Origin of the sequence: Streptomyces sp. NPDC058326, assembly GCF_042879855.1 — a bacterium.
Lineage (GTDB): Bacteria > Actinomycetota > Actinomycetes > Streptomycetales > Streptomycetaceae > Streptomyces.
This window is the reverse complement of sequence record NZ_JBHVZO010000005.1, coordinates 1-113,665: the sequence shown is the minus strand read 5'-3', so window position 1 is coordinate 113,665 and position 113,665 is coordinate 1. Positions and strand designations below refer to the sequence as shown.

Genomic DNA, 113,665 nt, shown 5'->3' with positions numbered 1-113,665 from the left:
CCCCGGAACGGGTTGCCCTCCGGCGGTAGCGATGCGGTCACGGTCGGGCCTCGGAACGGGAGCGGGCGGGCGATTTGAGAGAGTGGTCCCATGAACGCGGACACCACGGGATCCCATGTCGTCGTCGCCGGAGGCGGTATCGCCGGGCTCGCGGCCGCCCACCGGCTTGCCGTCGCCGGACACCGGGTGACCCTCCTCGAAGCGGGGAGCCGGCTCGGCGGCAAGCTCCTCGCCGGGGAGATCGCCGGTGCGCCCGTGGACCTCGGGGCCGAGTCGCTGCTCGCCCGCCGTCCGGAGGCCGTCACCCTGGCCCGCGCCGTCGGTCTCGGCGACCGGCTCCAGGCCCCCGCCACCACCACCGCGTCCGTCTGGTCCCGGGGCGAACTCGTCCCCATGCCCAAGGGCCACGTCATGGGCGTCCCCGGCGACGCCCACGCCGTGGAACGGCTGCTCTCCGAGGAGGGCGTGCGCCGGATCGGCCGCGACGGCGAGCTGCCCCCCACCGAGATCGGCGAGGACATCGCCATCGGCGCGTACGTCGCCGACCGCATGGGCCACGAGGTCGTCGACCGGCTCGTGGAACCCCTCCTCGGCGGGGTGTACGCCGGTGACGCCTACCGCATCTCGATGCGGGCCGCCGTCCCCGCCCTCTTCGACGCCGCCCGCAGCCACTCCACGCTCGGCGCCGCGGTCCGCGCCGTCCAGCGGGCCGGCGCCGCCGTCCCCGCCGACGCGGCGGGCGCCGCCACCGGCCTCGGCGGCTCCGTCTTCCTCGGTGTCGACGGCGGTGTCGGCACCCTGCCCGGCGCGGTCGCCGACGCGATCCGCGCCGCGGGCGGCGAGATCCTCACCGACGCGCCCGTGACCGAACTGCGCCGCACCGGCCCCACCGGCTGGCAGGTCGTCAGCGGCGACCGGGTCCTCGGCGCGGACGCCGTCGTCCTCGCCACCCCCGCGGGGCCCGCCGCCAAGCTTCTCGCCCCGCACGCGCCCGCGGCCTCGGCCGAGCTCGGCGCCGTCGCGTACGCCTCCATGGCCCTGGTCACCCTGGCCTTCCGCCGCTCCGACGTGCCCGTCCCGGCCGGCGCGGGTCTCCCTGCCCTGCCGGGCTCGGGGTTCCTCGTGCCGCCCGTCGACGGTCACACGATCAAGGCCTCCACCTTCTCCTCGCAGAAGTGGCGCTGGGTCGCCGACGGCGCCCCCGACCTGTTCGTGCTGCGTACGTCCGTCGGCCGCCACGGCGAGGAGGAGCAGCTCCACCGCGAGGACGCCGACCTCGTCGCCGCCTCCCTCAAGGACCTCGCCGCCGCCACCGGGCTCGGCGCGCGCCCCGTCGCCACCACGGTCACGCGCTGGACCGGCGGCCTGCCCCAGTACCCCGTCGGCCACCTCGACCGCGTCGCGCGGGTCCGCGAGGCCGTCGCCGCGCTCCCCGGACTGCGGGTCGCGGGCGCCGCGTACGACGGTGTCGGCATCCCCGCCTGCGTCGCCTCGGCCCACCGCGCGGCGGACGAGATCGCGGAGGAGATCATCGCCACGTCGAAAAGGACCGACCCCGGTGCGGGGCACTCCCTGTGACGGGCGAGAATAGGCGTATGAGTGCGCCCGAAAAGATCCCGAACGCCGGTAAGAAGGCGAAGGACCTCAACGAGGTCATCCGCTACACCCTGTGGTCCGTCTTCAAGCTGCGCGACGTTCTGCCCGAGGACCGCGCCGGCTACGCCGACGAGGTCCAGGAGCTGTTCGACCAGCTCGCGGCCAAGGACATCACCGTCCGTGGCACGTACGACCTGTCCGGTCTGCGCGCCGACGCCGACGTCATGATCTGGTGGCACGCCGAGACGAGCGACGAGCTCCAGGAGGCGTACAACCTGTTCCGCCGCACCAAGCTGGGCCGCGCCCTCGAGCCGGTCTGGTCGAACATGGCGCTGCACCGCCCCGCCGAGTTCAACAAGTCGCACATCCCGGCCTTCCTGGCCGACGAGAACCCGCGCGACTACGTCTCGGTCTACCCGTTCGTCCGCTCCTACGACTGGTACCTGCTGCCGGACGAGGACCGCCGCCGGATGCTCGCCGACCACGGCAAGATGGCCCGCGGCTTCCCGGACGTCCGCGCCAACACGGTCGCCTCCTTCTCCCTCGGCGACTACGAGTGGCTCCTCGCCTTCGAGGCCGACGAGCTGCACCGCATCGTGGACCTCATGCGTCACCTGCGCGCCTCCGAGGCGCGGATGCACGTCCGCGAAGAGGTCCCGTTCTACACCGGTCGCCGCAAGAGCGTCGCCGACCTGGTGGCGGGCCTGGCCTGACGGCCGTACGAACCTGGTGGCGGCCCGGCTCCCGGCCGGACGCGCCACCCCTCGACCCGGAAGATCAGACGGCAGGCGGGAACGTTGCCTGCCGTTCCAGCGACACCGGGTCCGGCTCCGGGTGCGGCGCGCGTGACGCGCGCCGCACCGGCGTCATTTCCGGGCCTTCTCCGGGGTGCTTCCGTGGCTTTGCCCGGGCGCTCGGCGGCCGGTCAGCTGCTGCTGGAGCTCGAACACGAACTTCCGCCGGAGCTCGAACTGGAGCACGAGCTGGAGCTTGAGCCGGAGCACGAGCTGGAGCTCGAGCACGAGCTGCCCCCGCCCCCGCCTCCCCAGCCGGCGCCTCCGCCGGAGCACGACCCGGACGAGCAGGACCCGCCGCCGGAGCACGAGCTGCCGCCGCCGCCCCCTCCGCCCCCTCCGCACGAGCTCGCCCCCGCGCACCACACGACGGCGGCCGCGAGGTCGTCGCCCGTGTCGGCGTACCCGGACCGCACCGGACGCCCGCCGCCGCTCCGGGGCCGCCGGACCGGCCCGTGGAACCTGGCCGCGGCGACGAGCTGCTCCCGCAGCACCGGATCGGGCAGGGCCCGCAGCCCGTACAGGGCGACGAGCAGACCCGCGTCCCCGAGGTGGGCGTGCGCCCGCCCGTAACCGGAGACCGCGGCCCGGCCGGCCGGGGTGATCTGCCGGGCGGAGAGCGACCCGCAGACGAAGGCGGTGATCACGCACGCGAACAGCACCGGCAGCACCTTGAGGATGAACGGGACCGACGACCCCACGTCGGTCGCGAGGTCCACGGCGGTGAGGAGGGCCGACACCGGGAGGAGCACGAAGGCGGTGAGGCCGACGGCGACGCACCACCGGACCGTGGTGCGGCGGACCGCCGGGTGCACGACGAGCCCGCGCGCCGCGAGCCCCTCGCCGATCTCCTGGACCGCCGGGTGCCGCATGACCGCGAGCCTGAGGTGGTGCAGGGCCCCGTGCGGGGCCGCGGCGTGCGCCTGGAGCACGGCGCGCTCCACCGGGTCGTACGCGGTGGGGCGGACGACGGCCACGATGCCGGGGCCGCCCACCGCGAGCCTGCCGTCCGCCTGGAGGGCGGCGAGGGCGGTGTCGACGACCCTGGCCGGGCCACCGTTGAGAAACGCGGCCTCGTACCGGTCGTGGACGGCTCCGCCGGGTGCCCGGCGGGTCCGGACGACCCGGGTGACGAGCAGCGCGATGCCGGTGGCACCGGCCAGATAGTAGAGCGTGACCAGGACGTTCACAGGCACCTCATCTCCGTACGAGCGCATGACGGGCGGCCCGTACGAGCCGCGTGGCGCGGCCCGGCGGGCGGCTGCCGCAACGGTCCTGCCACCACTCCGTGAGCTGCCGTCGTGCCACCGGATCCTCCGGTCGCCCGGCCACCAGCAGGTGTTCGGCGAAGTCGAGCGCGTCCCGGCGGTAGCCGCCGGTCATGGGGCGGGACCTGGCGTACGCGAGGAACGCCGGCCGGAAGCCCTTGCCGAGGATCTCCGGCAGCTCCGGCGCGACCTTCGCGACCACCCCGGCCCGCTTGGCCGCGAGCGCCCGGCTCTGCACCCCGAGCCGGCGGCTGTCGAAGCCCTCGGGGACGGGTGTCCCGGCGACGAGAGCGGAGAGCAGCGAGGCCTGGGCCACGCCGAGGCGCTGGCGGGCGGCGAGCGCGGGCTCGGGCGCGGGGGGCGTCTCGACGGGGGCGCTCGGCATCGCCCCGCCCGAGACTCGGGCCCCGGCACCGATGAGGAGTGGCTGCGCCGGGCCGGCGACGGCTCGTCGGGGTGCGGGTTCCAGCGAAAGGGCGCCGCGCGGGTGGGCTGTGCCCACCCTCCCCCAGACTTCGTCCGGGGGGACCCCCATCGCCCCAGCGGAACGTATGCCCACAGCGGCCGTGGCTCGGATCGCCTCCAGTTCGCGCGCCAGCTCCTCCGGCGGCGGGAAGTCGTCGTCCCGTTCGAGGAGCACCCCCGGTGGCGACACCCGCGACGCCAGGTCCGCCAGGATGTCGAGCACCGCGCCCGGCACCGGATGCGCGTGCGTGTCGTGCCAGACCCCGTCCCGCTCGACGCCCCCCGCCACATGCACGTACGCGAGGGCGTCGACCGGCAGTTCGGCCAGCGTCCGCGCCGGGTCCTCGCCCCGGTTGACGTGGTTGGTGTGCAGGTTGGCGACGTCGATGAGGAGCCGTACCCCCGTACGCTCCACCAGCTCCGCGAGGAACCGTCCCTCCGACAGCTCCTCGCCCGGCCACGCGATCAGGGCCGCGATGTTCTCCAGGGCGAGCGGCACGGGCAGCGCGTCCTGCGCGATCCGCACGTTCTCGCAGAGCACGTCGAGGGCGTCCCGCGTCCGGGGCACGGGAAGCAGATGGCCCGCTTCGAGCAGCGGGGTCGCCGTGAGCGGCCCCCCGGCCCGTACGAACGCGATGTGTTCCGTGACCAGCGGGGCTCCGAGCGCCACCGCCTTCTCGCCGAGCGCGGCGAGCCGAGCCGGGTCGGGCCGGTCCGCGCCCCCCAGGCCGAGCGAGACGCCGTGCGGGACGACCGTGACACCGCGCTCGCGGAGCCGGGTCAGTGAGTCGGGCAGATGGTCCGCGCAGATGTTCTCCGCGACGACCTCCACCCAGTCCAGACCGGACAGTCCCTCCACCGCCTCAGCGATCTCGGGACGCCAGCCGATGCCGATGCCGAGTTCCGTCATGTCCCCCTCCTTCGGTCCTCAGTCACCCACGTGATGACCCTCGTGGGAACGTTCGAACCCCAGGAGGGTGACCTTCAGAGCTTCATTTGAGGTTCGGGAACGCCGACACCACCGTGCACGAGCCCGGCGCGATCTCGGTGAACCCGGCGTCCCGCACCACCGGGAGGCCGCTCGTCGTCAGTCCCGCCCAGCCCTCCTCGGACGCCGTCCGTACCGCGAGCGGGAACCCCGCCTCCCGCCAGGCCTTGCGGTCGGCCTCCGCCATCGCCCACCACAGCAGCTGCGCCCCGTGCCCGGCCTGCGCCATCGCCTTGCCCGCCGACATGTCGAGTCCGGGGTTGAACCACAGCACCGCCGTCCCCTCGGGCACGGGTCCGGGGGCGGCCGGGTCGTCGAGGTCGGTGCCCGAGACCTGGAGCCTGGCCAGCGACTTGGGCCAGCCGTCGAGGGGGACCGGCGGGAAGACCCGTACCTCCGCCTCCGTACCCCTGACCGTGATCCCCGGGAGCGCTTCCGCCCGCCGCCACTCGCCGCCGCGCGCCCGGCGCACCACCTTGCGGATCCGGGCGTCCTGCCAGTCCGTCATGGCCCGCGCCCACTCGCCTTCGCCGAGGGAACGGTCGTCGGTCAGGATCTCCAGGACCGCGCGCGCAGCGGTCTCAAGGGCGTCGGTACGGGCCGGCGGCGCGTCCCGCTCGATGCGGACGACCAGGGGGAGGACGAACTGGGGCTTCTCGTCGCGGAGATCGGTGCTGTCGCCGGGATCGATGTCGTTGCTGCTCACCCGGCAAGTCTGCCACCCGCCGTGACGAGCGGTTCTTGTGGGAATCGTCCCTTCCGGGCCAGGATGCCCCCATGAAGAGCGATCTTTTTGCCGGTGAGCATCTCGCCGAAGCCGCCACCTTCCCGGGCATGACCCTGCAGAACTCCAAGTCGGTCAAGTACACGGTCGACGGCGAGATGCACGCCCGCCAGGGTTCGATGATCGCCTTCCGCGGCGACCTCCAGTTCGAGCGCAAGGGCCAGGGCATCGGCGGCCTGCTCAAGCGGGCCGTCACCGGCGAGGGACCCGCCCTGATGGCCGTGCGCGGCCGGGGCGAGGTGTGGTTCGCGCACGAGGCGCAGAGCTGCTTCATCGTCGAGATCGAGCAGGGCGACGCGTTCTCGGTCAACGGCCGCAACGTGCTCTGCTTCGACGCCACCCTGCACTACGAGATCAAGACGGTGAAGGGCGCCGGCATGACCGGCGGGGGCCTCTTCAACTCCGTCTTCTCCGGCTACGGGAAGGTCGCCCTGATCTGCGAGGGCACCCCGATCGTCATCCCCGTCTCCCCGCAGGCCCCGGTCTACGTCGACACGGACGCCGTCGTCGGCTGGAGCGAGCAGCTGCACACCTCGCTGCACCGTTCCCAGTCGCTGGGCTCGATGATGCGCGGCGGCTCGGGCGAGGCGGTGCAGCTCAAGCTGGAGGGCCAGGGCTTCGTGGTCGTCCGGCCCAGCGAGGCCACCCCGCAGAAGAACTCGGCCGGTTGAGGCTGGAGCGCGTCGGGCGGCGGCACGGCCTCCGAGGGCCGTGGGTGCTCCGCGAGGTCGACCTCGACCTGCCCGCGGCGACCCTCGTCCGCGTCGTCGGGTCGAACGGCACCGGCAAGTCCACCCTGCTCCGGGTGGTCGCCGGAGTCGACGCGCCCGGCGAGGGCCGCGTCACGGGCCGCCCGGCCCGCACCGCGTACGTCCCCGAACGCTTCCCGGTCGCCCTGCCGTTCACGGCCGTCGACTACCTGGTCCACCTGGGCCGGATCCAGGGCCTCGGCCGGGCGGCGGCGCGGACCGGGGCGGGGGAGTGGCTGGAGCGCTTCGGGGCCGCCGAGCACGCGGGAACGGCCATGGCGGAACTCTCCAAGGGCACCAGCCAGAAGGTCGCCGTCGCCCAGGCGCTCCTCGCCGACCCGGCCCTGCTCGTCCTCGACGAGGCCTGGACCGGCCTCGACACGGGCGCGCGTGCGGAGCTGGACGCCGCCGTCCGCGAACGGCGGGCGGCGGGTGCGACGATCGTCTTCGTCGACCACGACCCCCGGCGCCTCGCGGGCGAGGCGGACGCGGTGTACGCGGTCGACTCGGGGCGAGTACGGGCCGTGGAGGCGCACGAGCTCGCCACCCCGGCGGTGGCGCCCGGCGCGTACGAGCGGGCTACCCGGGTGGAGGCGTCCGGCGCGTATGAGCCGGCCGCCCCGGCGGTGGCGCCCGGCGCGGCGTACGAGCACCGCACGTCGTCCGAGGGGAAGGCCGAGCCCCGGGCCCGTGTCCGGATCGCCGTCTCCGGGGGCCGCCGACCGCTCCCCGACCGGCTGCCCGGCGGTCCCGTCGTCACGCCGCCGGGGCCCGGCGACACCACCACCGTCCTCACCGTGGACGCCGCCCACTCCGACGCCCTGCTCGCGGCGCTCCTCGCGGCCTCCTGGCACATCGATCACCTCACCACCGAAGGCGTACGGGTATGACGGCGCTCCTGCGCTACCAGACGGGTCTGCTGCTCCGCTCGCAGCGCTGGCTGGCACCGCTCCTCCTGTACGCGGCCTTCCTCGGCGTCGGCATCTCCCTGGGCGAGCCGGTGCTCGGCGCGCTCGGCGTGACCGCGGCCGCCCTCCTCCCGGTGACCGCCTGGTCCGTGCGGGTCTGCCTGACGCAGGAGCCGCCCGCCGCGCGGAGCGTGGTCGCGGCGGCGGGCGGCCGGGAGCGCGCGCATCTCGCGGCGCTCGTCACCGGGACCGCCCTGCCGGCGCTCGTCGGCGCGGTCGCCGTCCTCGTGGTGACGGCGACCTGCGACCGGCGGGGCGTCACGGCGATCGCCGCGGTGACCACCGGCCTCCTCGCCGCCTCGGCCTGCGCGCTGACGGGCGCCGCCGTCGGCGCGCTGGCCTCCCGGCCCTTCGTCCGGGCCACCGGCTGGTCGCTCGCGGCCCTCGTCCTCGGTTCGCTCCTCGCGCTCGTGACCAGCGGCTCGCCCGCGAAGCACGCCGTGACGGCCCTGATCACCGGCGCCCGCACGACGACGGCGGCCCCGCCGTGGCTCGCCTGTGCGGGTGCCCTGCTCCTTGCGACGGCGGCGGCGTTCGGCGCCTGCCGGGCCACCGGGCGCCTGGAGTGAGTACGCTCGAAGACATGAGCGAGACCACGTTCTCCTGTGCCCCCGAGCCCGGCCCGAAGCCCGAACCGGCGGCCGAGGGGCCGTTCGCGGCGTGCGTGCTGTGCCAGGAGCCGACCGAGTACCCGGAGTCGACGAAGGGCATCACGCTGTGCCCGGTCTGTGAGTGGCGGGAGGCCGAGCGCACGGCCTGCTCCGGCTGAGATCCTCAGCGGCTCATGAGCTCCGAGACCTTCACGAAGCGGTAGCCGCGGGCCCGGAGCTCCGGGACGATGCGGCGGATCGCCCGCTCGGTGACGGGGGCGGCGCTGCGGGTGCAGTGCATGACGACCAGGGAGCCGGGCCTCACCCCGTCGAGGACCTGGTCGGCGACGGCGTCCGCGTCCTTCGCGAAGGCGTCACCGCTGACCACGTCCCACTGGACCGCGGTCACCCCTGCCGGGGCGAGCGCGCGCAGGGCCGCGTCGTCGTAGCAGCCGCCGGGGAAGCGGAAGTACGGGACGACGTTGACCGCGCCGGCGTCACGGAAGGCGTCGAAGGCCCGCTGGACGTCGGCCGTCATGTCGGGCCCCGGGACGGTCGGGAGGCCGTAGCAGGGGGACGCGAAGGCGTAGTGGCTGTAGGAGTGGTTGGCGATCTCGAAGCGCGGGTCGCCGCCGATGGACCTGGCCTGGTCGGGGTACTCCTCCGCCCAGCGGCCCGTCATGAACACGGTCGCGTCCACCGAGAGCCGGCGGAGGGTCGCGATGAGCTCCGGATTGTCGAAGCGTTCGCCCCGCGCTGCCCTGGGGCCCTGGTCGGCGGTCATGTCGGCGTCGAAGGTGAGCGCGACGACCTTCTCCGTGCCCGTGGCGCGGCGCTCGTACACGGGGGTGAGTCCGCCGGGTCCCGGTGCCATGGTGGGCGGCGCGGCGGGGACGCGCGCGGGCTTCGGGGCGGCGGCGGTCGCGCCGGCCCGGGGCGGCGGGCTCCCGGCGGCGGTCGGCTCCTTCGTGGGGGCTGTCTCGGCGGCTTGTGTGCCGCAACCGAGGAGGGCGGCGCCCAGAAGACCGAGCGCCGCCATCTTTCGTACAGAAGTGTTCACGATCGGAAGTTATCCGATCAAAGAGGCGGATGCCCGCGACGCGACGTCAGCGACGTCAGCACCACGGGCCCGTCACGGCGAACGTCGTCCCCGGGGTGTAGCAGTTCACGTACATCGTCTGCCGGTCGGGCGAGAAGGTGACGCCCGCGAACTCGCCCCACTCCGGGGCCTCGGGGGTGCCGATGTTCCGCGCGCCCCGGGCGAGCGCGTACACCTCGCCCTTCCTGCTCACCCCGTAGACGTGCTGCGCCCCGTCGCCGTCCTCGCACACCATCAGGCCCCCGCTGGGCGCCAGACAGATGTTGTCGGGGGACTCGCCCGGGAGCTGGATGTCGGTGCTCGGTCCGAAGACGACGACGAGCGTGAGCCGGCGCCGGTGCGGCTCGTACTTCCAGACCTGCCCGAAGTGCGTGGCGCCGGAGCCGTCCTTGACGCGCGCGAAGGAGGACACGAAGTACACGGCGTTCCCGCCCCAGTAGCAGCCCTCCAGCTTCTGGGCGTGCGTGATGCCCTTCGGGCCGAAGTCCTGGAGCCTGATCGGGGTCTCCACCGCCTGCGGATCCGGTACGGGGACCCACTCGACGCCCTCGAAGCGGGCACCGGTCTCCTGGATCACCGAGAGGTCCGGCACACCCGGCACCCGCATGGCCTCCAGGGCGCCGCCCGCGCGCAGCGAACCGGTGCCGCCGAGCGGCTTGTGCGGGAGGAAGCGGTAGAAGAGGCCGAAGGGCTGCTGGAAGGCGTCCTCCGTCTCGTACACGATGCCGTTCGCCGGGTCGATCGCGATCGCCTCGTGCTGGAAGCGGCCCATCGCGGTGAGCGGGACGGCCCCGGTGCGGTGCGGGTCGGCGCCGTCGACCTCGAAGATGAAGCCGTGGTCCTTGGCGTACCCGTTCGTGCCGGCCTTGTCCTCGGTCTCCTCGCAGGTCAGCCAGGTGCGCCAAGGGGTGGGCCCGCCCGCGCAGTTGACAGCGGTGCCGGCGATGACGACCCGCTCGCCGATGACGTTGTTCCGGCCGTCGAGTTCGAGGGCCGTGCAGCCGCCCTTGGCGGCCGGGTCGTACGTCAGACCGGGGACGGTCGGGACGCCGATCTTCCCGGTGACCCGGTTCTCGTGGTTGCGGACGAGGTGCACCCGGCCGCGGCGGCCGGCGAAGGCGCCCATGCCGTCGGGGTTGCTGGGGACGAGGCCCTCGCCGGAGCGGAGCGGGTCGCCCTGCCGGGAGAGGACCTTGTAGCGGAAGCCGGCCGGGAGGTCGAGGAGACCGTCCGGGTCGGGGACCAGCGGGCCGTAGCCGCCCCCGCTTCCCGCTGCGGCGGCGCTGCCGGCGAAGAGTTCGGAGAGCGCGCCGGTGAAGGCGATCCCGACGGCGGTGGCGCCGGTGCGGGACAGGATCTGACGTCGTGTCGCGGACATGAGGCAACCCACTTTTCCTGTTGGCGGACAGGTGTGTGACGTGTGACCCGCATGTGTGTATCACGCACGGTGGTGACACGTGAACCATGCGGGCCACAACGGTCTGGTGGGGCCCCTGTTCTGACCTGGGGTCAGATTCAGACCAGCTCGGCGGTGAGCGTGATCGTCGTGCCCGTGAGCGCCTGGCTGACCGGGCAGTTCTTCTTCGCGTCCTCGGCGAGCGAGGCGAACTGGTCCGCGTCCATGCCGGGGACCTCTCCGCGCACGGTGAGGTGGACGCCGGTGATGCCCTGACCCGGCTGGAAGGTCACGTCCGCCTTGGTCTCCAGACGGGCCGGCGGGGCGTCGGCCTTGGCCAGGATGTTGGAGAAGGCCATCGAGAAGCAGGAGGAGTGCGCGGCGGCGATGAGCTCCTCGGGGCTGGTCTTGCCGTTCGGCTCCTCGGTCCGGGCCGGCCAGGAGACGTCGTACGAACCGAGACCGGAGGAGTCGAGAGTGACGACGCCGGAGCCCTTGAGAAGGTCGCCCTGCCAGACGGTGTGGGCGTGACGCACGGTGGCCATGGTGGATCCCTTTCGATCGGGTACGGCCACCAACCTACTGCCGGACAAGCCCCTTGGCGTCGCGGGCGAGCGCGGTGAGCCGGGAGATCGCCCGGAAGTACTTCTTGCGGTACCCGCCGTTCAGCATCTCGTCGCTGAAGAGCCGGTCGAAGGGGAGACCGGAGGCGAGGACGGGTATCTCGCGGTCGTAGAGCCGGTCGGCCAGGACGACGAGCCGCAGCGCCGTCGACTGGTCGGGGACGGGCCGCACATCGGTGAGACAGACCGCGGAAAGGTCGTCGGTGAGCGCGCCGTACCGGCTGGGGTGCACCCTGGCCAGGTGTTCGAGCAGGTGCGGGAAGTCGTCGAGGGAGGCGCCGGGAGTCGCGTACGCGGTCTCCGTGACGACCTGGTCGGAGTGCGGGGCCGGGGCCTCGGGCAGGCCGCGGTGGCGGTAGTCCTCGCCGTCGATCCGCAGCGGCATGAAGTGGGCCGAGAGGCCCTGGATCTCCCGGAGGAAGTCGGCGGCGGCGAACCGGCCCTCGCCGAGCTTGCCGGGGAGCGTGTTGGAGGTGGCGGCGAGCGCGACACCCGATTCGACCAGCTTGCCGAGCAGGCTGGAGACCAGGACGGTGTCGCCCGGGTCGTCGAGCTCGAACTCGTCGATGCAGAGGAGACGGTGCCCGCCGAGGGTCTTCACCGTCTGCTGGAAGCCGAGCGCGCCGACCAGGTTGGTCAGCTCGACGAAGGTGCCGAACGCCTTGAGGGCGGGCTCGGCGGGTGTGGCGTGCCAGAGCGAGGCCAGCAGGTGGGTCTTGCCGACGCCGTACCCGCCGTCCAGGTAGACCCCGCGCGGCCCGGTGGGGGCGGCCGGCTTCCGGGCGAACCAGCGGCGCTTCCCGGCACCGGAGGCGTGCGCTCCGCCCAGGCCCTCGGCGAACTGGCTCAGGGCCTTGACGGCGTCCGTCTGGCTGGGCTGGTTCGGGTCCGGGAGGTACGTGTCGAACCGTACGGAGTCGAAGCGCGGCGGCGGCACCATCTCCGCGACGAGACGGTCCGCGGGGACATGGGGCTCCCGGGAGCAGAGCGAGAGCGGGGCCGCTGAGGTGGAAGCGGCTTCGGTGAGGGCACGGGTCGACACAGTTCCCCACTGTAAGCGCCGTGCCAGACTGCGAGGATGCGACGACTGCTCCCTGTGACGGACATGACAGCCCACGAGACCACCGTCGGGGGGACGGCCGCCGGGCCGGCCGCCGGCGGCGCGGGCGGCGGCCGTGAGTGGTCCCTCGACGAGCTCGCCGACGCCTACGCGTACCCCGAGCTCTCCTCCGAGGGCTCTTGGCTGCGGGCCAACATGGTCTCCTCGCTCGACGGAGCGGGACAGCACGACGGGCGGTCCCAGCCCCTCTCCTCCGAGACCGACATGCGGATCTTCGGCACCCTGCGGGCGCTCGCCGATGTCGTCGTGGTCGGTGCGGAAACGGTACGCCTGGAGGGTTACCGCCCGGCACGCGCGCGTGAGGCCTTCGCGGACCGCCGCACCGCCGCGGGGCAGGGCCCCGCGCCCGTCATCGCCGTGGTCAGCGCCTCCCTGGCGCTGGACTTCTCGCTTCCGCTCTTCACCGAGCCGCTGGTGCCGACGCTGGTCCTCACGGGGGCCGCCGCGCCCCCCGAGCGGGTCGCCGCCGCCCGCGCGGCGGGCGCGGAGGTGCTCGTGGCGGGCGACGGGGCCGGGGTGGAGCCGGCCCGTGCGACGGCGGTGCTCGCGGCGCGCGGGCTCCGGCGGCAGCTGACCGAGGGCGGGCCCCGGCTGCTCGGTCAGTTCGTGGCGGCGGACGTCCTCGACGAGCTGTGTCTGACGCTCTCGCCGACGATGACGGCGGGTGACGCCCAGAGGATCGCCGGGGGCCCCGGGGTGGCCGTCCCGACACGCTTCTCGGTGGCTTCCGTGCTGGAGCGGGACGGCTTCCTCTTCACCCGCTACCTTCGGATCTGACAATCGCGGAATTTGTCGTTCCGCTTACCGTCCGCTGGGCACACTTACTGTCGCAGACCCCGTGCGGGCACGGGGAAGGATGGTTTCCGCAGAAGGGCTCCTGAGGTGTTCACAAGCGTTCTGATGATCGAGAAGCCCCTGACGTCCGTCGACGTGGAGTTCGTCACCACGCTGCACGGCGACGAGGGCGTGTCCTTCATCGTCCTGATGCAGCCGCGTGGTGACCAGGCCGATGTACTGCTGCGTGCCATCGACGACGTAGCCATCGGCGAACTGAAGGAAGCCGCCCGTGAGGGCGACGAACCGGAGGGCAAGGAGGCCAGGGTCCCCGCCGAGCAGGCCCTGGAGCACTCGCTCCAGGCCCTGAGAGACGCCGGCTGCGAAGCGGTCGGCCAGGTCGTCGAGGACCACCCGCTCGACAAGATGAAGGCGGTGGTCGACGAGTCGGAGGCGGACGAGGTGATCGTGCTCACCGCCCCGCACTACGTGGAGGAGTTCTTCCACAGGGACTGGGCGTCCCGGGCCCGCCACAAGGTCGGGGTCCCCGTGCTCAAGCTCTTCGCCCACAGTGAGCAGGTGAGCGAGTAGACAGCCGGGCCCGGGTCCGCGCCCCCCGCACGGGGCGCGGACCCGGGCCCCGTACGGCACCGGCCCCGACGTGGCCCGCCGGGGCCACCCGGCCCGAGCCACTAGGCTGGGGACTTCCGCACGCCTCCCTGTCGCACGCGCGACGGGCAGGAGAGACAAGACGCACCCAGGGGAGAGATCCGCATGGCACCCGCCATCCCTGCCGCCATGGAACGGCCGCACTTCATCGGCATCGGCGGTGCCGGAATGTCGGGCATCGCGAAGATCCTCGCCCAGCGCGGCGCCAAGGTCGCCGGCAGCGACGCCAAGGAGTCCGCGACCGCGGAGTCCCTGCGCGCCCTGGGCGCCACCGTGCACATCGGCCACGCGGCCGAGCACCTCGCCGACGACGCCTCCGCCGTCGTCGTCTCCAGCGCCATCCGCGCCGACAACCCCGAGCTGGCGCGTGCCGCCGAGCTCGGCATCCCCGTCGTCCACCGCTCCGACGCGCTCGCCTCCCTCATGGACGGTCTGCGCGCCATCGCGGTCGCCGGCACGCACGGGAAGACGACGACCACCTCCATGCTGGCCGTCGCCCTCACCGAGCTCGGCCTCGACCCCTCGTACGCGATCGGCGGCGACCTCGCGGGCCCCGGCACCAACGCGCTGCACGGAGACGGCGAGATCTTCGTCGCCGAGGCCGACGAGAGCGACCGCAGCTTCCAGAAGTACGACCCCGAGGTCGCGATCGTCCTCAACGTCGAGCTGGACCACCACGCGAACTACGCCTCCATGGACGAGATCTACGAGTCCTTCGAGGCCTTCACCGCCAAGATCCGCCCCGGCGGCACCCTGGTCGTCGGCGAGCACGCGGGCGCCCGCGAGCTGGCCCGCCGGGTGGCCGGCCGCGACGGTCTGAACATCGTCACCGTCGGTGAGACCGAGGACTCCGACGCCCGTATCCTGAAGATCGTCCCGAACGGGATGAAGAGCGAGGTGACGGTCGCCCTCGACGGCGTCGAGCACACCTTCACCGTCTCCGTCCCCGGCCGGCACTACGCCCACAACGCCGCCGCGGCCCTCGCCGCCGGCGCCCGCGTCGGCATCGATCCCGCCGAGCTCGCCCAGGCCCTCACCGCCTACACCGGCGTCGGCCGCCGCCTCCAGCTCAAGGGCGAGGCCAGGGGCGTCCAGGTCATCGACTCGTACGCGCACCACCCCACCGAGATGACCGCCGACCTGGAGGCCATGCGGGGCGCCGCCGGAGCCTCCCGGCTCGTCGTCGTCTTCCAGCCCCACCTCTTCTCCCGCACCCAGGAGCTGGGCAAGGAGATGGGTGCCGCGCTGGCCCTCGCCGACGCGTCCGTCGTCCTCGACATCTACCCGGCCCGCGAGGACCCGATCCCGGGCATCACCAGCGAGCTGATCATCACCGCCGCCCGGCAGGCGGGCGCCGATGTGACGGCCGTCCGCTCCGCCGACGCGGCCACGGTGCCGGAGACCGTGGCGGGAATGGCGGGCCCCGGCGATCTCGTTCTGACGATGGGCGCGGGAGACGTCACGGACCTCGGTCCGCGGATCCTCGACCACCTGTCGAAGTAGCGGTCGCAACAGCAGAGGGAGCGAGCTCATGGCGTACGACGTCGAGAAGCCGGACGAGCAGTGGCGTGCGGAGCTGACCCCGGCGGAGTACCAGGTGCTGCGTCAGGCGGGCACCGAGCCCGCCTTCCGCGGCGAGTACACGGACACGAAGACCAAGGGCGTCTACTCCTGCCGGGCGTGCGGTGCCGAGCTGTTCACGTCGAACGAGAAGTTCGAGTCGCACTGCGGCTGGCCCTCCTTCTTCGACCCGAAGGACAGCTCGGCCGTCGAGCTGATCGAGGACCGCTCCCACGGCATGCTCCGCACCGAGGTCCGCTGCTCACGCTGCGGCTCGCACCTCGGCCACGTGTTCGAGGGCGAGGGGTACCCCACCCCGACGGACCAGCGCTACTGCATCAATTCGATCTCGCTGCGGCTGGAGCCCCAGGAGGGCTGAGCCTTCCCGCCGAACCGGGGGACACGGTGGGCGGACTTCCCTGAGGTGTGCGGTGACGCACAGGGGGAGACCGCATGGCACGCAGACCGTTACCGACGCTTCCGGCCTACCGCAAGGACGCGGTGACCCGGAAACTGTGCGCGCACGTCCACCTCGACGAGCACTTCGCCCGCGAGGTGGACACCGAGCTCACCGCGGACCGGATGAAGAGACCGTCGACGAAGGACAGGGTCTCGCCGTCCCCGGCCGGCGCCTCCCCGAAGTGGGCCAGGCCCGCCGCGCGCTGAAGGGCCATCAGCTCGTCGTACTCGGGCGCGAGCGGGGCCAGGGGTAAGGAACCCAGTGCGCCGGGCAGGCCCAAGCGTTCCCCGAACCCCCGTCGCATCCCTGTCTCAGTGGACCGAGAGTCCGCCGTCCACGAAGAGGGAGTGGCCCGTGACGTACGCGGAGGAGGCGCTCGCCAGGAAGACGGCCGCGCCCGCGAAGTCCTCGGCGAGGCCGTTGCGGCCGGTCATCGTGCGGGCGGCCAGGGCGGTGACCTTCTCCGGATCGGAGGAGATGCGCTGGTTGAGCGGGGTCATGACGAAACCGGGTACAAGGGTGTTGGCGGTGACCCCGTACGGGGACCAGGCCTCCGCCTGGGAGCGGGCGAGGGACTCCAGGGCGCCCTTCGACACCCCGTACGCCCCGCTCTGCACGAACGCGCGGTGCGCCTGCTGCGAGGTGATGTGGATGATCCGGCCGAACCCGCGCTCCGCCATACCGGGACCGAACCGCTGGCCGAGGAGGAACGGAGCCTCCAGGTTCACGGTCATCGTGGCGTCCCAGTGCTCCTCGCCGAGCTCGCCGAGCGGGGGCCGGAGGTTGATGCCCGCCGAGTTGACCAGGATGTCCGGCTCCCCGAAGACGGCCGCCGCCTGCTCGGCCGCCTCCCTGATCCCCGTACGGGTGCTCAGGTCGGCGCTCACCCACGCGGCCCGGCAGCCGTCGGCGGTCAGCTCGTCGACGGTCGCGACCAGTTCGGCCTCCTTGCGGGCCACGATCACGACGCTCGCCCCGGCACGGGCCAGGGCCCCGGCGATGGCGCGGCCGATGCCGGAGCTGCCGCCCGTGACGAGGGCGGTGCGGCCTTCGAGGGAGAAGAGGCCGGCCAGATAGCCGCCGGGGGTGGTGCTCATGGATGTCGCTCCTCGCGTCGTGCGTGCACCGGCCGGCCGGCCGGCGTGAGGTAACGGGCAGGTACACGCATCCTGGCACACGGCCTTCCGGGCCGTGCGGACCCTCCGCTACCGGACGGGACCGCTCTCGTCGATCAGGAAGGTCGGTTCCGACAGGAAGACCTCGCGGTCGACGGGACCGTAGGCGATGTTGAAGGTGTTGAGCCAGTACGACCAGCCCCGGATTCCCATGGCGCTGCTGAACCGGTAGTTCAGCTGCCAGCGGACCCACTGACCCGGTTCCAGCCGCACGGCCGGCGGCCTCCGGCGGCGGGGCGGCAGCCCGTAGAGGGGATGCACGCGGGGGAGCACCCGGAGCCTGCCGCCTTCCTCCTTCAGGCTGACATCGATCTCACGACGGGCCTTCCCGCTCTCGTGGGGCAGGAACCCGTCGTCCTCGGACATGTGGACGAAGTGACCGAACTCCGCGAGGGTTCCGGGCAGCGGAAACCCGGCCGGCGCCGCGTTCCTGAGGGCGGCGGCCTCCCCGCCCCTGGACTCCTTCGTCCAGGACGTCTTCACCCACTGCACCGTGATCCCCATGGCCGTCACCCTCGTCGTGCTCCTCGGACCTCCCGCGACAGGCTCACGGAGTCTTCACGGAGAGAGCTTTGTGCTCGCATCCTGACATACCGCTTCTGGAGGACGCTGACCACTGTGGGGCCGGTACGTCTCGGCCGCGGTCCTGACTGCCGACATCGGGCAACCGGGCTGCGACGGGTGTGCCGACATCGCTCCGTGAGGTCACCGGATCGCCCGCCTATCGTGCTCAAGGAGACAGGCCCGGAGAACGGGCACGACCGAAGGGGGCGAAGACGTGGCGGACATGTCGAACGCGGGCAGGCCCGGCGCGCGCCGGGAAGGCGCGGCCGAGGGAGTCCTGAGCGCGCGGGCCGGCTTCTGGTTGTCGCTGGTGCTCGCGGTGCTCCTGGGCGCGCTGTCGGGCCTGGTGATGCTCCCCGCGGCCCAGCATCTCCGTTCCCTCCAGGACGGCCGGCGGGCCCAGGCGACGCTGCTGACGAACGGCCCCTGCATGACGGGCAGTTGTACGGTGTCGTTCGTGGCCGGGGGGCGGACCGTGGTCGCGGCACTGCCGATGGGGAGCGGCGGCCGGTACAGCGATGCCGGCACCCTGCTGGACGTCCGGTACCGGGCGGACGATCCCCAGGTGGTCGCCCGTGAGGAGGACGTGAGCGGCGGCGGGGCGGCCGTACTGGCGGTGGTTTCGGGAGCCGCCGCCCTGTTGTTCGCGGCCGTGTCGGCCTGGTCGGCGGTCATCGTGCGACGTCAGCGGCGCGCGGAGCCCGTCCGCTGAGCCGGGTGCGGGTCGGGCGAGTGACCACCGACCGCCGGGTCGAGGCGGCGCTGCGTGCCGCCGCCCCGGCTCGCAGCCCCGCCTGCCCGTCGGCGTCCCCAGCGGGTAGGCGTCAGCCCGCACGAGCCGGCCCGTAAAGAGCCGGCTCGCACGCAGCCGTCGACTACCCGCCCGGCACACGGTCGGGCGCCGCCGCGTACCCCGCCGGGCGGGTCGTGAACGTGCCACGGCCCTGCGTCCGGCCGCGCAGTCGGGACGCGTAGCCGAAGAGTTCGGCCAGCGGGACCGTCGCCGCCACCACCGCCGTACCGGAGCGGGTCGTCTGGTCCGTCACCCGGCCCCGGCGGGCCGCGAGGTCACCGAGGACCGCGCCGACGGACTCCGCCGGGACGGTGACCGACACCTCGGCCACCGGCTCCAGGAGCGTCATCACGCTCGCGCGGAGTGCCTCGCGGAGCGCGAAGCGGCCGGCCGTCCTGAACGCCATCTCCGACGAGTCCTTCGGATGCGTGGCGCCGTCCGTGAGCGTGACCCGGACGCCCGTCACCGGGTGGCCGCCGAGGGGACCCTCGACGAGCGCGTCCCGGCAGCCGGCCTCGACCGCGCGGACGTACTCCTGCGGTACCCGGCCGCCCGTGACCGTGGACGAGAAGGCGAACTCCTCACCCTCGGGCAGCGGTTTCACGTCGATGACGACATGGGCGAACTGGCCCGCGCCGCCGTCCTGTTTCACATGGCGGTACAGCAGGCCGGTGACGCCCTTCGTCACCGTCTCCCGGTACGCGACCTGCGGACGGCCGACCGTGACGTCGAGGCCCCGGTCGCGCCGCAGCTTCTCCACCGCGACCTCCAGGTGCAGTTCGCCGAGCCCGGACAGCACGGTCTGGCCCGTCTCCGGGTCGGACCGCACGACCAGCGACGGGTCCTCCTCGGTCATGCGGGCGAGAGCCGTCGCCAGACGGCCGGTGTCCGTACCTCGGCGGGCCTCCACCGCGACCGAGACCACGGGATCGGCGGTCGTCGGCGGTTCGAGGACGACCGGCGCGTCCGGGGCGCACAGCGTCGCACCGGCGCGGACGGTCTTCGGCCCGACGACGGCGACGATGTCACCGGCGCGCGCCGTCCCGACCTCCGTCGCCCGATCGGCCTGGACCCGCAGGACGCGGGCGATCCGCTCGGTGCGGCCGGTGACGGCGTCCAGCACGGTGTCCCCCTTCGCGATCGTGCCCGCGTAGACGCGGACATAGGTCATACGACCGGTGGCCGTCGCGCTCACCTTGAACGCGAGCGCGGTGAACGGAGCCTCCGGGTCCGCCGGGATCTCTCCGCGTACCGGAGGCATGTCCGGCGGCGCGGGGAGGTACGCGACCACGGCGTCGAGCAGCGGCTCGATGCCCCTGTTGCGGTACGCCGAGCCGCAGAGGACGACCACGGCCTCGCCCGAGAGGGTGAGGTCGCGGAGCGCCGCCGCGAGCGTCCCCTCGGAGAGCGCGGAGCCCTCACCGCAGAACTCCTCGAGAGCGCCCGGATGCAGCTCCGCCACCGTCTCCTCCAGGCGTCGCCTGCGATGCCGGGCCTCGTCGCGGAGCCCCTCGGGGACCGGCTGCTCGGTGTACGTGTCGGCGCCGTCGGCCCACACGTACGCCCGCATCCGGACCAGGTCCACGACGCCGGTGAAGCCGTCCTCGCGGCCGATCGGCAGCTGCACGGGCAGCGGGACGGTGCCGAGGCGGGTACGGATCGACTCGACGGCGGTGTCGAGCTCGGCGCCCGCCCGGTCCAGCTTGTTCACGAACGCGAGGCGCGGGACGCCGTGCCGGTCGGCCTGCCGCCACACCGACTCGCTCTGCGGCTCGACGCCCGCGACGGCGTCGAAGACGGCCACGGCGCCGTCGAGGACGCGCAGCGAACGCTCGACCTCGTCGGAGAAGTCGACGTGCCCGGGGGTGTCGATCAGGTTGATCCGGTGTCCGGCCCAGTCGCAGCTGACGGCCGCGGCGAAGATCGTGATGCCCCGGTCCCGCTCCTGCGGGTCGAAGTCGGTGACCGTCGTGCCGTCATGGACCTCGCCACGCTTGTGGACGGCGCCGGTGAGGTACAGGAACCGCTCGGTGACGGTGGTCTTGCCCGCGTCGACGTGGGCCAGGATGCCGAGGTTGCGGACGGTGGTGCTGTCAGGGGTACGCACGGTCTCGTGCCTTTCGCTGCTGCGTGGAGAACAGGGCAGCGCGATTCCCGGACGAGCGTCCGTCAGGAGAAGGACGTCGTCACGGGCGGCGATGGCGGGCGCGCAGCCGCCACCGCTCGGCGGAGGAGGCGAGGATCACGTCGTACCGGGCACGGGAGGAGGACACGGCGACGGCGTCTCGGCTGCGCACGGTCTTCTCCCCTCGGTCATACGGATCCGTGGCGCACGGAGTGGCGCGCCGAGACGTGAGTGTAGGGAGCCGAACGTGCCGGGCGACAGCGGTTTTCGCCCGCCGGCCGTGCCAACGGCGTTGTTAGCCTTGCCGCTTGATCGAGAGGTGGAGACGAGAAATGACATCGACCACGTTCCGTATCGGCGGGGACCTGGATGTGCGCAGGCTCGGATTCGGAGCCATGCGCCTGCGGGCCGGGCCGGGGCCCGCCCGCGAGGAGTCCCTCCACGTGGCCCGGCGAGCCGTCGAACTCGGCGTCACACTGATCGACACCGCTCACATGTACGGCTGGGGGGCCAACGAGGAGCTCCTCGCCGAGGCCCTGCACCCCTACGCGGACGGGCTGCTCATCGCCACCAAGGTCGGCATCGCACGATCGGCCGAGCCGGACGGGTGGCGGCACGACGCGCGGCCGGACGCCCTGCGCGGTCAGGTCGAGCACGCGCTCCGCCGGCTCCGGGTCGAGCGGATCGAGCTGCTCCAGCTGCACCGCATCGATCCGCGGGTGCCCCTCGCGGAGCAGCTCGGGGCCCTGCGGGAGCTCCAGGCCGAGGGGAAGGTCGCGCGGATCGGGCTGTCCGAGGTCACCGTCGCCGAACTCGGCCGGGCGAGGGAGATCATCGACGTCGCCGCCGTGCAGAACCGTTACAGCCTGCTCGACCGTGAACACGAACCCGTGCTCGCGGCCTGCGAGGCGGCCGGGATCGCCTTCCTGCCGTGGCGGCCCGTCGCCGGAGGGACGCCGGGCGCCTCGGCCGTTCTCGCCGGCGTCGCGTCCGAACTCGGCGCCACCCCCGCGCAGGTCTCCCTCGCGTGGCTGCTCCACCGCTCACCCGTCATCCTCCCGATCCCGGGCACCGCCCGGAAGGAGCATCTGGAGGAGAACGTCGCCGCGGCCGGCCTGGAGCTGACACCGGCTCAGCTCGACCGGCTCGACCGGCTCTCCGGGCAGGCGTAGGCGGGGGTCACGCGGGGGGAGCGGCGTCCGCCGGCTGGAGGAGGTCCCAGCGGTTGCCGTACAGGTCCTCGAAGACGGCGACGGAGCCGTAGGGCTCGTGGCGCGGGTCCTCGAGGAACTTCACGCCGGCCGCCGACATCCGGGCGTGGTCGCGGGCGAAGTCCTCGGTGTGGAGGAAGAAGCCGACCCGGCCGCCGGTCTGGTTGCCGACGGAGGCCTCCTCGGCGTCGTTCTTGGCGCGGGCCAGGAGCAGGCCGGCGTTGCCGAGGCCCCCGACCCCCGCGGCGCCGCGCGGGCGGACGACGACCCAGCGGCTCCCGTCGCCCCGGTCGGTGTCCTCGACCAGGTCGAATCCGAGGGCGTCGGTATAGAAGGCGATGGCCTCGTCGTAGTCACGGACGACGAGGGTCACAAGTGCGATGGACGGCATTACCCCAACGTAATACGCGGAACGGGCAGGAACTACTCGCGTCGACCCGCGCCGGCCCGGACACGACCCTCGTCCCGTCGAGGGTCGCACCGAGGGTCGGGGAGGGGGCGGACAAGAAGGGGAGGGGGGTCGGACCGAGGGTCGGGGAAGGGGCCGGGGGAGGGGAGGAGGGCCGTGAGCCGTACCCGTGGGCGCGCCCGAGGCCGAGCCCGTGTCCGTAGGCGCCTGACGCCGACGCCGTACCCGTGGGCGCGCCCGAGGCCGAGCCCATGTCCGTACGTGCCTGACGCCGATGCCGTACCCGTGCGCGTGCCCGGCGCCGAGCCCGTGTCCGTACGTGCCTGACGCCGACGCCGTGCCCGTACGTGTTCCTGTGCCCGCCCCGCCCCGCCCCGCCCGACCCCGTGCCCGACCCCGACCCCGTGCCCGACCCCGACCCCGTGCCCGACCCCGACCCCGACTCCGCTCCCATTCCCGCTCCCGCTCCCGGTGCGACAATCCCCGCATGGACGCACAGGGATTCGACCGGCTCGTCGAGCGCGCGCAAGGCCTCGCCCTGCCGGGGCGCCGCCGCGTCCTCGGGCTCGCCGGGGCTCCCGGTGCCGGGAAGTCCACGCTCGCCGCGCGGCTCGTCGACCGCCTCGGCGGGCTCGCCGTTCTCGTTCCCATGGACGGCTTCCACCTGGCCCAGGCCGAACTGGAACGCCTCGGCCGGGCCGCCAGGAAGGGCGCGCCCGACACCTTCGACGCCGCCGGGTACACCGCGCTCCTCGCCCGGCTGCGTGCCCCCGAACCCGGCACCACCGTCTACGCGCCCGCCTTCGACCGCGCCCTGGAGGAGCCGGTCGCCGGGGCGATCGCCGTCGCGCCCGAGGTCCCGCTCGTCATCACCGAGGGCAACTACCTCCTGCACGACGAGGGCGCCTGGGCCGGGGTCCTGGACCTCCTCGACGAGGCCTGGTACCTCGACCTGGACGACCGGCTCCGTGTCCACCGGCTCGTCGCCCGGCACGTCCGCTTCGGCAAGGCCAGGGACCGTGCCGAACGCTGGGTGAGGGAATCGGACGAGGAGAACGCCCGCCTCGTGGCCCGGGGCCGCGACCGCGCCCACCTCGTGGTGGCGGTGTCATAGGCGTCGGGCAGGATGGCCCCGCCATCTTCGGCACGCAGGCCACCGGCGCGTTCGACGAGCCGTTCCGCGGCTGGTACGGCACGTCGCTCGCGCCGGACTCGGTTCAGCTCCCGTAGCTCTGACGGGCGGGTGCTCCGGCCGTGAGGTCGGGGCACCCGGTGCAGTTGGGAGGGCGGCGACCGCCCGGCGTGTGACGTCCCGTCAGGACAGCGCGTGCCGCTCCGCCGCCTCCGCCAGCGCGCGGATCACGGGATGCGGGCGCGTGCCGTCGCCCGCCAGCTCCGGCTGGAAGAGGGTGGCCAGGAAGAAGGGGTGCGAGGGGAGTTCCGCGACGCGGATCCCGCCCTCCTCGTCCGCTCCCGTGAACCGCAGCCCGTGCGCCCGCAGCGTGTCCAGGTGGCGGCTGTCGGGGCCGTACGCGCAGTGGTACCGCTCGGTGGTCCGCTCCGCGCCGAGGGCCCGCTCGGCGAGGGAGCCCGGGGTGATCCGTACGACACCCTCGTGCCCCACGAGCGAGCAGGCCAGCGGCGAGACCAGCAGATCGCCCGGGTCGGCCGCCGGGTCGTTCTCGGCGTGCGCGGCCCGGGTGAGGCCGCAGACGTTCCGCGCGTACTCCAGGAGGGCGTGCTGGAAGCCGCCGCAGGTGCCCAGGAACGGGACGCCGTCCTCGCGGGCGGTACGGATCGCCGCCAGCGCCCCCGTCTCGCTCGCGTACGGGCTGCCCGGCAGCACCCACACCGCGTCGAAGCCCCGCACCGCGCCGGGCGCCGCCGCGTCCCCGGTGGGGATCCAGTACGCGTCGAGGGCGAGACCGTCCCGCTCGGCGAGCGCGTCGAGGAGGACCGGGATCCGGGCGTGCGAGCGGACGTGCGGGGAGCGGTCCCCGACCAGAGCGATACGGGGGAGTGCGTTCGTGTGCATGGCCACCATCCTTGGCGCCTCCTCCACTTCACGTCCAACGATGATTCCCGCATCGACCATCACGAACGCTTATGACGGGGTGGATAGGGTGACCGTCATGACGAACGATCAGGACTGGGAGCAGCGCGTCACCGCCCTCTGGGAGAGCCTCGACGCCCACGAGCCCGCCGACTTCCGCGCCCGCGTCGCCGAACTCGCCGCCGAACGGCCCGCCGACGACCCCGCCGCCCTCTTCGAGCTGGGCGCCGCCCATGACTCCACCGGAGAGCCGGAGGAGGCCGTCCGGTACTACCGGCGGGCCCTCGACCAGGGTCTCACCGGACTCCGCCGCCGCCGGGCCGTCATCCAGCTCGCCAGCAGCCTGCGCAACCTCGGCCGGCCCGACCGCAGCGTCGAACTCCTCACCGCCGAGCGCGCCATCCCCGCCGACCGGCTCGACGCCGACGAGACCGCCCTCGCCGGAGCCGTCGACGCCTTCCTCGCCCTCGCCCTCGCCGACACCGGACGCGACCGCGAGGCCGCCTCCCTCGCCCTCGGCGCCCTCGCCCCCCTGCTGCCCCGCTACAACCGCTCGCTCGCCCACTACGCGCGTGCTCTGCTCACCTCCCCCGACGGGTCCTGAGACGACGCGGGATGGACCCCCACCTCCTCCGTACGTACGTCACCGTCGCCCGGCTCGCCTCCTTCTCCGAGGCCGCGCGCGAACTCGGCTACACCCAGTCCGCCGTCTCCCAGCACGTCGCCGCCCTGGAGGCCGGCCTCGGGCTGCCCCTGCTGACCCGCAGGCCCGTCTCACCGACCCCCGCGGGGGAACGGCTCGTCGAGCACGCCCGGGCCCTGCTGCTCCGCATCGACGCGGCCCGCGCCGACCTCGACCGGTTCGTGGCCGCGCCCCGCGCGACCCTGAGCGTCGTCGCCTCCCCGCTCGCCCTCCACGCCCGGACCCTCGCCGCGCTCCCCGCCACCGGCGTCACCCTGCGCGGCCTGCCCCCGGAGCGGGTGCCCGCCGCCGTCGCCACCGGCGAGGCCGAAGCCGGTCTTGTCGACGGGATCACCGCCCCCAGCGACCCACTGCGGCTGCCCGACGTCGCCCCGCTCACCGCGACCGGCGTCTCGGAGGACCCCCTCGCCGTCCTCCTGCCGCACGCGCATCCGCTCGCCGGGCGCTCCGGACTCCGGCTCGACGACCTGGCCGACGCCCGCTGGCTCGACGCTCCCGCCGCCGGCGTGCCGCTCGACCGGCTGCGGGCCGTCCACGGCGGACCCGCGGGACACGGCTTCCGCACCGCGCTTCGCTACGAGGGCACCGACACCCGTACCCTCGCCGCCCTGACCGCCGCCGGCCACGGACTCGCCCTGCTGCCCCTGCCGGTGGCGACGGGTGTTCCCGGCGCGACCGCCGTCCCCCTGGTCGCCCCCCGGCTCGTCCACCGCACCGAACTCCTCCTCCTGGCCGGAGCCCACGCCGAACAGGGCGGACCGGTGGCCGAGTTCGCCCGACGGCTCAGGAGCTGACACCCGCAGTCGCTACCCTGTGCGCAACGGCGACGGAAGGCGGGCAGGCGTGGGGTGGCTGCGACGAGGACCCAGGCGGGACGGCGACGACACACCGAGGGACCCCGAGTTCGCCTACTTCTCGCAGCGCGAGGCCGCGCTCTTCCGCAAACAGGTCCGTGAGACCTTCGCCGAGCTCGGCCTCGAGGTCTCCGTCTACGCCGACCACGTCATCGACGACAAGGGACGCCGCTTCGGCCTCGGCAACCTCGCGGCCGTCTGCCATCAGGACCGGCGCGGGCCCCGCGTCTGGCCCGGCACGATCCAGCGGCACATCGGCCTGGTCGTCCGCGCCATGGACGGGCCCTCCGCGCTCGACACCCTGCCGCCCGAGCAGATCCGCTCCCAGCTGTACCCCCGTGTCGTCAGCGGCGACGGCATCGACGCGGGCGCCTTCGGCTACGCGAGGACCGTCGCCCCCGGCCTGTACGAGGTCCTCGCCCTCGACCTGCCGGAGAGCGTCATGATGCTCACCGACGAGGCGCTCGAACAGCTCGGGGACCACGCGAAGCTCCGCGACCGGGCCCTGCGCAACCTGCGCGGGCTGCCCGTCGAGGAGCACGAGACCGTCCGGGACGCCGACGGCATGTGCTTCGAGATCATCCTCGGCGACTCCTTCTACACCGCGAGCCGCGTCCTCGACCTGGACGGGGTGGCCCAGCGCGTCACCGGCCTGCCGCTCGGCGAGCACGGCGCCCTGGTCGCGATGCCGTTCCGGCACCAGCTCGCCTTCCACCCCATCCGCGACACCTCGATCATCCCGGCCCTCGGCGCGATGGCCTCCTTCGCCGCCTCCGGGTACGAGGACGTGCCCGGCGCCATCAGCCCGTACGTCTTCTGGTGGCGCGGCGGCACGCTCACCCAGCTGAGCGAGCACGACAAGGAGCGGGGGGATCTGCGGATCGTCGTCGGCGACGATTTCCAGGAGCTCCTGGAACTGCTCATCGCCCAGGGTCCCGACCGCCGCTGACCGGTCGCGCGCGGAGTTCCCGCCCGGCAGGATGCTGTACGTCCAGGACGCAGCGGAGCCGAGAGGGAGTCCCCATGCCGAGCAGCGCCGCCCCGGAAGAGGCCGTTCCCTTCACGGTGGACGACTACCGCGCCCGGATGACCCGCGCCGCCGAGTCCGCCGCGGACGCCGGACTCGCGGGCGTCGTCGTCGCCCCCGGCCCCGACCTCGTGTACCTCACCGGCTACCGGCCCACCGCGATCACCGAGCGGCTCACCGTCCTCGTCCTCGCCGCCGGACAGGAACCTGTCCTCGTCGTCCCCACCCTGGAGGCGCCCGACGCGGAGAAGGCCGCCGGGGCCGCCGCCCTCACCCTCCGCGACTGGACCGACGGCAAGGACCCCTACGCCGTCACCGCGCCCCTCCTCGACGTCGACGGCCGCTTCGGCGTCAGCGACAACACCTGGGCCATGCACCTCCTCGGCCTCCAGCAGACCCTGCCCGGCACCTCGTACGTCTCCCTCACCCAGGCCCTGCCGATGCTCCGCGCCGTCAAGGACACGCGGGAACTGGCCCGGATCGCGGCCGCCGGGGCCGCCGCCGACCGGGCGTACGGCGAGATCCTGAAGGTCCGCTTCGCCGGCCGGAAGGAGACCGACGTCGCCGCCGACCTCGCCCGGCTGCTCCTGGAGTCCGGTCACTCCCAGGTCGACTTCACCGTCGTCGGCTCCGGCCCCAACGGCGCCGACCCGCACCACGAGGCCGGCGACCGGGTCATCGAGCACGGCGACATGGTCGTCCTCGACTTCGGCGGCCTCAAGCACGGCTACGGCTCCGACACCACCCGTACCGTCCACGCCGGCGAGCCCACCGACGAGGAGCGGCGGATCCACGACCTCGTACGGGAGGCCCAGCAGGCCGGTTTCGAGGCGGTACGGCCCGGGGCGGCCTGCCAGGACGTCGACCGGGCGGCCCGCAAGGTCATCACGGACGCCGGCCACGGCGCGCACTTCATCCACCGCACCGGCCACGGCATCGGCGTCACCACGCACGAGCCGCCGTACATGATCGAGGGCGAGGAGCTCCCGATCGTCCCCGGCATGTGCTTCTCGATCGAGCCGGGCGTCTATCTGCCGGGCCGCTTCGGCGTCCGCATCGAGGACATCGTCACGGCGACGGAGGACGGCGCGGGGCGCCGCTTCAACCACACCCCCCGTGAGATGGCGATCGTCGAGTAGGAGCCGCGCGCCCCGGCGCGGTCAGCCGTCCGTGAGGACGACGGCCGACTCGCCGGGAAGCCGCAGGGCCCCGTCCGCCGCCGGTGTCTCGACCGGCTCCCAGGCCGCGAGGACCCGGTCGCGGCCGTTGGTGCCCAGCGGGATCACCGCCGGCTCCTTGCCCAGGTTGACGGCCACCCGCAGCACCCCGCGCCGGAAGACCAGCCAGCGCGCCTCCTCGTCGAAGGCGACCTTCACGCCCGCCAGGTCGGGGTCCGTCAGGTCCGGCTGGGTGCGGCGCAGCGCGATGAGCTCGCGGTGCCAGGCGAGCAGCCGCTTGTGCGGGTCCCGCTCCCGCTCCGTCCGGTCGAGGACCGAGCGGTCCCGGGTGGCGGGGTCCTGCGGATCGGGGACCTCGTTCTCGTCCCAGCCGTGCTCCGCGAACTCCCGCCGCCTGCCCCGGCGTACGGCCTCAGCGAGCTCCGGGTCGGTGTGGTCGGTGAAGTACTGCCAGGGCGTGGTCGCCCCCCATTCCTCACCCATGAAGAGCATCGGCACCGAAGGACCGGTGAGGACGAGCGTCGCCGCGCAGGCCAGCAGACCGGGGGAGAGGGAGGCCGAAAGACGGTCGCCCAGGGCCCGGTTGCCGATCTGGTCGTGGGTCTGCGCGTAGCCGAGGAAGCGGTGGGCGGGCGTGCGCTCCCGGTCCACGGGACGGCCGTGGTGGCGGCCCCGGAACGCCGAGTACGTGCCGTCGTGGAAGAAGACGTGCGTGAGGGTCTTCGCGAGCGCCGCCATCGGGGCGCGTGCGAAGTCCGCGTAGTAGCCCTGGGACTCGCCGGTCAGGGCGGTGTGCAGGGAGTGGTGGAAGTCGTCGTTCCACTGGGCGTGGATCCCGGTCCCGCCGAGCGCGCGGGGCGTGGTGGTGCGCGGGTCGGCGAGATCGGACTCGGCGATCAGGAAGTGGGTGCGGCCCTGCTCCCTGGCCAGCTCGTCGACGGCCGCCGACAGCTCCTCCAGGAAGGTCAGCGCCCGGGTGTCGGCGAGCGCGTGCACGGCGTCGAGCCGCAGTCCGTCGATCCGGTAGTCCCGCAGCCAGGCGAGCGCGCTGCCCTGGAAGTACGCCCGGACCTCGTCCGAGCCCGGCGCGTCCAGGTTCACCGCCGCCCCCCACGGGGTGTGGTGGGTGTCCGTGAAGTACGGGCCGAAGGCGGGAAGGTGATTCCCCGAGGGCCCGAGGTGGTTGTGCACCACGTCGAGGACCACGCCCATGCCGAGCCCGTGGGCCGTGTCCACGAACCGCTTCAGCGCCTCGGGGCCGCCGTACGGCTCGTGCACCGCCCACGGCGCCACCCCGTCGTACCCCCAGCCCCGCACCCCGGGGAACGGGCACAGCGGCATCAGCTCCACATGGGTGATGCCGAGACCCGCCAGCTCACCGAGCCGCGCGGCGGCCGCGTCGAGCGTGCCTTCAGGGGTGAAGGTCCCGAGGTGCAGCTCGTACAGGACCCCGCCGCGCAGCCGCAGCCGCGGTGAGTCGTGCCGCCAGGTGTACGTGGAGTGGTCGACGACCGCGCTGAGCCCGTCGGGCCCGTCGGGCAGCCGGCGGGCGCGCGGGTCGGGCAGGACGGGCCCGTCGTCCAGGGCGAAGCCGTACCGGTCGCCGGCCTCGGCGGGCACGACCCCCGTCCACCAGCCGTCCCGCTCGGCGTCCCGGTCCAGGGGATGGCCGGAGCCGTTCAGCAGCAGCGTCACCCGGTCACGGGCGTTCGGCGCCCACACCTCGAAGAGCACGGAAATCCCCTCGTCGACGGACCAACCACACGGCGGACCGGCGCATCGGCGCACGACCACCGTGTCCATCCTGGCAGTCAGGGCCCCGCCACGCCCGGCGCTTCGACGCCGGAGCCCGTCGGGACCCGCGGTGTGCCCGGCGCTCCGCGTCAGCCCTGCGGTGTGTCCGGCGCGTCCCACACGTAGTTGATGGCGCGCTCGAAGGCGACGTAGCCCGCGCGGGCGAAGGACGCCGCCATCGGTACGTTCCCCAGATCCGTCGCCGCCCGGATCCGGGGCACGTCGGCGGCGGCCAGGATCCGGGTCCCCTCCGCCAGGATGTCGTCGATGTACCCGTGGCCCCGGTGGGAGGGCAGCACACCGATGTACGCGATGGTGTGGTGGTAGTTGTTGCGCGCGGGGACGACGAAGCCGACCGGCTCGCCGCTCTCCGGAAGCTGCGCCACCTGCCACCACTCGTGCGGGGAGGAGTAGTGCGCGAACTCCTCGTCGTAGTGCAGCTCCGCCGCCGCCCGCGCCGAGAGGCCGGAGGCCAGGTCGGCCTGACCGTGCGCGTCGAGGGTGCCCTCCATCACCGGAGTCATCAGGGCGACCAGGTCCTCGCGGTCCCGGACCGGACGGAATTCCAGGCGGCCCCTCGGCTCCGGTACGGGGGTGCCGGGACGCCACTCGAGATGGAGCCGCTCGACCAGCGGACGGGCGCCCGTGCGCTCCAGGACGTCGAACAGGGACTCCAGGACCGAGCGGGTCTCCGGGACCTCGCGCCAGTCCGCCGGCATGAAACGCCCGTACTCCGGACGCTGCTTGCCCGCCGGGACCACCGAGGCCGTCGCGGTCTCCAGGAGCCGCAGACCGATGTCCGTGCGCTCCTCCCCGGCCAGCTCCGGGGCGACGTCGAAGAAGTCGAGCGCCAGCGGTTCGCCGCCCGCCTTGTTGGTCCACCAGGCGACGCGGGCGAGGAGCCGGTCGCCGTCGAGCGCCACCCACATCCACTCGGGGACCCGGCGGCCGGTGGCGAGGTCGTCGGCGAGCTCGTGGTCGAGCGAGTAGGTGAGGCGGAGGAACAGGTCGAGTTCCTCGGGTCCGGCGAGCGGACGTATGACGAGGTCGGGCGGGCCGGGCAGGTGGTGCTGATCGTGCTGGCGGTGCTGGTCGTGCTGGTCGTGCTCGTCCGGCGTGGTCGAAGAAGCCGTGGTCACGTGCTGCGTCCCCCTGGGGATCTTTGGTGTGGAGTTCGCAGACCGTAGCAGCGATCTCGCGGACCCGGTACGGAGTTCCCGGGCGGCCGGGTTCCTCGCGTACGGAGTTCCAGGGCAGGACGAGCGTCGGCCGGGGGCGGGCGGCCTCCGGCGGTGGTTCATCGGCCGTGAAGGGCCCCGGGCGGGGCCCTTCTGGACACTTCGGGCCCGACGGACCGACAATCACGGGTGTGACGACCCCTTTCGAGCTTCCGGCGAACTCACCCCGGCTGACCGACGCCGAGCGGGACCGTGCGCTGGTGCTGCTCCGTGAGGGCGCCGCCCAGGGCCGCCTCTCGCACGACACGTTCGTCTTCCGCATGGAGCGCGCGCTCCAGGCCCGACGGCCGGACGAGCTCGCCCTGCTCACCGCCGACCTGAGGACCGAGGGCACCTGGACCCGGCGGGTGGTGGGCGTGGTCGAGCGGATGTCCGCGTTCACGGCGAAGCTCGGGCGCGCCTGGCGCGCGGAGCGGATGCCGAAGCTGCTGCTGCCGCTGCCCGGCCCGCACCCCCTGCGGATAGGCCGTGACCCGGTCAACGGGCTCCGGCTCAGCCACGAGACCGCCTCCCGGATGCACGCCGAGCTCTCGCTGCAGAGCGGGATGTGGGTGCTGCGCGACCTCGGCTCGACGAACGGGACGACCGTCAACGGGCGGCGGGTCACGGGCGCGGTCGTGGTGCGGGCCGGGGACGTCGTCGGCTTTGGCCAGATGTCGTTCCGGCTGTCCCACGGCTGAGTGCCCGGCACGACCGGCCGCCCCTGACGGCGTTCACCCGTTCGGCGGTACGTGGCGGGCGGTGCGGGGCGTGCGGTGATGGGCTGGGGGGACGCGCGCCACGATCTCCGGCCGCGGCACCCACCGCCGATCGACAGGGGGCGCGATGAGCGACGAGCCGAAGCAGGACATAGGGAGCGGCCGGCCGGAGCCCCCCGAATCCCCCGAGTCCCCCGAGGAAGGGGACCCCTGGACACGGCTGCCGTCCATGGCCCCCGCGGCGCCTGCGGGTCCGACGGCCGGTACCTCGGGCGCCTTCCGGACCCGCTCGGGCCCGTCCGCCATGGCCCCCGGACGGGTCGGACCCGTCTCCGTGCCGGGGCGCGTGCGGACCGTGGCCGACCGGACCGCCCGGGGGCCCGAGGGAACGGCGGGGCCCTTCCCGCCCGGGCCGAGGACCGTCGCCCCGAGCCCCCTCGACCCCGGCGCCTCGCGCGACCCGCACCGGATCCACCGGACTCTCCGCGAGGAGTTCCCGCTCACCTACGACCCGCTGCTGCGGGCCTGGGTGCTCTCCCGGTACGCGGACGTGGCCACCGCCCTCACCGACAGCCGCTTCACGCACGGACACCGGCCCGGTGACCCGCCGTGCGCCCGGGCCCATGTCGACGTCGACCTCCAGGCCCTGCGGTCGGTCACCGAACGCACCGCGCACGTCCTGGCCCGCCGGCTCGCCGAGCGGACCCAGGCCGACCTGGTCGCGGACTTCTGCCACTGGCTGCCCGCCGGGACCGTCGCCGCCGCCGTCGGCGTGCCCTACCGCGACATGATGCGGCTCGTGCGCGGCCGCGCGGCCGGGGCGCTCGCCGGGGAGTGCGGCGGGCAGATCGCCGTACGGGAGAAGGCGCTCGCGTCCTTCCTCGGGAACGTCCTCGCGGATCCCGACCAGGTCGCCGCCCTCCGCGACGCTCCCGCCGGCCTGGTGGGCCGTGCCTGGACCGAGTCGCTGCGGCGGGATCCGCCGGTGCAGATCGCCGTGCGCCGTACCAGCGCCGAGGTCCCGGTCAGCGGCGGTGTCGTCCCGGCCGGCGCGTCCGTCGCCCTGCTCGTCGGCTCGGCGGGCCGCGATCCGGAACGCTTCCGGGAGCCCGACCGTTTCGACCCGTTCCGCGACGACCCGGGTCAGCTCACGTACGGTTCCGGCTTCTGCCCGGCCGTCGCCCTCGCCGGCTTCGAAGCCGAGTACGCCCTGCGGGCGTTGTTCACGGCGATGCCGCGGCTGCGGCTCGCCGACGGCTTCCGGCCCACACCGACGGGGCTGATCACCAGGGCGCCGCGCAGTCTGATCGTCCGCCCCGGCGGCTGATCCGGGGCCGGGGCTGGAGTGGCGAGCGGCCCCCCGACCGCTGCTAGGGTGACGTGCGCTCGTCAAGGAGCCCTTTTTCGTACCACATTCAACGGGGATTCAAACATGAAGATGCGTCATGTCCGTGCCATCGCTGTCTTCGGCATCGCGGTCGTCGCCCTGACGGGTGCCCGCGGCTCGAACGGCGGCGGCTGCGACAACAACAGCAGCAGCGGCAGCTCCAGTTCCAGCAACAACAACGACAGCGACAGCACCTCCGGCGGCACGTCCGGCGGCTCCCTGCCCGGCGGCTCCAGCAGCGCCGACAAGGCGGCCCGCGACGTGACGATCGACGAGTGCAAGTACGACCCGGCCACCAAGAACCTCGTCGCCCGGATCACCGTGAAGAACGACGGCGCGATGGACTACGACTACAACGTCACCATGAAGTTCACCGGCGCCGGTAGCGACGTCCTCCCGATGACCGCGATCGAGACCGGCATCGCGGTCGCGTCCGGTGCGTCCGCGAAGGCCGAGCTGACCACCCCGTACGCCGGAACCGGCGACGGCTCCGAGTACACCAAGTGCGAGGTCTCGCGAGCCTCCCGCTTCTGAGCGTCTCTGACGGTCTCTGACCGCTTGTGACGGTGCGCGGGCCCCGGGGATCACCCCGGGGCCCCGCCTCAGTCGCGCAGCCGGGCGAGCAGCGCCACCGGACGCTCCTCGAAGAGCTCCGCGAGCTTGAGCTCCGTCGCCGGACCGCCGGTGAACTCCCGTACGCCGTCCAGGACATCGGCCCAGCGGCCCTCCGGGAGCACCAGCTCCGTGTCCTGCCAGCCGCCCGCCTCACCGAGGCGCAGCGAGAGCCGGGTCACCGCCGTGACCACCTCGCCCGAGCGGGCGAAGGCCAGACAATGGGCGGCGGCCGGGCCCTCGGCCGTCAGCGGCGTGTACGTGCCCGTGGCGCCGAAGGCCGCCGGGCGTTCGCGGCGCAGCCGCAGGGCCGCCCGGACCAGGGCCGTGCGGTCGTCGTCGGGGCCGACCGTGAACGGGGCACGGTTGTCGGGATCGACGAGCGCCCGGTACTCCCGCTCCGTGTTCTGGTACAGCTCCGGTACCCCCGGCATCGTCAGCTGTGCCAGGAGCACACCGAGCGCGTGCGCCCGGATGTGCGGCTCCAGGGCGAAGGCCGCCTCCGAGGCCGCCCGGAGCGGGATGCGGCCGGGCCCGGCCGCCGCGAACTCCGCCACCGCGCGCTCGTACTCGGTGTCGGGTTCGGTCCAGCTGGTTCGAAGACCGGCCTCCCGTACGGACTTGAGGATCGCCGGCGTGAGCCGCTCCGCGTCCGGGGTGCCGAAGCCGAAGGCCGTCTGCCAGGCCGTCCACGCCACGTGCGCGTCGGGCGCGGGCACCCCCGCCACCTCCGCGAGCAGCTCCGCCCACACCTGGGGGCACTGCGCGAGGACCGCGATCGCCGCCCGGACGTCGGCGCTGCGCTTGGTGTCGTGCGTGGAGAGCACGGTGCCGGTGCCCGGCCAGTCCCGGGCGATCCGGGAGCAGTACGCGTGGAACTCCTCCATCGCCACGGCGGGGCGGCCGGCGTCTCCCCCCACCTCGTTCGCCGAGAGCAGCGGGGTGTACCGGTAGAAGGCCGTGTCCTCCACCGACTTGGCCCGCAGGGCCGAGGAGGTCTGCGCGAACCGGGCCCGGAAGGCACGGTGCTCGGGCCCCTCGCCGAGCGTGCCGAGCGCCAGACCGCGTACGACGTCGACCGCCGCGGCCTCCTCCGGGACCGCGAACGCGGCCTTCGCGCCGCGCGCCGCCTCCGGGGTCAGCACCTCCTCGCCGCCGGTCCGGTACGCGCGGTAGACCGGGACCCGGACGAGGAGTTCACGGATCGCGGTGCGCAGCGCCCAGGGGGCGTGGTCGCGCAGTGCGGGGTCGGCGGCACAGATCCGCTCCGCGATCCGGGTGAGCACGGCCGTCTCGGCGGCCAGGTCGTGCCCCACCACCTCGTACGCGGCCCGCCGTTCGGTCGCCTCCCAGTGGCCGCCCCTGTCCGCGGCCTTGCCCACGAACTCCCGGTACACATCGGCCAGTTCGACCGCGCCGAGCGGGTCGGTGAACACGCCGTCGAGATGGCGCAGGGCGTCGTAGCCGGTGGTGCCGGCGACCGGCCAGGCCACCGGCAGCGTCTCCGGCCCCGTGAGGATCTTCTCGACCACCGTCCAGCAGCGGCCTCCGGTCGCCGCCGCCAGGTCCTCCAGATAGCCCTGCGGGTCGGCGAGCCCGTCCGGGTGGTCGATGCGCAGCCCCTCGATCACCCCGTCCCGGACCAGCTCGACGATCTTCCCATGGGTGGCCGTGAACACCTCCGGGTCCTCCACCCGCACCCCGATGAGCTCCGAGATGGTGAAGAAACGCCGGTAGTTCAGCTCGGTGCGGGCAAGCCGCCACCAGCCGAGCCGGTACCACTGGGCGTCGAGCAGCTCGTCGAGCGGCAGGTCCTCCGTGCCGGGGCGCAGCGGGAACTCCTGGCCGTCCAGACGCAGCGCCCCGCCGGAGACCCGCAGCCGGTCCCGCACCTCGGGGAGCCGGGCGGGCAGCACCGGAAGCAGCAGCCGGCCGTCCCCCGCGCGCCAGTCGATGTCGAACCAGCGGGCGTACGGCGAGCCGGGGCCGTCCCGGAGGACGGCGCGCAGCGCGTGGTTGTGCCGGGGCGAGGCCGCCATGTGGTTGGGCACGAGATCGACGACGAGTCCGAGGCCGTGGGCCCGCGCGGTCGCGGCGAGGGCCCGCAGCCCCTCCTCGCCGCCGAGCTCGGCCCGTACGGTCCGGTGGTCGGTGACGTCGTACCCGTGGTTCGAGCCGGGCACCGCATCGAGGACCGGGGAGAGGTGGAGGTGGGAGACCCCGAGGCCCGCGAGATGGGGCACGGCCCGCTGGGCGGCGGCGAACGGGAACTCCGGCTGGAGCTGGAGCCGGTAGGTCGCGGTGGGGAGGGCGGAAAGGGCCGGGAGGGAGGTCATGCGAACGTACGTACCCCGCGCGGGGGCTTCTGTGTCATCGCCCCATGCGTCCGTTCGTGTGCATCGCGTTACGTTCGGTTGATGCTCCGGATGTATCGCGACACGCTGTCGCTGCTCGGCACCGCCCTGCCGGTCGTCTCCTTCCTCGGCCGGCTGCCCACCGCCATGTGCCAGCTCGGCAGCCTGCTCCTGGTCGCCGAGACGAGCGGTTCCCTCGCCACGGCCGGCCTCACCGGCGGAGCGCTCGCCGCGGGGCAGACCGTCGCCGGGCCCGTCATCGGCCGGCTCACCGACCGCCACGGCCAGCGCGGGGTCGTCCTCGTGGCCTCCCTCGCCAACGCCGCCGCCGTCACCGCCCTGGTCCTCGCCGCCCTCGGCGGCGCCGCCACCGGCCCGCTGATGGCCCTCGGCGCGCTCGCCGGAGCCACCGTCCCCCAGATCGGGCCGCTCGCCAGGACCCGCTCGGTGGCCCTCGCCCGCCGCGACGGCGCGGACGACAGGACCGTCGGCGCCGTCCTCTCCTTCGAGGGCACCCTCGACGAGGTGTCCTTCGTCCTCGGCCCCGCGTTCGTCGGCCTCGCCGCTGCCCTCGCCCACCCGGCCGCCGCCCTCCTCCTCGCGGCGCTGCTGCTCGCCGTCTGCGGGACGGCCTTCGCCCTCCATCCGACGGCGCGGGCCCTCGCGCCGGCGCCCGGCACCTCCACCCGATCGGGTGCCGCCGAACGGACGCGGCTGCCGCGATCGGCGTACGCCCTGCGCGGCACGATGGTCCTCCAGGGCGCCATGTTCGGCGCCTCCCAGGCGGGGATCACCGCGCTCACCGAGAGGCTCGGCGCGCCCGCCCAGGCAGGTCTCGTCTATGCGGCGATGGGGGTGATGAGCGCCGCCGTCGGCCTCTCGATGGCGGCGGTGCCCGCGCGGATCGGGCTCTCGACCCGCTGGCGCGCCGCGACCGCCGGGCTCGTCGTCCTCTCCGTACCGCTGCTGTTCGTCGGTTCCCTCGGCGCGCTCTACGCGGTCGTCGTCGTCCTCGGCGCCGCCTACGCCCCACACCTCATCACCGTCTTCGGGCTCACCGAGCGGACCGTCCCCGCCGCTCGGCTCGCCGAGTCCATGGCCTTCCTGACCAGCGGGATCGTCGGCGGTCAGGCCCTCGCCCTCGCCGTCTCCGGCAGGCTCGCCGAGAGCCACGGCGCCCCCGCCGCCTTCGCGGTGGCGGTGGGGGCGGCCGTGGCCTGCGCGCTGCTGTCCTGGACGGCCAGGGTGACGACTCCCGTACGGGAGCTCAGGCCGGCCGTCGCAGAACGGTCAGGCTGAGCGGCGCGAGCGTCACCCGCTCGCCACCCGCGAGCTCCGGGCCCTCGTGCGGTGGCATGCCCTCCGGGTCGGAGGTGTCCACCACCGTGCGCCAGCAGGCCCCGTGGCTGTCCGGGACCGAGAACTCCAGCTCCTTCGCCGAGGCGTTGAACATCATCAGGAAGGAGTCGTCGGCGATCCGCTCGCCCTGGGTGCCCGGCTCCGAGATGGCGTTGCCGTTGAGGAAGACGGTCAGCGCCTGGGCGTGCGCCGCCTGCCAGTCACGGGACGTCATCTCCTCGCCCTCGGGCGTGAACCAGGCGATGTCCGTCAGCTCGTCGTGGGTGCCCTCCACCGGCCGCCCGTGGAAGAACCGGCGGCGCCGGAAGACCGGATGGTCCCTGCGCAGCCGCACCATGGCCCGGGTGAACCGGAGGAGTGTGGTCTCCGCCTCGCTGTCCGCCTTCGGCCAGCGCACCCAGGACACCTCGTTGTCCTGGCAGTAGGCGTTGTTGTTGCCGCCCTGCGTCCGCCCGAACTCGTCGCCGTGGCTGAGCATCGGAACGCCCTGCGACAGCATCAGGGTGGCGAGGAAGTTGCGCATCTGGCGGGCGCGCAGCTCGGCGATCCCCACGTCCTCGGTGTCGCCCTCGGCGCCGCAGTTCCAGGAGCGGTTGTGGCTCTCGCCGTCCCGGTTGCCCTCGCCGTTCGCCTCGTTGTGCTTCTCGTTGTACGAGACGAGGTCCCGCAGGGTGAAGCCGTCGTGGCAGGTGACGAAGTTGACCGAGGCCAGCGGCCGCCGGCCGTCGTCCTGGTAGAGGTCGGAGGAGCCGGTCAGCCGGGACGCGAACTCGGCGAGGGTCCGCGGCTCGCCCCGCCACAGGTCCCGTACGCAGTCCCGGTACATGCCGTTCCACTCGGTCCACAGCGGCGGGAAGTTGCCCACCTGGTAGCCGCCCTCGCCCACGTCCCAGGGCTCGGCGATCAGTTTCACCTGGCTCACCACCGGGTCCTGCTGCACCAGGTCGAAGAACGAGGACAGCCGGTCCACCTCGTGGAACTGGCGGGCCAGGGTGGCCGCCAGATCGAAGCGGAAGCCGTCCACGTGCATCTCGGTCACCCAGTACCGCAGACTGTCCATGATCATCTGGAGCACGTGCGGGGACCGCATGAGCAGCGAGTTCCCGGTGCCGGTGGTGTCCATGTAGTACTTGGGATCGTCGGCGAGCCGGTAGTACGAGGGGTTGTCCAGGCCCCGGAAGGAGAGCGTGGGCCCCAGGTGGTTGCCCTCGGCGGTGTGGTTGTAGACCACGTCGAGGATGACCTCGATGCCCGCCTGGTGCAGGGCCCGGACCGCCGACTTGAACTCCAGGACCTGCTGGCCCCGGTCGCCCCAGGACGCGTAGGCGTTGTGGGGGGCGAAGAAGCCGATCGTGTTGTAGCCCCAGTAGTTGGACAGTCCGGCGTCCACCAGGCGGTGGTCGTTCACGAACTGGTGTACGGGCATCAGTTCGAGCGCCGTCACCCCCAGCTCCTTGAGGTGCCCGATCACCGACGGGTGCGCCAGACCCGCGTACGTCCCGCGCAGCTCCTCCGGAAGGTCCGGGTGGAGCATCGTCAGGCCCTTCACATGGGCCTCGTAGATCACCGTGTGGTGGTACTCGGTGCGCGGCCGCCGGTCGTCACCCCAGTCGAAGTACGGGTTGACCACGACCGAGGTCATGGTGTGCGGGCCCGAGTCGAGGTCGTTGCGCGCGTCGGGCCGCCCGAAGGGATAGCTGTACACCGCCTCCCCCCAGTCGATCTGCCCCGACACCGCGCGCGCGTAGGGGTCGAGAAGCAGCTTCGCCGCGTTGCAGCGGAGCCCGCGCTCCGGTGCGTACGGGCCGTGCACCCGGAACCCGTACCGCTGGCCGGGCATCACACCCGGCAGATAGGCATGCCGCACGAACGCGTCGGTCTCGCGCAGTTCCACCGCCGTCTCCGAGCCGTCGTCGTGCAGCAGACACAGCTCGATCCTGTGGGCGGTCTCCGAGAAGACCGCGAAGTTGGTTCCCGCTCCGTCATAGGTGGCGCCCAAGGGGTACGCCTGTCCCGGCCAGACCTGCATGGATACGACTATTCCTCTTCTGTCCGGGTTTTGGAGGTGTTCTTCGGCCAGATCCTGCCCGAAAGAGGGGCAACCTCCTAGGACTTCGGCCCGTCCTACCGGGTGACCGCAGACCAAGAGGGGGAAAGAGGGGGAAGTGTGTACGAAATAGCGCGCCGCCACCTGGGGAAGGTGGTGGCCGGAGCGGCCATGGCGGTGACGGGAACCGCCGTCGCGGTCGCGATCAGCCTGCCGGGCCAGGCAGGAGCAGGCCAGGCGGCGGAAGGCGCGCCACGGCAGGTGGGGGGTTCCACGGCCGGCGGCGTCAACGGTGCGGGCGGGGGAAGCGGGGCGGGGGACGGCGTGTCGCCCGCCGGCACCCCGGGCGGCGACGGAGCGCGGAGCACGGGCACCCCGCCCGCGCCGGCGACCGTGGCGCCCGCCGCGGCCGAGGGGGAGAAGGGCGTGGGCGGCGACCCGCTCACCGACGACGAGCTCGCACGGGCCGAGGACCTGGCGCTGACCCCGCCCGGCGCCGCCGCCCAGCAGGACGTCGAGGGCGGCCGGGGGCCGCAGCACCTGGGCACCGACCTCGCGGACCCGGTGCCGGGGGACCCGACACGCCGCGCCGAGGTCCGCCTCTACGACTACGCGCGGGACGAGCTCCTCACCCGGACCGTCAACCTCGACACGGGGAAGGTCGAGAGGTCGGGTGCTCAGCGCGGTGTCCAGCCCTCCGCCCACCCCGAGGAGCTGCGCGAGGCCCTCGAGCTGATCCTCGCGAGCCCGCTCGGCAAGGGCGTCAAGGAGGACTACAAGGACGCCACCGGCAAGGAGCTCACCTCCACCACGCAGCTCTGGTTCAACGGCGACCTCTACCGCACCTACCGCGAGAAGGACGTCCCCGCGCAGCTCGCCCGCTGCGGCGAACACCGGTGCGTCCGGCTCGTCACCAAGGTCCTCAACGGGGCCTGGATCGACACCCGGAACCTGATCGTCGACCTCTCCGCGAGGACCGTCACCCGCGTCGGCTGACCACCGCCGCCACCGGTCCTCTCCTGCCTCATCTCCGTACGAGGGAGTACGTTCCCATGTCAACGCAGCGAAACCGGCGCGCCCGCGGGCGGGGCGCCGTCCTGACCGCGGCCGCCCTGCTCGGCACCGCCACGGCCGCCGCCGGACCCGTCTCCGGCGCCACCGCGGCCCCCGCCACGCCGCGTCCCGCGGCCCCGGCGCCCCCGGCGCCGGCCGACTGCTCCGCCGCCTACCGCATCACACAGAAGCTGGAGGGCGGCGCCACCTGGCGCATGTGCTGGCGCTACGACACCGACGCCGGGCTCACGCTCGACAAGGTCACCTACCAGCCGCCCGGCGCCGCCGCCCCCGTCAAGGTTCTCAACAGCGCCCGGCTCGCCCAGATCCACGTGCCCTACGACGACGGCGCAGCCGAGTACGACGACCTCACCGGCGCGGGCTTCGGCTGGGGCCTGCAGAACCTCAACCCGGCCGAGTGCCCCGGCGGTACGCTCACCACCGTGAAGGTGCCCGAGGTCGGTCAGGTCAAGGGCCTGTGCACCACCACGCGCGCGCGGGGCCACGCGTACCGCATGGCCAGCGACACCGGCACCAAGGTCTGGCAGACCCAGTCCAAGGACCTGCTGGTCTACACCGTCAACAAGGTCGGCTGGTACGAGTACATCTCCGAGTGGAGGTTCTCCGCCGACGGCACCATCGGCGCCAACGTCGGAGCCACCGGCAGCCTCTCGCCCGTCGACTACAACGCCACCGACGGCCGCGGCTGGCCCATCGGCAAGGGCGCCCGCGCCTACGCCACCAGCCACGCCCACAACGTCTTCTGGAAGCTGGACTTCGGTCTCGACGGCTCCACGAAGGACCGGATCGAGCAGTTCGACTCCACCGTCACCGCGCCCACCGGCGACGGCAGCCCCACCGTGAAGACCAAGCGGACCGTCGTCACCAAGGAGCTCGCCGGGGACGCGAAGAACATGCGCTGGTGGCGGGTGGTCAGCGGCACCGGCAAGAACGCCGACGGCCACGCCCGCTCGTACGAGATCGTGCCCGGCCACACCGACACCCACGCCGGACGCGGCTTCACCAAGCACGACGTGTACTTCACCCAGGCCCGTGCCTGCGAGCAGTTCGCGAGCAACAACATCGGCAACTGCGCGCCCAACGCCGGCAACAGTGTGGACAAGTGGGTCAACGGTGAGACCCTGACCAAGCCGTCGGTCTGGGTCAACATCGGGTTCCACCACATCGCCCGGGACGAGGACCAGCAGCCGATGCCGGTCCACTGGCAGGGCTTCCAGCTCGCGCCCAGGGACGTAACCGCTATGAATCCGCTCACTCCGGCCGATCTCGCCTCCCAGAACGGGCAGCCCGATCTGGGGAGTTGAGCAAGCAGCCTGACGATCCTGCTGCACCGCCTCCCGCTCCCGGAGTACCCTTCCTTGATCGTTGTCGGACCGGTCGACACGGGCGTCCAGGAGCAGAAGGCGGTGCGCGGGTGAGCTCGGGAGGTCTGGAGCTGCCCCCAGGTGATGCGGGTCGCGAGGGGGGTCCCGCCGACCCCGCGGAGACGCCGCCGGGCGTGGTCGCGCCGGGCGCCGTGCCGCCCGGCACGGTCACCGTCACCCGGCCCGTGGAGATCGGGGCGGAGCTCGACTGGGGCGCCGAGGCCTGGAGCGAGGTCCGCACCCGCGCCCAGCGCGCCGGACGGGCCTACATCTGGCTGAATCTCGTCGAACAGCGGCTCCGCGCCGTGGTCGCCGCCGTCCTCCGGCCCGTGTACGAACCCGTGCACGGCGACGAGTGGGTGGTGGCCGCGGCCGGACCCGCCGGCCAGGAGTGGGTGCAGCGGGCGGTCGCCGTGCGCGAGGTGTCACGGCGCAAGGGCTACCTCCTCGACCCGGCCGACGACAACGTGCTGAGCTTCCTCACCCTTCCGCAGCTGCGGGAGCTGATGGTGCAGCACTGGCCCTGCTTCGAGCCCTACTTCGACGACCGGCGCGAGGTCGAGCTCGCCCTCGACGAACTGGAGGTCACGCGGAACGTGGTCTCCCGCAACAGGGCCCTCTCACTGACCGTGCTCGCCCAGTCCGAGCGGGCCTCCGCCCGCATCCTGGAGATCCTCGGCAGCGGCGCCGGGGTGCCGTCCGCCGACCGGCTGCCCGTGGACGCGGTCGAGGATCTCGTCGGCGACCGGTACGCGGACGTGGTCTCCGTCCATCCCGACCGGGTGCGGCTCCAGCGGCAGCTTCCCGCCGAGGACCTCTTCGGCGGGGCCCGCCGCCTCGACGCCACCGGCATAGGTCTCAATCTGCTCGTGCAGAACTTCTCCGGCCGCCGCATGGTCCGGCTCGCCGAGTCCGGCTGCCGGACCCGGCTCCTGTTCCTCAACCCCGCGAGCAGCGCGGTCAAGCGCCGTGAGCGCGAACTCGGCCTCAAGAAGGGCGAGCTGAGCCGCTCGGTCGAGATGAACATCCTGCACATGCGCCGGGTCCGCTCCAAGCTCCGCGACCCGGGCGCCTTCCAGATCCACGTCTTCGACGAGACCCCACGCTTCACCGCCTATCTGGTCGACGGCGACGGGCCCGACGGGGTCGGCGTCGTGCAGTCCTACCTCCGCCGGGCCCGGGGCATGGAGGCACCGGTCCTCGTGCTGCGCGGCGGCGGGCGGAACGTGGTGCGTCACGGCCAGGGGATGCGTGACGGCGATCACGGACTTTTCGAGACATACCGGGAGGAGTTCGAGTCGGTCTGGCTCGACTCCCGGCCGGTTTCCTGACCCCTGGGGCCCGTCCGCGCCGGGGGACCCGGCGGCGTTGTCAGTGGTGCGTGCGAGGGTGGTCAGCACCACGGGGGAGATCACGTAAGGAGGACCCGATGGCTTGGCATGGGGAACCACTGGTCGGCTTCGACCTGGAGACGACCGGCACCGATCCGCTGGAGGCCCGGATCGTGACGGCCTCGATCGTCGGATTCCACGGCGGACGGGTGGTCCGGCAGCGCGACTGGCTCGCCGACCCCGGCATCCGCATCCCCGAACAGGCCTCCGCCATCCACGGCATCAGCAGCGAGCGGGCGGCCGCCGAGGGCCGGCCGGCACGGGAGGTCACCGACGAGATCGCGGAGACCCTGACCGGCTACTGGAAGCAGGGCGTCCCGGTCGTCGCGTACAACGCCTCCTTCGACCTGACGCTCCTCTCCGCCGAACTGCGCCGCCACGGACTGCCCTCGCTGAGCGAGCGCCTCGGCGGCGCCGGCATCGGGCCCGTCGTCGACCCGTACACCATCGACCGGGCCGTCGACCGCTACCGGCGCGGCAAGCGGAACCTCGAAGCGGTCTGCGGGGAGTACGGCGTGGTGCTCGAAACCGCCCACCAGGCCGCGGCCGACGCGCTCGCCGCCGTCCGGGTCGCCGTCGCGATAGCCGAGCGGCACCCCGAGGTCGCCGCGATGAACCCGACAGAACTCCACGAGCGCCAGATCGGCTGGTACCGCGCCTGGGCCGAGAACTTCCAGGCCTTCCTGCGCCGCAAGGGCGACACGGAAGCGGTCGTCGACTCCGTCTGGCCGCTGCGCGGTCCGGTGGCCACGCCCGTCGGCCAGGAGTTCTCCTTCGGACGCTAGGAGTTCTCCTTGAGGAAGGAGAGCAGCAGGTCGTTCACCCGCTCCGGTCGTGGTTGGCCTCCAGCCGGGCGAGCAGCTCAAGCAGGTCGCCGATGTGCTTCGCCGGGTGGTACGCCGCCGGGCCGCCCTCGGGGCGGTACACCCCGTTCGATCCAGGCGGGTCCGCCGGAGAACATGATGTCAGAACGGGTACCAGCGCACCTCGGGGTCACCGTCCCGCAGCGAGGCGACCCGCCGCTCGAATTCGGCCAGTGCCTTCGGGTTGGCCGGCGCGTGCTGCGCGACCCACGCGCAGCTCGCCGTCTCCCGCGCCCCGCGCAGCACCGCGCACCCCTCCCACTCGCGGACGTCCCAGCCGTACGCCTCCGTGAACGCCTCGTACGCGGCCGGGGCGAGTCCGTACCGGTCACGGGAGAGCGCAAGGACCACCAGATCGTGCTCGCGCAGGTCCGAGGAGAAGGTCTCCAGGTCCACCAGGACCGGGCCGTCCGGACCGACGTGGACGTTACGGGGGAGGGCGTCACCGTGGATCGGACCCGGCGACAGACGCGGGGTCAGGGCGGCCGCCGCCGGGGCGAAGGAATCACGCCGCTCCCGCAGGAACGCCGCGTCCGCCGGGTCGATCGCTTCCCCCGCGAGCCGCAGCCACCGCTCGACCCCGCCCAGCAGCTCACGGCGGGGGAGCGTGAACCCCACCGGCTCGGGCAGGGCGTGGACGGCCCGCAGCAGCGGGGCGAGATCACGGGGCTCAGCGGGCCGCACCGCCTCGGGCAGCCGATGCCAGAAGGTCACCGGATGCCCCTCGACCAGACGCGGCTTCTCCTCGGCGGCCCGCACCGCCGGGATCCCCGCGCCGGCGAGCCAGCCGGCGAGCGCCACCTCCCGCTCGGCCCGCTCGAACAGCTCCGCGTCCCGGCCCACCTTCACGGCGAGATCGCCCACGGTGAAGACCGCGTTCTCCCCGAGAGCGAGCAGCCGTGCCTCCGCGACCGGCAGCCCCGCCGCAGCCAGGATCTCCCGCGCCCGCGCCTCGTCCATCGACCTCTCCCTCACCTGTGCGTTTGAGCCAAAGTCTCGCATCCACGCAGCTCACCGCGCAGGTCGCCTTGACGGCTTCTGGGTCCCTCAGGACCATGGCGGGATTCCCACGGCGGTGCCGGGGGAGGGCGGACGGGGGTCGGATCGGTGAGCTCGGTGACCGCGACGAAGCGGCCGGACGGCACGCGCACACCGCGCTCCGCCCACGGGACACGCCCGCGCGGCCCCGACTTCGGTGCCTGGTTCCTGGTGCTCCCGGCGCTCCTGCCCATCCTGGTCCTCAGCGTCGGCCCGCTGCTCTACGGCATCGCGCTCGCCTTCACCGACGCCCAGTCGGGCCGCACCCAGTCCACCCGGTGGGTGGGCACCCTCAACTTCCAGGACCTGCTGCACGACACCCTCTTCTGGGACTCGTTCCGGATCGGCGTGCTCTGGGCCGTCGGCGTCACCGTCCCCCAGTTCCTGCTCGCCCTCGGCCTCGCCCTCCTCCTCAACCAGAACCTCCGCCTCCGCTGGCTGGCGCGGGCCCTCGCCATCGTCCCGTGGGCGATGCCGGAGGTCGTCGTCGGCATCATGTGGCGGCTCGTCTACAACCCCGACGCCGGCATCCTCAACGAGACCCTCAGGAACCTCGGTCTCGGCGAGGGCCACGACTGGCTCTCCGGCCTCGCCACCGCCCTGCCCGCCGTGATCGTCGTCGGCGTCTGGGCCGGCATGCCGCAGACCACCGTCGCCCTGCTCGCCGGACTTCAGAACACGCCGAAGGAGCTCCACGAGGCCGCCGCCCTCGACGGCGCCGGGGCCTGGCGGCGCTTCCGCGCCGTCACCTGGCCCGCCCTCAGACCGGTCGCCCTCGCCATCACCGCGCTCAACCTCATCTGGAACTTCAACTCCTTCGCCCTGGTCTACGTGCTGACCAGCGGCGGACCCGGCGGCCGGACCCGGCTCCCCATGCTCTTCGCCTACGAAGAGGCCTTCCGCTACGGACAGTTCGGCTACGCCGCCGCGATGGGCTGCGTCATGATCGCCGCCGTCTCGGTGCTCATCGCCCTCTCTCTCGTACGCCGGCTGAAAGGGGACCAGGACCGGTGAGCGCACTCCGGACGAGCAGACCCGCGCGGATCGGCCAGTACCTCGCCCTCCTGGCGTACCTGGTCTTCCTCGCCTTCCCCTTCCTCTGGCTGGTCTCCACCGCCTTCAAGCCCGCTCCTGAGCTGGCCTCGCTCCACCCCACCTGGATCCCGAAGGACCCCACGCTCGCCAACTTCCGGCAGGCCTTCGACGAACAGCCGCTGCTCAGGGCCGCCGCGAACAGTCTGATCGCCGCGGTCTCCGCCGCCGTGATCGCGGTGGCCGTCGCCACCCCGCTCGCCTATGTGACGGCCCGCCACCGTGGCCGGCTCGCCTCGGCCGCCACCGGCTGGGTGGTGATCAGCCAGGCCTTCCCCTTCGTCCTGGTGATCATCCCGCTCTTCCTGATCCTCAAGAACCTGCACCTGATCAACAGCGTCCTCGGCCTCGTCCTGGTCTACGTGGTCTGGTCGCTGCCCTTCGCCCTCTGGATGCTGATGGGATACGTCCGGGCCGTCCCCGCCGAACTGGAGGAGGCCGCCGCCGTCGACGGCGCCGGGCGGCTCCGTACCCTCGTCTCCGTCACCGCCCCGCTGCTCGTCCCCGGCATCGTCGCCACCGCACTCTTCGCCTTCGTCACCGCGTGGAACGAGTTCTTCTTCGCTCTCGTGCTCCTCAAGACCCCGGAGAAGCAGACCCTGCCGGTCGTCCTCACCCACTTCCTCGGCGCCGAGGGCGTCGCCGACCTCGGACCGCTGGCCGCGGCGGCCTTCCTCGCGACGCTGCCGTCCCTCGTCGTCTTCGCCGTCCTCCAGAGACGGATCACCGGCGGGATGCTGGCCGGGGCGGTGAAGTCATGAGACGGGTCCTGACCGCCGCCGCCGCGCTCCTCCTGCTCCTCACCGGCTGCGCCGCCGGGGACGAGGGCCCCGACGACGGAGTCGTACGGCTCCGCTTCCAGTCCCTCGCCTGGCAGAAGGAGTCCGTCGACGCCAACCGGCAGCTGGTGAAGGAGTGGAACGCCGCACACCCCGACGTCCAGATCGACTACGTCCAGGGCAGCTGGGACTCCGTCCACGACCAGCTCCTCACCTCCTTCGAGGGCGGTGAGGCACCCGACATCATCCACGACGCCTCCGACGACCTGGCCGACTTCGCCTACGGCGGCCACCTCGCCGATCTGCGCACCCTGCTGCCCGAGCGGCTCCGCGCCGACATCCCCGCGCGCAGCTGGGAGACGACGACCTTCGGCGAGGGGATCTACGGCGTGCCGTTCCTCCAGGAACCGCGTGTGATCATCGCCAACCGGAAGATCCTGGAATCCTCCGGGGTCCGCGTCCCCACGCCCGAGAAGCCCTGGAGCTGGAGCGAGTTCCGGCAGATCACCCAGGACCTCACCCGCGCCATGGGCCCCGGCGGGTACGCCGTCGCCTGGCCGCTCAAGGAGCCCGTCTCCGTCAGCCTCAACCTCGGACTCTCCGCCGGAGGCCGGCTCTTCCACCGCGAGGACGACGGCCGGGGCACCGTCCGCTTCACCGAGGCCGACGCCGTCGTCCCCGGCACCGTCCACGACCAGGTCGTCACCGACCGCACCGCCCCGCGCACCACCCTCGGCAGCGGCGGCTCCGACACCCTGCCGGGCTTCTTCGCCGGTAAGTACGCCATGGTCCCGCTGGGCTTCGCCTACCGGCAGCAGATTGCGCAGCAGGCCCCCGAGGGCTTCGAGTGGACGGTGCTGCCCGCCCCCGCCGGGAGCGCGGGGCTCACCCAGGGCGTCTCCCCGCAGACGCTGTCGATCGCCGAGGACAGCCCGTACAAGAAGGAGGCGGCGGAGTTCCTCGACTTCTTCCTCCGGCCGGAGAACATGGTGCGGCTCGCGCGCGGCGACTGGATGCTGCCCACCGGAGCGGCGGCCCTCGCCCACCCCTCCCTGCACACCCCCGAGGACGGCTGGGCGACCGGCGCGGCGCTCGCCGCGCATCTGCGGCCCGCCCCTGCGCAGTCGGTGCGGGGCTATCCGGAGTGGAAGGACAAGGTGGCGACCCCCGCCTTCCAGGAGTACTACAGCGGCGCCATCGACGCGGCCGAGCTGAGCCGCCGGCTTGTGGTGGACGGCAATCGGGTGCTCGCCCGCTATCAGCGCAAATGATGGATTCGTCGTTACGAAACCTTGTTGAATAAGTCACAGATGGGTGACGGGTCTTCTCCCAGATCGCTCCCATCGGCGAGGGTTCGAACCGGCCACCGTGCCGCCCCCCACGAGGCGCGGTGGCCGCTCTCGGTCCGGTTACCAGCTCTGCCAGGGGCGCGCGTGGTGCCACAGGCGGTCGGCGCTGTTGGTGGCCCGGTAGAGGAAGATGGCGCTGTGGACGGCGCCGATGACCTCTGCAGCGGCGGCGTACTTGGGGGCGTCGGCCGGACGCAGGCTCCACCAGCCGGTCGCGGTGCCGCCCGGGTCGGCGGAGGGAAGGTCGGTCTGCCCGGCGACCATCCGCCAGGACTGGGCGGGGTTGCCGGCGTCGCAGGTCTTCATGACCACCCGCACGCCGACCGCCGGAGCGCCCTGGGTCGCCAGACACGTGCCGGCGGTCTCGTTGCGGATCTGCCGGGTGCCGTCGCCCTGGTCCTCGAACCGCCAGGTCAGGCGGCGCTGAGGCTGAAGATCACGGCGGCGGCCAGCGTTCCGCGAAGACGTGCGATCGGTCGAGTGCGCATGGGTGTTCCTTCCGGACGGGCCGCGTACGGCGGCCGGTACAGGGCAGGCCCGCCGGCTGCTCCGAGCTCCGCACCGCCGGACAACGTCCTGCCGAACCTCACTCGCCAGGTGGAATGCGATCCTCCACACGGGCCCTGCGCAGTGCATGCCCGGTCATCGCACCGCCATCGCCGAGTGGCATGCACCCGCCACCAAACCACCCAAGAAGGCGATGTCGACGGAATTCCGGCACGGTCCCCCCACCCCCGCGCCGCTCGAACCCCCGCCGGCCCCCGGCGCCCACCCGACTTCGAGGCCGCCGTCCCGCTCTCCCCTAAGGTGCACCCATGGCGAAGACATACGCGGCCCTGCTCCGCGGCATCAACGTGAGCGGACACCGCAAGGTCCCGATGCCGGAACTCCGGTCCGTCCTCGAAGGCCTGGGCCACACGAACGTCCGCACGTACCTCCAGAGCGGGAACGCCGTCTTCACCACCGACTCCGCCGCCGGCGAGGACGAACTCACCACCCAGGTCGAGGACGCGATCGAGCGGCACTTCGGCTTCCGCGTCGACTGCCTCGTCCGCGACGGCGCCTACCTCGCGGCCGTCGCCGACGCCTGCCCGTTCCCGACCGCCGGCATCGAGGGCAAGCAGCTCCACGCCTTCTACTTCTCCGGCCCCGCCGACCCGGAGCGCTTCGCCGCCATCGACCAGGAGGCCCACCGTCCCCAGGCGTTCGCGCTCGGCGACCGGGTGCTCTACCTCTACGTCCCCGAAGGCCTGGGCAGGTCCAAACTGGCCGAGGTCGTCACCCGGCCGTCCGTCGTCAAGGGCCTGGTGGTCACCGCCCGCAACTGGAACACCGTGGTCAAGCTGGTGGAGATGACACGGGAGGCCTGACGGCAGAAGTGGCCCGGCCGGAGGGCCTCCGATTGGCCCAGGGAAGCAGGCCACTCGCTGGCTAGATTCAGCCGTATGACGACCACCGAGACCGCGTCCCGTCCCACCGTCGACTTCTTCTTCGACCCCGCCTGCCCCTTCGCCTGGATCACCTCCCGCTGGATCCTGGAGGTCGAGCGGCACCGGGACATCGACCTCCGCTTCAAGGCCATGAGCCTGTACCTGCACAACGAGGGCAACACCCTGCCCGACTGGTACCGCGAGCTCGTCGACGCCTCGATCGGACCCGTCCGGGTCGCGGTCGCCGCCGCCGCACAGCACGGCGAGGAGATCCTGCGGCCGCTCTACACCGCGTACGGAACCCGTATCCACGAACAGAAGCGGAAGGACTTCGACGCCGTCGTCGAGGAGTCCCTCGCCGAACTCGGCCTCCCCGCGGCCCTCGCGAAGGCCGCCCACGACCCGGCGTACGACGAGGACGTCCGCCGCAGCCACGAGGCCGGCAGGGAGCCGGAAAGCGAGGGATACGTCGGCACCCCGACGATCCACGTCGACGGCACCGTCTGGTTCGGCCCGGTCCTCCGCGCGATCCCGCGCGGCGAGAAGGCGGCCGAACTCTTCGACAGCTTCCGCGTCCTGGCCGCCCACCCCGACTTCTTCGAGCTCAAGCGGACCCGCACCGGCGGACTCGACTTCGGCTGACCGGCCGTCGGGGCCGGGAGCCCGCTCAGGCGGTACGGGCGACCTGGCGGCGCGCCGAGTGGGCCCCGTCGTACCGCTCCAGGAGGAGCCGGGCCAGTTCGGGGGAGGGGCCGAGCACGTCCGCGAGGACGTCCGCCCCGCTCGCGCCCGCCGCGATGCGGTCCGGGAGGCGACCCGGCGCGATCACGTACGGGGCGACCGCCACCCGGCACACGCCGTCGGCGCGCAGGGCGCGGACCGCGTCCTCGGTCCTCGGAAGAGATGCGGAGGCGAACGCGGGCCGCACGGAGCACCAACCGGTGCGCCGCAGCTCCCGCGCCGTTTCTGCGATCACCGCGATCGCCTCCGGGTCGGTGGAGCCCGCCGAGGCCAGGACGACCCCGGTCGCGCTCTTGTCGCCGGGCGTGAGCCCGGCCTCGTACAACCGCCGTTCCACCGCCGAGATCAGCAGCGGCGAGGGGCCGAGGACCTCCGCCTGGCGGACCCGCAGGGACGCGGGCGCCTGGCGCAGCACGGCGGGGATGTCGGCCTTGGCGTGGAAGGCCCGGGTCAGGAGCAGCGGCAGCGCCACCACGTCCCGAACCCCCTCTGCGGCGAGCCGGTCGAGCACCCCCGTGACCGACGGCAGGTTGAAGTCGAGGAACGCCGTCTCCACCCGCAGCCCCGGCCGCAGCGCACCGGCCCGGCGCACAAGCGCCTGGACGGTCGCCGCGTGCCGCGGGTCGCGGCTGCCGTGGGCGATGACGAGGAGGACAGGGCGGTTCACGATCCGGCTCAGCCCTTCGTGAGCAGGCCGCGGCGGCGCAGCACCGCGCGCTCCAGCGGGCTGAAGATCAGCAGGTCGATGGCGATGCCGACGACCAGGATCAGGATGATCGCCAGGAAGATGCCGGCCATGTCGATGTTGTTGCGGCCGTTCTCCAGGAGCTGGCCGAGGCCGAGGCCCAGGTCGGGGGAGGAGGCGATGATCTCCGCGGCCATCAGCGAACGCCACGAGAACGCCCAGCCCTGCTTCAGGCCGGCCAGATAGCCCGGCAGCGCCGCCGGCATCACGATGTGCCAGGCGCCCTTGAGGCCCGTCGCGCCGAGCGTCTGCCCGGCCCGCAGGAAGAGCGGCGGGACCTGGTCGACACCGGCGACGAGGCCGTTGGCGATCGACGGGACGGCGCCCAGCAGGATCACTGCGTACATCATGCTGTCGTTGAGGCCCAGCCAGAGGACGGCGGGCGCCACCCAGGCCACCGAGGGCAGGGACTGGAGTCCGGCGAGGATCGGCCCGATCGCGGCGCGCACGAACTTCACCCGGGAGACGAGGAGTCCGAGAGGGGTGCCGATGGCGAGCGCCAGGAGGAATCCGAAGAGGGCCCGGGACACGCTGGTCCACAGGACGTCGAGGAGCGTGCCCTCCAGCCACATCGTGGTCAGGCTGTCCCACACCGCGGACGGGGCGGGCAGCTTGTACTCGTCGGTGACCTTCAGGGTGACGAGCAGCTGCCACACCAGCAGGACGAGCACGACGGCGACGACCGGCGGCAGCACCTTCTTGAGCAGGACCTCACGGACCGGGGTCCGCTGGATCTGCACGCTGTCCAGGGCGTCGAGACCGGCCTCCAGGCCGGCCAGGTCGTCGGCCTTGCGTGCCTTCGGGCTGGTTTCAGTGCTGGCCATGACGGCGGATCTCCCCACGCAGGTGCTCGGTGATCTCGAGGGACAGCTCCGCGACGTCGGAGTCCTCGATGCGGCGCGGCTGAGGGATGTCGATGGTCCACTCGTGCGCGATCCGGCCCGGCCGCGAGGAGAGGAGGACGACACGCTCGGCGAGGCGTACGGCCTCCCGCACGTTGTGGGTGACGAAGAGCACCGACAGCTTCGTCTCCCGCCAGATCCTGGTCAGCTCGTCGTGCAGCACGTCCCGGGTGATGGCGTCGAGCGCCGCGAACGGCTCGTCCATCAGGAGGAGGTCGCTGTCCTGCGCGAGCGCGCGGGCCAGCGCGACCCGCTGGCGCATGCCGCCGGACAGCTCGTGGACCCGCTTGCCGTACGAGCCGCCGAGCCGGACCAGGTCGAGCAGCCGCTCGGCCTCGGTCCGCCGCTCGGTCTTGGGCACCCCGCGCAGCCGCAGGGCCAGTTCGATGTTCTTGCCCGCGGTCAGCCACGGGAACAGGGCGTGCTCCTGGAACATCAGGGCCGGCCGGCCGCCGGGGGTCTCGATGGACCCCACGGACGGCCGGTCGAGCCCGGCGACCAGGTTCAGCAGCGTGGACTTGCCGCAGCCCGAGGCGCCCAGGAGGGTGACGAACTCGCCCGGGGCGACATCGAGCGAGATGTCGTCGAGGACGAGCTGCCCGCCGGCGGGACCGCCGAAGGACTTGGAGACATGCTGGATACGGGCGGCATGGGTCACCGCCACACGGTCCTCGGCCTTGGCGATCGTCGCGGTCGTGGCCATGGTCGTCACCTCCTGGGGATCAGCTGCGGACTGTTACTTCGCGCCGAGACCGGCGTCGGAGACCTCGGGCTGCCCTGCGGCCCTCAGGACCTTGTTGAGCGGCTTCAGGTCGTAGATGCCGGAGAGCTCGGGCTCCTCCAGAAGACCGGCCTTCACCGCGTGGCCGGCCTGCGCCCGGAGCGTGGCCGCCAGCGGGTCGTCGGTGAACCGGATGGACGGCCACGCGGCGTCGATCACCTTCGCGCCGAGCGCCTTGCCCGAGAGGTCCTTCAGCTTGGCGTTGGCCGAGGCCTTCGCCCTGTCCGGGTTGGCGTTGATCCACGCGTTGGTCTTCACCGTGCCGCGCAGGAACGCCTCGACGACGTCCGGGTGAGCCTTCAGGAACTTCTGCGACACGATGATGTTCGTGATCACGAACTTCTTGTCCGGCCACAGGTCGGACTCGTCGAGCAGGACCTTCGCCCCGTCGCTGACCAGCTTCGACGCGGTCGGCTCGGGCACCCAGGCACCGTCGACGGCGCCGGAGGCGTAGGCGTTCGGGGCGACCTTGTTGTCCGTGCGGACCACCGAGACGTCGCCCTTGCCGCTCTCGGCGTCGACCTTCCAGCCCTTCTCGGAGATCCAGTTGAGGAAGGCCACGTCCTGCGTGTTGCCGAGCTGCGGGGTGGCGATCCTCTTGCCCCTGAGGTCGTCCACGGTCTTGATCTTCGCCGGGTTCACCACGAGCTTCACACCGCCGGAGGCGGAGCCGCCGATGATCCGCAGGTTCGTGCCCTTGGTCTTGACGTAGCCGTTGATGGACGGCGAGGGGCCGATGAAGCCGATGTCGATCGAGTCGGCGTTGAGCGCCTCGATCTCGGAAGGGCCGGCGTTGAAGGTGGTGGGAACCAGCCTGGTGCCGCCGAGCTCCTTCTGGAGGATGCCCTCCTGGTCGCCCACGAGCGCGGTGGCGTGGGTGAGGTTGGGGAAGTACCCGAGCCGTACGGTGTCGGCGGAGAGCTTCGCGCCCTCGGCTGCCACCTTCTTCTCGTCGTTCTTGGCCTGGGATCCGTAGCCGCAGGAGGCGAGTGCGCCGATCAGCAGCGGCAGAGCGGCGGCGGCGGCGAGACCGCGGCGCAGGGTGGTCCGGGTGGTGGCAGGCACGGGAGGTTTTCCCCTCGATTCAGCGTTTTCGAAGTCTGCGTCTATGTCGTTCGGAGTGGAGCGGGGTCGCGCTGCGCATGCGGCGCGCCGAGGTCAGCACGCACATCGCGCCACACCTCCCCGGCCCGCGCCGAGGGCACCGGAGCCCACCCGGCCGCCCTCCTTCGCGAAGGTGGCGTACACGTCCTGACCGCCCATCAGAAGTCCCACCCTTCCTCGTCCTCGACGACCGAGACGGCCTTGCCGGTGGCGAAGGACTCGCCCGCCATGCCCGCCGCGAGCGTGGTGCCGTCCGCCGGGTCGATCAGCAGGAACGAGCCGGTACGGCGAGAGTCCGCGTACGCGTCGAGCGCGAGCGGCTCGGCGGTGCGCACCACGACCCGGCCGATGTCGTTGGCGACCAGCTGACCCGGGTTCGGGTGCTGGGACAGGTCGTCCAGGGTCAGCCGCGAGGGGATCTCCTTGACGATCGCCTTGACCGTGCGGGTGGTGTGCTTGAGCAGCACCCGCTGGCCGACGGCGAGCGGCTGGTCCGCCACGTGGCAGACGGTCGCCTCGATGTCCTGCGTGGTCGCCGGGGCGTCACCGCTGGGGGCGAGCAGGTCGCCGCGCGAGATGTCGATGTCGTCGGCGAGCCGGATGGTGACCGACTGCGGGGCCCAGGCGATGTCCACGGACTCGCCGAGCGCGTCGATCCCGGTGATCGTGGAGGTCTTCCCCGACGGCAGGACGGTGATCTCCTCGCCGACCCGGAACGCGCCGGCCGCGATCTGACCGGCGTAGCCCCGGTAGTCGGGGTGCTCGGCGGTCTGCGGGCGGATCACGTACTGCACGGGGAAACGCGCGTGGCAGGCCGTCAGGTCGTGGCTGACCGGCACGGTCTCCAGGTGTTCGAGGACCGTCGGGCCGCCGTACCAGTCCATGTTCGCGGACGGCTCCACGACGTTGTCGCCGGCGAGCGCCGAGATCGGGATCGCGGTGATCTCCGGGACGCCGAGCTCGGAGGCGTACGTCGTGAACTCCTCGGCGATCGCGGCGAAGACGGGCTCCTGGTAGTCGACCAGGTCCATCTTGTTCACGGCGAGGACCACGTGCGGGACGCGCAGGAGCGCGGCGACGGCCGCGTGCCGGCGGGTCTGCTCGACCACGCCGTTGCGGGCGTCGACGAGGACCACGGCCAGCTCGGCGGTGGAGGCGCCGGTCACCATGTTCCGGGTGTACTGCACGTGCCCCGGGGTGTCGGCGAGGATGAAGCGGCGGCGGGGCGTCGCGAAGTAGCGGTACGCCACGTCGATGGTGATGCCCTGCTCGCGCTCGGCCCGCAGACCGTCGGTGAGGAGCGCCAGGTCGGGCGCCTCCTGGCCACGGGAGCGGGAGGCGTGCTCCACCGCCTCCAGCTGGTCGGTCAGGACCGACTTGGAGTCGTGGAGGAGCCGTCCCACCAGCGTGGACTTGCCGTCGTCGACGGAGCCGGCGGTGGCGAAACGCAGCAGGGTGGTGGCCGCCAGCTGTTCGGACAGCTGCTCGGTGGACGTGCTCATTAGAAGTACCCTTCGCGCTTGCGGTCTTCCATCGCGGCCTCGGACATCTTGTCGTCGGCGCGGGTGGCGCCCCGCTCGGTCAGTCGGGAGGCGGCGATCTCGGCGATGACGGCGTCCAGCGTGGTGGCGTCGGAGTCGACGGCGCCGGTGCAGGACATGTCGCCGACGGTGCGGTAGCGGATCATCCGCGTCTCGACCGTCTCGGACTCCTTCGGGCCGCCCCACTCGCCGGCCGTCAGCCACATGCCGCTGCGGGCGAACACCTCGCGCTCGTGGGCGAAGTAGATCTCCGGGAGCTCGATCTTCTCCCGCTGGATGTACTGCCAGACGTCGAGCTCGGTCCAGTTGGACAGCGGGAAGACACGGACGTGCTCGCCGGGGGCGTGCCGGCCGTTGTAGAGCTGCCACAGCTCGGGGCGCTGGCGGCGCGGGTCCCACTGCGAGAACTCGTCGCGCAGCGAGAACACCCGCTCCTTGGCGCGGGCCTTCTCCTCGTCGCGGCGGCCGCCGCCGAACACGGCGTCGAAGCGGTGCTGCTGGATCGCCTCCGTCAGCGGGACGGTCTGCAGCGGGTTGCGGGTGCCGTCGGGGCGCTCGCGCAGCTTGCCCGCGTCGATGTACTCCTGCACGGAGGCGACGTGCAGCCGCAGCCCGTGCCGGGCGACGGCGCGGTCGCGGTACTCCAGGACCTCGGGGAAGTTGTGCCCGGTGTCGACGTGCAGCAGCGTGAAGGGGACCGGCGCGGGGGCGAAGGCCTTCAGCGCCAGGTGCAGCATGACGATGGAGTCCTTGCCGCCGGAGAAGAGGATCACCGGCCGCTCGAACTCGCCCGCCACCTCGCGGAAGATGTGGACGGCCTCGGACTCCAGGGAGTCGAGGTGCGACAGCGCGAACGGTGTGTCCGTGGTGTCGTGAACATGAGCGACGGTCGTCATGCGAGACCCCTCTCGGTGAGCAGCGCGTGGAGCGTCGCTGCCGACTCCTGCACGGTCTGGGTGTGGGACTCGATCCGCAGATCGGGGTTGCGCGGCTCGTCGTACGGGTCGTCGACGCCGGTGAGACCGCTGATCTCGCCCGCGGCCTGCTTGGCGTACAGCCCCTTCACGTCGCGCACGGAGCAGACGTCCACCGGAGTGGCGACGTGCACCTCGACGTACGGGGTGCCTTCCGAGGCGTGACGCTTGCGGACCGCCTCGCGGCTGTCCTCGTACGGGGCGATGACGGGCACGAGGACCTTCACGCCGTTGGAGGCGAGCAGCTCCGCGACGAAGCCGATGCGCTGCACGTTGGTGTGCCGGTCCTCGCGGGTGAAGCCGAGGCCCGCCGAGAGGAACTCGCGGATCTCGTCGCCGTCGAGCACCTCGACGCGGTGCCCTTCCTCGCGCAGCCGGCCGGCGAGTTCGTACGCGATGGTGGTCTTGCCGGCGCTGGGCAGGCCGGTGAGCCAGATGGTGGCACCCGTCACGTGCTTCTCCTGAATCTCCTGAGTGTCCGTCATCCGTGCAGCCCGCATTCGGTCTTGGCGCGGCCCGCCCAGCGTCCGGCGCGGGCGTCCTCGCCCTCCAGGACGCGGCGGGTGCAGGGGGCGCAGCCGACGGAGGCGTACCCGTCCATGAGGAGCGGGTTGGTGAGGACACCGTGCTCGGTGACGTACGCGTCGACGTCGTCCTGCGTCCAGCGGGCGATGGGGGAGACCTTGACCTTCCGCCGCTTCTCGTCCCAGCCGACGACCGGGGTGTTCGCCCGGGTCGGGGACTCGTCGCGGCGCAGGCCGGTCGCCCACGCGCTGTAACGGGTCAGGCCCTCTTCGAGGGGCTTGACCTTGCGCAGCGCGCAGCACAGGTCGGGGTCGCGGTCGTGCAGCTTCGGCCCGTACTCGGCGTCCTGCTCGGCCACGGTCTGGCGCGGGGTCAGGGTGATGACGTGGACGTCCATGACGGCGGCCACGGCGTCACGGGTGCCGATGGTCTCCTCGAAGTGGTAGCCGGTGTCGAGGAAGACGACGTCCACGCCGGGCCGGACCCGGGAGGCGAGGTGGGCGACGACCGCGTCCTCCATGGAGGAGGTGACGCAGAAGGCGTCGCCGAAGGTGTCGACCGCCCACCGGAGGATCTCCAGCGGGGAGGCGTCCTCCAGATCACGGCCGGCCTGCTCGGCGAGTGCCTTGAGGTCGGCCGTGGTGGTCTTCTGAGTGGCCGTCATATGTCTTCCCTTCCAGGTGTGTTGCTCGAAGTAGCCGGGGCGAGCAGCCCCAGGAACTTCAACTGGAAGGCTCGGCTGCACGCTGCGCATTCCCAGGCGCCGTGACCCTGCTCGTTGGGACGCAGGTCCTCGTCGCCGCAGTAGGGGCAGTGGAACGGTGCGGCACGCTCGCTCACGGTGCCTCCTTGTTCGCTTCTCCGCCCGCGCGGCGCAGAGGTGCGGCTTTCGCTGTCGTCCGCGGCCCGGCGGCCGCGCGTGCGTCGCTCACGAGAGCGCCTCCTCGGAGGCGCGGGACGCCCAGGTCGCGAAGCGCTCGCCGGTCTCGCGCTCCGCCTGGAAGCGCTTGAGGACCCGCTCGACGTAGTCGGGGAGCTCGTCCGCGGTGACCTTGAGGCCGCGGACCTTGCGGCCGAAGCCGGCCTCCAGGCCGAGGGCGCCGCCCAGGTGCACCTGGTAGCCCTCGACGCGGTTGCCCTCGTCGTCCAGGACCAGCTGGCCCTTGAGGCCGATGTCCGCGACCTGGATGCGGGCGCAGGCGTTCGGGCAGCCGTTGATGTTGATCGTCAGCGGCTCGTCGAACTCCGGGATCCGGCGCTCCAGTTCGTCGATGAGCGAGGCACCCCGTGCCTTGGTCTCGACGATCGCGAGCTTGCAGAACTCGATGCCCGTGCAGGCCATCGTGCCGCGCCGGAACGGGGTCGGGTTCACCCGCAGGTCGAGCGCCTCCAGGGCGGCGACCGCCGAGTCGACCTGTCCCTCCTCGACGTCGAGGAGGATCAGCTTCTGGTCCGCGGTGGTGCGCAGCCGGCCGGAGCCGTGCTGCTCGGCCAGGCCGGCGATCTTGGTCAGGGTGGCACCGTCGACCCGGCCCACGCGCGGGGCGAAGCCGATGTAGAAGCGGCCGTCGTTCTGGCGGTGCACGCCCATGTGGTCGCGCCACTGGCCGGCGGGCTGCTCGGGAGCGGGGCCGTCGGTCAGCTTCCGCTTGAGGTACTCGTCCTCCAGGACCTGGCGGAACTTCTCCGGGCCCCAGTCGGCGACGAGGAACTTCAGCCGGGCGCGGTTGCGCAGCCGGCGGTAGCCGTAGTCGCGGAAGATCGAGATGACGCCCTCGTAGACGTCCGGGACCTCGTCGAGGGAGACCCAGGTGCCGAGGCGGACGCCGAGCTTGGGGTTGGTGGAGAGACCGCCGCCGACCCAGACGTCGAAGCCGGGGCCGTGCTCCGGGTGGTCGACGCCGACGAACGCGATGTCGTTGATCTCGTGCGCCACGTCGAGCTGCGGCGAGCCGGAGACCGCGGACTTGAACTTGCGGGGCAGGTTGGAGAAGTCCTTGTTGCCGACGATCCGCCGGTAGATCTCGTCGATGGCGGGCGTGCCGTCGATGATCTCGTCCTCGGCGATGCCCGCCACGGGGGAGCCGAGGATGACACGCGGGGTGTCGCCGCAGGCCTCCGTGGTGGACAGGCCGACCGCCTCCAGGCGGTTCCAGATCTCGGGGACGTCCTCGATGCGGATCCAGTGGTACTGGACGTTCTGCCGGTCGGTGATGTCGGCCGTGCCCCGGGCGAACTCCTCGGAGATCTCGCCGATCACGCGCAGCTGCTCGGTGGTCAGCCGGCCGCCGTCGATGCGGACGCGGAGCATGAAGTACTCGTCGTCCAGCTCCTCCGGCTCCAGGACGCCCGTCTTGGTGCCGTCGAGACCCTGCTTGCGCTGGGTGTAGAGGCCCCACCAGCGCATGCGTCCGCGCAGGTCATTGGGGTCGATGGAGTCGAATCCGCGCTTCGAGTAGACCGTCTCAATACGTGTCCGTACGTTGAGACCGTCGTCGTCCTTCTTGAACTGCTCATTGCCGTTCAGGGGGGTGAAGTGCCCCACGGCCCACTGACCCTCGCCACGGTGGCGTCCGGCCTTGCGGCGGGCGGCGGCGGGAGTGGGGTTTTCCGGGGTGGCGGCCATGGCGTCTTGTCCTTCGGGACTGCGAGAGGGCGGCTCTGACCTGCACACTGGCGCTCAGGTCAGAGGGTGGCGCGTCAGTGCGCAGCAGGGCGGGGCAGAGTCGTGCTGAAAGGTGATCGCGGCGGTGCTGGTTCTCTCAGCGCGCCGGACAGATGGCGCTGGACATGCGGCCGAGGTCGACGTGCCGCCGACTCACCAAGGCAATTCCAGTTCCAGACATGACGGAAGCGTGTCACGGGAGTTTGGACCCAGTCCAGCATCGTCCAGAATGCGGACATAGTCGTCTCGTCTGGCGAGACGGTGTGGTGTGGGTCACGCGAAAGGGGCCCTGATCAGGGCCCCTTCACGGCTCTTCGGCGCGGGCTCAGGAGTGAGCGCCGGGCCACGGGCCCGGGGCCTCGCTCTCCTCGACCCGCTCCACCTTCGTGTCGAACAGCCGGAAGCCGCGCCGCTCGTAGTTGGCCATCGCGTGCGGACCGTCCAGGGAGCAGGTGTGCAGCCAGACCCGCTTCGTCGCCTCCCGCCCCGGCCAGCGCTCGGCCAGGTCCCAGGCCCGGGCCACCCCGTACGAGAGGAGGTGGCCGCCGATCCCGCGGCCTCGGAAGGCCGGGATCAGGCCGAAGTAGACGATCTCCACCGTGCCGTCGTCCTGCGGGTCCAGCTCCACGTACCCGGCCGGAGTCCCCTTGTCGTACGCCACCCAGATCTCGGCGCCCGGCTTCTCGACGATCTCCTGCCACTGCTTGTAGGTCAGCGACAGCCGGTCGGCCCAGCGGATGTCGCCGCCGACCGCCGTGTAGAGGAAGCGGCTGAACTCCGGCGAGGGCACCTCGGCGCGCCGGACGGTCACGTCGTCGCCCTCCGGCGGGGCGGCGGGGCGCAGGTCGGACGGGGAGGTCTGTTCGAGGGACCAGGTGGTGAGAGTGATGCTCATAGGGTCATCGCATCATGCGGAGCGACGGATTCCCAGAGCGGCCCTGTCTCCGGGCGCTGTGGAAAGACGGCCGTCCGCATGCTGGACACCGCGGGGCGTCACCCGGCTCGCCCGCCCCTGATCGCCGGCGCCAGCGAGTGGGGCAGCAGGTCCGCCGGGGGCTCCGGGCGCAGGACCTCCACCGCGACCTCCTCGCGGAAGCGGTACGGGCGGTGCGCCAGGACACCGGACAGGTTCCGGCGCACCCGGGACATCTCCGCCCGTACGGTCACCGTGCGCGTACGGTCCCCGAACACGTCGTCCGCCAGCTCCGCCGCCGTCCGCCCGCCCGGGTGCGCCGCCAGTACATAGAGGAGCTCCGCGTGCCGGGGGCTCAGCTCCTGCTGCCAGCTGCCCGCCGCCCCCGAGACGGACACCGTCCAGCGGCGCGGCCGGCTCAGGTCCAGGACCACCCGGCTCGCCGCCTCCGCCCCCGGCTCCAAGGCCCGCGCCTCCTCCTCGACCCGCAGCATCCAGCCCCCCGGCAGCGGCTCCACCGCGCACACCCCGAGCGAGGGCAGCCACAGCCGGCCGGACCGGAACGACTTCGGCAGCGGGATCCGGTCCACCGGAGCCATCCCGATGACCGCCGCCGTCCAGCCGTGGGCGTCCACAGCGACGGCCCGGCCGCCCACCCGGCACAGGATCGGCGCGGCCACCGCCCGCAGCCGCTCGACCGACCTCCGGTGCCGCTCCCGCATCTCGGCCTCGGCGAGCTGGGCCACCGAGTCGACCAGGGCCAGCATCGCCGGATGGAAGGTGGACGCCGGGCCGCTCACGTCCAGGATGCCGAGCAGCCGGCGGTCACGCGGGTCGTGCACGGGCGCGGCGGCGCAGGTCCAGTTGTGGAGGGTGTGGACGTAGTGCTCGGCGGAATGCACCTGCACCGCCCGGCCCATGGCGAGGGCCGTGCCGACCGCGTTGGTGCCGGTCGTGTGCTCGGTCCAGGCCGCGCCCTCCTCCAGACAGATGCCGTTGGCCTGCCGCATCACCGACGCGTTCCCCTGCCGCCACAGCACCCGGCCGTGCTCGTCGGTGACGACCATGATCTGGAGCGAGGTGTCGGCGATGCCGGCGAGTCCGCCGCTCAGCGTCTGCATGACCTCGGAGAGGAGCGTCGACCGTCGCCGTTCCTCCAGCTCGTCCCGCTGGAGCAGCACACTGTTCGTGCCCTGGTCGGGGTCGAGCCCCAGCCGTGCCATCCGCTGCCAGGAGGCGTCGATCACCGGACGGGGCGCGATCGGAGGCGTGCGGCCGGCCAGGGTCGCCTCGCGCACCCGGTGGAGCAGCCGGGTGGCCTGGGCGGCGTCCATGGCGGCGAGGCGTTTCATGTCGAGCTGCGTGTTGTTCATCGGTCTCTCCCAGCCACCCGGGTGCTGTATCGGTTCCGCCTAGGGCAGATGTCCGGAGTGTCGGTGCCCATCGTGCCGTTCGGGACCGCCCGGCGAGGCCCGGTTCGGGCAATCCTGCAACCCTTTGCAACTCTGGTCGGCCACCGGTCCCCTGGGCGAAGGTGGTGCGAGCGGTGGGTGGTGCCGTGTCGGCGCAGCACCACCCCCGCTTCTCCGCGCGTACCGACCCCCTGCGGTCAGATCTCCACCCGCGCCCGCTCCACCACCGTCCGCAGATCCAGGGTGTGCGGCAGCGTTCCGAAGGCCGCCCCGCCGTCCCCGCCGAGCCGCGCCGCGCAGAACGCGTCCGCGACCTCCGGCGGTGCCCACCGCACGAGGAGCGCGCCCTGCAGCACCAGCGCGAGCCGCTCCGTGAGCCGCCGCGCCCGCGCCTCGATCCCCTCCATGTCCGCCAGTTCCACCAGGAGCCCGCGGATCGCCCGGTCGAGCCGGTGGTCCGCGCCCCGCGCCGCCCCCACCTCCCGCAGGAACGCGTCGAGGGCGGCGGGCTCGGTGCGCAGCACCCGGACCACGTCGAGGGCCTGTACGTTCCCCGAGCCCTCCCAGACCGAGTTGAGCGGCGACTCCCGCAGCAGCCGGGGCATCCCCGACTCCTCCACGTACCCGTTGCCGCCCAGGCACTCCAGCGCCTCCGCCACCATCGGCGTACACCGCTTCGTCACCCAGTACTTCGCCGCGGGAACGGTGATACGCAGCAGGGCCCGCTCCTGCTCGGCCTCGCTGCCGCCGCCGGCCTCGCCGGCGTCGTAGGCCGCTGCGAGACGCATGCCGAGGGCTGTCGCCGCCTCCGACTCGATCGCCAGATCGGCCAGCACGTTCCGCATCAGCGGCTTCTCGATCAGCAGCCCGCCGAAGGCCCTGCGGTACGCACAGTGGTGCACGGCCTGTGCCACCGCCTGCCGCATCAGCGCCGCCGAGCCGAGGACGCAGTCGAGCCGGGTCGCCGCCACCATGCCCATGATCGTGCGAAGACCGCGCCCCTCCTCGCCGACCCGGCGCGCCCAGGTCGTCCCGTCGAACTCCACCTCGGCGGAGGCGTTCGAACGGTTGCCCAATTTGTCCTTGAGGCGCTGGAGCGCGAAGGCGTTCCGCGAGCCGTCCGCCAGCACCCGCGGCACCAGGAAGCAGGTGAGACCCCCCGGGGCCTGTGCCAGGACAAGGAAGGCGTCCGACATCGGCGCCGAACAGAACCACTTGTGCCCCGTCAGGACGTACTCCCCGTCGGCAGCCAGCGGGCGTGCCTCCGTCGTGTTCGTCCGGACGTCGCTGCCGCCCTGCTTCTCCGTCATGCCCATCCCGAGCAGCGCCCCGGCCTTCTCGGCGACCGGAACGAGTCCCCACTCGTACACATGGGAGGTGGCCGCCGGTTCCCACACCTCCGCGAGCTCGGGCTCGACGCGCAGCGCGGGGACCGCCGCGTGCGTCATCGACAGCGGGCAGCCGTGCCCCGCCTCCACCTGGGACACCACGAAGAACCCGGCGGCCCGCCGCACATGTCCACCCGGACGGCCCCACGCGTCGGTGAGCCCCGCCCCCACCGACTTGCCGAGGAGCCGGTGCCAGGCCGGATCGAACTCGACCTCGTCGATCCGGTGGCCGTACCGGTCGTGGGTGAGCAGCCGCGGCGGGTTCGCGTTCGCCCGTTCGCCCCACTTCGCCATCTGCCCCGAACCGGCCGCCTTGCCGAGGACCCCGAGGTCGCCGCGGGACTCGTCGAGGAGCTCCGGCGCGAGATGCCGCTCGACCGCCTCCGCCAGCACCCGGTCACTGCTGAAGACGTCATGCCCCACCAGGGGCGGAGCCTGGTTGGTCACGTTGTGGGTGGTCGCTGTCATGCCGATACGGTAAGCAGGTGCAGGCAGCAAGCGAAACACCCGAACGGCCCGAGCGGCGGCCCTGGAGCAGGCTCCACCGCGCGCGCGTCCTCTACCGCAACGTCTCGAAGCGGAAGATGGTCTGGCTGCTCCTCAAGGACACCGTCAACTCGTGCATCGAGTACCGGATCCTCGGCCTCGCCGCCGAGGCGGCGTTCTTCACCCTGCTGTCCCTGCCGCCCCTGCTCCTCGGTCTGATCGCCCTCCTCGGCTACGCCGACGACTGGACCAACACGGACACCGTGGCGAGCATCCAGGAGAACATCCTCCGTGCCGCCGGAACGGTCCTCTCCGACCGGGGCGTCGACGACATCGCCAAACCGATCCTGGACGACGTCACCCAGGGCAAACGGGCCGACCTGATCTCCCTCGGCTTCGCCATCGCCCTCTGGTCCGGCTCGCGCGCGGTGAACGTCTTCATCGACACCATCACCGTCATGTACGGGCTCGACGGCCACCGCGGCATCGTGAAGACCCGGCTCCTCGCCTTCCTGCTCTACCTCGTGGCCCTGCTCATCGGCGCGGTCGTGCTGCCCCTCGCGGTCGTCGGCCCCGACCGGGTCGTCGAACTCGTCCCCTTCGGCACGGAGGTCGTCGCCGTCCTCTACTGGCCGGCCGTCATCCTGCTCTCCATCGCCTTCCTCACCACGCTCTACCACGTGTCCGTGCCCGTCAGATCGCCGTGGATCGAGGACATCCCCGGCGCCCTCGTCGCACTCGGCATGTGGGTCCTCGGCAGCTTCCTGCTGCGCATCTACCTCACCAGCCAGGTGGAGGGGCCGACGATCTACGGTTCCCTCGCGGCCCCCATCGCCGTCCTCCTCTGGATCGGCATCTCGGCCTTCGCCGTCCTGGTCGGCGCCGCCGTGAACGCCGCCATCGACCGCGTGTGGCCCTCCGTCGCCACGGCCGCGGCCCGCGAGGCGAACGAACGGGCCCGCGCCGTCCAGGCCGCGGAACTCGTCGCCCGGGTGCGGGCCGAGGCGGAGGACGTCGACGAGGACGACCCCGACATGCCCTCCGAGTTCCCCGAACGCTGGTCCAGGTTCCTGCCCCCGGACGACGTCAAGGCCCGCCTCCACTCGGGCTGGGAGAAGGACTGACCGGCGGCACCGTACGAAGGGACGCCTTCGGCCACGGCCCCGAGACCCTCGCCCGCGTCCGCCCTCCCGCTCCGGCGCGCCGCGGTCGCGCCTGAGCGGTCACCGGCGCCACCGGTCACGCAGGGTGATCTTGGTCGACAACCCGGCCACCAGGAGCTGCGTCGTTGTGCGGGGCTCCAACGCGCGGTCGTCACGAGCAGGTTGGAAGGCGTGCAGTAACGCTCCGGTAGCGCCGGGCCGCAGAAGCATTAGTAGAGCATTGGTGCCATCTGGAACGCTTGCGCCTCCGCATACAGACCGAGTCAGCAGTACGTGAGAGGACCCGATGCACGCCAACGAGCAAGCTCAGACTCCTGACAGGAGGCAACCCGCCCGTACACCTGCCAGCACACGGGATCAAGGCGGCAGTGTGCCCAGGGGCCTCCTCGCTCTGCAGACGACCGCGGGCAACGCGGCCGTCGTCCAGATGCTTCGGGCGGCGGGCCATGCCTGGGCGCAGGAGCAGCATCAGCACAACGCCGGCTGTGGAACCGAGCAGCCCGCCGTGCAGCGCTCGGCCGTCCACGACGTCCTGCGCAGCGGCGGCCGACCCCTCGACGACGCGACCCGCACCGAGATGGAGTCTCGACTCGGCGCGGACTTCTCCGCGGTCCGTATCCACACGGACGGCGCAGCCAAGGACTCCGCGGCCGAAGTCGGCGCCCGTGCCTACACCTCCGGCAACCACGTCGTCATCGGCGACGGCGGCGCGGACAAGCACACCCTCGCGCATGAGCTGACGCACGTCATCCAGCAACGCCAGGGTCCCGTCGCCGGGACCGAGAACGGCTCGGGTCTCAAGGTCTCCGACCCCTCCGACCGGTTCGAACGGGAGGCGGAGGCCAACGCCACACGAGTGATGTCGGGCAAGGCAGCAATGCCGGTCCAACAGGTAGCGGGGGGCACGGAAACCACACCGGCCGTCCAGCGAGTCGCTCTGGACGTCGCCAATGAACCGATTGTCGCCGGGCTTGAGGTATTGGCCACAAGCCGTGAGGCGACCGTCTACAGGAGTGGAGAGTTCGTCTACAAAGTATTCCGAACCAAGCCCGGCAAGGAGCCCGCCGCGTACAAGCAGCTGTCCAAGGCACTCGCCAAGGTGAGTGCGCAGCTGCCAGTAGCGGGTGCGGTGGACCTAGGCCGCCAGATCATCGTCGAGGACAACGGCACGAGAACGCCAGCCTGTGTCGTACGCTCCCAGTTCGTCAGCGGCAAGTTCTGGCAACTGTCCAAGAGTGAGGGAATGTTCGCCGCCGCTCTGGCAGAGCAGGGCGTCAACGACGTAGCGAAGCTCACTCAGATGCGTGCGCACCTCGAAACGGCCAATCGCCTCAAGATGACCGACCCACAGGGCTATATAACGGCCGATGGCACTATTGTATTCATCGATATCCATGTGGGAGGCAGTGGCATGGCACTGGCCCCGGCCATCGAAGCCGTCGACGCCCGCTTGAACGAGCTCAACGCCGCTTGACAGGCACCTCGCAGCGGGGGCGTGGCGACTCAGGAAGTGGCAGCGGAAGCTCCTGCGCCTCACCCCCTGTGTGAAAGCTTCCGCTGAATTGCCTGCCGCCTGTCCTGGCCGACGGCGAAGGTACGGCCCGGTACCGTCGCGGCAGGTTCCCACTGACGTGCGTCTGCGGCACGCTGACGCCGTTGTGCCGTTCGACTGGCTGATGAGTACTGATCTGGACTTGGTACCGATCACGTATGCGGCTCAGAAGCAGGTGTTTGCCGACCTGCTGTCCCGGTTCGAGGTGATGCTGATCCCGCACCACGAACCGGGAATGGAGGAGGAACTACTCCCGTGGGACTACCAGCGCATCATCGCCGCCGTGCGGCAGGGTCACAGCCGACGCCTCGGCCAGCAGTCCGGCCAGATGGCCGAGGAGCGAGCGCCCCTGCGCCGGATCACGGAAGTAGAAGTGGTCGCCGGGCAGCATCGTCAACGAGAACGGGCCCGTCGTGGAGTCCTCCCAGCGGGCCAGGACCTCAGCGGGCAGGTCCTGCTTCCCGCCGATCGCGTGCAGCGGACCGGTCCAGGGCGGGCCCGGGACGGGCTCGTACGTCTCGGACAGGGTGATGTCGGCGCGCATGGCCCGCATGACCAGGCCGCGGAGGGTGTCGTCCTCGCCGAGGTCCGGGGGCAGTCCGCCACCGAACCGGCCGTCGACCGCGGCCAGGAGCTCCGCGTCCGGGAGCAGACGCAGGCCGTTGTCCCGCGGGTGCCCCGGCGGAGTGCAGGCCGAGGCCATGACGAACTCCGGCACGGGCCTGCCGAGGACGGCCAGACGCCGCGCCGTCTCGTACGCGGTGAGGCCCCCCATGCTGTGCCCGAAGAAGGCGAACGGCGGCTCGAACACCGCGCTGTCCAGGAGCCGGCTCAGCACGTCGGGCAGTGACGTCAGGGGTTCGGCCATCAGCTGGGATCCCCGTCCGGGCAGCTGCACCCCCAGTACCTCGACATCCGGGAGTTCGTCGGCCCAGCGCACGTACTCGCCCGGCGAACCACCGCTGTGCGGGAAGCAGTAGAGCCGTATCCGCGCCTCCGGCCGCCGGTGCCGGCACACCAGCCAGGGGGTGGCTCGCACACCGTTTCCCTTCGCCCCGCTCATCGTCCGGTCCCTTCGTGTTCCGTTCCCGTCAGCCGGACCCGTGTGCCACGGCCTTCCGCCGTGGCACGCTCGTACACGCTCCAGGCGGCGACGACGTCCTGCACCGCGAGCCCGAGCGACTCGAACACCGTGATGTCGTCCTCCGTGGTGCGGCCGGGGCACCGGCCGATGAGCACGTCGCCGATCTCGCCTCGCACGTGCTCCTCGCCGAAGCGGCCCTCGCGCATGGGGAACAGCAGGTCGCCCGCCTCGGAGAGCGCCGACTGCCGGCTGTCCGTCAGGACCCGGGCCCGCTCGACCAGGTCCGAAGCGAGTTCGCGCCGTCCTGCGAACACCGCGCCGACGGCGTTGATGTGGGTTCCGGGCCGCACCTGCGAGGCGTCGAGGACCGGCTCCGCGCTGGAGGTGACCGTGGAGACCACGTCGGCGCCGGCGACCGCCTCGGTCACCGAGGGCACCGCCCTCACGGGCAGCCGGCCCGCGTACTCGGCGGCCAGCGTCCGCGCGTGCGCCGCTGTGCGGCCCCATACGCGGATCTCCCGGGGGCGACGTACCAGTGACACCGCCTCGATGTGGGACCGTGCCTGGGCGCCGGTGCCCAGGACGGCGATCACCTCCGCGTCGGGCCGGGCGAGCACGTCGGTCGCCACCGCCGAGGCCGCGGCCGTCCGGATCTCGGTGATCACCGTGGCGTCGAGCATCGCCATCGGCTCACAGGTCTCGGGGTCGAGGAGCAGCACGACCCCGACATGCGGATCGAGTCCCCTGGCGATGTTCCCGGGCTGGACGGCGATCACCTTGATCCCGAACGCGCCGGGGCCGGAGCCGGCGCCCAGGGGAACATGGGCGGGCATCGTCGCGAGGACCTCGCCCTCGGCGTCGCCGGGGGTGAGGGTGCGCTGCGGCTGGCGAACCCTGCCGGAGCTGAACGCGGTGAAGGCGCGGCGCATGTCCTCGACGGCCCGGGCCATCGGATAGAGGTCGCGCACGGTGACGGCGTCGACGGTGAGCACAGCTGACTCCTGACGTGGCCCGGCCCTAGAGGGGCAGCGACTGGCCGATGATCTCTTTCATGACTTCCGTGGTACCGCCGTAGATCGTCTGGACCCTGGCCTGGGTGTACGCCCGGCCGACGAGCGACTCGGAGCTGAAGCCGTAGCCGCCGTGCAGTTGCAGACAGCGTCCGATGACGTCGTTGCAGAGCTCGGAGTTCCACCACTTGGCCATGGACGCCTCGTCCACCTCGAGCTCCCCGCGGCTGTGTTCCAGCACGCAGCGGTCGGTGAAGGCTCGTGCCACGCGCAGAGCGGTCGCCATCTCCGCGAGCTGGAAGCGGTTGTACTGGAACTGGCCGATGGGACGACCGAAGGCCTCCCGGTCCCCGCAGTACGCCAGCGTCTCCTCGAAGACCCGTTCGGCCAGTGCCAGGGAGGTGACCGCGATGGACAGACGCTCCCGGGGCAGGTTCTGCAGCAGGTACAGAAAGCCGAGTCCGCGCCGGCCGAGGATGTCCGAAGGGTCGACGCGGACGTCGTCGAAGGACAGCTCGACCGTGTCGAGCGAATGGATTCCGATCTTGTCCATGGGGCGGCCGACCTCGACTCCCGGCGCCGGCGGCCGCAGCACGACCAGCGTCGCGACGGGCGGCCCTCCGGGCTTCCGGACGGCCGGATCGAGCGCGGCGACGATGATCAGCCCGGCGAGCAGACCGTGGGTGACGAAGCTCTTCCGCCCCGAGAGGCGGAACGTGCCGTCCGCCGCCTCCGTCAGGGTCGTACGGATCGCGGCGACGTCACTCCCCGCCTCGGGCTCGCTGATGGCGACGGTCGAGATCAGCTCTCCCGAGCAGAACCCGGGAAGCCAGCGCGCCTTCTGCCCGGCCGTGGCGAGCTGTGCGAAGTACCCGCCCGCCACCTCGCTGTGCAGGTTGAACGCCGGGCTGAGCGTCCCGGCCCGGGCCAGCTCCTCGGTGCGGACCACGTGGTACAGGTAGTCGTCGACGCCGCCGCCCCCGTGCTCGGCGTCCATGTCGGGGGCGAGCAACCCCTGCCGGCCCGCGGCCAGCCAGACGGCCGGATCGACGACTCCGGCCGCTTCCCACGCCGCCAGGTTCGGAGTGACCTCGCGGGCGACGAACTCCCGGACGGTGCGGCGGAACGCCTCGTGGTCCGGGCCGAATATCTCACGCCGCACTCCCGCCCCCCTCCCCGGCGCCGACCCGGCAGACGGGCAGCAGCGTGCGCAGCCGCTGGATCATCACATGGCAGTAGCCGGCGTTCTGTTCCATCGTCCGGCGGCGCGGGACGGGCATCTTGCCGTAGGCCGGGTGCTCGAACCGCAGACGCGCGGCCGGGCCGGAATCGGACGGAAGCAGGCCGAGCTCCGCCGGCAGCCCCTGGCCCGCCTCCGGAACGGCGATCGTCAGGGAGGTGTCGGTGACCTCCACCACCCGCGCCTCGCTCAGCGGGACACCGGGCGCCCGTACCGCCTCACGGTAGATGTACGGCCGTGAGACCAGGTCCAGGTCGAGGGCGAGGCGTGCCGAGGGATCCGACCACCACTCCTGGCTCCGGGCGAAGTCGATCAACAGCTGGTCGAACTCCTCCCGGTGCGAGTGCAGCACGAGGTGGGCCGCCTTGCCGATGTTCAGCAGGTCGTAGTGGTCGTCCGTCGACACCGAATCGGCGACGAACCGGCTGAGCCCGTTCTCCGAACGCTGCCAGTGCTCGGTGGCCGCCGAGAAGAAGTCCTCGTACGGGGCGATGCCCGACCGGTCGAGATAGCGCGCCAGCCAGTAGGCGCCCCGGGCGTTGTAGAGGCTCTGCACCAGGTAGTAGAACCAGGTTCCGGCCGTGCACTCCTCACGGCTCACCCACTTGGTGGCCACGACCACATCCGCCTCGGCAACGGGGTCGGGGGCCCGCTCCGTCTCGATGCCGAAGATCTCCCGCTGGTCGTACAGCGCGGTGTTGTGCAGCAGCAGCTGCGGATAGACCGTGAGGGTGTCGGCCTCCATGCGGCACAACCGCGCCACACCCCGCTTGAACGACTCCAGGGTCTCGCCCGGCAGCGGCCAGATCAGCTCGATGAAGGAGCTGATGCCCTTCGCGTTCAGCTTCGACTGGAGGTCGGTGTACGTGGACTCACGGATGTTCTTCCGGTCGATGAGCCCCAGCGCCTCGTCGTTGACCGTCTGCAGCGAGATCGGCTGGCTGGTCACCAGGCCGCCGCCGACCAGGATCTCGGTGATCTCCGCGACCCGCTCGGGGCGGTTCTTGGCCGCCGCGATCACCAGCGATGTGGGGAAGCCGAACTCCTCCTTGCAGCGCACGATGTGACGGCTGAGCTCCACATCGCGTGGCGAGAGACCCCAGTTGGCGTCCGCGATGAACACGCTGGACACGCCGTGCTCGGCGATCCATCGGATGTCGCCGAGCACCCGCTCCTCTTCGAACTTGTTCACCTTGGAGTTGGTCGCCGCGCCCCAGAAGCAGAAGCCGCAGTGGAACGGACACCCGCGGTTGGTCTCCAGGACGGTGAAGGTGTACTCGCCGTCGTCGAACAGACCGGTCGCGAACGGCGACGGCACGTCGTCCAGGGTCTTCAGCCGGGGCGGCTTCTCATTGGTCACGAGCTCGCCGTCCGGGGCGCGGTAGCTCACCCCGGACACCTCGGCGAGATCGGGCTCCGGCCGCAGGACCTGGCGGAGGAACTCGTAGAAGGGCTGCTCGCCCTCTCCGTTGCAGACGACGACGCGTCGGGCCCCGGCCGGGATGTACTCCTCGCCGTGGTTGATGACCTGGGCGCCGCCCAGGACGAACCAGGCGTTCGGGCGGCGCTCCAGGAGTCCGGCGAGCAGCCGCCGCACCAGGCCGGCGTTCCAGATGTAGCAGCTGAACGCGTACACGTCGCTGTCGCACGCCACCAGGTCGGCGAGAAGCGTGTCCGGGTCCTCGGACAGCCCCCGGGCGAAGAAGGAGAAGTCGCAGCCCTCGGCGACGGCGGGGTCCTGGACCGCGTACGCCTGGAGGTAGCCGGAGACGAGCGGGACGGTGTTCTCGTACACCGACAGCTCGACGAGGGTCACCTTGCTTGTACGTGTGGCGGTGCTCACCGGGCGGTCTCCTCCAGGGAGGTCTGGGTGTCCGGGGCGCCCGGCTCCGTCAGGGAGACGGCACGGGCGAGGTCGGACAGGACGGGGTGGGTGTACACGTCCTCGGCGTCGAGCTTCAGCCCTTCACGACGGGCCTTGCCGACGAGGCGGATGAGCCGGAGGGAGTCGCCGCCGATCTCGAAGAAGTCGTCGTCCGGGGCGACCGAGGGCACGCCGAGCACATCCGCCCAGAGTGCGGAGAGCAGGGACAGCGGGCCGGGCTCGGACTGCTCGGTCACCCGCGCTTCGCCGGTGCTCCCCGGGCTCAACGGGCGCGCGGCGAGTGCCGCCCGGTCCACCTTGCCCCGTGAGGTCAGCGGGAACGCGGCCACCGCGGTGACCAGAGCGGGTACCAGATGGTCGGGCAGCCGCTCCGCGAGCCGCGCACGGATCGCCCGTGGTTCGGCGGTGTCGTCGGCCAGGACCACGTACGCGATCAGCCGGGGCTCCTCCTCGGCCGTGGCGACGACCACGGCCGAGTCGACCGCCTCGTGGGCGCACAGCGCCGCTTCGACCTCGGCCGGTTCGACGCGGAAGCCGCGGATCTGCACCTGGTCGTCTTCTCTGCCCAGGTAGTGGAGCCGGCCGTCGGGGTCGCGGACGACCCGGTCGCCGGTGTCGTACACGCGGGCGCCGGGAGCTTCGGCCCACGGGTCGGGCCGGAAGGGGGAGGCGCCGTGGCCGTCGAGATAGCCGAGGGCCACCCCCACGCCGCCGAGGTGGAGCCGGCCGGGCTCCCCGTCGGCGACGGGCGCCCCCGCGGCGTCCAGGACATGGGCCGTGACACCCGGGATCGGCTCGCCGATGGACGGCAGGCCGGGACAGGGTTCCGGCTCGACGAGGCCGACGGTGGCGACCACGGTGTTCTCCGTGGGTCCGTAGTTGTTGTGCACGCGGAAGGGCAGCGAGGCGGGCGGCCGGCGCGTCAGCCGGTCGCCTCCGACCAGGAGTTCCCGCAGGGTGCCGCCTGCCTCCCGAGTGGGCCAGGCCAGCGTGAACAGCTGCTGGGCGAGTCCCGTGGGGACGAACGCGACGGTGATCTCCTCGGCGCAGAACCAGTCCCGCAGCCGTTCGGGGTCGGTGACCACCTCGGACGGCACGATGTGCAGTGACGCGCCGGCCGCCAGCGCCGTCCAGGTCTCCAGGACGAACGCGTCGAACATGGGCCGGGCGAGCTGGGTCGTCCGGTCGCCGGGGCCGACCCGATAGCGGTCCCGGTACCAGTCGACGAGATTGTGCAGCCCCCGGTGACCGACCAGAACGGCCTTGGGGCTGCCGGACGACCCCGAGGTGAAGTTCACATAGGCGAGGGAGTCCCCCGCCTCCGCCGACGCGTCCTCCCCGGTCGGCTCCCCGACCGGGGCGGGCGGGGCGGTGCCGGTGCCGACGACGGCACGGAACGCGCCGATGTCCACGGGGTCGTACGCCTCGAGCCCCAACCGCCGCACGTGCTCCGGCCGGCTCACGAGGGTCGTGGCCGAGCTCCGCGCCAGCAGGTCCCTCACGCGCTCCCGCGGCTGGTCCGGGTCGAGGAGCAGGTACGCGGCACCCGCGGCGAGCACACCGGCGCAGGCCGTCACGGCGTCGGACGAGCGCTCGAGGCACACCGCGACGATGTCCCCTCGCGCCACCTGGGCCGAGCGCAGCCGTTCCGCGAGGGCGACCGCGCGGGCCCACAGATCGGCGTAACGCACCTCGCCCGTCGCGTCCTTGACCGCCACGTCCCCGGGCCGCCGGCCCGCGTGCTCGGCCAGCATGCGGACGAGCGGCGGTGGTTCGAGCCGGGGAGTGCGCGCTTCCGGGATTGCGTTGAGCACTCCACTGCCTCCTGAGGGTGCGCAGGTCTCACGCCTGCTGTGATCGGGTGATGGGGAGCGGCTCCGCCGCCCCGCGGGCGGCCGGGCACCGCACCGTCAAGTCTCGTGACGGGGCACCGGCCGTGCCATGGGACTCAGGTCCCTGCCGCCCTGGCGGCAGCGGAGGTCGGGGACGAGCGGGAACCTCAGCCGGGACCTTGGTCCCGGCTGCCCAGGGCGCGCCGGACCCCGTACACGCAGGCCCCGAGCGCCAGCCACGCCAGACCGGTGAGGGCTCCGCTCGTACCGGTCGCCACCAGCATGCCCACGACCGCGAGGAAGGCGAGGGGAAGCAGCACACGGGGCACGGGTGTGCGGAAGGCGGGGGTGGGGGCCGCCGGATCTCGCCGCAGCCGCACCAGCGCGAGGAGCGGCGGCAGGAAGTGCAGGACGTACAGGAATCCACCGGCCGTCGCCGCCAGTGAGACGCTGCCGGTCACGGCGACGCCGGCGAGCAGGGCGCCGTCGACGACGATCGCCGTGCGCGGTGTGCCGGAGCGCGGCTCGACGACCGCGAGGCGGCGGGGGAGCAGCCCGTCCCGCGCCATGGCGAACAGGGCCCTGGACGTCACCATGAGCAGGGCGTTGGTGGCCGCCGCCAGGGTGAGCAGGGCGCAGCCGAGCATCAGCCAGCGAGCGGGCTCTCCGCCGAAGCCGCGTGCCGCCTCCGCGAGCGGCGAGGCGGCGGATCCGAGCACCTGCGTCGAGGTGGTCCCGAAGGCGACCAGCGCGACCAGAAGATAGAGAGCGAGAACGACGGCGAGCGTCAGCAGGATCGCCAGGGGCAGATTGCGCTCCGGGCGCCGGATCTCCTCGCCCGCCGCCGCGACCATGTCGAACCCCCCGAACGCCAGGAACACCACCGGGGTCGCCAGCAGGATCCCGGACACACCGTGGGGAGCGAACGGGGTGAGGGTCTCCGTGCCGACGTCGCCGAGCCCCCACAGGGCGAAGGCGACGAAGCCGGTGACCGCCACGAGGAGCACACCGGTCTGGGCCCGTCCCGAGAGGCGCGCGCCCAGCATGTTGATCGCGGTGCACAGCGTCACGAGACCGGCCGCCCCCACGGCCGTCGGCAGCCCACTGGCGGCGTGCAGATACTCGCCGAAGCCGATGGTGACGTAGCCCGAGGCGAGGAGGTAGCCGCCCCAGTAGACCCAGCCCATGGCGAACCCCCAGCGTTCGCCGAGGACTTCCCGCGCGAAGGCGTAGCCGCCACCGGCCACGGGCAGCCGGCAGGCCAGCTCGGCGTAGGGCAGGGCGATCAGGACGGAGACGGCGGCCGCCAGGACGAAGGCGATGAGCGCGGCGGGGCCCGCGGCGTCCGCGGCGACCTTGACCAGGGTGAAGATGCCGCCGCCGACCGTGCCCCCGATGCCGATCGCGAGGGCGTCCCTGAGCCCCAGTTCGCGCCGCAGCCGTGTGACGGGCTTCGGCACCGGGCGCCGCGGCCCGGCGGGTTCAGCCGGCGCTCGGCCCATGCCCCGCTCCAGGGCCGCCGGCCGCCTGCTCCTTCTCGAGCGCCGCACAGAGGTCACCGAGCACGGGGTGGGTGAGAACGAGCGTCAGGGTCAGCGGAAGCCCCCGTTCCTCGGCGAGCATCACCGTCTTCACGGCGAGCAGGGAGTCCCCGCCGAGCTGGAAGAAGTCGTCGTCGCGCGAGACGCGCGCCACGCCGAGCAGGTCGCTCCAGACCTCGGCCATGACGGACTCGACCCCCGTCGGGGGCTCGGCAGGCCGCTCCCCGTCAGCCGTCGCCGACACCTGGCCGAGCAGGACGAGGGCTTCCCGGTCGACCTTGCCGTGCAGACCCCGGGGCAGTGCCTCGTGCTCGACATGGCCGCTGGGCCGCATGTACTCCGGGAGGCGCTCCGCGAGGTGCGCGGCCAGGGACGCGCGCCTCGCCGGTTCGCCGAGCGGGCCGGCCGGGACGAGATGGGCGACCAGGCGCTCGGCGCCGGACTCCTCACGGACCAGGACCACACACGCGTCCCGCACGTCCGGGTGGCTGTTGACCGCCGCCTCCACCTCGCCCAGTTCCACCCGGTGGCCGCGGACCTTCACCTGGTCGTCGAAGCGGCCCAGGTACTCGATCAGGCCGTCGGCGCGCATCCGCCCGCGGTCTCCGGTCGCGTACATCCGCGCGCCCGGCTCATCGGCGTACGGATCGGGAAGGAAGCGCAGGCTTGTCGCGCCGGGCTGTCCGAGATAGCCGCGGGTGACAGCCACCCCGCCCGTGTAGATCTGCCCCTCGTCGCCCGGCCCGACCTGGCGGCCCCGCTCGTCGAGCAGGCGCAGCGTGACGCCGTCGAGCGCGGTACCGAGCGGGGGATTGGACTCGTCGTCGGGGATGGGTCCCATGGCGTGGGTACTGACACAGGTGGTGGCCTCCGAGGGGCCGTACCCGTTGATGAGCAGATGGTCCGCACCGCGTGCGGCGTGCCGGCCCGTGAAGGCGCGGGCCCGGTCCATGGACATGACGCTGCCGCCGACGATCAGGCGGCGCACACTGTCGAACGCCTCGGGACGGGCGTCCCACAGGACGTGGAACAGCGTGGTCGTGATGAGGGCGGTGCTGATCCGCTCCCGGATCAGCAGGTCGGGCAGCTCTTCGATGGCCTGGTACGAGGGAGCGGCGACGACGAGCCGGGCACCGGTGGCGAGGGCTCCCCAGACCTCGAAGGCGGCCACGTCGAAGGCGAGCGGGGCGAGTTGGAGGAAGGACTCGCCCGGCCCGAAGTCGACGTAGGTCTGCCGTGGGCCGACGAGGTTGACGGCTCCGCGGTGGGTCACGCCCACACCCTTGGGAGTGCCGGTGCTGCCGGAGGTGAAGACGATGTACGCCAGGTTGTCAGGGTGCACACGCGGTGCCGTGCGCGTGGCGAACTCCCGTGCGCCGTCGGCCGGTTCGTCCTCGACGAACAGGACGCTCACCGCGTCGTCGGCGAACGGGGCGGCCGGCCCGCCGGCGCTGCTCAGGACCAGCCGCACCGCGCACTGTTCGGCCATGAGACCCAGCCGGGACGCCGGGTAGTCCAGCGGCAGCGGCAGATACGCGGCTCCCGCCTCCACCACGGCCAGCATGCTGACCACGGCCTCGATGCCCCGGTCCAGGTGGATACCGACGATCTGCTCGGGGCCGGCGCCGAGCGAACGCAGCCAGGCGGCGCGCCGCTGGACCCGCCGTCGCAGCTGGGCGTAGGTGAGAGTCCGTCCCTCGGCGGTGAGGGCCGGCGCGTCGGGGTGGGCCTCGGCCACCGCCGCGAACCGTTCGTGCAGCACGGGGCTGTCTGTCGTCATGCGCTTCGCTCCACGTCGTCCGGGTGCCGCGGGTGCCGGGGGCGCGGGCCGTCACGGGGCACGAACCGCACCGGCAGACTGCTCAGCCCCCGCATGAAGGTCGAATAGACCGGAACGCCCTTCCCCGTGATCTCCCAGCCGTCGGCGTGGGTGATGAGCGCCCTGAGGAGTGCGGTCATCTCGATCCGCACCAGCCGGGCCCCCGGGCAGGTGTGCGGGCCGCGGAGGAAGGCGAGGTGGCGGTTGGGTGTGCGCCCCAGATCCAGTCGCCGCGGGTCGCCGAACTGCGTCTCGTCGTCGTTGGCCGCGCTGATCCAGGCCGTGACGATGTCTCCTTCGGCGATCCGTACGCCCCCGAGCTCGGTGTCGCGCGCCGCGGTGCGGCCCACGTGCATCGGCGCGGTCGTCCAGCGCAGCAGCTCCTCGACGGCCGTGTCCAGACCGACCTCGCCGCGTACGAGCCGCTGCCACTGCTCGGGGTGGTCGGCGAGGGCCTGGATGGTGCCGCTCATGGTGTAGCGGGTGGTCTCCTCGCCACCGAGGAGCAGGCTGTAGCAGTTGTAGAGGACTTCGTCCCCGGTGAGCGCGATCTCGCTGTCGGTCATCCGGACCAGCAGGCCGAGCAGGTCGTCGCCGGGCTCGCCACGGAGCGAACGGACCAGCCGCGCGAAGTACAGCAGGATCTGCTGGCGTGCCAGGCGGGTCGAGAGGTCGTCCGTGACGGGCGTCTCCGAGGCGAGGGTGTGACTGGCGTCCGCGTACAACGCCTCCCGGTCCTTCTCCGGCACCCCCAGCATGTCGCAGACGGCGGCCATCGGGATGGGCCGGGCGACGTCCCTCGCGAAGTCGACCTGGCCCTTGGCCACGGCGGTGCGCACCAGGTGGTCGATGCGGGAGACGATCCGTTCCCGGTAGGGGGCGAGCGCCTGCGCGGTGAACGCGCGCATCAGCTCGCGGTGGACGACGCGGTGCCGGGGACCGTCCGAGACGGCGAGCATCCCGCCTCCCGCCGGGTCGCCGCCGGCGAGGAGCGTCCCGAGCGTGTTGCCCCGGACGGAGGTGAAGCGCTCCGAGGAGACGCAGACCTCCTCGACCAGCTGGTGGGGGGTCACGACCCAGAAGCCCCGGCCGTCCGGTGTGGGGTGGTGCGCGACCGGGTGGTGGCGCCGCAGCCGCCGCCACAGCGGTCGCAGGTCCTGCTCCGCGTGCACCACCGGGTCGGTGAGGTCGGCCTGGGTGAACTCCGGTACGACGGTCACCGTCATCGTTCTTCCCGGGCGGGGGTGCCTTCGGCCATGGCGCGGCGGAGCGACAGCGGACGCATGTCCGTCCACAGGACATCGACCTGGGAGGCGCATTCCTGTGCGGTGCCCGTCGGGCCGGCCGCCCGCCAGCCGCGGGGCACGGGCCAGGAGGCCAGGACGGTGGCGTACTGGAGTTCGTCGTTGACCACGACCATGTACTGCTCCCCGTGGGCCACGCGGTCCCCCTCCTGGTCTGTTCGCAGAGCGGTCCCAGTGTGCTGGCGCGGCACATCAGCCTGCCATGGGACGGGAGTCCCAGTCGGCGGCTCTCGGCTCCAGGACACGGATCTTCCCGCCCGGTCCGCTGGGACCCTGGTCCTGCCTGCCGTGCGCGTCCTGTACGGAGAGCAGGCCCCTGCGCAGACCGATGACGAGGGCCTCGGTGCGGTCGGACACCTGGAGCTTGGCGAACAACGAGGTGATGTGGTTCTTCACCGTCTTCTCGGAGATCCGCAGAAGGGTGGCGATCTGGCGGTTCGTCCGCGCGCTGCCGATGAGGCGGAGGATGTCGTATTCACGCTCGGTCAGGTTGGCCGGGTGACGGTCCGGGTCGGGCCGCTCGCGGACGTGTGCGCGGGCGACGAGGTCCGACGTGGCCCGACTGAGTTTCGCCGCGTGGCCGACGGACCGTCTGGCCGCCTCGCTGACGGAACGGCTGTGCTCCTGCACCACCTCGATCAGGAGCGGGGGGATGGTTCCGTCGGTCGGGGCGCACAGCCACACCATCGCCGCACGGGCCAGGTCCTGCCGCTCGCGGGCCACGCCCGGGGCGCTGGCCGTTCCGGCGACGACCGCGGCCAGGCGGGGCCGGTCGAGACCGGCGAGGCGAAGCCAATCGTCGAAGTCCCGGGCAAATGCGCCATCGGATTTGTATGCCACCAAGAAGGCCCTCCAATGGTGTGTGGGGATTTCATTGACAGCTTGATCGTCGATGATGGAAACACATCCGGGAGAGGATTCGAGGGGGGCCGACCGATCTATTTCACATGGCGAGACGGATTCCGGAAGTGGAATGCCGCCAAGGTTGCAAACTTCGCCAAACCGGGCATAGGGGATGGCTCGGATGGGCGCCAAGTACCCGTCAGTACGGCATAGTTGACGGTCTCGCCATCCGAGATCGCGTAAAGCAGACCTTGATCATCGCCGTGATGCGTGATTGCCTGAACAGGGCATCCTGGGACCCGGATGCGACCATTCCATTTCTGTTTGTCACGGGGGAGCTCATGAGCCGTACCAAGAATGGGTCGGAGCACATCCGGCATCTGCACACTCTCGGCCCACAGGGCACCAATCTGGAAGCCGCGTCCCACGAATGGCTCCGCCGCCGCGACATCGAGGGAACGGTGCGACTGCACTCCTCGATCGAGTCCGCGCTCGACGCCGTTCCTGACGACGGCCGGCACGCACTGGTCGCGTGCGCGGTCTACCCCGCGCTGCACACACTGGTGTTCAGCAATCTGCACCGCCTGCACATGGTCGACAGTTTCATCATGCCGACGCACAACATGGTGCTCGCCACCAAGGGCGCGGCCCGGCCCGCCACGGTCGCCTCGCACCCGGCACCGACGAGGCTCATACCCGCCGGCACGGAGATCCGGGAAGTGCTGAGCAACTCCCAGGCGGCCATCGACTGCGCCGAGGGCCGTGTCGAGGGCTGCATCACCACCATCGTCGCGGCGAAGAACCACGGGCTGCGGGTGGTCCGGGACTTCGGCGCCGTACCCATGGTGTTCACCGTCCATCAGGTCCTCGCTGTCGGCATCGAGAACGCCCAGCTCATCGAGGCGGGAGCGGCGCTGTGACCGTGTCCGCCGCCACCGCGCCGGTCGCCGCCCGCCTGCTGGCCGACGCCGACGAACTGGCCGGATCCCTCATCCCGAAGGTCGACCGCTTCCGGGAGCGACAGGCGGACGACGGCACCGTCCCCGGAGCGACCGAGGAGGACCGCGTCCTGCTCGGCCGCATCCGCGACGAGGCGTGTGCCTGGTACGAGCGAGCGGGACGCGACGAGCAGGCGATCGCGCTGGCGGCCGACGTCGACGGCTGGCTCACGGCCGGCCTGGAGACGCGGCCGCACTTCGCGCGCTCGCGCGACGCCCTGCGCGTGCCCGAGGACGGCTCGGCCGTCTTCTTCCTCGCCCCGCTGCAGAGCACCAACAGCGCGCCCCCCGTGGGCAAGCGCCTCGACTGCTTCTTCGCCCTGCGCAAGGAGCCGGCCGCGCTGCCCGAGCTGGCCACGTCGTATCCGCATCCCAGGAACAACTGCCAGTCCCTGGTCCTGATCACCGGCAGCGCGGGTTTCCGGCAGGGCAACTGCCTGGTGTTCTTCCCGGAGAACGTGGCCGCTCACGACAAGATCACCGAGCAGCCCTACGCCATGTTCTTCTACAACAAGATGCGGAAGATCCACGAGACCTACGCCCTCACCGGAGCGGAAGCCGTCCTCACCCCGGAGTCCCTGCCCCGGGCGTCCACGGGCCTGAACGCGGACGTGTGCTTCGAGGCCCGCGCCATCTGGGGCTATCTCCACGACTCGATGCACTACCAGGGGCTCTGGCCGTTCGACGAGCACATCTCCCTGAAGATGAACTGGTTCGTCGGGCTGCTCGAGGAGATCAAGGTCGACGCCAAGACCGTTCTGGCCTGCGCGGACAGCGGGGTCGTACCGTTCGCCGCGGAGCAGATCGACATGATCCTTCTGGAGCGGATCTTCCGGTACCCGCAGGCGGACGACGCCACCCGCAACTTCGACTCGGGCACCGGGGTCTTCCTCTTCTCCTGGCTGCGTGAGCACGGCGCGCTGGCCGGTTCCCCGGCCGACGGCGGACTGCTTCATTTCGACCGGTCCAAGGCCATCGGCGCGCTGCGGGAGTTCGTCACCACGGTCGAGAAGCTGGAAGCGGAGGTCACGACCGACGACGAGTACCGCGCGGCGGCCAGGGAACTGGTGCGCCGGTACCTTCCCGCCCCCGATCCCGCGCCCGCCGGCACGCCGCGTCAGCGGTACGCCTTCACCGAGGACCAGCGGGTCCTGCTGCGGGCCAAGCAGGGGCTGGACCGGATGCCCGCCCTGGAGTTCGAGCGCGCCGAATGGTGAAAGACGCCTCACCACAAGGCGCCCACCGGGGCGGGCGCCTTGTGGTGCCCGCCCTCTCGGCGCTGATGGTCATGCTCCTCGCGGCCGGCTGGCTGCTCGCCGGGCATCTGGTGGACGGGGCTCCTCCGCTCGTGGTGGCCGCGGGGCGTACGGCGACCAGCTTCCTCGTCCTCACCGTCCTCGCCCTGCTGCACGCACGGTCGCGGGCCGAGGCCCGGGTCGCGGCCGGCCGCGGCGGGAGTGTCGCCCTGCTGGCATTCCTCGGCTTCTTCGCGTACTACGCCGGAACACTGCTCGGGACCGGCTACATCGGGGCCTCCCGGGTCGGCCTGATCGTCTCCCTGCTGCCCTGCCTCACTTTCGCGATCGGAGTCGTCGCGTTTCGTGAGCCCTCCTCGCGCCGCAAGGTCCTGGGCACCGTGCTGGCCGTGGCCGCGGCCTGCGGATACGCCCTGGCCGACGCCTCCCCGAGCGCCGGTGTCGACGGGGAAGCCCTGGTGAGCGGAGGCCTGCTGGCGCTCGTCGGCACCTTCGCCTACGCGGTGTACGGCTACGTCTACCGGCGGCGCATGGCGGATGTCTCACCGCTCGCCTCCCTGCCCGCCATCACCGGTGCGGGCACCGTCATGCTGGGGCTGACGGTCGCGCTGTTCGTCCCGCTCGGCGGCGTCTCCCCGGGCGACTGGGCCGGCATCGCCGCCCTCGGAGCGGTCCTCACCGCCCCCGTCTTCCTCATCTCGCACGAACTCATCCTGCGCAAAGGGCCGTTGTTCACCTCGGCCCTCGCGCTCGTCGTGCCGTTCCTGGTGCGACTGGGAGAGTGGGCCCTGGGGCGGGAAACCGCGCCCGGACCGCTCGTACTCCTGCTGCTCCTGCTGTGCGCGGGCGGCGTGTGGCTCACCGTCGGCGGTGCCCGCCCTGCCGGAGGCGCCGTGGCCGGGGCTGCGGGGGACAAGGAGCACACCGGGCGGGAAACCGGCGTTCACCTCAAGCAAGGAACATCGTGACGGCAAAGGACCTGGTGATGACGACGGACCCGGCGACGAGAGCGGACCTGGTGACGAGAGCGGACCCGGCCACGAGAGCGGACCTGGCGATGACATCGGACAGTCTCCACCCCAGACCGACTCTCGTACTGGTCTACCAGCGCCTCTCGCTCCCATGGGTCTTCGAGAGCGCGGAGCGGGCCGGAATCGACCTCGTACTGGTTCCCCGGCCCGACGAAGCGGTGACCGACGACCGGCTGCCGCCCGCCGTGGTGGAGGTACTGCGGCTCGACATCGAAGCCGACCGGGCCGGTGCACGGGAGGCCCTGCGGCGGCGGTACGAGAAGCGGGCCTTCCAGGGCATCGTCACCCTCTTCGACCCCGCCGTGCCGTTCGTCGCCGAGACCGCCGAACTGCTCGGCCTGCCCGGCATCGGCCGTGACGTGGCGCTCGGCGCGCAGGACAAGCGGGTCATGAGGGAGCGGCTGGCCGCGGCCGGCCTCAACGTGCCGGGTTTCGTCAGGCTGGACGACCCGGCCGGCTGGGAGGCGGCGGCGGGGCTGACCTTCCCCGTCGTGGTGAAGCCGGCACTCGGCTTCTCCAGCCTCGGCGTCACCAAGGCGGAGTCCTCGGAGAGCCTGAAGAGCGTCGTGGACGAGGTGTGGCGGACCAGCGCGAGCAAGCTCGGCCAGGTGGACGGCCTGGTGGTCGAGGAGTACATGGACGGCCCCGAGTTCGCCGTCGAGTCCCTCGCCCACGGTGGTGAGGTACGCGTCCTGACCATCGGCTACAAGGGCGACCCGCAGGGACCGCACTTCGAAGAGGGCGTCTACCGCGCGCCCGCCGCCCTGCCCGAGGCGGTCCAGGAGGACATCCGGCGCGAAGTGATCGCCGCGCACAAGGCCCTCGGCATCACCGACGGGCCGACCCACACGGAACTGCGACTGCGCGGCGGCGTGACGCCGTACCTGCTGGAGATGGGGGCCCGGATCGGGGGCTCCGGAGTGTCCCACTACATCGCCTCCGGGGTGACCGGCATCGACTTCGCGGCGCAGGCCCTGCGGATCGCCGCCGGGATCGCCTCGGAACCCCTGGGCTCCGGCCCGCCGCCGACGCCCGTCGCGGCCGCGGCCAACTACATCGTCCCCTGCGGCGGATCCGGGCGGATCACCGCGATCCACGGACTTGACGAACTGCGTGACGATCCCAGGGTCGATCACGTCGTGCAGATGCTCTTCCCCGGTGACATCGTGCGGCCGTACCCGGACTTCACCGGTTATCCGGCGTTCGTACTGTCCCGGCACGCGAGCACCGCCGAGACCGAGGAGTTCCACCGGTTCCTGGACGAGACCATTCGCATCGACTACGCCGACGACACCGACCACAGCCACGAGGGGCAGGCGTGACCACCACCGCGTTCGACGACCGTGACGGAGTGATCTGGCTGGACGGAGCGTTCGTGCCGTGGCGCGACGCCCGTCTGCACGTCCTGTCCCACGGGCTGCACTACGGCGGCGGCATCTTCGAGGGCATCCGCGTCTACGACGGCAGGGCCTTCAAGTCCGTCGAGCACTTCGAGCGTCTCCACGTCTCGGCACGGGAGCTGAACTTCCGCCTGCCCTTCGGCGCCACGGAGCTCGACGCCGCCATGCGGGAGGTCATCCGTCACCAGAACATCGTCGACGGGTACATCAGGCCCGTGGCCTGGCGGGGCAGCGAGCAGATCAGCGTGTCCGGGGCGGGGACGTCCGTCCACGTCGCGATCGCCGCGTGGGAATGGCCGCACGTGTTCTCCGGCGACGCGCGCAGCCGGGGCATCCGGCTGCGCACGTCCCGGTGGCGGCGCCCTTCGCCCGACACCGCGCCGGTACGGGCGAAGGCGGCGTCGCTCTACAACATCTGCACCCTCGCCCGCGACGAGGCGGAGGCGGCCGGATGCGACGACGCCCTGCTGCTGGACTTCCGCGGTTACCTGGCGGAGGCCACCGGGGCCAACCTCTTCCTGGTGATCGACGGAGCCCTGCACACGCCGACCGCGGACACCTTCCTCGACGGCATCACCCGGCAGACGGTCCTGTCCCTCGCCGAGGACCTGGGGATCACCGTCCACGAGCGGCACATCAAGCCCGAGGAACTGCGCGACGCGGACGAGCTCTTCCTCACCGGCACGGCCTACGAGGTGCAGCCGGTGCGCGCCGTGGACGAGCATTCCTACGAGGTCGGACACATCACTAAGCGACTGTCCGAGGCGTACGTCGAACTGACCCGTTCTGTCACGGTGCGCTAGCCGAGCCCCGCGAACAGAGCCCGCCTGTTTAATCGGTGGTGCCGTGCCCCGGAGCGGGGCTATGGTGTCGCATAACCGTTCCTGAGGGAACGGGGGTTGGTTCGTTGAGAAGAAGCAGGAGGTGAGGACATTGATGACTGTCACGGTGACGGGCACTGCCCGCATTCAGGAGTTCATCGTTTCCACCCCTGTGGCCTCCGGCTGACATCCACACCACTTCCGCGCGCAGAGCGCGCCGCCGGGGCCGCCCTTCGAAGGGTCTCCCTTGTTCAACGCTTCGTTCGACATGTCCTCCTCCGACACGTCGTCCACTTCTGATGCCCGGTCTCCGCTCACCCCGTACGGCTGGGACTCCGGCTGGGCCACCGCCTTCGCCCCCTACGCCGACCAGGGCCTCGTCCCGGGGCGGGTCATCCGCGTCGACCGCGGTCAGTGCGACGTCGCCACCGCCGAAGGGGTCGTCCGCGCCGATACGGCGTTCGTGACCCCGCACGACCCGCTCCGGGTCATCTGCACCGGCGACTGGGCCGCCGTCGACCCGGAGGGCGTCCGCGACCCCCGGTACGTACGGGCGTGTCTGCCGCGCCGTACGGCCTTCGCGCGCTCCACGTCCTCCAAGCGGTCCGAGGGGCAGATCCTCGCCGCCAACGTGGACCACGCCGTCATCACCGTCTCGCTCGCCGTCGAGCTCGACCTCGGCCGGATCGAACGCTTCCTCGCCCTGGCCTGGGAGTCCGGCGCCCAGCCGACCGTCGTCCTCAGCAAGGCCGACCTCGTGCCCGACCCGGTCGGTCTCTCGTACCTCGTCGAGGACGTCGAGACGGTCGCCCCCGGCGTCCAGGTGGTGCCCCTCAGCTCGGCCACCGGAGAAGGCCTCGACGTGCTCGCCGCGGTGGTCGCGGGCGGCACGACCGTGCTGCTCGGAGTCTCCGGCGCCGGGAAGTCGACCCTCGCCAACGCGCTCGTCGGCGAGGACGTCATGACCGTCCAGGCCGCCCGTGACATCGACGGCAAGGGCCGCCACACGACGACCACCCGGAATCTCTTCGTCCTGCCGGGCGGGGGAGTCCTCATCGACACCCCCGGGCTGCGCGGCGTCGGCCTCTGGGACGCCGAGGCCGGCGTCGGGCAGGTCTTCGCGGAGATCGAGGAGCTGGCCGAAGCCTGCCGCTTCCAGGACTGCGGCCACGAGTCGGAGCCGGGTTGCGCGGTCGCGGCCGCGATCGAGGACGGCTCGCTGCCGGTGCGCCGGCTCGAGAGCTACCGCAAGCTGCTCCGCGAGAACCAGCGGATCGTCGCCAAGACCGACGCCCGGCTGCGCACCGAGATGCTCAAGACCTGGAAGCGCCGCCACGCGGCGGGCCGGCAGGCCCTTGAGCTGAAGCGCGGGCACGGCGGCCGGTAGGGGCACGGCGCCCGGCGGGGGACGGGGCAGGACCGTCCCCCGCCGCAGCACCGTGTCCGAAAACCGCGAGCCCCATGCCCTCCGGGGACCCACACTGGGACTCATGAGGGACGACGACACCCGCTACGAGGCGGTCAGCAGCAGGGACGCGCGGTTCGACGGAGAGTTCTTCTTCGCCGTCCGCACCACTGGGATCTACTGCCGTCCCAGCTGCCCCGCCGTCACGCCCAAGCGGCAGAACGTGGCGTTCTTCCCGACGGCCGCCGCCGCCCAGGGCCACGGCTTCCGCGCCTGCCGCCGCTGCCGGCCGGACGCCGTGCCCGGCTCCGCCGAGTGGAACGTACGGGCGGACGTCGTCGGGCGCGCCATGCGGATGATCGGCGACGGGGTCGTCGACCGCGAGGGCGTGTCCGGCCTCGCCGGACGCCTCGGCTACAGCACTCGGCAGGTGCAGCGCCAGCTCACCGCCGAACTCGGCGCCGGGCCCGTCGCGCTCGCCCGCGCACAGCGGGCCCACACCGCGCGCCTGCTGCTCCAGACCACCGCGCTGCCCGTCACCGAGATCGCCTTCGCGGCCGGCTTCGCCAGCGTCCGCCAGTTCAACGAGACGATCCGCGCCGTCTACGCCCGCACCCCCACCGCCCTGCGCACCGAGGCCGGCAGCGGTGCCGGAGGCCGTACCGCGCTCGCCGCCGGGGTCCCGCTGCGGCTCGCCCACCGCGGGCCGTACGCGGCCGCGGAGGTCTTCGACCTGCTCGCCGCGGAGGCCGTGCCGCGTGTGGAGGAGGTCGTCGGCGCCCCCGGCGCCCGCACCTACCGGCGGACGCTCCGCCTCCCGTACGGCACCGGTGTCGTCTCCGTCGACGAACGCTCGGCCGGGCGCTGGCTCGACGCCCGCATCCACCTCACCGAACTGCGCGACCTGACCACCGCCGTGCACCGGCTGCGCCGCCTCTTCGACCTGGACGCCGATCCGTACGCGGTCGCCGAGCGCCTCGGGGCCGCCCCCGGGCTCGCCGCCGAGGTGGCCGCACGGCCGGGCGTGCGCTCGCCCGGCACGGCCGAGCCCGAGGAGTTCGCGCTGCGGACGGTTCTCGGCGCCGAGGAGTCGGCCCGGATCGTCGAGCGGTACGGCACCCCCCTGGCCACGGGCTGCGGCAGCCTCACCCATGTCTTCCCCGAATCGGCCGCCCTGACCGGTCACCCCGTCGCCGGCCCGCTGGCCCGGGCCCTCGCGGACGGAGCCGTACGCCTCGACCCGGGAGCCGACCGTGACGAGGCCGAGCGCGCCCTGCTCGCCGTCCCCGGCGTGACCGCGGAGGCCGCCGCCCTGATCCGCATGCGATCCCTCGGCGACCCGGACGTGCCCCCGACGGCCGGCCCTCCGGCGGAGGAGTGCCGCCCCTGGCGCTCGTACGCGGCGCGCTACCTCGGCTCGGCCCCCGCGGTCCCGGCTCGCTGAGCCTTCCGCGCCTCAGCCCCAGAGCACCGCGCCCGCCCACGCCCCCACGATCAGCAGGCAGGCGAAGAGCTCGACGAGCACGCTCGTGCCGGCCGCCCGCATCACCGTGCGCGTCGCCGCCCTCGCCTGGCCGTGGCCGCCGAGGCGGAGCCGCTCCGCGAGGTAGATCCCGCCGACGAAACCGGGGATCGCGCCGACCACCGGGACCAGGACGAAGCCCAGGAGCGCGCCCACCCCGGCGTACGTCACCATCCGCCGGGTGATGCCGACGCCCCGGAACCTGCGCGGGGGCAGCTGCCAGACGACCACCTGCGTGAGGAGCAGCAGACCGGTCGCGGAGGCGAGGAGGATCCAGGCGAGGTCCGTCCGCTCGTGGAGCGACCACCACAGCATCGCCGCCCACACCAGCCATGTCCCCGGTACGCCGGGGGCCAGCACCCCGAACAGACCGAGCAGCATCACCGTCGCGATCATCAGGAGCTGCCACACACCCACGCTGACCAGCGTCCCCCACATTCCGCGTCGGCGCAGGTCGCGGCGGGCATACGGGGGTGCGCGCCCGTACGGACACCGGTGCGGCGGCGCTCAGCGGCGCGCCACCCAGCCCTTCTCGTACGCGTGCCAGCCCAGCTGCAGCCGGGTCGTCACCCCGGTCAGCTCCATCAGGCCCTTCACCCGGCGCTGCACCGTGCGAAGCCCCAGGTCCAGCTGCTTGGCCACGCTGGCGTCCGTCATCCCCGCGAGCAGCAGCGACAGGATCTCCAGGTCCATGACGTCCGGACCCGGCGCCTCGTCCTCGGTGATGTGCGCGCTCGCGCCGAGCCGCAGCGGCAGCGCCTCCCGCCACACCGACTCGAAGAGGCCCATCAGCGATTCGAGCAGCCCGCTCGCGTGCACGACGATCGCCGCGGGCTCGGCGCCCCGGCCCGTCAGCGGCACCATGGCCAGATTGCCGTCGGCGATCACCAGCTTCGTGGGGACCCGGTCCGCGACCCGGATCCGCTCGTCACGACTGAGCGCCGCCGAGAGTTCGAGGAGCCCGGACGGGAGCGTGAGCACCTCGCGCTCGATCACCACCCGGTAGCGCACCCCCCGCCCGGCGGCCTGCTCCTCCGCGTCGTTCTCCAGGCCGGAGACCGCGATCGGCTTCCCCGTCACCAGGGCGCAGACCTCCTCCTGCGCACCCAGCTGGAGCTGAAGGAAGCGGTGGGTGACCGCGCTCGCGCCGGTCACCACCTCCACCAGGTCGTGCACGGCCGCCTCCGCCGCCTCCGCCCGGTACTCCTGGGCGAGCAGCGCCGCCGCCAGCTCCGCCTGCTCCAGCTCGTGGCGCTGCTGGGTCAGGAGCGCGCCGAGCGCCACGCCCGGCGGCGCCGCCACCCACCGCCCGGTCCGCGCCGAGGACTGGGCGGCGAGCCCCTGTGACTCGAGCCGGCGCAGCGCCCGCTCGGTGTCCTGTTCGGGCAGCGCGAGCCGGTGTGCGAGGTCGGTCACCTCGGCCGCCCCCAGTGCGACCAGCGCGCGGTACGCGGACTCCTGGCGCTCGTCGAGTCCTATCGCTCCCAGCATGGATGCCCCACCCCTCGCCGTACTTCCGGCGCAGGTCCCGGAGATCTTCCCAGGACGTTCACCGGAGGCATTCGTTCCGTTGGTGACCTGGCGGGAAACGGCCACGGCGTATTCCCGCCTTCCCCATCATCCCTGTACCGCCCTCACCTCTGCCAATGTGGCGCCACCGCAGCACCAACAGCCTCCGGAGACGGGTGTTCTGCGCCCAATTTCCGGAATCAGATGGGGAGAGCGATGCGCCCGATTTCGCGTACGGCCCTGGGGGCGGCGACCGCCGTCGTCCTGGCCGCCACCGCGGTCGCGCCGTCCATGGCGAATGAGCCGCAGGACGACACGGCCGGCAAGCGACCGCTGGTAGGCGGCGAGGCCTCGGCCCGCGCCGGGGACCGTCCGGCGACGGTGACCCTGGTCACCGGGGACCGCGTCGTCGTCACCCGCGACGCGGAGGGCAACCCCGCCGCCACGGCCCTGCCCCGCGAGGACGGCACCGTCCCCCTGGTCCAGACCCGCCGTTCCGGCCAGGACCTGTACGTCTATCCCGAGGACGCCACCGCCGCGCTCGCCGCCGGACGCGTCGACGAGGAACTCTTCAACGTCACCGGGCTCGTCCGCCAGGGCTACGACGACGCCGCCACCGGCACGCTGCCGCTCATCGCCGTCTACGGCACCGACCTCGCCCGCTCCGTCCCCGCCGCCCCGCGCGGCGCCCGGCGCGGCCAGGTCCTCAGGACCGTCGACGGCGTCGCGCTCACGGCGGAGAAGAAGCAGGCCGCCACCTTCTGGGCCGAACTGAACGCCCCCGCGGCCCGTTCCGCCTCCGGGATCAAGAAGCTCTGGCTCGACCGCAAGGTCCAGGCCACCCTGGAGCGCTCCACGAAGCAGGTCCACGCCCCCGAGGCCTGGGCCGCCGGATACGACGGCACGGGCACCAGGGTCGCCGTCCTCGACACCGGCGCCGACGCCGAGCACCCCGACCTCAAGGGCCGCGTCGTCGCCTCGGAGAACTTCACCGACTCCGACACCGCCGACGACCGCCAGGGCCACGGCACCCACACCCTGTCCACCGTCGGTGGCTCGGGCGCGGCGAGCGGCGGTGCCAACAAGGGCGTCGCCCCCGGCGCCGAGCTCCTCAACGGCAAGGTCCTCAACGACTTCGGCTCGGGAGCCGCCTCCTGGATCATCGCCGGCATGGAGTGGGCCGTCGCCCAGGGCGCCGACGTCGTCTCCATGAGCCTCGGCAGCCCCGTCCCCACCGACTGCACCGACCCGATGAGCGTCGCCGCCGAGGAACTCGCCCAGAACAAGGGCACGCTGTTCGTCATCGCCGCCGGCAACTCGGGCCCCACCCTCAACACCGTCTCCTCGCCCGGCTGCGCGCCCAGCGTGCTGACCGTCGGCGCCACCGACCGCGACGACTCCACCGCGTGGTTCTCCAGCCGCGGTCCGACGATCGTCAACCACACCCTCAAGCCCGAGATAGCCGCGCCCGGCGTCGCCATCTCCGCCGCCGCGGCCGGCGGCCGGGGCCTCTACGCCTACCAGTCCATGTCCGGCACGTCGATGGCCACCCCGCACGTCGCGGGCGCCGCCGCCATCGTCAGGCAGCGCCACCCCGACTGGACCGCCCAGCAGGTCAAGGCCGCGCTCGTCGCCTCCGCCGAGAGCTCCGTCCCCGGCGACGTCCGCGAGGTCGGCGGCGGCCGCCTCGACGTCAAGGCCGCGATCGACCAGACGGTCCTCGGCTCGCCCGCCGTCCAGGGCGGTACGTTCAACTGGCCCCAGGACCGGACCGACCGCACCACGGTCTCCGTCCCGTACACCAACACCTCCGACGCCCCGGTCACCCTGGACCTGGCCGTCGAGAAGGTCACCGGCAACGACGGCTCCCGCGTCCGGAGCGCGGTCGCCCGGCTCGGCGAGCGCACCGTCACCGTCCCGGCCGGCGCCACCGTCCGGGTCCCGCTGGCCATCGACCCCACGACCCGCCTCGAACGCGCCCAGTACGGCGACGTCACCGGCCGCGTCATCGCCACCGGCCCCGGCGGCGTCCACGTCTCCACCCCGTTCTCGCTGTACGTCGAGCCCGAGACCGTCACCCTCCGCGTCAAGCTGATCGACCGCCAGGGCGATCCGGCGTCCGGCGCCTCCTCCCTCGACGTCATCGGCACCGACGACGCCAGCGGCGAGCGCCGCTTCAACGAGGGCGCCGCCGACCAGGTCTACCGCCTGCGCCCCGGCAGCTACTTCCTCTCCTCCTTCGTCGTGACCCCCGACGCGGGTGAGGGCGCCACGCTGAACGACTCGCTGAGCTACCTCGGCCGCCCGCAGCTGGAGCTGAAGAAGGACACCACCGTCGTCCTGGACGCCCGCCGGGCCCACAGGCTCTCGGTGAAGACCGACAAGGCATCCGAACTCCGGGGCGCCACCCTCGCGTTCGCCCGCTCGTGGGACGACATCTGGGCGCACGCCGGCACCGCCGCCGGACCGCGCACCCTCCGCGGCTACTACGCCTCGGTCGAAGGCGCCGCCGACGAGGGCGACTTCGAGTTCGGCAGCTACTGGCGGGCCGCCGCCCCGCAGATCACCTCGCTCCGCACCACCGGCGGCCTGAACCTGCATCCGCTCACCGCCTCCCTCGGCTCCGACAACCTCGACGGCGCCGGCACCGCCCGGCTCGTCGACGCGGGCACTGGCACCCCGGAGGAGCTGAAGTCCGCCGGCGTCCAGGGCCGTATCGCCCTCGTCCGGCTGCCCGACGACTCCACCAACGCGGGCGCCCTCGCCCGCGACGCCAAGGCCGCCGGCGCGGTCGCCGTCGTCACCTACCACTCGGCCCCCGGCCGTTGGTACCCGGGCGGTTCCTTCACCGGTCTCGGCCTACCCGTCCTCTCCGTCCCGTCCACGGAGGCGACCGCGCTCCTGGGCGAGCTCGCGGCCGACGAGGTCACCCTCGCCTGGCAGGCCACCGCGAAGACCCCGTACCTCTACAACCTCGCGTTCCCCGAGACGGGAGCGGTGCGCGACGACAAGAACTACCGGGTCCGCGACGGGCGGCTCGGCCGCACCGACTCCACCTACGGCTCGGCCGGCATCACCACCGACTTCTCGGACTTCCCGGCCGCCCACCGGCCGAACGGCCTCTCCGTCTCCTTCGGCTCGCTCGAGACCGTCCCGGCGCCCGGCACCCGCACCGAGTACTACACCCCGGGCGACACCGCCTGGAGCCAGATGGTCAACAGCAGCTTCCCGTTCGGCGAGATCATGGTCGGCGCCCGTCACACGTACGCGCCCGGCGAGCAGCGCACCGAGCGCTGGTACGACGGCGTGATCGCCCCCACGGCCCCGCGTGACACCACCGGGAAGCCGGTCCTCGTCTCCGAGCGCCAGGGCAACCTCATCGGCTTCGCCAACGCGATGTGGGGAGACGGCACCCACCACGCCGAGCCCGGCTCCTTCGGTGACGTCGGCAACCTCCGCCTCCGGCGCGACGGAGAGCTCCTCGGCGAGAACGCCTGGCCGTTCGGCGCCTTCGAGGTACCGGCCGAATCCGGGACGTACGAGCTCGAACAGAACACCATGAAGATAGGCAGCAAGGTGTGGGCCCGCTCCACATCCGTCAACTCCGTGTGGAAATTCACCTCCAAGCTTGACGAGAGCGTCTATTCTCAGGGCATCCCCATTCTCTTCCCCCGGTACGACCTTCCGGAGGACGGACTCAAGACCCTCGCCGCGCACGACGGCCAGCACATCGGCCTCACCGCGACGGGTCACGCGGGCTACACCCCCGCGGCGCTCACCTCGGCCAAGCTCTCGTACTCCTACGACGGTGGTACGACCTGGACCGAAGCGCGGGTCTCTCAGCAGGGCGGTACGTGGGCCGCGACCGTGAACCACGCGGGCGCGTCCGGCAAGCCCGTCACCCTGAGGACCGAACTGACGGACGCCAACGGCAACTCCGTCACCCAGACCGTGGTCCGCGCCTACGACGTGCGCTGACCACGCCGGTCCGCCGGGCGTCCTTCCCGTGGGGGGTGGGGCCGCCCGGCGGACCACCCATTTGCAGCAACGGTTTTCCTGATGTCCCGTTTTCGGGCGCCGTGCGCGGTGGACAATAAGGGCATGACTCAGCAGGGGGACAGCAACTGGTGGGACAAGCTCTACGGCGAGTCGGCGCCGGACACGGCCCCGGCGGTCTCGGGTGACACGCTCGACGACCACTTCGCCGCGGCCACCCGCGCGACGACGGGCCCGCCGGCACCGACGGCCGACCCGCCGCCGGCTCCGGCCGCCGGCCCACCGGCACCCACGGCCGACCCGCCGGCGGCGCCGGTGACCGGCCCACCACCGCCACCGCGGCCGACGTCGCCGCCTCCACCGAGCCCGGCCACGGCGCCACGCCGGGCAACCCCGCCGTCCCCGGCCGCCCCGCCGTCCCCAGCCGCCCCGGAGTCCCCGGCCGCCCCGCAGTCCCCGGCCGCCCCGCCGTCCCCAGCTGTCCCGCCGTCCCCAGTCGCCGCGCCGCCCCCGGCTGTCGCGCCGCCCTCCGTCGGTGGGCCGCTCGCCCCTGCCGCTGGGCCGCCGCCCGGCCCCGCTGCCCCGCCGGTGCCACCGCCGCTCGCCCCCGCCGGGCCGCCGGGCGCACCGGCGCCGCCCGCCCCCGGCCCCGCCTCCGCGCCGCGATCCGTGCCGCTCGTGGCGGACCGGGCGCCCTGGGAGGCGCCCCCGGAGGGACCCAGGACCTTTCCCGCTCCGCCGCCCCCGGTCGCCCCGCCCGCGGAGGCGGCCACCGCGCGGGTGCCGGCGTCCCCGGAGCCCGACCCGCCAGGGCCGCAGTCCGAGGACCGGTCGGGTGACGGGCCCGGGCTCACCGTCGAGGTCTCCGTGCCCCGGCCCCGTACCGGATTCGTCGGCAGCCGCCCGCCCACCTACGAGCCCGAGCCGACCGCCCTGCCCGTCGCCCGGCCCGGAGAGCTCGGCGAACTCGTCTCCGACACCGTCCTCGACGGCGCCCGCTACGGCACCTGCACCGTACGGGCCGCCTCGGTACGGGGTGACTCCGCCCGCTACCGCGGCGAACCCCGCCGCGACGCCCTGCTCACCGCCCGCTTCGGCCACGACGAGACCGCGCTCGTCCTCGTCGCCGTCGCCGCCGGGTCCCGCGCCGCGGAGGACGCCCACCTCGCCGCCGCCGACGCCTGCCGGTGGATCGCCGAGGCCGTCTGCCGCAGCCACGCCCGGCTCTCCGAGGACATCAGGTCCGGCCGCCGGGGCGACCTCAAGTCAGGACTGCACCGGCTCACCGACCGTACCTACGGCAAGCTCAGGGCCCGCGCGGCCGAACGGGGCCTCGCCCCCGACGAGTACACCGCCACCCTCCGCTGTCTGCTCGTCCCCGCCGACCCCGGCTGCCGTACCCGGGTCTTCTTCGGCATCGGCGGCGGCGGTCTGTTCCGGCTCCGCGACGGCGCATGGCAGGACATCGAACCGCTCCTGCCCGAACCGGCCGCCGTCACCGGTGCCCCCGTCGTCGGCTTCGGCTCGCCGCCCCCGGAGGCCGTCACCTCCGAGACCGAGGAGGGCGACCGGCTCACCATGGACCTCGGCATCACCACCGCGTCCGCCCCGCTCGTTGAGGATCCCGTGCCGCCGCCCGCCGAGCCGTTCCGCTTCCGTGCGTCCGTCGCCCGCCCCGGTGACACCCTGCTCCTCGCCTCGCCCGGCCTCGCGGAGCCGATGCGCGGCGAACCCGCGCTCGCCCGCGAACTCGCCGCCCGCTGGACCGACGCCGAGCCGCCCGGCCTCGCCGAGTTCCTCGCGGACACCCAGCTACGGGTGACCGGTTACGCCGACGACCGTACGGGGGTGGGCGTCTGGGAGGCCTAATCCACCGGGCGCGAGCCGCCGGGCCGTGTGTTGATGGAGCCATGGCCAAACAGAACGTGGCGGAACAGTTCGTCGACATCCTCGTCCGCGCGGGCGTCCGGCGCCTGTACGGCGTCGTCGGTGACAGCCTCAACCCGGTCGTCGACGCGATCCGCCGTACCCCCGCGATCGACTGGATCCAGGTGCGGCACGAGGAGGTCGCGGCCTTCGCCGCGGGCGCCGAGGCCCAGATCACCGGCGGCCTCGCCGCCTGCGCGGGCTCCTGCGGGCCGGGCAACCTGCACCTCATCAACGGGCTCTACGACGCCCACCGCTCGATGGCCCCCGTCCTGGCCCTCGCCTCGCAGATCCCGTCCAGCGAGATCGGCCTCGGCTACTTCCAGGAGACCCACCCCGACCAGCTGTTCCGCGAGTGCAGTCACTACAGCGAACTCATCTCCAACCCGCAGCAGATGCCCCGGCTGCTCCACACGGCGATCCAGCACGCCGTCGGCCGCCGGGGCGTCAGCGTGGTCTCGCTGCCCGGCGACATCGCCTCCCAGCCGGCCCCGGACAAGGCGGCCGGCACCGCCCTCGTCACCACCCGGCCGACCGTCCGTCCGGGGGACGCCGAGATCGACGCGCTGGTACGGATGATCGACGAGGCCGGCCGGGTGACGCTCTTCTGCGGCAGCGGCACCGCCGGGGCGCACGCCGAGGTGATGCAGTTCGCCGAACGGCTCAAGGCGCCGGTCGGCCACGCCCTGCGCGGCAAGGAATGGATCCAGTACGACAACCCGTACGACGTCGGCATGAGCGGCCTCCTCGGCTACGGCGCCGCCTACGAGGCCACCCACGAGTGCGATCTGCTGATCCTGCTCGGCACCGACTTCCCGTACAACGCCTTCCTGCCCGACGACGTGAAGATCGTCCAGGTGGACGTCAGGGCCGAGCACCTCGGCCGCCGCTCCCGGCTCGACCTCGCCGTCTGGGGAGACGTCCGCGAGACCCTCCGCTGTGTCACCCCGCGCGTCCGGGCCAAGAAGGACCGCCGCTTCCTCGACAAGATGCTCAAGAAGCACGCCGACGCCCTCGAAGGCGTCGTCAAGGCGTACACCCGCAAGGTCGAGAAGCACGTCCCCATCCACCCCGAGTACGTGGCCTCCGTGATCGACGAACTGGCCGACGGAGACGCCGTGTTCACGGTCGACACGGGAATGTGCAACGTCTGGGCGGCCCGCTACCTCAGCCCCAACGGGCGACGCAGGATCATCGGCTCGTTCAGCCACGGCTCGATGGCGAACGCCCTGCCCCAGGCCATCGGCGCCCAGTTCACCGACCGCGACCGCCAGGTCGTGTCGCTCTCCGGCGACGGCGGATTCTCCATGCTGATGGGCGACTTCCTCACCCTCGTGCAGTACGACCTGCCGGTGAAGGTGATCGTCTTCAACAACTCCTCGCTCGGCATGGTCGAACTGGAGATGCTGGTCGCCGGACTCCCTTCGTTCGGAACGACGAACAAGAACCCGGACTTCGCGGCGATCGCCCGCGCCGCCGGCGCCTACGGAGTCCGGGTCGAGAAGCCCAAGCAGCTGACGAACGCCCTCAAGGACGCCTTCAAGCACAAGGGCCCGGCGCTCGTCGATGTCGTCACCGACCCCAACGCGCTCTCCATCCCCCCGAAGATCAGCGCCGACATGGTGACCGGCTTCGCCCTCTCCGCCAGCAAGATCGTCCTCGACGGGGGCGTCGGCCGGATGCTGCAGATGGCGCGCTCCAACCTGCGCAACGTGCCCCGACCCTGAGGGAATGCGGGCGTCTTGGCGGGGCATGCATCCCCGTGAGCCTGTTCGACGCGACCTGTGGGTGGGGGGACATGTCCGGGGAGTCACGACAGCCGACTCAACTGCTCAGAAAGGTGGGATGCGCGGATCTCACCGCGGTGCCGGAGGTGCGACACGCCTTGCGAGCACTGCTGCGGAGGTGGGGCGGGCCGGGCGCCTCCGACGTGGCGGAACTGCTCACCAGCGAACTGGTGACCAACGCCCTGGTCCACACCGAGCACGGAGCCGTCGTCACCGCGACGGTCGTTCCCGAGCAGCTGAGGGTCGAGGTCCGTGACTTCGTCCCCGGACTCGCCCCACCGCACGTACCGCCCGCCGACGACGGTACGCACGGCAGGGGGCTCGTCCTCGTCGAGGCCCTCGCCGACTCCTGGGGGGTCGAGGAGCACGGGGCCGGCAAGGTGGTGTGGTTCGAACTGAACGGCGGGGCCGCCTGAGAGGCGGCCCCGCCGGTGTGCGGTGGACGGTGGTGCTCAGCCGAACTGCTGCTCCAGGTCCTTGAGCTTGCGCTCCAGGGAGTCGAGACGGGGCAGCGTCTGGGTGTCGTCCTCCGCGGTGAGGTCCACCGTCCGGGAGTCACTGCCCCTGACGGCTTGGAGGGAGGGCCGGGGTCGAAGCGGCAGTTGTCCCGGGTCCGCTATGGCGGGTTCCGCGACGGCGGCCTGGACGGACGCCGAGGCGGAACCGGAACCCTGGCCGCCGCTGCCGGCTCCCGGCCCCGGGCCGGGGCCCGTACCGGCAGCGGGCGCGGCGTTGAGCGCGGCCATCTCGACCTGCCGCCCGCCGCCCCTGCCGAAGGCGCGGTGTTGACGGTTGATCGCCTTGAGCCGCGCCCGGTCGAGCTTCACCTGGTCGCGCCGGCGGATGCGGTTCTGCTCCTTCTCCCGCCGGTCCTCGCGGACCTCGTCGACGGCCTCGTCCAGGGTCCGTACGCCCTCCAGAAGCATCAGCGACCAGGCGGCGAAGGTCTCCCGGGGCGCCCTCAGCCACCGGACGATCCGGATCTGCGGCAGCGGACGGGGCACCAGGCCCTGCTCGCGCAGCGCGGCCCTCCGGGTCTGCTTGAGGGCCCGGTCGAAGAGGACCGCCGCCGAGAGGGACATGCCCGCGAAGAACTGCGGGGCTCCGTCGTGGCCCAGGCCGCGTGGTGCGTGCACCCAGTTGAACCAGGCGGCCGCGCCCGCGAAGAGCCAGACGAGCAGGCGCGAGCCGAGGGCCGCGTCGCCGTGGCTGGCCTCGCGGACCGCGAGCACCGAGCAGAACATGGCGGCGCCGTCGAGGCCGAAGGGGACGAGGTACTCCCAGCCGCCGGAGAGGTTGAGGTTCTGCCGGCCGAAGCCGACGAGTCCGTGGAAGGAGAGCGCCGCGGCGACCGCGGCACAACAGAAGAGGAGGACGTAGGAAGCGGTGCCGTACACGGCTTCCTTCCGTCTGCGGCGCTCCTCGCTGCGTTCCCAGGAGTCCTCGGCCGCGGCCTGGTCACCGGCGCGCTTCCCGCGCGCGAGCACCGCCACCGCCGTCAGGACTCCGGCCACCATCACGCCGCCCGGAAGCAGCCAGTCCAGCGATATGTCGGTCAGTCTCATGCGGTGTCCCTTGCATCGCAGTAGGGCGTTTGGCGGCCCATACTGGCCGACCCCGCGGGGTGCTCAAGGGGTTTCCGGGCAAGAGCACGCCATCGGGGCGCCAGGGCATACGAATAGGTGCGATCTGGTCGAACACCCGTGCAAGGGGAGGGGTTTGAGTTCGATGGACGTCACCCGTCAGGGTGGCGTAATCACCCGGGGAGCCTCAGGCGGTCGCGGCGAGGCGCCGGGCCCGGTCGGCATCGCAGGTGCGCGGGCAGGTGAGGCAGGTGTCGTCGGGCCGCAGCGTGTAGAAGAAGCAGCAGGTCGCCCGGTCGCGCGTGGCGCGCGGAGCCCCGTCCGGCCCCTCGGAGCCGGTCAGCTCGCGGAAGCCGGCGGAGCCCGCGTACGGCTTGTACGGCTTGGCCGTGCCCGGCATCAGGAGTTCGAGCTCGTCCATCGCCCGCCGCTCCTCGCCGAGCAGCGTCCCGACGTACCAGAGGCCTTCGACGATCTCGTCCGTGGCCATCCCCCACAGGGCCCGGCGGCCGCGCCGCATCCGGGGCCCGAAGCCGTCGAGGATCGCCTCGAAGTGCTCGGCGAGCGAGGCGCGCACCTCGGCCCGCAGTGCGTCCTCGTCGGCGACGACCCGGGCGCCGGGCAGGGTGGCGGCGGGGTCGCCCGGCAGGCAGGCGAACTCCTCCACCCGGACCGCCAGCCGGCCGAGCGCCCGCTGGAACGACACGTTGCCCGCGGGCAGCCGGGGGACCCTGCGGTCCACGAACCACGGGACGGTGACGAGGAGACAGGCGGGCCAGGCGTACCGGTGCAGTCCGAAGCTGGCGACGACGTCGGGGCGGGCCTGCGTGCCGTAGTCGCGCAGCACTTGCGCGTTGTCCCAGGCGAGGAAGGCGTCGAGGTCGGGGCCGCCGGCCGCGAGGTCCTCCGCGCCGACCCAGCCGGCGCCGCGCGGCAGTCGCTCACCCGGGGCGGGTTCCTCTATCCGCAGATGGGGGAAGACCTCGGCGAGGCGCGCGTAGGCGGCCGCGACGGGCGAGGCCGGAGGAGCGGGCACCAGGGCGGGGACGGTCATGCGGACCACCGAATCGCGAGCGTTGGCAGGTTAGCCTTACCTTACCCGATTCGGAGTCGCCTCTCACCACCGGCCCGGGCGCCCCCACCAGCGAGGCAGCCCTCACGCCCTGATGTCGGTCCGTTCGCCTATGGTGCACAGAGGACCCGGTCGACGCGAGCCGGGCCCGGCACGAGGCCGCAGGAGGACCCGGGTGGAGCAGGGCGCAGCGCGCGAGCGGGCGACGGAGAGACCGTCCCCGCCCTCCGGCGACGCCGCCGCCCGGGACTCGGAGGAGGCCGTACGGGTGCCGGAGCAGGCCCGTGGCATCGGACGGCCTCCGGGCGGCACCGGCCAGGCCGCCGACGCGGGGCAGTCCCGCGGCGCGGAGTCCGCCCGGGGCGAGTCCGCACGACGCGAGTTCCCCCGTGCCGAGTCCGTTCGGGGTGAGTCCGCCGGGGGCGAGTTCCCCCGTGCCGAGTCCGCCCGGGGCGGGTCTGCACGAGCCGAGTTCCCCCGTGCCGAGTCCGCCCGGGGCGGGTCTGCACGTGCCGAGTTCCCCCGTGCCGAGTCCGCCCGGGGCGGGTCTGCACGTGCCGAGTCCGCCCGGGCCGAATCCGTACGTGCCGAGTCCGCCCGGGGCGAGCACACCCACGGCGAGCGGGACGTCCCCGGTGCCGCTCCCGCCGCCGCACCCGCGTCCGCCCCCCGTGTCGTACGGCACTCCGTCCGCGGCCAGATCCTCGACGCGCTCCGCACCGCCCTCGTCGGTGGCGAGCTCGTCCCCGGCGAGGTGTACTCCGCTCCCGCCCTTGGCGAGCGGTTCGGCGTCTCGGCCACCCCGGTCCGCGAGGCCATGCAGCGCCTCGCCGTCGAGGGCGCCGTCGAGGTCGTGCCGAACCGCGGCTTCCGCGTCACCGAGCGGACCCCCCGCGAGCTCGCCGAACTCGCCGAGGTCCGCGCTCTCATCGAGGTCCCGGTCATGCTGCGGCTCGCCCGCACGATCCCGGCCGCCCGCTGGGCCGAGCTCCGCCCGCTCGCCGAGGCGACCTCGACCGCCGCGGCCCGGGGCGACCGCGCCCACTACGCCGAGGCCGACCGGGCGTTCCACCGGGCCGTCCTCTCCCTCGCGGGGAACGAGCAGCTCCTGGCCGTCGCCGACGACCTCCACCGCCGCTCCCAGTGGCCCCTGATCAGCGCGCCGGTCGTCCGCCACGGTGTGCTCGTCGCCGACGCCGCCGAGCACACCGCCCTGCTCGACGCGCTGATCGCCCAGGACCTCCCGGTCGTCGAAGCCCTCGTTCGCGAACACTTCACCGGCTCGAACGCCTGACCCTGCCGCCCGCTAAGGTTGATGATCATGTCAACCGGCAAAGCCACAGGGGGAATCAGTATGAGGACGGGCGTACGGGGGATCGCCGTCGCGGCGGCGATGGTGTTCGCGCTCACGGCATGCGGAGACGGTGACGGAGCCGACGCGGTCACGGGGAACGACGTGATCCCGGGAATCGCGGAGGGCCAGGGGGAGGGCGAGCAGAAGGTGCCGCCGGTCTCGCTGGACGAGGCCGGGATGATCAACGCCCTGCCGCACTCGTCCGAGTTCACCGACGGCACGTACGGCGCCGGTGATCCCGTGCTTGTGCAGGGGGCGGAGTCCGGGAAGGCCTGCCTCGACAGGCTGGAGGTGGAGTGCCCCGGTGTGAAGAGCTTCAGCTTGAAGGACCTGGCCCTGGCCGGCTCCAGCTCGGACACGGGGGCCACCTTCATCCTCGCCTCCTTCGGCACCGAGGAGGAGGCCGCCGCCGTACTGAAGACGCTGGAGAAGCACAAGAAGGAGTTCAACGGCCCGTCCGGCCGCTACACGCCGGTGAAGGTCGAGAGCGGCGGCGCCGACGAGTGGTTCGCCATCGAGAGGAACGACTTCGTCGGTGTCTACATGCGGATCGGCACCGTCCTTTCCTACGTGATCACCGACGACTTCGGACGTGAGCGCGCGGAGGGCGCCGCCCAGCTCCAGGTCGGCCGGCTCAAGGTCGTCGCGGCGGGCGGCGACCCCGACGCCTGACCCGCCCCGAGAAACCCGCGGATGCTCCCGGCGGACCGTACCCACGACGGGGCGGTCACCCGGGGGCCCGCGCCCACTAAGGTCAAGGGCGACAGCCGCCCGTACCGCGTCGCCCGTGAGGTGTCCCATGCCGTCCGCGACCCCGTCCCCGGCAGGGGACGGACGCCGACCCGCCACCGGCACGGAAGCCGGGGCCGCGGCCCTGCTCGGCTGGCTCACCGATCCCGAGGCGCCCCGGCTCTGCCTCGTCACCGGCGCCCCCGGCAGCGGCAAGACGGCCCTGCTCGGCTGGCTCGCCGCGTACGGGCCGAGGGCCGGCCGGCCGCGCCGCCGAGCGGCCCGGATGATCGTCCCGCTCGCCGGTCAGAGCGCGCTCGGCGCCACCTGGACGATCGCCGACCGCCTCGGCGTGGTGGCCAGATCGCCCGGCGACCTCGTGCAGGCCCTCGCCACCAGCGAGGCCCGGCCCGCCGGCCGTACGGTCCTCCTCCTGACCGATCTGCACGCCGCCGCCGAACCCGCCGCCCTCACCGAACTGATCGCCGAACTCGCGGGCGTGGGCCGGGTCCGGCTCGTCGTCGAGGCCCGGAGCGACACCCCGGCTCCCGAAGCCCTCCGCGCCGGCCGCCGGGTCACCGTCGTGGACCTCGACGGCGAACCGGACCCCGCCGCGGGCGCCCCCGAGCGGCCGGCCCGGCCGGGGCCGGACCTCTCCGACCCGGTGGCCGTCTGCGTCGCCGATCCGCTGCTCGTCACCACGGCGTACGTCACCGGTTCAGCCGCCGCCGGAATTCCCGGCACCCTCGACGGCCCCGAGCCGTCCGCCCGTCCCGGCGAGAGTGCCGACGGCGACCACGGCGGGCTGCGGGCCGCCTGGATGAGGGCCGGACAGTCCCTCTGCCGCGAACAGCCCCCGGCCGAACGCGCGTTGGTGCTCCTCGCGGCGCTCGGCGACGGCGCCGACCCCCGACTGCGCCCCGCCCTGCGCGAGTTGGCGGAGGGCGCCCCCTGGCGGCTCCGCTGGGCCCGTCACCGCGGCGACCTGACCCCGCCCTGGCCGGGGCCCGTCACCGTGCTCGGGGCGGCCGGCGGCCCCCTGGAGGGAACCCTGCTCGTCGGCGACCGCACCGGCACCGTACGGCTGCTCCACGAGGCCGACGCCAGCCCCGCGGGACGGCTCGCGCACACCGTGCCCGGCCGGATCACCGCGCTCGCACCCGCGCCCGACGGCACGGTGCTCCTCCTGGACGACCGGGGGAGGCTGCACACCGTACGGGGGGCGGCGCCCCGGGCCCCGTACCTGGAACGCCTCACGGAGGCGGTCTCGGCGACCCTGGCCCGTCATCCCGGCACGGCCCTCGCGGCGATCGCGGGTTCGGTGGTGGTGGGGGACCGGCTCGGCTCCGTGCACGCCTTCGGTCTGACGGGTCTGCACCAGGCGGCCTCGCACAGCGGCCGGGTCACGGCGGTCTCGGCAGTCGAGTCCACGACGCCGTTCGTCTGCTCCGGGGGCGCCGACGGGACGGTACGGATCTGGACCCCGGGCCGCGACCCGCTTTCCGAGCCCCTCGTCGAACGCCGCTCGCCGGTGGTCTCCCTGCACGCGACGGAGACTCCGCACGGCCCGCTGGTCGCCGTGGCCTGGGCCGACGGTCTGGTCGGTCTGCACCGCCCCGAGGGGGGCCGGACGCTGGCTTTCCGTCCGGGCCCCCCGGTCCGCGCGGTCGCCGTCACCGGCGCCGGCTCCCTGCTCATCGGCACCGACGAGAGTCTGGTGTGCCTCGCACCGAGAAGCTGAGCAGCCGTCACCGACCGGCCGACTGAGGTGAGTTCAGGTGGCCGTCTGGGGGGTCAGCTGGCTCGCGAGCCAGGTCGGCACCCCGCCCAGGAGGCGGAAGAGGCGACGGGCCTCGGCGCGCAGACGGCCCGCCTCCGGCTCCGTCTCCGTGGTGGCGAGGGCGGTGAGCGCCGGGGCCGTACCGACCAGGTACCCCAGCTCCTCCCGGATGCGCAGCGACTCCGCGAAACCGTGCCGGGCCTCCGCCAACTCCCCCTCCCGCAGCGCGAGTCCGGCGAGATGCCGCCAGGTGGAGGAGAGCAGCAACGAGTCTCCCTGCGCGACGGCCCCCGCGTGCGCCCTGCGGTACGCGGCCCGCGCCGCCTGCGGGGAGTCGCCGAGGTTCTGCGCGATGAGTCCCCGCCGCAGGTCGAGCAGCGGTCTGCCCTCGGCGGAAGGGGCGATCAGGGCGGCCGCCCTGCCGAGGGCCATCCGTGCCTCGTCGGCCCGGTCGCGGACCCCGAGAAGCGTGGACGCGTAGGCCAGATAGCCGCGTTCACAGGCCGCGGCCCCGCGTTCCTCGTCCGTACGGGCCACCGCCTCCGCCGCCCGGAGCGCCTCCTCGGCGTCGGCCCAGCCCTTCTCCGTGTAGAGGCAGCGCTCGATCAGCAGCGCGGCCCGTTCGAGTGCGGCGGCCGGTTCGGCCGCGTGCGGCGCGAGCAGTGCCGCCGCGTCCGTCCAGCACCCCCGGGACCGGAGTCGCCATATGGCGGTCTCCACGGGGGTCTCCTTGCCATAGGCGAGGGACGGATCTTCGCCGCCCCTTGATTCGGAACCAGACATGGCGGTATCCGCCACATTGCCCTCCCCGAGCGCGCCATTGAGCTGTTGAGTGAGAACCGCATCAGAGCACGAACGGGAGTACCTGGCCAAGGGGTCAGGTGAAAGAATTCACAAGAGGCCTGCGGATCGGGGTGCGGCTGCCGCGAGGGCGGCCGACACCCCGTCAGATCATCGGGGGGCCCGTGATCAGGCGCCGGAGCGGCCCGCCGGCCGTCCCGGCGCCCGGACCGTCACCGGCCCGGACGTCACTCCACCGGACTCGCCCGAAGGGGTGAATCCCGAACGGGACGCTCAGCTCATCCGCAGGGCGAGGAAGAAGTCGAGCTTGTCCTCGAGACGCGACAGATCGCGTCCGGTCAGCTGCTCGATCCGGCCCACCCGGTAGCGCAGCGTGTTCACGTGCAGGTGCAGCCGGGTCGCACAGCGCGTCCAGGAGCCGTCGCAGTCCAGGAACGCCTCCAGGGTCGGGATCAGCTCCGCCCGGTGACGCCGGTCGTAGTCGCGCAGCGGGTCGAGCAGCCGGGCCGTGAACGCGCGCCGGACGTCGTCCGGGACGAACGGCAGCAGCAGCACGTGCGAGGCCAGCTCGTGGTGGCCGGCCGCGCAGACCCGGCCCGGACGGGCGGCGGCGACCCGGCGGGCGTGCCTGGCCTCCTCCAGGGCCCCGCGGAGGCCCTCCGCCGAGTGCACGGCCGCGCTGACCCCGAGCGTGAGCCGGCCGTCGTCGGCGAGGCCGGCCGAGAGCGGAGCCCGTACGGCGGCGAGCAGCGCGTCCGCGTGCAGGCCGAGCGCGGGCCCCGGGCCCTCGTCCTCGCTCTCCGGCAGCGGCCCCGTCGCCAGCGGTACGAGCGCGATGGCCTCGTCGCCGCTGTGCGCGACGGCGATCCGGTCGGCCGACTCCGCGCCCACGGTCGCCGGGTCGACGAGGATCTCCTCCAGGAGCGCCTGGGCGACCGGGCCGCCGTCCACGGCGGTGCCCTGACCGGCCTCCTGCTCCCACTCGACCCGGGCGACGACGACCTGCCAGTGCGGGGCCGTGCCCAGGCCGGGCAGCAGCACCGGGGCGGCGACCCGCAGCCTCGCCGCGATCTCGGCGGGCGCCGCGCCCGTCTGCACCAGCTCCAGGACCTCCTGGGCGAGCCGGCGCCGCACCGTGCGGGCGGCGTCGCGGCGGTCCCGCTCGACGGCGATCAGCTGGGTGACGCCCTGGAGCAGGTCCAGCCGGGCGGCGGGCCAGTCCCCGGCGTCCGCCTCGACGGCCAGCAGCCAGTCCGAGAGGACCGTCTCGCGCACGTCCTTGGCGGCGGGGACGGCACCCCGGCCGGTGTTGCGGATCGGGAAGAGCGAGTACGCCGTTCCGCCGGTGCTCAGCCGGTGCGGGCCGCGCCGGCCCGTCCGGGTGGCGGCCAGGTGCTCACCGGCCAGGGTGGCGGCGAGAGCCGCCGGGAGGGGCTCGCCCGCGCCCGCGATCTGGCGGCCGGTGGGGGAGAGGACCCAGGCCCGCAGGTCCAGGTCGGAGCCGAGCAGGTCGAGGACCACCTCGGGGCCGCCGCCCGCGGGGCCCGAGGTCATGAGCCGCCGGTGGCGGTCGACGACGGCCGCCAGATCGCCGGCCCGCTCGCCGGAGACCTGTCGAACAACGTGTTCCGTGATGGTCGCGAACGCAACGGTCTCGTTGACCGCGAAGAGCGGCAGCCGATGGCGCGAACACGCCTGTACGAGATCGTCGGGGATGTCGCCGAGCTCCGCCTCACCGGCGGCGAGGGCCGCGACCCCGGCCGAGGCCAGGATCCGGGCGAAAGGCTCCGCGTCGGCCGGCTCCCGCAGCCAGGCGAGGCCGGTGAGCACCAGCTCACCGCCCGAAAGGTACCGGCTCGGGTCCTTCAGGTCCGTCGTCATCACGCCGCGGACGGTGCGGTCCAGCTCGTCCTCGCCGCCGAGCAGGCGCAGCCCGAGCGCGTCGTTCTCCAGCAGTGCGCGCAGCCGCATCGTGTCGCCGCCGTTCCTTCGTCAGTGGGGTGGAGGGTGTCGCGTTGTCGACGGTGGAGTGGTGCCACCGTTTCCAGGGGAAAACAGCGAGGTTCCTGTTCCCCGCCTTTCGTTCGAATCTACAAGACGACAACGGGACCCAGCCAACTCCTTCATGTTTTCGGTGACTGCACCCGGGCGATCGTGGGCTTGTGTACTAGGCCACACACCGCGTGAACAGCACATGAACATGTAGTCGAGGGCCGGCCGTACCCCCGTAGCCCTGCGCGACCCCCGATCCTGAATCACTAGAAGAGAGCCACCATGGACTTCCTTCGCCCCGCCAGCTGGGAGGAGGCGCTCGCCGCCAAGGCCGAGCACCCCACGGCCGTGCCCATCGCCGGTGGTACCGACGTCATGGTCGAGATCAACTTCGACCACCGGCGCCCCGAGTACCTCCTGGACCTCAACCGCGTCGAGCTTCTGCGCGAGTGGGAGGTCGGCGAGGAGAACGTACGGCTCGGAGCCTCCGTGCCGTACACCCAGATCATGGAGAACCTGCGGGCCGAGCTGCCCGGTCTGGCGCTCGCCTCGCACACGGTCGCCTCCCCGCAGATCCGTAACCGCGGCGGCGTCGGGGGCAACCTCGGCACCGCCTCGCCCGCCGGCGACGCCCACCCGGCCCTGCTCGCCGCGGGCGCCGAGGTCGAGGTCGAGTCGGTGCGCGGCAGCCGGTTCATCCCGATCGACGAGTTCTACACGGGCGTGAAGCGCAACGCGCTCCAGCCCGACGAGCTCATCAAGACCGTCCACATCAAGAAGGCGGACGGCCCCCAGCAGTACTCCAAGGTCGGCACCCGCAACGCGATGGTCATCGCTGTCTGCGCCTTCGGTCTGGCCCTCCACCCGGAGACCCGGACCGTGCGCACCGGCATCGGCTCCGCCGCGCCGACCCCGATCCGCGCCAAGGAGGCCGAGGCCTTCCTGAACGCGGCTCTCGAGGAGGGCGGCTTCTGGGACAACGGCAAGATCATCACCCCGTCGATCGCGAAGCAGTTCGCCGACCTCTGCTCCGGCGCCGCCAACCCGATCGACGATGTCCGAGGCACCGCCAAGTACCGCCGCCACGCCGTCGGCATCATGGCCCGCCGCCAGCTCGGCTGGACCTGGGAGCAGTACCGCGGCGCCGGCCGCACGCTTGAGGGAGCTGCATAACCATGCGCGTCAATTTCACGGTCAACGGTCGTCCGCAGGAAGCCGACGACGTCTGGGAGGGCGAGTCCCTCCTCTACGTTCTGCGCGAGCGTCTGGGTCTGCCCGGCTCCAAGAACGCCTGCGAGCAGGGCGAGTGCGGCTCCTGCACGGTCCGCCTCGACGGGGTGCCGGTGTGTTCCTGCCTGGTCGCCGCCGGTCAGGCCGAGGGCCGCGAGGTCGTCACGGTCGAGGGCCTGGCGGAGTACGCCAAGCAGCGTGAGGAGCACGGTGGCTGCGCCTCGGGCGCCTGTGGCACCTCGCTCGACCACGCCAAGCGGTGGGAGGCCAAGCCCGGTCAGGACTCGCAGACCGGTGAGGGCGTCGAACTGAGCCCCATCCAGCAGGCGTTCATCGACGCCGGAGCCGTCCAGTGCGGCTTCTGCACCCCCGGTCTGCTGGTCGCGGCCGACGAGATGCTGGAGCGCAACCCGTCCCCGACGGACGCGGACATCCGCGAGGCGCTCTCCGGCAACCTCTGCCGCTGCACGGGTTACGAGAAGATCCTCGACGCGGTCCGCCTCGCGGCCGCGCGCCAGGAGCGTCAGGAAGAGGCGGTCTGACGATGGCTCAGAACACACGCACCGTACCGGCGGGCACGCCCACCGACGTCACCCAGAAGCACGTCAAGGGCGGCGTCGGCGAGTCCACCCTCCGCCCCGACGGCACCCTCAAGGTCACCGGCGAGTTCGCCTACTCCTCGGACATGTGGCACGAGGACATGCTGTGGGGCCAGATCCTGCGCTCCACGGTCGCGCACGCCGAGATCGTGTCCATCGACACCTCCGAGGCCCTCGCGATGGACGGCGTCTACGCCGTCCTGACCGCCGACGACCTGCCGGCCGCGAAGAACTACGGCATGGAGTTCCAGGACACCCCGGTCCTCGCGTACGGCAAGGTCCGTCACCACGGTGAGCCGGTCGCCCTCGTGGGCGCCGACCACCCGGAGACCGCCCGCCGCGCCGCCGCGAAGATCAAGGTCGAGTACCGGGAGCTGCCCCTCATCACCGATGAGGCCTCGGCCACCGCTCCGGACGCGATCCTGGTCCACGAGGGCCGCGACGACCACCACTCCGGTCACGTCCCGCACCCGAACATCGTGCACCGCCAGCCGATCATCCGCGGCAACGCCGCCGAGGCCGCCAAGAAGGCCGACGTCATCGTCAAGGGCGAGTACACCTTCGGCATGCAGGACCAGGCCTTCCTCGGCCCCGAGTCCGGCCTCGCCGTACCGGCCGAGGACGGCGGCGTCGACCTGTACGTCGCCACCCAGTGGCTGCACTCGGACCTCAAGCAGATCGCCCCCTGCCTCGGCCTGCCCGAGGAGAAGGTCCGCATGACGATGGCCGGCGTCGGCGGCGCCTTCGGCGGCCGCGAGGACATCTCGATGCAGATCCTCGCCTCCGTCCTCGCCCTGCGCACGGGCAAGCCCGTGAAGATGGTCTACAACCGCTACGAGTCCTTCTTCGGGCACGTCCACCGGCACCCGGCGAAGCTCTACTACGAGCACGGCGCCACCAAGGACGGCAAGCTCACCCACCTGAAGTGCAAGATCGTGCTCGACGGCGGCGCCTACGCGTCGTCCACGGCCTCGGTCGTCGGCAACGCCGCCTCCCTCTCCGTCGGTCCGTACGTCGTCGAGGACGTCGAGATCGAGGCGGTCGGCCTCTACACCAACAACCCGCCCTGCGGCGCCATGCGCGGCTTCGGAGCGGTCCAGGCCTGCTTCGCGTACGAGGCCCAGATGGACAAGGTGGCGGCGAAGCTGGGCATGGACCCGGTGGAGTTCCGCCAGCTCAACGCCATGGAGCAGGGCACCATCATGCCGACCGGGCAGCTGGTCGACTCGCCCGCCCCGGTCGCCGAGCTGCTGCGCATCGTCAAGGCCCGTCCGATGCCGCCGGAGCGCCAGTGGGAGACCGCCGGAGAGGGCGCGGACGTCCGCGCGCTGCCGGGCGGTCTGTCCAACACCTCCCACGGCGAGGGCGTCGTCCGCGGTGTCGGCTACGCCGTCGGCATCAAGAACGTCGGCTTCTCCGAGGGATTCGACGACTACTCGACCGCCAGGATCCGCATGGAGGTCATCAACGGCGAGCCGGTCGCCACGGTCCACACCGCGGCGGCGGAGGTCGGCCAGGGCGGTGTCACCATCCACGCCCAGATCGCCCGCACGGAGCTCGGCGTCCAGCAGGTCACCATCGTCCCCGCCGACACCCAGGTCGGCTCGGCCGGTTCGACGTCCGCGGGCCGCCAGACGTACATGACCGGCGGCGCCATCAAGAACTCCTGCGAGCTCGTCCGGGAGAGGGTCCTGGAGATCGGCCGGCGCAAGTTCGGCTCGTACCACCCGGCCTGGGCCACCGCCGAACTCCTCCTGGAGGGCGGCAAGGTCGTCACCGACGGCGGCGAGGCCCTCGCCACCATCGTGGACGTCCTGGAGGACCAGGCCGTGGAGGTCGAGGAGGAGTGGCGGCACCGCCCCACCCAGGCCTTCGACCTCGTCACGGGCCAGGGCGACGGCCACGTCCAGTACGCCTTCGCCGCGCACCGCGCGGTGGTGGAGGTCGACACCGAGCTCGGCCTGGTCAAGGTCATCGAACTGGCCTGCGCCCAGGACGTCGGCAAGGCGGTCAACCCGCTCTCCGTGGTCGGCCAGATCCAGGGTGGCACCACCCAGGGCCTGGGCGTCGCGGTGATGGAGGAGATCATCGTCGACCCGAAGACCGCGAAGGTGCGCAACCCCTCCTTCACGGACTACCTGATCCCGACCATCCTCGACACGCCGACCATCCCGGTCGACTACCTCGAGCTGGCCGACCCCAACGCGCCGTACGGCGTGCGGGGCATCGGTGAGGCTCCGACCCTGTCGTCCACCCCGGCCGTCCTCGCGGCGATCCGGAACGCGACGGGCCTGGAGCTCAACAAGACGCCGGTCCGCCCCGAGGCGCTCACCGGCACCCTGTAGGACTCTCCGGGCGGTACGTGCCTCCCCGGAACGTCACACTTCCACGCCCGTACCGCCCGGAGCCACCCGCATCACCGGCAGTACCGCAGTACCGATTCATTTCGTTCGTCTCGGGCCGTCCCCCGGGTCGTGCAGCCCACGCAGCATCCCAAATCCCGCAGCTTCAACCAGATCCGAACTCCTTCGAAGTCTGATGCGGGTGCCCCTTTGAACCTTGGGAGTAGGCCCCATGACCCAGTCGTCTGTGGAGCCCAAGACCGCTTCGGAGGACGCGGGCTCCGGCTCCAACGTCCCCGCCGGCCGCTCTTGGCTCGACCGGTACTTTCACATCTCGGAGAGAGGATCCACCGTCGCGACGGAGATCCGCGGCGGCGTCACCACCTTCATGGCGATGGCGTACATTCTCCTGCTCAACCCCCTGATCCTCGGCGGCAAGGACGTTGCGGGCAACGTCCTCAGTCAGCCCGCCCTCATCACCGCGACCGCGCTCGCCGCCGCCGTCACCACGCTCCTCATGGGCTTCTGGGGCAAGGTCCCCCTGGCCCTCGCGGCGGGCCTCAGCGTCTCCGGTGTGCTCTCCTCGCAGGTCATCGCCGTCATGACCTGGCCGCAGGCGATGGCCATGTGTGTGGCCTACGGTGTGATCATCTGTCTCCTGGTGGTCACCGGCCTCCGCGAGATGATCATGAACGCCATCCCGCTGGCGATCAAGCACGCGATCACCATCGGCATCGGCCTCTTCATCGCGATCATCGGCTTCGTCAAGGCCGGCTTCGTCCACGAGAACCCCGCCCCCGGCGGCGGTCCCGTCTCCCTCGGCCCGGCCGGCGAGCTCATGGGCTGGCCCGTCCTCATCTTCGCCGTCACCCTGCTGCTGATCTTCGCGCTGCAGGCCCGGAACATCCCCGGCGCCATCCTCATCGGCATCGTCGCCGGCACCGTCATCGCCATGATCGTCAACGCCGTCGCCGACATCCCGGCCAAGGGCGCGGGCGCCTGGTTCTCCGGCGCGCCGGAGCTCAAGGGCAGCGCCGTCTCCGCACCGGACTTCTCGCTCATCGGCGAGGTGTCCTTCAGCGGCTGGGGCGACGTCGGCTACATCACGATCACCATGATCGTCTTCACCCTCGTCCTCGCCGGCTTCTTCGACGCCATGGCCACCATCATCGGCGTCGGCTCCGAGGCCAACCTGGCCGACGACAAGGGCCGCATGCCGGGCCTCTCCAAGGCCCTGTTCATCGACGGCGCCGGTGGTGTCATCGGTGGTGTCGGCGGAGGCTCCGGCCAGACCGTCTTCGTCGAGTCGGCCACCGGCGTCGGCGAGGGCGCCCGCACGGGTCTGTCCTCCGTCGTCACCGGCGCCTTCTTCGCGGCCTGCCTCTTCTTCACCCCGCTCACCGCGATCGTGCCGGCCGAGGTCGCCTCCGCCGCCCTGGTCGTCATCGGCGCGATGATGATGCAGAACGCCAAGCACGTCGACTGGAGCGACCGCTCCGTCGCGATCCCGGTGTTCCTCACCGTGGTCCTGATGCCCTTCACGTACACGATCACCACGGGTGTCGCGGCCGGTGTCATCTCCTACGCCGTCATCAAGGTGGCGCAGGGCAAGGCCCGCGAGGTGGGAGCCTTCATGTGGGGCCTCACCGCGATCTTCGTCGTGTACTTCGCGATCCACCCGCTCGAGAGCTGGCTCGGCGTCGGCTGACGCCGCTTCCGCCGCCCTCCCCACACCTTCCAGAGGAGAACCGAGATGCTGGACATCGCCGAAGAGCTCAACCGGTGGGTCGAGCAGGGACGCGATTTCGCCGTGGCCACCGTCGTGGCCGTCGGCGGCAGCGCGCCCCGGCAGCCGGGCGCCGCACTCGCCGTCGACAGCGAGGGCACCGCGATCGGCTCGGTCTCCGGAGGGTGTGTGGAGGGCGCGGTCTACGACCTGTGCACGCAGGCCCTCGACGACGGCAGGACCGTCGTCGAGCGCTTCGGCTACAGCGACGAGGACGCCTTCGCGGTCGGCCTGACCTGCGGCGGCGTCATCGACATCCTCGTCACCCCGGTCCGCGGCGGGGTCTTCCCCGCCGCGCTCACCGCGGCCACCGCGGGGGAGGCGGCGGCCCTGGCCCGGATCGTCTCCGGCCCCGAGGACCTGATGGGCCGGGCCCTCCTGGTCCGCCCCGACGGCACGTACGAGGGAAAGCTCGGCGGCCACCCCGAGCTGGACCGCACCGCCGCGGGCGAGGCCCGCGCGATGCTCGACGCGGGCCGCACCGGGACCGTGGAGATCGGTGAGGACGGCAGTCGCTGCGGACAGCCGCTGACCCTCCTGGTCGAGTCCTCCGTCCCCGCCCCCCGCATGATCGTCTTCGGCGCCATCGACTTCGCCGCCGCCCTCGTCCGGGTCGGCAAGTTCCTCGGCTACCACGTCACCGTCTGCGACGCTCGGCCCGTCTTCGCGACGCCGGCCCGCTTCCCCGAGGCCGACGAGATCGTCGTCGAATGGCCCCACCGCTACCTGGAGTCCACGGAGACCGACGGCCGGACCGTCCTCTGCGTCCTCACCCACGACGCCAAGTTCGACGTCCCCCTCCTCAAGGCCGCCCTGACGCTTCCCGTCGCCTACATCGGCGCGATGGGCTCCCGCCGCACCCACGAGGACCGCAACAAGCGCCTCCGCGAGGTGGGCGTCACCGAACTCGAACTCGCGCGCCTGCGCTCGCCGATCGGTCTCGACCTCGGCGCCCGTACGCCCGAGGAGACGGCCCTGTCGATCGGCGCCGAGATCGTCGCCCACCGCCGCGGCGGCAGCGGCGTCTCCCTCACCGGCGCCCACACCCCGATCCACCACGACGGCCCCCGCGAACCGGACGGCCGCATAGGTTCTGTGGCGTAGGGGCTCCGCGCTCTCAGTGCGCCGCCCTCTCCCGTACCGTCGAGGCCCAGGCCGGCTGCTCCTCGGCGGCCTCCGCCTCGGCCCGCCGGCCGCCCCGGGCGAAGAAGTCCGCGAGCGGCAGGATCGCCGCGCCGACCGTGACCGCCTCCGGGCCGAGCGTGCCCAGACCGATGGCGACCCGGCCCGCCGGATACGTCAGGGCGTACTCCCTCGCGTATCCCCTGACCGTCTCCAGGAAGCGGGTGCCGAGCTGGAGGCCTGCCCAGCCGCCGACGAGGATGCGTTCGGGCTGGAAGAGGTTGATGAGGTCGGCGAAGCCGGCGCCGAG

98 protein-coding genes and 3 pseudogenes are annotated in these 113,665 nt (G+C 72.5%); 52 read left to right on the top strand and 49 right to left on the bottom strand.

All coding sequences use genetic code 11. The annotated features are described in order from the left end of the window. The first annotated feature begins 90 nt into the window (after positions 1 to 90). Together hemG and hemQ are read left to right on the top strand one after the other, a co-directional pair. Complete coding sequence (gene hemG, locus ACFVYX_RS12075; protein ID WP_389681221.1) at positions 91 to 1,578, top strand: protoporphyrinogen oxidase; 1,488 nt, start codon at positions 91 to 93, stop codon at positions 1,576 to 1,578. Positions 1,579 to 1,595: 17 nt separating this feature from the next. Continuing rightward, on the top strand, positions 1,596 to 2,309 hold the full coding sequence (gene hemQ / locus ACFVYX_RS12070; RefSeq protein WP_389681220.1) for a hydrogen peroxide-dependent heme synthase: 714 nt from the start codon (positions 1,596 to 1,598) through the stop codon (positions 2,307 to 2,309). A 212-nt stretch (positions 2,310 to 2,521) separates the two neighbouring features. Here the strand turns inward: hemQ and ACFVYX_RS12065 are convergent, their stop codons facing one another. The 3 genes from ACFVYX_RS12065 to ACFVYX_RS12055 form a co-directional block, all read right to left on the bottom strand. Further along, on the bottom strand, positions 2,522 to 3,586 hold the full coding sequence (locus ACFVYX_RS12065; protein ID WP_389681219.1) for a TIGR04222 domain-containing membrane protein: 1,065 nt from the start codon (positions 3,584 to 3,586) through the stop codon (positions 2,522 to 2,524). Position 3,587: 1 nt separating this feature from the next. Then, positions 3,588 to 5,033 (bottom strand): DUF692 family multinuclear iron-containing protein, encoded by a 1,446-nt coding sequence (locus tag ACFVYX_RS12060; RefSeq protein ID WP_389681218.1) that lies wholly within the window; start codon positions 5,031 to 5,033, stop codon positions 3,588 to 3,590. 82 nt (positions 5,034 to 5,115) lie between these two features. Next, the gene (locus ACFVYX_RS12055; RefSeq protein WP_389681217.1) at positions 5,116 to 5,817 is read right to left on the bottom strand and encodes a peptidyl-tRNA hydrolase; all 702 of its coding nucleotides are present in this window, start codon (positions 5,815 to 5,817) and stop codon (positions 5,116 to 5,118) included. Between the two features lie 71 nt (positions 5,818 to 5,888). Here ACFVYX_RS12055 and ACFVYX_RS12050 point away from each other — a divergent pair, with 71 nt between their 5' ends. The 4 genes from ACFVYX_RS12050 to ACFVYX_RS12035 are packed head-to-tail and all read left to right on the top strand — an operon-like array spanning position 5,889 to position 8,381. Further along, positions 5,889 to 6,566: an AIM24 family protein gene (locus ACFVYX_RS12050; protein ID WP_389681216.1), complete on the top strand. Its 678-nt coding sequence runs from the start codon at positions 5,889 to 5,891 to the stop codon at positions 6,564 to 6,566. Then, positions 6,563 to 7,534, top strand: coding sequence for an ATP-binding cassette domain-containing protein (locus tag ACFVYX_RS12045; RefSeq protein ID WP_389681215.1), 972 nt, complete (start codon positions 6,563 to 6,565; stop codon positions 7,532 to 7,534). The genes ACFVYX_RS12050 and ACFVYX_RS12045 overlap by 4 nt, the downstream gene beginning before the upstream one ends. Next, positions 7,531 to 8,181, top strand: a complete 651-nt coding sequence (locus ACFVYX_RS12040; protein WP_389681214.1) for an ABC transporter — start codon at positions 7,531 to 7,533, stop codon at positions 8,179 to 8,181. The genes ACFVYX_RS12045 and ACFVYX_RS12040 overlap by 4 nt, the downstream gene beginning before the upstream one ends. Before the next feature lie 14 nt (positions 8,182 to 8,195). Continuing rightward, on the top strand, positions 8,196 to 8,381 hold the full coding sequence (locus tag ACFVYX_RS12035; protein WP_389681213.1) for a hypothetical protein: 186 nt from the start codon (positions 8,196 to 8,198) through the stop codon (positions 8,379 to 8,381). 5 nt (positions 8,382 to 8,386) lie between these two features. Here the strand turns inward: ACFVYX_RS12035 and ACFVYX_RS12030 are convergent, their stop codons facing one another. The 4 genes from ACFVYX_RS12030 to zapE all read right to left on the bottom strand — a co-directional run bounded on the left by ACFVYX_RS12030 (position 8,387) and on the right by zapE (position 12,362). Continuing rightward, positions 8,387 to 9,241 carry a polysaccharide deacetylase family protein gene (locus tag ACFVYX_RS12030; RefSeq protein WP_389681539.1) on the bottom strand — a complete coding sequence of 285 codons (855 nt, stop codon included), beginning with the start codon at positions 9,239 to 9,241 and terminating at the stop codon, positions 8,387 to 8,389. Positions 9,242 to 9,317: 76 nt separating this feature from the next. Next, positions 9,318 to 10,679, bottom strand: coding sequence for an alkaline phosphatase PhoX (locus ACFVYX_RS12025; protein WP_389681212.1), 1,362 nt, complete (start codon positions 10,677 to 10,679; stop codon positions 9,318 to 9,320). 137 nt (positions 10,680 to 10,816) lie between these two features. Then, positions 10,817 to 11,242: an OsmC family protein gene (locus ACFVYX_RS12020; protein ID WP_389681211.1), complete on the bottom strand. Its 426-nt coding sequence runs from the start codon at positions 11,240 to 11,242 to the stop codon at positions 10,817 to 10,819. Positions 11,243 to 11,276: 34 nt separating this feature from the next. Then, positions 11,277 to 12,362, bottom strand: a complete 1,086-nt coding sequence (gene zapE / locus ACFVYX_RS12015; protein ID WP_389681210.1) for a cell division protein ZapE — start codon at positions 12,360 to 12,362, stop codon at positions 11,277 to 11,279. Positions 12,363 to 12,398: 36 nt separating this feature from the next. On the opposite strand from zapE, the gene ACFVYX_RS12010 reads away from it, so the two are divergent. The 5 genes from ACFVYX_RS12010 to ACFVYX_RS11990 all read left to right on the top strand — a co-directional run bounded on the left by ACFVYX_RS12010 (position 12,399) and on the right by ACFVYX_RS11990 (position 16,109). Then, on the top strand, positions 12,399 to 13,217 hold the full coding sequence (locus tag ACFVYX_RS12010) for a pyrimidine reductase family protein (RefSeq protein ID WP_389681209.1): 819 nt from the start codon (positions 12,399 to 12,401) through the stop codon (positions 13,215 to 13,217). Positions 13,218 to 13,322: 105 nt separating this feature from the next. Then, the gene (locus ACFVYX_RS12005; RefSeq protein ID WP_389681208.1) at positions 13,323 to 13,805 is read left to right on the top strand and encodes an indole-3-glycerol phosphate synthase; all 483 of its coding nucleotides are present in this window, start codon (positions 13,323 to 13,325) and stop codon (positions 13,803 to 13,805) included. A 183-nt stretch (positions 13,806 to 13,988) separates the two neighbouring features. Further along, a complete protein-coding gene (gene murC, locus ACFVYX_RS12000) occupies positions 13,989 to 15,386 on the top strand; it encodes a UDP-N-acetylmuramate--L-alanine ligase (RefSeq protein ID WP_389681207.1) in 1,398 nt (465 codons plus the stop codon). 28 nt (positions 15,387 to 15,414) lie between these two features. Continuing rightward, on the top strand, positions 15,415 to 15,822 hold the full coding sequence (msrB, locus tag ACFVYX_RS11995) for a peptide-methionine (R)-S-oxide reductase MsrB (RefSeq protein ID WP_389681206.1): 408 nt from the start codon (positions 15,415 to 15,417) through the stop codon (positions 15,820 to 15,822). 74 nt (positions 15,823 to 15,896) lie between these two features. Continuing rightward, positions 15,897 to 16,109: a hypothetical protein gene (locus tag ACFVYX_RS11990; RefSeq protein WP_389681205.1), complete on the top strand. Its 213-nt coding sequence runs from the start codon at positions 15,897 to 15,899 to the stop codon at positions 16,107 to 16,109. A 105-nt stretch (positions 16,110 to 16,214) separates the two neighbouring features. Here ACFVYX_RS11990 and ACFVYX_RS11985 read toward each other — a convergent pair whose 3' ends face one another. Together ACFVYX_RS11985 and ACFVYX_RS11980 are read right to left on the bottom strand one after the other, a co-directional pair. Beyond that, complete coding sequence (locus tag ACFVYX_RS11985) at positions 16,215 to 17,000, bottom strand: SDR family NAD(P)-dependent oxidoreductase (protein WP_389681204.1); 786 nt, start codon at positions 16,998 to 17,000, stop codon at positions 16,215 to 16,217. Positions 17,001 to 17,108: 108 nt separating this feature from the next. Continuing rightward, positions 17,109 to 17,582, bottom strand: coding sequence for a hypothetical protein (locus tag ACFVYX_RS11980; RefSeq protein ID WP_389681203.1), 474 nt, complete (start codon positions 17,580 to 17,582; stop codon positions 17,109 to 17,111). A 283-nt stretch (positions 17,583 to 17,865) separates the two neighbouring features. Between ACFVYX_RS11980 and ACFVYX_RS11975 the strand changes: the two genes are divergently transcribed. Further along, positions 17,866 to 18,354 (top strand): hypothetical protein, encoded by a 489-nt coding sequence (locus ACFVYX_RS11975; RefSeq protein ID WP_389681538.1) that lies wholly within the window; start codon positions 17,866 to 17,868, stop codon positions 18,352 to 18,354. A 163-nt stretch (positions 18,355 to 18,517) separates the two neighbouring features. Here ACFVYX_RS11975 and fusA read toward each other — a convergent pair whose 3' ends face one another. Then, positions 18,518 to 20,542, bottom strand: a complete 2,025-nt coding sequence (fusA, locus tag ACFVYX_RS11970; protein ID WP_389681202.1) for an elongation factor G — start codon at positions 20,540 to 20,542, stop codon at positions 18,518 to 18,520. 350 nt (positions 20,543 to 20,892) lie between these two features. Here fusA and ACFVYX_RS11965 point away from each other — a divergent pair, with 350 nt between their 5' ends. Then, positions 20,893 to 21,732, top strand: coding sequence for an aldo/keto reductase (locus ACFVYX_RS11965; RefSeq protein WP_389681201.1), 840 nt, complete (start codon positions 20,893 to 20,895; stop codon positions 21,730 to 21,732). A 7-nt stretch (positions 21,733 to 21,739) separates the two neighbouring features. Here the strand turns inward: ACFVYX_RS11965 and ACFVYX_RS11960 are convergent, their stop codons facing one another. Further along, positions 21,740 to 22,162: a VOC family protein gene (locus ACFVYX_RS11960; protein ID WP_389681200.1), complete on the bottom strand. Its 423-nt coding sequence runs from the start codon at positions 22,160 to 22,162 to the stop codon at positions 21,740 to 21,742. Positions 22,163 to 22,667: 505 nt separating this feature from the next. On the opposite strand from ACFVYX_RS11960, the gene ACFVYX_RS11955 reads away from it, so the two are divergent. Then, the gene (locus tag ACFVYX_RS11955; protein WP_389681199.1) at positions 22,668 to 23,294 is read left to right on the top strand and encodes a nucleoside/nucleotide kinase family protein; all 627 of its coding nucleotides are present in this window, start codon (positions 22,668 to 22,670) and stop codon (positions 23,292 to 23,294) included. A 201-nt stretch (positions 23,295 to 23,495) separates the two neighbouring features. Here the strand turns inward: ACFVYX_RS11955 and ACFVYX_RS11950 are convergent, their stop codons facing one another. Then, entirely contained in the window at positions 23,496 to 24,215 is a 720-nt protein-coding gene (locus tag ACFVYX_RS11950; RefSeq protein ID WP_389681198.1) for a hypothetical protein, read from the bottom strand. Positions 24,216 to 24,312: 97 nt separating this feature from the next. Between ACFVYX_RS11950 and ACFVYX_RS11945 the strand changes: the two genes are divergently transcribed. The 4 genes from ACFVYX_RS11945 (at position 24,313) to ACFVYX_RS11930 (ending at position 27,956) form a co-directional block, all read left to right on the top strand. Further along, positions 24,313 to 24,837: a tetratricopeptide repeat protein gene (locus ACFVYX_RS11945; RefSeq protein WP_389681197.1), complete on the top strand. Its 525-nt coding sequence runs from the start codon at positions 24,313 to 24,315 to the stop codon at positions 24,835 to 24,837. Positions 24,838 to 24,848: 11 nt separating this feature from the next. After that, positions 24,849 to 25,730, top strand: coding sequence for a LysR family transcriptional regulator (locus ACFVYX_RS11940; protein WP_389681196.1), 882 nt, complete (start codon positions 24,849 to 24,851; stop codon positions 25,728 to 25,730). 49 nt (positions 25,731 to 25,779) lie between these two features. Beyond that, positions 25,780 to 26,739: a hypothetical protein gene (locus ACFVYX_RS11935; RefSeq protein ID WP_389681195.1), complete on the top strand. Its 960-nt coding sequence runs from the start codon at positions 25,780 to 25,782 to the stop codon at positions 26,737 to 26,739. A gap of 74 nt (positions 26,740 to 26,813) precedes the next feature. Continuing rightward, complete coding sequence (locus ACFVYX_RS11930; RefSeq protein ID WP_389681194.1) at positions 26,814 to 27,956, top strand: aminopeptidase P family protein; 1,143 nt, start codon at positions 26,814 to 26,816, stop codon at positions 27,954 to 27,956. A gap of 21 nt (positions 27,957 to 27,977) precedes the next feature. On the opposite strand, the gene treZ is transcribed toward ACFVYX_RS11930, so the two are convergent. Together treZ and ACFVYX_RS11920 are read right to left on the bottom strand one after the other, a co-directional pair. Then, a complete protein-coding gene (gene treZ / locus ACFVYX_RS11925; protein WP_389681193.1) occupies positions 27,978 to 29,729 on the bottom strand; it encodes a malto-oligosyltrehalose trehalohydrolase in 1,752 nt (583 codons plus the stop codon). Positions 29,730 to 29,878: 149 nt separating this feature from the next. Further along, positions 29,879 to 30,853, bottom strand: a complete 975-nt coding sequence (locus ACFVYX_RS11920) for a GNAT family N-acetyltransferase (RefSeq protein ID WP_389681537.1) — start codon at positions 30,851 to 30,853, stop codon at positions 29,879 to 29,881. Positions 30,854 to 31,158: 305 nt separating this feature from the next. On the opposite strand from ACFVYX_RS11920, the gene ACFVYX_RS11915 reads away from it, so the two are divergent. The 3 genes from ACFVYX_RS11915 (at position 31,159) to ACFVYX_RS11905 (ending at position 33,646) form a co-directional block, all read left to right on the top strand. Continuing rightward, positions 31,159 to 31,707: an FHA domain-containing protein gene (locus tag ACFVYX_RS11915; RefSeq protein ID WP_389681192.1), complete on the top strand. Its 549-nt coding sequence runs from the start codon at positions 31,159 to 31,161 to the stop codon at positions 31,705 to 31,707. Positions 31,708 to 31,852: 145 nt separating this feature from the next. After that, the gene (locus ACFVYX_RS11910) at positions 31,853 to 33,052 is read left to right on the top strand and encodes a cytochrome P450 (RefSeq protein ID WP_389681191.1); all 1,200 of its coding nucleotides are present in this window, start codon (positions 31,853 to 31,855) and stop codon (positions 33,050 to 33,052) included. Between the two features lie 105 nt (positions 33,053 to 33,157). Continuing rightward, entirely contained in the window at positions 33,158 to 33,646 is a 489-nt protein-coding gene (locus tag ACFVYX_RS11905; RefSeq protein WP_389681190.1) for a hypothetical protein, read from the top strand. 68 nt (positions 33,647 to 33,714) lie between these two features. Here ACFVYX_RS11905 and treY read toward each other — a convergent pair whose 3' ends face one another. After that, complete coding sequence (gene treY / locus ACFVYX_RS11900) at positions 33,715 to 36,060, bottom strand: malto-oligosyltrehalose synthase (protein WP_389681189.1); 2,346 nt, start codon at positions 36,058 to 36,060, stop codon at positions 33,715 to 33,717. A 90-nt stretch (positions 36,061 to 36,150) separates the two neighbouring features. On the opposite strand from treY, the gene ACFVYX_RS11895 reads away from it, so the two are divergent. Continuing rightward, positions 36,151 to 37,377: an MFS transporter gene (locus tag ACFVYX_RS11895; protein ID WP_389681536.1), complete on the top strand. Its 1,227-nt coding sequence runs from the start codon at positions 36,151 to 36,153 to the stop codon at positions 37,375 to 37,377. Here ACFVYX_RS11895 and glgX read toward each other — a convergent pair. Beyond that, positions 37,346 to 39,466 (bottom strand): glycogen debranching protein GlgX, encoded by a 2,121-nt coding sequence (gene glgX, locus ACFVYX_RS11890; protein ID WP_389681188.1) that lies wholly within the window; start codon positions 39,464 to 39,466, stop codon positions 37,346 to 37,348. The genes ACFVYX_RS11895 and glgX overlap by 32 nt on opposite strands. A gap of 138 nt (positions 39,467 to 39,604) precedes the next feature. Between glgX and ACFVYX_RS11885 the strand changes: the two genes are divergently transcribed. From ACFVYX_RS11885 to ACFVYX_RS11870, 4 genes are all read left to right on the top strand, one after another. Next, the gene (locus ACFVYX_RS11885; RefSeq protein ID WP_389681187.1) at positions 39,605 to 40,480 is read left to right on the top strand and encodes a Tat pathway signal sequence domain protein; all 876 of its coding nucleotides are present in this window, start codon (positions 39,605 to 39,607) and stop codon (positions 40,478 to 40,480) included. A gap of 56 nt (positions 40,481 to 40,536) precedes the next feature. Beyond that, complete coding sequence (locus ACFVYX_RS11880) at positions 40,537 to 41,862, top strand: copper amine oxidase (protein WP_389681186.1); 1,326 nt, start codon at positions 40,537 to 40,539, stop codon at positions 41,860 to 41,862. A 110-nt stretch (positions 41,863 to 41,972) separates the two neighbouring features. Further along, entirely contained in the window at positions 41,973 to 43,253 is a 1,281-nt protein-coding gene (locus ACFVYX_RS11875; protein ID WP_389681185.1) for an SAV2148 family HEPN domain-containing protein, read from the top strand. 98 nt (positions 43,254 to 43,351) lie between these two features. Further along, positions 43,352 to 44,098 (top strand): 3'-5' exonuclease, encoded by a 747-nt coding sequence (locus tag ACFVYX_RS11870; RefSeq protein WP_389681184.1) that lies wholly within the window; start codon positions 43,352 to 43,354, stop codon positions 44,096 to 44,098. Between the two features lie 180 nt (positions 44,099 to 44,278). Here ACFVYX_RS11870 and ACFVYX_RS11865 read toward each other — a convergent pair whose 3' ends face one another. After that, positions 44,279 to 45,136, bottom strand: a complete 858-nt coding sequence (locus tag ACFVYX_RS11865) for a phosphotransferase enzyme family protein (protein ID WP_389681183.1) — start codon at positions 45,134 to 45,136, stop codon at positions 44,279 to 44,281. Positions 45,137 to 45,283: 147 nt separating this feature from the next. Here ACFVYX_RS11865 and ACFVYX_RS11860 point away from each other — a divergent pair, with 147 nt between their 5' ends. The 3 genes from ACFVYX_RS11860 to ACFVYX_RS11850 are packed head-to-tail and all read left to right on the top strand — an operon-like array spanning position 45,284 to position 48,356. Continuing rightward, a complete protein-coding gene (locus ACFVYX_RS11860) occupies positions 45,284 to 46,228 on the top strand; it encodes a carbohydrate ABC transporter permease (RefSeq protein WP_389681182.1) in 945 nt (314 codons plus the stop codon). Beyond that, positions 46,225 to 47,067: a carbohydrate ABC transporter permease gene (locus tag ACFVYX_RS11855; RefSeq protein WP_389681181.1), complete on the top strand. Its 843-nt coding sequence runs from the start codon at positions 46,225 to 46,227 to the stop codon at positions 47,065 to 47,067. Before ACFVYX_RS11860 ends, ACFVYX_RS11855 begins: the two co-directional genes overlap by 4 nt. Then, the gene (locus ACFVYX_RS11850; protein ID WP_389681180.1) at positions 47,064 to 48,356 is read left to right on the top strand and encodes an ABC transporter substrate-binding protein; all 1,293 of its coding nucleotides are present in this window, start codon (positions 47,064 to 47,066) and stop codon (positions 48,354 to 48,356) included. Before ACFVYX_RS11855 ends, ACFVYX_RS11850 begins: the two co-directional genes overlap by 4 nt. 138 nt (positions 48,357 to 48,494) lie before the next feature. On the opposite strand, the gene ACFVYX_RS11845 is transcribed toward ACFVYX_RS11850, so the two are convergent. After that, positions 48,495 to 49,070, bottom strand: a complete 576-nt coding sequence (locus ACFVYX_RS11845) for an RICIN domain-containing protein (protein WP_389681179.1) — start codon at positions 49,068 to 49,070, stop codon at positions 48,495 to 48,497. Positions 49,071 to 49,249: 179 nt separating this feature from the next. Between ACFVYX_RS11845 and ACFVYX_RS11840 the strand changes: the two genes are divergently transcribed. Further along, the gene (locus tag ACFVYX_RS11840) at positions 49,250 to 49,804 is read left to right on the top strand and encodes a DUF1697 domain-containing protein (RefSeq protein ID WP_389681178.1); all 555 of its coding nucleotides are present in this window, start codon (positions 49,250 to 49,252) and stop codon (positions 49,802 to 49,804) included. Positions 49,805 to 49,879: 75 nt separating this feature from the next. Then, positions 49,880 to 50,506 carry a DsbA family protein gene (locus tag ACFVYX_RS11835; RefSeq protein WP_389681177.1) on the top strand — a complete coding sequence of 209 codons (627 nt, stop codon included), beginning with the start codon at positions 49,880 to 49,882 and terminating at the stop codon, positions 50,504 to 50,506. A 25-nt stretch (positions 50,507 to 50,531) separates the two neighbouring features. Here ACFVYX_RS11835 and ACFVYX_RS11830 read toward each other — a convergent pair whose 3' ends face one another. From ACFVYX_RS11830 to ACFVYX_RS11765, 14 genes are all read right to left on the bottom strand, one after another. After that, entirely contained in the window at positions 50,532 to 51,272 is a 741-nt protein-coding gene (locus ACFVYX_RS11830) for a sirohydrochlorin chelatase (protein ID WP_389681176.1), read from the bottom strand. Between the two features lie 8 nt (positions 51,273 to 51,280). Next, positions 51,281 to 52,174 (bottom strand): ABC transporter permease, encoded by an 894-nt coding sequence (locus tag ACFVYX_RS11825; RefSeq protein ID WP_389681175.1) that lies wholly within the window; start codon positions 52,172 to 52,174, stop codon positions 51,281 to 51,283. Next, on the bottom strand, positions 52,161 to 52,955 hold the full coding sequence (locus ACFVYX_RS11820) for an ABC transporter ATP-binding protein (protein WP_389681174.1): 795 nt from the start codon (positions 52,953 to 52,955) through the stop codon (positions 52,161 to 52,163). The genes ACFVYX_RS11825 and ACFVYX_RS11820 overlap by 14 nt, the downstream gene beginning before the upstream one ends. A gap of 33 nt (positions 52,956 to 52,988) precedes the next feature. Then, positions 52,989 to 54,098, bottom strand: coding sequence for an aliphatic sulfonate ABC transporter substrate-binding protein (locus ACFVYX_RS11815; RefSeq protein WP_389681173.1), 1,110 nt, complete (start codon positions 54,096 to 54,098; stop codon positions 52,989 to 52,991). A gap of 197 nt (positions 54,099 to 54,295) precedes the next feature. Next, positions 54,296 to 55,639 (bottom strand): sulfate adenylyltransferase subunit 1, encoded by a 1,344-nt coding sequence (locus ACFVYX_RS11810; protein WP_389681172.1) that lies wholly within the window; start codon positions 55,637 to 55,639, stop codon positions 54,296 to 54,298. Beyond that, positions 55,639 to 56,574, bottom strand: coding sequence for a sulfate adenylyltransferase subunit CysD (gene cysD / locus ACFVYX_RS11805; RefSeq protein ID WP_389681171.1), 936 nt, complete (start codon positions 56,572 to 56,574; stop codon positions 55,639 to 55,641). Before cysD ends, ACFVYX_RS11810 begins: the two co-directional genes overlap by 1 nt. Next, positions 56,571 to 57,152: an adenylyl-sulfate kinase gene (gene cysC, locus ACFVYX_RS11800; protein WP_389681170.1), complete on the bottom strand. Its 582-nt coding sequence runs from the start codon at positions 57,150 to 57,152 to the stop codon at positions 56,571 to 56,573. The genes cysD and cysC overlap by 4 nt, the downstream gene beginning before the upstream one ends. After that, on the bottom strand, positions 57,134 to 57,841 hold the full coding sequence (locus ACFVYX_RS11795) for a phosphoadenylyl-sulfate reductase (RefSeq protein WP_389681169.1): 708 nt from the start codon (positions 57,839 to 57,841) through the stop codon (positions 57,134 to 57,136). The genes cysC and ACFVYX_RS11795 overlap by 19 nt, the downstream gene beginning before the upstream one ends. Next, a complete protein-coding gene (locus ACFVYX_RS11790) occupies positions 57,838 to 58,017 on the bottom strand; it encodes a hypothetical protein (protein ID WP_351220212.1) in 180 nt (59 codons plus the stop codon). The genes ACFVYX_RS11795 and ACFVYX_RS11790 overlap by 4 nt, the downstream gene beginning before the upstream one ends. 88 nt (positions 58,018 to 58,105) lie before the next feature. Beyond that, positions 58,106 to 59,803, bottom strand: coding sequence for a nitrite/sulfite reductase (locus ACFVYX_RS11785; RefSeq protein ID WP_389681168.1), 1,698 nt, complete (start codon positions 59,801 to 59,803; stop codon positions 58,106 to 58,108). Between the two features lie 136 nt (positions 59,804 to 59,939). Continuing rightward, entirely contained in the window at positions 59,940 to 60,023 is an 84-nt protein-coding gene (locus ACFVYX_RS11780; protein ID WP_310591794.1) for a putative leader peptide, read from the bottom strand. Positions 60,024 to 60,167: 144 nt separating this feature from the next. Further along, positions 60,168 to 60,737: a GNAT family N-acetyltransferase gene (locus ACFVYX_RS11775; RefSeq protein ID WP_389681167.1), complete on the bottom strand. Its 570-nt coding sequence runs from the start codon at positions 60,735 to 60,737 to the stop codon at positions 60,168 to 60,170. A gap of 98 nt (positions 60,738 to 60,835) precedes the next feature. Next, on the bottom strand, positions 60,836 to 62,128 hold the full coding sequence (locus ACFVYX_RS11770; RefSeq protein ID WP_389681166.1) for a GAF domain-containing protein: 1,293 nt from the start codon (positions 62,126 to 62,128) through the stop codon (positions 60,836 to 60,838). A gap of 236 nt (positions 62,129 to 62,364) precedes the next feature. Continuing rightward, entirely contained in the window at positions 62,365 to 64,023 is a 1,659-nt protein-coding gene (locus ACFVYX_RS11765) for an acyl-CoA dehydrogenase family protein (protein ID WP_389681165.1), read from the bottom strand. Between the two features lie 17 nt (positions 64,024 to 64,040). On the opposite strand from ACFVYX_RS11765, the gene ACFVYX_RS11760 reads away from it, so the two are divergent. Further along, a complete protein-coding gene (locus ACFVYX_RS11760; RefSeq protein WP_073817326.1) occupies positions 64,041 to 65,165 on the top strand; it encodes a YihY/virulence factor BrkB family protein in 1,125 nt (374 codons plus the stop codon). 325 nt (positions 65,166 to 65,490) lie between these two features. Further along, positions 65,491 to 66,138: pseudogene (locus ACFVYX_RS11755) on the top strand (DUF4157 domain-containing protein); the annotation flags it as partial. An 865-nt stretch (positions 66,139 to 67,003) separates the two neighbouring features. Here the strand turns inward: ACFVYX_RS11755 and ACFVYX_RS11750 are convergent. The 10 genes from ACFVYX_RS11750 to ACFVYX_RS11705 all read right to left on the bottom strand — a co-directional run bounded on the left by ACFVYX_RS11750 (position 67,004) and on the right by ACFVYX_RS11705 (position 79,311). Then, complete coding sequence (locus ACFVYX_RS11750) at positions 67,004 to 67,795, bottom strand: thioesterase II family protein (RefSeq protein WP_389681164.1); 792 nt, start codon at positions 67,793 to 67,795, stop codon at positions 67,004 to 67,006. Positions 67,796 to 67,815: 20 nt separating this feature from the next. After that, positions 67,816 to 68,832 (bottom strand): ornithine cyclodeaminase family protein, encoded by a 1,017-nt coding sequence (locus tag ACFVYX_RS11745; RefSeq protein WP_389681163.1) that lies wholly within the window; start codon positions 68,830 to 68,832, stop codon positions 67,816 to 67,818. A 25-nt stretch (positions 68,833 to 68,857) separates the two neighbouring features. Further along, on the bottom strand, positions 68,858 to 70,012 hold the full coding sequence (locus ACFVYX_RS11740; RefSeq protein WP_389681162.1) for an acyl-CoA dehydrogenase family protein: 1,155 nt from the start codon (positions 70,010 to 70,012) through the stop codon (positions 68,858 to 68,860). Continuing rightward, a complete protein-coding gene (locus ACFVYX_RS11735) occupies positions 70,002 to 71,933 on the bottom strand; it encodes a B12-binding domain-containing radical SAM protein (protein ID WP_389681161.1) in 1,932 nt (643 codons plus the stop codon). Before ACFVYX_RS11735 ends, ACFVYX_RS11740 begins: the two co-directional genes overlap by 11 nt. Then, complete coding sequence (locus ACFVYX_RS11730) at positions 71,930 to 73,789, bottom strand: non-ribosomal peptide synthetase (protein ID WP_389681160.1); 1,860 nt, start codon at positions 73,787 to 73,789, stop codon at positions 71,930 to 71,932. The genes ACFVYX_RS11735 and ACFVYX_RS11730 overlap by 4 nt, the downstream gene beginning before the upstream one ends. Before the next feature lie 185 nt (positions 73,790 to 73,974). Continuing rightward, positions 73,975 to 75,267, bottom strand: a complete 1,293-nt coding sequence (locus ACFVYX_RS11725) for an APC family permease (RefSeq protein ID WP_389681159.1) — start codon at positions 75,265 to 75,267, stop codon at positions 73,975 to 73,977. Positions 75,268 to 75,289: 22 nt separating this feature from the next. After that, complete coding sequence (locus tag ACFVYX_RS11720; protein ID WP_389681158.1) at positions 75,290 to 77,128, bottom strand: amino acid adenylation domain-containing protein; 1,839 nt, start codon at positions 77,126 to 77,128, stop codon at positions 75,290 to 75,292. Further along, positions 77,125 to 78,393, bottom strand: coding sequence for a cytochrome P450 (locus tag ACFVYX_RS11715; protein WP_389681157.1), 1,269 nt, complete (start codon positions 78,391 to 78,393; stop codon positions 77,125 to 77,127). Before ACFVYX_RS11715 ends, ACFVYX_RS11720 begins: the two co-directional genes overlap by 4 nt. Next, the gene (locus ACFVYX_RS11710) at positions 78,390 to 78,608 is read right to left on the bottom strand and encodes an MbtH family NRPS accessory protein (protein ID WP_389681156.1); all 219 of its coding nucleotides are present in this window, start codon (positions 78,606 to 78,608) and stop codon (positions 78,390 to 78,392) included. The genes ACFVYX_RS11715 and ACFVYX_RS11710 overlap by 4 nt, the downstream gene beginning before the upstream one ends. Before the next feature lie 55 nt (positions 78,609 to 78,663). Continuing rightward, complete coding sequence (locus tag ACFVYX_RS11705) at positions 78,664 to 79,311, bottom strand: LuxR C-terminal-related transcriptional regulator (protein WP_389681155.1); 648 nt, start codon at positions 79,309 to 79,311, stop codon at positions 78,664 to 78,666. Positions 79,312 to 79,655: 344 nt separating this feature from the next. Between ACFVYX_RS11705 and ACFVYX_RS11700 the strand changes: the two genes are divergently transcribed. The 7 genes and pseudogenes from ACFVYX_RS11700 to ACFVYX_RS11670 all read left to right on the top strand — a co-directional run. Beyond that, entirely contained in the window at positions 79,656 to 80,234 is a 579-nt protein-coding gene (locus ACFVYX_RS11700; RefSeq protein ID WP_389681154.1) for a bacilysin biosynthesis protein BacA, read from the top strand. Next, positions 80,231 to 81,529 carry a DUF6421 family protein gene (locus tag ACFVYX_RS11695; protein ID WP_389681153.1) on the top strand — a complete coding sequence of 433 codons (1,299 nt, stop codon included), beginning with the start codon at positions 80,231 to 80,233 and terminating at the stop codon, positions 81,527 to 81,529. The genes ACFVYX_RS11700 and ACFVYX_RS11695 overlap by 4 nt, the downstream gene beginning before the upstream one ends. Positions 81,530 to 81,573: 44 nt before the next feature. After that, positions 81,574 to 82,536: a DMT family transporter gene (locus ACFVYX_RS11690; RefSeq protein ID WP_389681152.1), complete on the top strand. Its 963-nt coding sequence runs from the start codon at positions 81,574 to 81,576 to the stop codon at positions 82,534 to 82,536. Continuing rightward, the gene (locus tag ACFVYX_RS11685; protein WP_389681151.1) at positions 82,533 to 83,921 is read left to right on the top strand and encodes an ATP-grasp domain-containing protein; all 1,389 of its coding nucleotides are present in this window, start codon (positions 82,533 to 82,535) and stop codon (positions 83,919 to 83,921) included. The genes ACFVYX_RS11690 and ACFVYX_RS11685 overlap by 4 nt, the downstream gene beginning before the upstream one ends. Beyond that, entirely contained in the window at positions 83,918 to 84,802 is an 885-nt protein-coding gene (locus ACFVYX_RS11680; protein ID WP_389681150.1) for a branched-chain amino acid aminotransferase, read from the top strand. The genes ACFVYX_RS11685 and ACFVYX_RS11680 overlap by 4 nt, the downstream gene beginning before the upstream one ends. Positions 84,803 to 85,088: 286 nt before the next feature. Further along, positions 85,089 to 86,207, top strand: a complete 1,119-nt coding sequence (gene rsgA, locus ACFVYX_RS11675; protein WP_389681535.1) for a ribosome small subunit-dependent GTPase A — start codon at positions 85,089 to 85,091, stop codon at positions 86,205 to 86,207. A gap of 103 nt (positions 86,208 to 86,310) precedes the next feature. After that, positions 86,311 to 87,660: pseudogene (locus tag ACFVYX_RS11670) on the top strand (DNA-3-methyladenine glycosylase 2 family protein); the annotation flags it as partial. 21 nt (positions 87,661 to 87,681) lie between these two features. On the opposite strand, the gene ACFVYX_RS11665 reads toward ACFVYX_RS11670, so the two are convergent. Then, the gene (locus ACFVYX_RS11665; protein ID WP_389681149.1) at positions 87,682 to 88,164 is read right to left on the bottom strand and encodes a DUF456 domain-containing protein; all 483 of its coding nucleotides are present in this window, start codon (positions 88,162 to 88,164) and stop codon (positions 87,682 to 87,684) included. A 90-nt stretch (positions 88,165 to 88,254) separates the two neighbouring features. Then, complete coding sequence (locus tag ACFVYX_RS11660) at positions 88,255 to 89,238, bottom strand: helix-turn-helix domain-containing protein (protein ID WP_389681148.1); 984 nt, start codon at positions 89,236 to 89,238, stop codon at positions 88,255 to 88,257. Positions 89,239 to 89,472: 234 nt separating this feature from the next. Here ACFVYX_RS11660 and ACFVYX_RS11655 point away from each other — a divergent pair, with 234 nt between their 5' ends. The 4 genes from ACFVYX_RS11655 to ACFVYX_RS11640 all read left to right on the top strand — a co-directional run bounded on the left by ACFVYX_RS11655 (position 89,473) and on the right by ACFVYX_RS11640 (position 97,381). Then, positions 89,473 to 93,234, top strand: coding sequence for a S8 family serine peptidase (locus ACFVYX_RS11655; RefSeq protein WP_389681147.1), 3,762 nt, complete (start codon positions 89,473 to 89,475; stop codon positions 93,232 to 93,234). 123 nt (positions 93,235 to 93,357) lie between these two features. Continuing rightward, positions 93,358 to 95,121: a protein phosphatase 2C domain-containing protein gene (locus ACFVYX_RS11650; RefSeq protein ID WP_389681146.1), complete on the top strand. Its 1,764-nt coding sequence runs from the start codon at positions 93,358 to 93,360 to the stop codon at positions 95,119 to 95,121. Between the two features lie 41 nt (positions 95,122 to 95,162). Next, complete coding sequence (locus ACFVYX_RS11645) at positions 95,163 to 96,905, top strand: pyruvate dehydrogenase (RefSeq protein WP_389681145.1); 1,743 nt, start codon at positions 95,163 to 95,165, stop codon at positions 96,903 to 96,905. 71 nt (positions 96,906 to 96,976) lie between these two features. Beyond that, the gene (locus tag ACFVYX_RS11640) at positions 96,977 to 97,381 is read left to right on the top strand and encodes an ATP-binding protein (RefSeq protein WP_389681144.1); all 405 of its coding nucleotides are present in this window, start codon (positions 96,977 to 96,979) and stop codon (positions 97,379 to 97,381) included. A gap of 36 nt (positions 97,382 to 97,417) precedes the next feature. Here the strand turns inward: ACFVYX_RS11640 and ACFVYX_RS11635 are convergent, their stop codons facing one another. Next, on the bottom strand, positions 97,418 to 98,530 hold the full coding sequence (locus tag ACFVYX_RS11635) for a DUF2637 domain-containing protein (protein WP_389681143.1): 1,113 nt from the start codon (positions 98,528 to 98,530) through the stop codon (positions 97,418 to 97,420). Between the two features lie 205 nt (positions 98,531 to 98,735). After that, positions 98,736 to 99,602: a (2Fe-2S)-binding protein gene (locus tag ACFVYX_RS11630; protein WP_389681142.1), complete on the bottom strand. Its 867-nt coding sequence runs from the start codon at positions 99,600 to 99,602 to the stop codon at positions 98,736 to 98,738. Between the two features lie 307 nt (positions 99,603 to 99,909). Between ACFVYX_RS11630 and ACFVYX_RS11625 the strand changes: the two genes are divergently transcribed. From ACFVYX_RS11625 to ACFVYX_RS11615, 3 genes are all read left to right on the top strand, one after another. Further along, on the top strand, positions 99,910 to 100,914 hold the full coding sequence (locus tag ACFVYX_RS11625) for a GntR family transcriptional regulator (protein ID WP_389681534.1): 1,005 nt from the start codon (positions 99,910 to 99,912) through the stop codon (positions 100,912 to 100,914). Positions 100,915 to 100,974: 60 nt separating this feature from the next. Then, positions 100,975 to 101,646, top strand: a complete 672-nt coding sequence (locus tag ACFVYX_RS11620; protein WP_389681141.1) for a hypothetical protein — start codon at positions 100,975 to 100,977, stop codon at positions 101,644 to 101,646. Between the two features lie 127 nt (positions 101,647 to 101,773). Then, on the top strand, positions 101,774 to 103,444 hold the full coding sequence (locus ACFVYX_RS11615; protein ID WP_389681140.1) for a WD40 repeat domain-containing protein: 1,671 nt from the start codon (positions 101,774 to 101,776) through the stop codon (positions 103,442 to 103,444). 33 nt (positions 103,445 to 103,477) lie between these two features. Here the strand turns inward: ACFVYX_RS11615 and ACFVYX_RS11610 are convergent, their stop codons facing one another. Together ACFVYX_RS11610 and ACFVYX_RS11605 are read right to left on the bottom strand one after the other, a co-directional pair. Next, positions 103,478 to 104,266, bottom strand: coding sequence for a hypothetical protein (locus ACFVYX_RS11610; RefSeq protein WP_389681139.1), 789 nt, complete (start codon positions 104,264 to 104,266; stop codon positions 103,478 to 103,480). A 291-nt stretch (positions 104,267 to 104,557) separates the two neighbouring features. Continuing rightward, positions 104,558 to 106,255 carry a PucR family transcriptional regulator gene (locus ACFVYX_RS11605; RefSeq protein ID WP_389681138.1) on the bottom strand — a complete coding sequence of 566 codons (1,698 nt, stop codon included), beginning with the start codon at positions 106,253 to 106,255 and terminating at the stop codon, positions 104,558 to 104,560. A gap of 303 nt (positions 106,256 to 106,558) precedes the next feature. On the opposite strand from ACFVYX_RS11605, the gene ACFVYX_RS11600 reads away from it, so the two are divergent. The 5 genes from ACFVYX_RS11600 (at position 106,559) to ACFVYX_RS11580 (ending at position 113,337) form a co-directional block, all read left to right on the top strand. Then, the gene (locus ACFVYX_RS11600; RefSeq protein WP_389681137.1) at positions 106,559 to 107,449 is read left to right on the top strand and encodes an FAD binding domain-containing protein; all 891 of its coding nucleotides are present in this window, start codon (positions 106,559 to 106,561) and stop codon (positions 107,447 to 107,449) included. Between the two features lie 2 nt (positions 107,450 to 107,451). Continuing rightward, the gene (locus tag ACFVYX_RS11595; RefSeq protein WP_389681136.1) at positions 107,452 to 108,048 is read left to right on the top strand and encodes a (2Fe-2S)-binding protein; all 597 of its coding nucleotides are present in this window, start codon (positions 107,452 to 107,454) and stop codon (positions 108,046 to 108,048) included. A 2-nt stretch (positions 108,049 to 108,050) separates the two neighbouring features. Next, a complete protein-coding gene (locus ACFVYX_RS11590; RefSeq protein ID WP_389681135.1) occupies positions 108,051 to 110,450 on the top strand; it encodes a xanthine dehydrogenase family protein molybdopterin-binding subunit in 2,400 nt (799 codons plus the stop codon). Positions 110,451 to 110,679: 229 nt separating this feature from the next. Next, on the top strand, positions 110,680 to 112,155 hold the full coding sequence (locus ACFVYX_RS11585) for an NCS2 family permease (RefSeq protein ID WP_389681134.1): 1,476 nt from the start codon (positions 110,680 to 110,682) through the stop codon (positions 112,153 to 112,155). A 45-nt stretch (positions 112,156 to 112,200) separates the two neighbouring features. Then, positions 112,201 to 113,337, top strand: coding sequence for an XdhC family protein (locus ACFVYX_RS11580; protein WP_389681133.1), 1,137 nt, complete (start codon positions 112,201 to 112,203; stop codon positions 113,335 to 113,337). A gap of 13 nt (positions 113,338 to 113,350) precedes the next feature. On the opposite strand, the pseudogene ACFVYX_RS11575 reads toward ACFVYX_RS11580, so the two are convergent. Then, a pseudogene (locus ACFVYX_RS11575) lies at positions 113,351 to 113,665 on the bottom strand (sugar kinase); the annotation flags it as partial.

Bases quoted from the DNA above. Each gene is read 5' to 3' on its own strand.
- ACFVYX_RS11810 (WP_389681172.1), bottom strand. From the start codon at position 55,639: ATGAGCACGTCCACCGAGCAGCTGTCCGAACAGCTGGCGGCCACCACC.
- ACFVYX_RS11660 (WP_389681148.1), bottom strand. From the start codon at position 89,238: ATGCTGGGAGCGATAGGACTCGACGAGCGCCAGGAGTCCGCGTACCGC.
- ACFVYX_RS12020 (WP_389681211.1), bottom strand. From the start codon at position 11,242: ATGGCCACCGTGCGTCACGCCCACACCGTCTGGCAGGGCGACCTTCTC.
- ACFVYX_RS11590 (WP_389681135.1), top strand. From the start codon at position 108,051: ATGGCTCAGAACACACGCACCGTACCGGCGGGCACGCCCACCGACGTC.
- rsgA (WP_389681535.1), top strand. From the start codon at position 85,089: ATGTCCTCCTCCGACACGTCGTCCACTTCTGATGCCCGGTCTCCGCTC.
- ACFVYX_RS12030 (WP_389681539.1), bottom strand. From the start codon at position 9,241: ATGGCGGCGCTCGGTCTTCTGGGCGCCGCCCTCCTCGGTTGCGGCACA.
- ACFVYX_RS11610 (WP_389681139.1), bottom strand. From the start codon at position 104,266: ATGTCTGGTTCCGAATCAAGGGGCGGCGAAGATCCGTCCCTCGCCTAT.
- ACFVYX_RS11635 (WP_389681143.1), bottom strand. From the start codon at position 98,530: ATGAGACTGACCGACATATCGCTGGACTGGCTGCTTCCGGGCGGCGTG.
- ACFVYX_RS11795 (WP_389681169.1), bottom strand. From the start codon at position 57,841: ATGACGGCCACTCAGAAGACCACCACGGCCGACCTCAAGGCACTCGCC.
- hemG (WP_389681221.1), top strand. From the start codon at position 91: ATGAACGCGGACACCACGGGATCCCATGTCGTCGTCGCCGGAGGCGGT.
- ACFVYX_RS12040 (WP_389681214.1), top strand. From the start codon at position 7,531: ATGACGGCGCTCCTGCGCTACCAGACGGGTCTGCTGCTCCGCTCGCAG.
- msrB (WP_389681206.1), top strand. From the start codon at position 15,415: ATGGCGTACGACGTCGAGAAGCCGGACGAGCAGTGGCGTGCGGAGCTG.
- murC (WP_389681207.1), top strand. From the start codon at position 13,989: ATGGCACCCGCCATCCCTGCCGCCATGGAACGGCCGCACTTCATCGGC.
- ACFVYX_RS11605 (WP_389681138.1), bottom strand. From the start codon at position 106,255: ATGCGGCTGCGCGCACTGCTGGAGAACGACGCGCTCGGGCTGCGCCTG.
- ACFVYX_RS11895 (WP_389681536.1), top strand. From the start codon at position 36,151: ATGTATCGCGACACGCTGTCGCTGCTCGGCACCGCCCTGCCGGTCGTC.
- ACFVYX_RS11620 (WP_389681141.1), top strand. From the start codon at position 100,975: ATGAGGACGGGCGTACGGGGGATCGCCGTCGCGGCGGCGATGGTGTTC.
- ACFVYX_RS11975 (WP_389681538.1), top strand. From the start codon at position 17,866: ATGTCGAACGCGGGCAGGCCCGGCGCGCGCCGGGAAGGCGCGGCCGAG.
- ACFVYX_RS11655 (WP_389681147.1), top strand. From the start codon at position 89,473: ATGCGCCCGATTTCGCGTACGGCCCTGGGGGCGGCGACCGCCGTCGTC.
- ACFVYX_RS11820 (WP_389681174.1), bottom strand. From the start codon at position 52,955: ATGGCCACGACCGCGACGATCGCCAAGGCCGAGGACCGTGTGGCGGTG.
- ACFVYX_RS11775 (WP_389681167.1), bottom strand. From the start codon at position 60,737: ATGAGCATCACTCTCACCACCTGGTCCCTCGAACAGACCTCCCCGTCC.
- ACFVYX_RS11910 (WP_389681191.1), top strand. From the start codon at position 31,853: ATGAGCGACGAGCCGAAGCAGGACATAGGGAGCGGCCGGCCGGAGCCC.
- cysD (WP_389681171.1), bottom strand. From the start codon at position 56,574: ATGACGACCGTCGCTCATGTTCACGACACCACGGACACACCGTTCGCG.
- ACFVYX_RS11585 (WP_389681134.1), top strand. From the start codon at position 110,680: ATGACCCAGTCGTCTGTGGAGCCCAAGACCGCTTCGGAGGACGCGGGC.
- ACFVYX_RS12060 (WP_389681218.1), bottom strand. From the start codon at position 5,033: ATGACGGAACTCGGCATCGGCATCGGCTGGCGTCCCGAGATCGCTGAG.
- ACFVYX_RS11845 (WP_389681179.1), bottom strand. From the start codon at position 49,070: ATGCACTGCGCAGGGCCCGTGTGGAGGATCGCATTCCACCTGGCGAGT.
- ACFVYX_RS11615 (WP_389681140.1), top strand. From the start codon at position 101,774: ATGCCGTCCGCGACCCCGTCCCCGGCAGGGGACGGACGCCGACCCGCC.
- ACFVYX_RS11965 (WP_389681201.1), top strand. From the start codon at position 20,893: ATGACATCGACCACGTTCCGTATCGGCGGGGACCTGGATGTGCGCAGG.
- ACFVYX_RS11700 (WP_389681154.1), top strand. From the start codon at position 79,656: ATGAGCCGTACCAAGAATGGGTCGGAGCACATCCGGCATCTGCACACT.
- cysC (WP_389681170.1), bottom strand. From the start codon at position 57,152: ATGCGGGCTGCACGGATGACGGACACTCAGGAGATTCAGGAGAAGCAC.
- ACFVYX_RS11580 (WP_389681133.1), top strand. From the start codon at position 112,201: ATGCTGGACATCGCCGAAGAGCTCAACCGGTGGGTCGAGCAGGGACGC.
- ACFVYX_RS11650 (WP_389681146.1), top strand. From the start codon at position 93,358: ATGACTCAGCAGGGGGACAGCAACTGGTGGGACAAGCTCTACGGCGAG.
- ACFVYX_RS11770 (WP_389681166.1), bottom strand. From the start codon at position 62,128: ATGAACAACACGCAGCTCGACATGAAACGCCTCGCCGCCATGGACGCC.
- ACFVYX_RS11950 (WP_389681198.1), bottom strand. From the start codon at position 24,215: ATGCACACGAACGCACTCCCCCGTATCGCTCTGGTCGGGGACCGCTCC.
- ACFVYX_RS12025 (WP_389681212.1), bottom strand. From the start codon at position 10,679: ATGTCCGCGACACGACGTCAGATCCTGTCCCGCACCGGCGCCACCGCC.
- ACFVYX_RS11645 (WP_389681145.1), top strand. From the start codon at position 95,163: ATGGCCAAACAGAACGTGGCGGAACAGTTCGTCGACATCCTCGTCCGC.
- ACFVYX_RS11930 (WP_389681194.1), top strand. From the start codon at position 26,814: ATGCCGAGCAGCGCCGCCCCGGAAGAGGCCGTTCCCTTCACGGTGGAC.
- ACFVYX_RS11985 (WP_389681204.1), bottom strand. From the start codon at position 17,000: ATGAGCACCACCCCCGGCGGCTATCTGGCCGGCCTCTTCTCCCTCGAA.
- ACFVYX_RS12010 (WP_389681209.1), top strand. From the start codon at position 12,399: ATGCGACGACTGCTCCCTGTGACGGACATGACAGCCCACGAGACCACC.
- glgX (WP_389681188.1), bottom strand. From the start codon at position 39,466: ATGCAGGTCTGGCCGGGACAGGCGTACCCCTTGGGCGCCACCTATGAC.
- ACFVYX_RS11850 (WP_389681180.1), top strand. From the start codon at position 47,064: ATGAGACGGGTCCTGACCGCCGCCGCCGCGCTCCTCCTGCTCCTCACC.
- ACFVYX_RS11945 (WP_389681197.1), top strand. From the start codon at position 24,313: ATGACGAACGATCAGGACTGGGAGCAGCGCGTCACCGCCCTCTGGGAG.
- ACFVYX_RS11715 (WP_389681157.1), bottom strand. From the start codon at position 78,393: ATGACGGTGACCGTCGTACCGGAGTTCACCCAGGCCGACCTCACCGAC.
- ACFVYX_RS11780 (WP_310591794.1), bottom strand. From the start codon at position 60,023: ATGTCTGGAACTGGAATTGCCTTGGTGAGTCGGCGGCACGTCGACCTC.
- ACFVYX_RS11595 (WP_389681136.1), top strand. From the start codon at position 107,452: ATGCGCGTCAATTTCACGGTCAACGGTCGTCCGCAGGAAGCCGACGAC.
- ACFVYX_RS11720 (WP_389681158.1), bottom strand. From the start codon at position 77,128: ATGACGACAGACAGCCCCGTGCTGCACGAACGGTTCGCGGCGGTGGCC.
- ACFVYX_RS11955 (WP_389681199.1), top strand. From the start codon at position 22,668: ATGGACGCACAGGGATTCGACCGGCTCGTCGAGCGCGCGCAAGGCCTC.
- ACFVYX_RS11840 (WP_389681178.1), top strand. From the start codon at position 49,250: ATGGCGAAGACATACGCGGCCCTGCTCCGCGGCATCAACGTGAGCGGA.
- ACFVYX_RS11765 (WP_389681165.1), bottom strand. From the start codon at position 64,023: ATGACAGCGACCACCCACAACGTGACCAACCAGGCTCCGCCCCTGGTG.
- ACFVYX_RS12050 (WP_389681216.1), top strand. From the start codon at position 5,889: ATGAAGAGCGATCTTTTTGCCGGTGAGCATCTCGCCGAAGCCGCCACC.
- ACFVYX_RS11960 (WP_389681200.1), bottom strand. From the start codon at position 22,162: ATGCCGTCCATCGCACTTGTGACCCTCGTCGTCCGTGACTACGACGAG.
- ACFVYX_RS11630 (WP_389681142.1), bottom strand. From the start codon at position 99,602: ATGACCGTCCCCGCCCTGGTGCCCGCTCCTCCGGCCTCGCCCGTCGCG.
- ACFVYX_RS11870 (WP_389681184.1), top strand. From the start codon at position 43,352: ATGGCTTGGCATGGGGAACCACTGGTCGGCTTCGACCTGGAGACGACC.
- treY (WP_389681189.1), bottom strand. From the start codon at position 36,060: ATGACCTCCCTCCCGGCCCTTTCCGCCCTCCCCACCGCGACCTACCGG.
- ACFVYX_RS11865 (WP_389681183.1), bottom strand. From the start codon at position 45,136: ATGGACGAGGCGCGGGCGCGGGAGATCCTGGCTGCGGCGGGGCTGCCG.
- ACFVYX_RS11825 (WP_389681175.1), bottom strand. From the start codon at position 52,174: ATGGCCAGCACTGAAACCAGCCCGAAGGCACGCAAGGCCGACGACCTG.
- hemQ (WP_389681220.1), top strand. From the start codon at position 1,596: ATGAGTGCGCCCGAAAAGATCCCGAACGCCGGTAAGAAGGCGAAGGAC.
- ACFVYX_RS11600 (WP_389681137.1), top strand. From the start codon at position 106,559: ATGGACTTCCTTCGCCCCGCCAGCTGGGAGGAGGCGCTCGCCGCCAAG.
- ACFVYX_RS11990 (WP_389681205.1), top strand. From the start codon at position 15,897: ATGGCACGCAGACCGTTACCGACGCTTCCGGCCTACCGCAAGGACGCG.
- ACFVYX_RS11940 (WP_389681196.1), top strand. From the start codon at position 24,849: ATGGACCCCCACCTCCTCCGTACGTACGTCACCGTCGCCCGGCTCGCC.
- ACFVYX_RS11980 (WP_389681203.1), bottom strand. From the start codon at position 17,582: ATGGGGATCACGGTGCAGTGGGTGAAGACGTCCTGGACGAAGGAGTCC.
- ACFVYX_RS12035 (WP_389681213.1), top strand. From the start codon at position 8,196: ATGAGCGAGACCACGTTCTCCTGTGCCCCCGAGCCCGGCCCGAAGCCC.
- ACFVYX_RS11785 (WP_389681168.1), bottom strand. From the start codon at position 59,803: ATGGCCGCCACCCCGGAAAACCCCACTCCCGCCGCCGCCCGCCGCAAG.
- ACFVYX_RS11835 (WP_389681177.1), top strand. From the start codon at position 49,880: ATGACGACCACCGAGACCGCGTCCCGTCCCACCGTCGACTTCTTCTTC.
- ACFVYX_RS11640 (WP_389681144.1), top strand. From the start codon at position 96,977: ATGTCCGGGGAGTCACGACAGCCGACTCAACTGCTCAGAAAGGTGGGA.
- ACFVYX_RS11880 (WP_389681186.1), top strand. From the start codon at position 40,537: ATGTCAACGCAGCGAAACCGGCGCGCCCGCGGGCGGGGCGCCGTCCTG.
- ACFVYX_RS11905 (WP_389681190.1), top strand. From the start codon at position 33,158: ATGAAGATGCGTCATGTCCGTGCCATCGCTGTCTTCGGCATCGCGGTC.